Annotated in this window: 102 protein-coding genes and 1 pseudogene (1 of these 103 running past the window's edge); 47 read left to right on the top strand and 56 right to left on the bottom strand. The window is 69.8% G+C overall.

Annotated elements, in window-relative coordinates:
- From E4191_RS00495 to E4191_RS00480, 4 genes are all read right to left on the bottom strand, one after another.
- Positions 1 to 243, bottom strand: partial view of a protein-methionine-sulfoxide reductase heme-binding subunit MsrQ gene (locus E4191_RS00495; protein WP_135311669.1) — the beginning only. 378 nt of this gene lie to the left of the window's left edge; 243 of the gene's 621 nt are visible here — the first part of the coding sequence; it begins with the start codon at positions 241 to 243; the stop codon falls past the left edge of the window.
- The gene (gene msrP, locus E4191_RS00490) at positions 243 to 1,163 is read right to left on the bottom strand and encodes a protein-methionine-sulfoxide reductase catalytic subunit MsrP (RefSeq protein ID WP_407947072.1); all 921 of its coding nucleotides are present in this window, start codon (positions 1,161 to 1,163) and stop codon (positions 243 to 245) included. Before msrP ends, E4191_RS00495 begins: the two co-directional genes overlap by 1 nt.
- 129 nt (positions 1,164 to 1,292) lie before the next feature.
- Complete coding sequence (gene recQ / locus E4191_RS00485) at positions 1,293 to 3,329, bottom strand: DNA helicase RecQ (RefSeq protein ID WP_135311667.1); 2,037 nt, start codon at positions 3,327 to 3,329, stop codon at positions 1,293 to 1,295.
- Positions 3,329 to 3,622: a YggT family protein gene (locus E4191_RS00480; RefSeq protein ID WP_135311666.1), complete on the bottom strand. Its 294-nt coding sequence runs from the start codon at positions 3,620 to 3,622 to the stop codon at positions 3,329 to 3,331. Before E4191_RS00480 ends, recQ begins: the two co-directional genes overlap by 1 nt.
- Positions 3,623 to 3,770: 148 nt before the next feature.
- On the opposite strand from E4191_RS00480, the gene E4191_RS00475 reads away from it, so the two are divergent.
- The 5 genes from E4191_RS00475 (at position 3,771) to E4191_RS00455 (ending at position 8,225) form a co-directional block, all read left to right on the top strand.
- On the top strand, positions 3,771 to 4,331 hold the full coding sequence (locus tag E4191_RS00475; RefSeq protein WP_135311665.1) for an acyl-CoA thioesterase: 561 nt from the start codon (positions 3,771 to 3,773) through the stop codon (positions 4,329 to 4,331).
- A gap of 54 nt (positions 4,332 to 4,385) precedes the next feature.
- Positions 4,386 to 5,783 carry an MFS transporter gene (locus tag E4191_RS00470; RefSeq protein WP_135311664.1) on the top strand — a complete coding sequence of 466 codons (1,398 nt, stop codon included), beginning with the start codon at positions 4,386 to 4,388 and terminating at the stop codon, positions 5,781 to 5,783.
- Entirely contained in the window at positions 5,780 to 6,643 is an 864-nt protein-coding gene (mepA, locus tag E4191_RS00465) for a penicillin-insensitive murein endopeptidase (protein ID WP_135311663.1), read from the top strand. The genes E4191_RS00470 and mepA overlap by 4 nt, the downstream gene beginning before the upstream one ends.
- Positions 6,616 to 7,530 carry an esterase-like activity of phytase family protein gene (locus tag E4191_RS00460; protein WP_135311662.1) on the top strand — a complete coding sequence of 305 codons (915 nt, stop codon included), beginning with the start codon at positions 6,616 to 6,618 and terminating at the stop codon, positions 7,528 to 7,530. The genes mepA and E4191_RS00460 overlap by 28 nt, the downstream gene beginning before the upstream one ends.
- 92 nt (positions 7,531 to 7,622) lie before the next feature.
- Positions 7,623 to 8,225 (top strand): queuosine precursor transporter, encoded by a 603-nt coding sequence (locus E4191_RS00455; protein WP_135311661.1) that lies wholly within the window; start codon positions 7,623 to 7,625, stop codon positions 8,223 to 8,225.
- Between the two features lie 313 nt (positions 8,226 to 8,538).
- On the opposite strand, the gene E4191_RS00450 is transcribed toward E4191_RS00455, so the two are convergent.
- Entirely contained in the window at positions 8,539 to 10,302 is a 1,764-nt protein-coding gene (locus E4191_RS00450) for an L-lactate permease (protein WP_135311660.1), read from the bottom strand.
- 112 nt (positions 10,303 to 10,414) lie between these two features.
- A complete protein-coding gene (locus tag E4191_RS00445) occupies positions 10,415 to 11,608 on the bottom strand; it encodes an acetyl-CoA C-acyltransferase family protein (protein WP_135311659.1) in 1,194 nt (397 codons plus the stop codon).
- Between the two features lie 135 nt (positions 11,609 to 11,743).
- On the opposite strand from E4191_RS00445, the gene E4191_RS00440 reads away from it, so the two are divergent.
- The 3 genes from E4191_RS00440 (at position 11,744) to E4191_RS00430 (ending at position 13,554) form a co-directional block, all read left to right on the top strand.
- Complete coding sequence (locus E4191_RS00440) at positions 11,744 to 12,139, top strand: winged helix-turn-helix domain-containing protein (RefSeq protein WP_135311658.1); 396 nt, start codon at positions 11,744 to 11,746, stop codon at positions 12,137 to 12,139.
- Between the two features lie 184 nt (positions 12,140 to 12,323).
- The gene (locus E4191_RS00435; RefSeq protein ID WP_135311657.1) at positions 12,324 to 12,911 is read left to right on the top strand and encodes a transglycosylase SLT domain-containing protein; all 588 of its coding nucleotides are present in this window, start codon (positions 12,324 to 12,326) and stop codon (positions 12,909 to 12,911) included.
- A 55-nt stretch (positions 12,912 to 12,966) separates the two neighbouring features.
- Positions 12,967 to 13,554, top strand: coding sequence for a glutathione S-transferase family protein (locus E4191_RS00430; protein ID WP_135311656.1), 588 nt, complete (start codon positions 12,967 to 12,969; stop codon positions 13,552 to 13,554).
- On the opposite strand, the gene E4191_RS00425 is transcribed toward E4191_RS00430, so the two are convergent.
- The 5 genes from E4191_RS00425 to E4191_RS00405 form a co-directional block, all read right to left on the bottom strand.
- On the bottom strand, positions 13,530 to 14,708 hold the full coding sequence (locus tag E4191_RS00425; protein WP_135314251.1) for a TIGR03862 family flavoprotein: 1,179 nt from the start codon (positions 14,706 to 14,708) through the stop codon (positions 13,530 to 13,532). The two genes, E4191_RS00430 and E4191_RS00425, sit on opposite strands and share 25 nt — an antisense overlap.
- 53 nt (positions 14,709 to 14,761) lie before the next feature.
- Complete coding sequence (gene holA / locus E4191_RS00420; RefSeq protein ID WP_135311655.1) at positions 14,762 to 15,790, bottom strand: DNA polymerase III subunit delta; 1,029 nt, start codon at positions 15,788 to 15,790, stop codon at positions 14,762 to 14,764.
- Between the two features lie 5 nt (positions 15,791 to 15,795).
- Entirely contained in the window at positions 15,796 to 16,290 is a 495-nt protein-coding gene (lptE, locus tag E4191_RS00415; protein WP_135311654.1) for an LPS assembly lipoprotein LptE, read from the bottom strand.
- On the bottom strand, positions 16,277 to 18,817 hold the full coding sequence (gene leuS, locus E4191_RS00410; RefSeq protein WP_135311653.1) for a leucine--tRNA ligase: 2,541 nt from the start codon (positions 18,815 to 18,817) through the stop codon (positions 16,277 to 16,279). Before leuS ends, lptE begins: the two co-directional genes overlap by 14 nt.
- Before the next feature lie 71 nt (positions 18,818 to 18,888).
- Entirely contained in the window at positions 18,889 to 19,377 is a 489-nt protein-coding gene (locus E4191_RS00405; RefSeq protein WP_135311652.1) for a DUF3576 domain-containing protein, read from the bottom strand.
- A gap of 269 nt (positions 19,378 to 19,646) precedes the next feature.
- Here E4191_RS00405 and E4191_RS00400 point away from each other — a divergent pair, with 269 nt between their 5' ends.
- Complete coding sequence (locus E4191_RS00400; protein ID WP_176562597.1) at positions 19,647 to 20,660, top strand: porin; 1,014 nt, start codon at positions 19,647 to 19,649, stop codon at positions 20,658 to 20,660.
- Between the two features lie 75 nt (positions 20,661 to 20,735).
- Entirely contained in the window at positions 20,736 to 21,389 is a 654-nt protein-coding gene (locus tag E4191_RS00395; RefSeq protein ID WP_135311650.1) for a YggS family pyridoxal phosphate-dependent enzyme, read from the top strand.
- Here E4191_RS00395 and E4191_RS00390 read toward each other — a convergent pair.
- Both E4191_RS00390 and ribA read right to left on the bottom strand, forming a co-directional pair.
- A complete protein-coding gene (locus tag E4191_RS00390; protein ID WP_135311649.1) occupies positions 21,386 to 21,901 on the bottom strand; it encodes a L,D-transpeptidase family protein in 516 nt (171 codons plus the stop codon). The genes E4191_RS00395 and E4191_RS00390 overlap by 4 nt on opposite strands.
- Before the next feature lie 5 nt (positions 21,902 to 21,906).
- Complete coding sequence (gene ribA / locus E4191_RS00385; RefSeq protein ID WP_135311648.1) at positions 21,907 to 22,965, bottom strand: GTP cyclohydrolase II; 1,059 nt, start codon at positions 22,963 to 22,965, stop codon at positions 21,907 to 21,909.
- 135 nt (positions 22,966 to 23,100) lie between these two features.
- Between ribA and E4191_RS00380 the strand changes: the two genes are divergently transcribed.
- Entirely contained in the window at positions 23,101 to 23,787 is a 687-nt protein-coding gene (locus E4191_RS00380; RefSeq protein WP_135311647.1) for a response regulator transcription factor, read from the top strand.
- A 164-nt stretch (positions 23,788 to 23,951) separates the two neighbouring features.
- On the opposite strand, the gene E4191_RS00375 is transcribed toward E4191_RS00380, so the two are convergent.
- Positions 23,952 to 24,926, bottom strand: coding sequence for a glutathione S-transferase family protein (locus tag E4191_RS00375; RefSeq protein ID WP_135311646.1), 975 nt, complete (start codon positions 24,924 to 24,926; stop codon positions 23,952 to 23,954).
- Between the two features lie 86 nt (positions 24,927 to 25,012).
- Positions 25,013 to 26,329, bottom strand: coding sequence for an MFS transporter (locus E4191_RS00370; RefSeq protein WP_135311645.1), 1,317 nt, complete (start codon positions 26,327 to 26,329; stop codon positions 25,013 to 25,015).
- A 213-nt stretch (positions 26,330 to 26,542) separates the two neighbouring features.
- Here E4191_RS00370 and E4191_RS00365 point away from each other — a divergent pair, with 213 nt between their 5' ends.
- Positions 26,543 to 27,328, top strand: coding sequence for an exodeoxyribonuclease III (locus tag E4191_RS00365; protein ID WP_135311644.1), 786 nt, complete (start codon positions 26,543 to 26,545; stop codon positions 27,326 to 27,328).
- Here the strand turns inward: E4191_RS00365 and nhaC are convergent.
- Positions 27,325 to 28,836 (bottom strand): Na+/H+ antiporter NhaC, encoded by a 1,512-nt coding sequence (gene nhaC / locus E4191_RS00360; protein WP_135311643.1) that lies wholly within the window; start codon positions 28,834 to 28,836, stop codon positions 27,325 to 27,327. The genes E4191_RS00365 and nhaC overlap by 4 nt on opposite strands.
- Before the next feature lie 148 nt (positions 28,837 to 28,984).
- Here nhaC and E4191_RS00355 point away from each other — a divergent pair, with 148 nt between their 5' ends.
- From E4191_RS00355 to E4191_RS00340, 4 genes are read left to right on the top strand one after another with little or no spacing between them, the layout of a single operon-like run.
- The gene (locus tag E4191_RS00355) at positions 28,985 to 29,890 is read left to right on the top strand and encodes a tetratricopeptide repeat protein (RefSeq protein WP_407947071.1); all 906 of its coding nucleotides are present in this window, start codon (positions 28,985 to 28,987) and stop codon (positions 29,888 to 29,890) included.
- A 4-nt stretch (positions 29,891 to 29,894) separates the two neighbouring features.
- Complete coding sequence (locus E4191_RS00350) at positions 29,895 to 30,521, top strand: LON peptidase substrate-binding domain-containing protein (protein ID WP_135311641.1); 627 nt, start codon at positions 29,895 to 29,897, stop codon at positions 30,519 to 30,521.
- Entirely contained in the window at positions 30,518 to 30,727 is a 210-nt protein-coding gene (locus E4191_RS00345) for a Trm112 family protein (protein WP_135311640.1), read from the top strand. The genes E4191_RS00350 and E4191_RS00345 overlap by 4 nt, the downstream gene beginning before the upstream one ends.
- A 53-nt stretch (positions 30,728 to 30,780) precedes the next feature.
- Positions 30,781 to 31,515 carry a rhomboid family intramembrane serine protease gene (locus E4191_RS00340; protein WP_135311639.1) on the top strand — a complete coding sequence of 245 codons (735 nt, stop codon included), beginning with the start codon at positions 30,781 to 30,783 and terminating at the stop codon, positions 31,513 to 31,515.
- 67 nt (positions 31,516 to 31,582) lie between these two features.
- On the opposite strand, the gene E4191_RS00335 is transcribed toward E4191_RS00340, so the two are convergent.
- The 5 genes from E4191_RS00335 to E4191_RS00315 all read right to left on the bottom strand — a co-directional run bounded on the left by E4191_RS00335 (position 31,583) and on the right by E4191_RS00315 (position 37,923).
- Complete coding sequence (locus tag E4191_RS00335; RefSeq protein ID WP_135311638.1) at positions 31,583 to 32,467, bottom strand: DUF2268 domain-containing putative Zn-dependent protease; 885 nt, start codon at positions 32,465 to 32,467, stop codon at positions 31,583 to 31,585.
- Positions 32,468 to 32,500: 33 nt separating this feature from the next.
- The gene (locus tag E4191_RS00330; protein ID WP_135311637.1) at positions 32,501 to 35,110 is read right to left on the bottom strand and encodes a DNA translocase FtsK; all 2,610 of its coding nucleotides are present in this window, start codon (positions 35,108 to 35,110) and stop codon (positions 32,501 to 32,503) included.
- Between the two features lie 4 nt (positions 35,111 to 35,114).
- A complete protein-coding gene (locus E4191_RS00325; protein ID WP_135311636.1) occupies positions 35,115 to 36,317 on the bottom strand; it encodes an aminotransferase class I/II-fold pyridoxal phosphate-dependent enzyme in 1,203 nt (400 codons plus the stop codon).
- 85 nt (positions 36,318 to 36,402) lie between these two features.
- Positions 36,403 to 37,743 carry an amidase gene (locus E4191_RS00320; RefSeq protein WP_135314250.1) on the bottom strand — a complete coding sequence of 447 codons (1,341 nt, stop codon included), beginning with the start codon at positions 37,741 to 37,743 and terminating at the stop codon, positions 36,403 to 36,405.
- Between the two features lie 6 nt (positions 37,744 to 37,749).
- Positions 37,750 to 37,923, bottom strand: a complete 174-nt coding sequence (locus E4191_RS00315; protein ID WP_135311635.1) for a DUF1674 domain-containing protein — start codon at positions 37,921 to 37,923, stop codon at positions 37,750 to 37,752.
- A 91-nt stretch (positions 37,924 to 38,014) separates the two neighbouring features.
- Between E4191_RS00315 and E4191_RS00310 the strand changes: the two genes are divergently transcribed.
- From E4191_RS00310 to mutL, 9 genes are all read left to right on the top strand, one after another.
- Positions 38,015 to 39,250, top strand: a complete 1,236-nt coding sequence (locus E4191_RS00310; RefSeq protein ID WP_135314249.1) for an RsmB/NOP family class I SAM-dependent RNA methyltransferase — start codon at positions 38,015 to 38,017, stop codon at positions 39,248 to 39,250.
- 60 nt (positions 39,251 to 39,310) lie between these two features.
- Positions 39,311 to 39,481, top strand: coding sequence for a hypothetical protein (locus E4191_RS23585; RefSeq protein ID WP_168217601.1), 171 nt, complete (start codon positions 39,311 to 39,313; stop codon positions 39,479 to 39,481).
- 76 nt (positions 39,482 to 39,557) lie between these two features.
- A complete protein-coding gene (gene purH, locus E4191_RS00305) occupies positions 39,558 to 41,147 on the top strand; it encodes a bifunctional phosphoribosylaminoimidazolecarboxamide formyltransferase/IMP cyclohydrolase (protein WP_135311634.1) in 1,590 nt (529 codons plus the stop codon).
- Complete coding sequence (gene lspA / locus E4191_RS00300) at positions 41,147 to 41,866, top strand: signal peptidase II (RefSeq protein ID WP_228461416.1); 720 nt, start codon at positions 41,147 to 41,149, stop codon at positions 41,864 to 41,866. Before purH ends, lspA begins: the two co-directional genes overlap by 1 nt.
- A gap of 30 nt (positions 41,867 to 41,896) precedes the next feature.
- On the top strand, positions 41,897 to 42,418 hold the full coding sequence (locus tag E4191_RS00295; protein WP_135311633.1) for a DUF3035 domain-containing protein: 522 nt from the start codon (positions 41,897 to 41,899) through the stop codon (positions 42,416 to 42,418).
- Positions 42,419 to 42,428: 10 nt separating this feature from the next.
- Positions 42,429 to 43,649 (top strand): cytochrome P450, encoded by a 1,221-nt coding sequence (locus E4191_RS00290; protein WP_135311632.1) that lies wholly within the window; start codon positions 42,429 to 42,431, stop codon positions 43,647 to 43,649.
- 299 nt (positions 43,650 to 43,948) lie between these two features.
- Positions 43,949 to 45,349 carry a M16 family metallopeptidase gene (locus tag E4191_RS00285; RefSeq protein WP_407947070.1) on the top strand — a complete coding sequence of 467 codons (1,401 nt, stop codon included), beginning with the start codon at positions 43,949 to 43,951 and terminating at the stop codon, positions 45,347 to 45,349.
- Complete coding sequence (locus E4191_RS00280) at positions 45,346 to 46,662, top strand: M16 family metallopeptidase (protein ID WP_135311630.1); 1,317 nt, start codon at positions 45,346 to 45,348, stop codon at positions 46,660 to 46,662. Before E4191_RS00285 ends, E4191_RS00280 begins: the two co-directional genes overlap by 4 nt.
- 164 nt (positions 46,663 to 46,826) lie before the next feature.
- Positions 46,827 to 48,671 carry a DNA mismatch repair endonuclease MutL gene (gene mutL / locus E4191_RS00275; protein ID WP_135311629.1) on the top strand — a complete coding sequence of 615 codons (1,845 nt, stop codon included), beginning with the start codon at positions 46,827 to 46,829 and terminating at the stop codon, positions 48,669 to 48,671.
- A 64-nt stretch (positions 48,672 to 48,735) separates the two neighbouring features.
- Here mutL and E4191_RS00270 read toward each other — a convergent pair whose 3' ends face one another.
- Both E4191_RS00270 and E4191_RS00265 read right to left on the bottom strand, forming a co-directional pair.
- Positions 48,736 to 49,941, bottom strand: coding sequence for a PQQ-dependent sugar dehydrogenase (locus tag E4191_RS00270; protein ID WP_135311628.1), 1,206 nt, complete (start codon positions 49,939 to 49,941; stop codon positions 48,736 to 48,738).
- Between the two features lie 88 nt (positions 49,942 to 50,029).
- Positions 50,030 to 51,091 carry a saccharopine dehydrogenase gene (locus E4191_RS00265; RefSeq protein ID WP_135311627.1) on the bottom strand — a complete coding sequence of 354 codons (1,062 nt, stop codon included), beginning with the start codon at positions 51,089 to 51,091 and terminating at the stop codon, positions 50,030 to 50,032.
- A 161-nt stretch (positions 51,092 to 51,252) separates the two neighbouring features.
- On the opposite strand from E4191_RS00265, the gene E4191_RS00260 reads away from it, so the two are divergent.
- Positions 51,253 to 52,047: an MBL fold metallo-hydrolase gene (locus tag E4191_RS00260; protein WP_135311626.1), complete on the top strand. Its 795-nt coding sequence runs from the start codon at positions 51,253 to 51,255 to the stop codon at positions 52,045 to 52,047.
- A 6-nt stretch (positions 52,048 to 52,053) separates the two neighbouring features.
- Positions 52,054 to 52,758: a TVP38/TMEM64 family protein gene (locus E4191_RS00255; protein ID WP_135311625.1), complete on the top strand. Its 705-nt coding sequence runs from the start codon at positions 52,054 to 52,056 to the stop codon at positions 52,756 to 52,758.
- 9 nt (positions 52,759 to 52,767) lie between these two features.
- Here the strand turns inward: E4191_RS00255 and E4191_RS00250 are convergent, their stop codons facing one another.
- The 4 genes from E4191_RS00250 to E4191_RS00235 are packed head-to-tail and all read right to left on the bottom strand — an operon-like array spanning position 52,768 to position 54,884.
- Positions 52,768 to 53,418 (bottom strand): pseudouridine synthase, encoded by a 651-nt coding sequence (locus E4191_RS00250; protein WP_135311624.1) that lies wholly within the window; start codon positions 53,416 to 53,418, stop codon positions 52,768 to 52,770.
- Entirely contained in the window at positions 53,415 to 54,041 is a 627-nt protein-coding gene (locus tag E4191_RS00245; protein ID WP_135311623.1) for a LysE family translocator, read from the bottom strand. The genes E4191_RS00250 and E4191_RS00245 overlap by 4 nt, the downstream gene beginning before the upstream one ends.
- The gene (locus E4191_RS00240; protein WP_135311622.1) at positions 54,038 to 54,442 is read right to left on the bottom strand and encodes a GFA family protein; all 405 of its coding nucleotides are present in this window, start codon (positions 54,440 to 54,442) and stop codon (positions 54,038 to 54,040) included. The genes E4191_RS00245 and E4191_RS00240 overlap by 4 nt, the downstream gene beginning before the upstream one ends.
- Positions 54,432 to 54,884, bottom strand: coding sequence for a GAF domain-containing protein (locus E4191_RS00235; protein WP_135311621.1), 453 nt, complete (start codon positions 54,882 to 54,884; stop codon positions 54,432 to 54,434). Before E4191_RS00235 ends, E4191_RS00240 begins: the two co-directional genes overlap by 11 nt.
- A gap of 182 nt (positions 54,885 to 55,066) precedes the next feature.
- Between E4191_RS00235 and E4191_RS00230 the strand changes: the two genes are divergently transcribed.
- The 6 genes and pseudogenes from E4191_RS00230 (at position 55,067) to E4191_RS00205 (ending at position 59,752) form a co-directional block, all read left to right on the top strand.
- The gene (locus tag E4191_RS00230; RefSeq protein ID WP_135311620.1) at positions 55,067 to 56,398 is read left to right on the top strand and encodes a histidine kinase; all 1,332 of its coding nucleotides are present in this window, start codon (positions 55,067 to 55,069) and stop codon (positions 56,396 to 56,398) included.
- Positions 56,395 to 57,021, top strand: a complete 627-nt coding sequence (locus E4191_RS00225; RefSeq protein WP_135311619.1) for a response regulator — start codon at positions 56,395 to 56,397, stop codon at positions 57,019 to 57,021. Before E4191_RS00230 ends, E4191_RS00225 begins: the two co-directional genes overlap by 4 nt.
- A gap of 9 nt (positions 57,022 to 57,030) precedes the next feature.
- Positions 57,031 to 57,543 (top strand): DUF2478 domain-containing protein, encoded by a 513-nt coding sequence (locus tag E4191_RS00220; protein WP_135311618.1) that lies wholly within the window; start codon positions 57,031 to 57,033, stop codon positions 57,541 to 57,543.
- Positions 57,540 to 57,815 (top strand): sulfurtransferase TusA family protein, encoded by a 276-nt coding sequence (locus tag E4191_RS00215; RefSeq protein WP_135311617.1) that lies wholly within the window; start codon positions 57,540 to 57,542, stop codon positions 57,813 to 57,815. The genes E4191_RS00220 and E4191_RS00215 overlap by 4 nt, the downstream gene beginning before the upstream one ends.
- Positions 57,816 to 57,829: 14 nt before the next feature.
- A pseudogene (gene mbfA, locus E4191_RS00210) lies at positions 57,830 to 58,803 on the top strand (iron exporter MbfA).
- A 25-nt stretch (positions 58,804 to 58,828) separates the two neighbouring features.
- Positions 58,829 to 59,752: an AEC family transporter gene (locus E4191_RS00205; protein ID WP_135311616.1), complete on the top strand. Its 924-nt coding sequence runs from the start codon at positions 58,829 to 58,831 to the stop codon at positions 59,750 to 59,752.
- A gap of 6 nt (positions 59,753 to 59,758) precedes the next feature.
- Here the strand turns inward: E4191_RS00205 and E4191_RS00200 are convergent, their stop codons facing one another.
- Genes E4191_RS00200 through dapD form a run of 3 tightly spaced genes read right to left on the bottom strand, consistent with a single transcriptional unit; the run spans position 59,759 to position 61,675 of the window.
- The gene (locus tag E4191_RS00200; protein ID WP_135311615.1) at positions 59,759 to 60,337 is read right to left on the bottom strand and encodes an exopolysaccharide biosynthesis protein; all 579 of its coding nucleotides are present in this window, start codon (positions 60,335 to 60,337) and stop codon (positions 59,759 to 59,761) included.
- Positions 60,338 to 60,362: 25 nt separating this feature from the next.
- On the bottom strand, positions 60,363 to 60,854 hold the full coding sequence (locus E4191_RS00195; protein WP_135311614.1) for a YaiI/YqxD family protein: 492 nt from the start codon (positions 60,852 to 60,854) through the stop codon (positions 60,363 to 60,365).
- A complete protein-coding gene (gene dapD / locus E4191_RS00190; protein WP_135311613.1) occupies positions 60,854 to 61,675 on the bottom strand; it encodes a 2,3,4,5-tetrahydropyridine-2,6-dicarboxylate N-succinyltransferase in 822 nt (273 codons plus the stop codon). Before dapD ends, E4191_RS00195 begins: the two co-directional genes overlap by 1 nt.
- Positions 61,676 to 61,738: 63 nt before the next feature.
- Here dapD and E4191_RS00185 point away from each other — a divergent pair, with 63 nt between their 5' ends.
- On the top strand, positions 61,739 to 62,608 hold the full coding sequence (locus E4191_RS00185; RefSeq protein WP_407947028.1) for an LOG family protein: 870 nt from the start codon (positions 61,739 to 61,741) through the stop codon (positions 62,606 to 62,608).
- A gap of 69 nt (positions 62,609 to 62,677) precedes the next feature.
- The gene (rsgA, locus tag E4191_RS00180; RefSeq protein ID WP_135311612.1) at positions 62,678 to 63,697 is read left to right on the top strand and encodes a ribosome small subunit-dependent GTPase A; all 1,020 of its coding nucleotides are present in this window, start codon (positions 62,678 to 62,680) and stop codon (positions 63,695 to 63,697) included.
- 31 nt (positions 63,698 to 63,728) lie between these two features.
- Here the strand turns inward: rsgA and rlmN are convergent, their stop codons facing one another.
- Both rlmN and E4191_RS00170 read right to left on the bottom strand, forming a co-directional pair.
- Positions 63,729 to 64,928, bottom strand: coding sequence for a 23S rRNA (adenine(2503)-C(2))-methyltransferase RlmN (rlmN, locus tag E4191_RS00175; protein WP_135311611.1), 1,200 nt, complete (start codon positions 64,926 to 64,928; stop codon positions 63,729 to 63,731).
- A 140-nt stretch (positions 64,929 to 65,068) separates the two neighbouring features.
- Positions 65,069 to 65,590, bottom strand: coding sequence for an invasion associated locus B family protein (locus E4191_RS00170; protein ID WP_135311610.1), 522 nt, complete (start codon positions 65,588 to 65,590; stop codon positions 65,069 to 65,071).
- A gap of 152 nt (positions 65,591 to 65,742) precedes the next feature.
- Between E4191_RS00170 and E4191_RS00165 the strand changes: the two genes are divergently transcribed.
- Positions 65,743 to 66,741 carry an asparaginase gene (locus E4191_RS00165; protein ID WP_228461414.1) on the top strand — a complete coding sequence of 333 codons (999 nt, stop codon included), beginning with the start codon at positions 65,743 to 65,745 and terminating at the stop codon, positions 66,739 to 66,741.
- Positions 66,742 to 66,865: 124 nt separating this feature from the next.
- Here E4191_RS00165 and E4191_RS00160 read toward each other — a convergent pair whose 3' ends face one another.
- The 9 genes from E4191_RS00160 to E4191_RS00125 all read right to left on the bottom strand — a co-directional run bounded on the left by E4191_RS00160 (position 66,866) and on the right by E4191_RS00125 (position 73,362).
- Positions 66,866 to 67,624, bottom strand: coding sequence for a TSUP family transporter (locus E4191_RS00160; RefSeq protein ID WP_135311609.1), 759 nt, complete (start codon positions 67,622 to 67,624; stop codon positions 66,866 to 66,868).
- Positions 67,625 to 67,723: 99 nt separating this feature from the next.
- Complete coding sequence (gene serB / locus E4191_RS00155) at positions 67,724 to 68,602, bottom strand: phosphoserine phosphatase SerB (protein WP_135311608.1); 879 nt, start codon at positions 68,600 to 68,602, stop codon at positions 67,724 to 67,726.
- A 123-nt stretch (positions 68,603 to 68,725) separates the two neighbouring features.
- A complete protein-coding gene (locus E4191_RS00150) occupies positions 68,726 to 69,445 on the bottom strand; it encodes a sulfate/molybdate ABC transporter ATP-binding protein (RefSeq protein WP_135311607.1) in 720 nt (239 codons plus the stop codon).
- Positions 69,446 to 69,459: 14 nt separating this feature from the next.
- Positions 69,460 to 70,341, bottom strand: a complete 882-nt coding sequence (gene cysW, locus E4191_RS00145) for a sulfate ABC transporter permease subunit CysW (RefSeq protein ID WP_135311606.1) — start codon at positions 70,339 to 70,341, stop codon at positions 69,460 to 69,462.
- Complete coding sequence (cysT, locus tag E4191_RS00140; RefSeq protein ID WP_135311605.1) at positions 70,334 to 71,170, bottom strand: sulfate ABC transporter permease subunit CysT; 837 nt, start codon at positions 71,168 to 71,170, stop codon at positions 70,334 to 70,336. The genes cysW and cysT overlap by 8 nt, the downstream gene beginning before the upstream one ends.
- A 3-nt stretch (positions 71,171 to 71,173) precedes the next feature.
- Positions 71,174 to 72,157: a sulfate ABC transporter substrate-binding protein gene (locus E4191_RS00135; protein WP_135311604.1), complete on the bottom strand. Its 984-nt coding sequence runs from the start codon at positions 72,155 to 72,157 to the stop codon at positions 71,174 to 71,176.
- Positions 72,158 to 72,255: 98 nt separating this feature from the next.
- Complete coding sequence (locus E4191_RS23580) at positions 72,256 to 72,420, bottom strand: hypothetical protein (protein WP_176562596.1); 165 nt, start codon at positions 72,418 to 72,420, stop codon at positions 72,256 to 72,258.
- Positions 72,421 to 72,492: 72 nt separating this feature from the next.
- On the bottom strand, positions 72,493 to 72,696 hold the full coding sequence (locus E4191_RS00130) for a hypothetical protein (protein WP_135311603.1): 204 nt from the start codon (positions 72,694 to 72,696) through the stop codon (positions 72,493 to 72,495).
- 213 nt (positions 72,697 to 72,909) lie between these two features.
- Complete coding sequence (locus tag E4191_RS00125; RefSeq protein WP_135311602.1) at positions 72,910 to 73,362, bottom strand: RrF2 family transcriptional regulator; 453 nt, start codon at positions 73,360 to 73,362, stop codon at positions 72,910 to 72,912.
- A 193-nt stretch (positions 73,363 to 73,555) separates the two neighbouring features.
- Between E4191_RS00125 and E4191_RS00120 the strand changes: the two genes are divergently transcribed.
- Together E4191_RS00120 and E4191_RS23575 are read left to right on the top strand one after the other, a co-directional pair.
- On the top strand, positions 73,556 to 74,050 hold the full coding sequence (locus E4191_RS00120) for an Lrp/AsnC family transcriptional regulator (protein WP_135311601.1): 495 nt from the start codon (positions 73,556 to 73,558) through the stop codon (positions 74,048 to 74,050).
- Positions 74,051 to 74,194: 144 nt separating this feature from the next.
- Positions 74,195 to 74,332 carry a hypothetical protein gene (locus E4191_RS23575; protein WP_176562595.1) on the top strand — a complete coding sequence of 46 codons (138 nt, stop codon included), beginning with the start codon at positions 74,195 to 74,197 and terminating at the stop codon, positions 74,330 to 74,332.
- 103 nt (positions 74,333 to 74,435) lie between these two features.
- On the opposite strand, the gene E4191_RS00115 is transcribed toward E4191_RS23575, so the two are convergent.
- The 5 genes from E4191_RS00115 to E4191_RS00095 all read right to left on the bottom strand — a co-directional run bounded on the left by E4191_RS00115 (position 74,436) and on the right by E4191_RS00095 (position 79,442).
- Entirely contained in the window at positions 74,436 to 74,960 is a 525-nt protein-coding gene (locus tag E4191_RS00115) for a hypothetical protein (RefSeq protein ID WP_139615460.1), read from the bottom strand.
- On the bottom strand, positions 74,957 to 76,651 hold the full coding sequence (locus tag E4191_RS00110; RefSeq protein ID WP_135311599.1) for a YadA C-terminal domain-containing protein: 1,695 nt from the start codon (positions 76,649 to 76,651) through the stop codon (positions 74,957 to 74,959). The genes E4191_RS00115 and E4191_RS00110 overlap by 4 nt, the downstream gene beginning before the upstream one ends.
- Before the next feature lie 109 nt (positions 76,652 to 76,760).
- Positions 76,761 to 77,435, bottom strand: a complete 675-nt coding sequence (locus E4191_RS00105; RefSeq protein ID WP_135311598.1) for a 5'-nucleotidase, lipoprotein e(P4) family — start codon at positions 77,433 to 77,435, stop codon at positions 76,761 to 76,763.
- A 75-nt stretch (positions 77,436 to 77,510) separates the two neighbouring features.
- The gene (locus tag E4191_RS00100; RefSeq protein WP_135311597.1) at positions 77,511 to 78,755 is read right to left on the bottom strand and encodes an MFS transporter; all 1,245 of its coding nucleotides are present in this window, start codon (positions 78,753 to 78,755) and stop codon (positions 77,511 to 77,513) included.
- Positions 78,756 to 78,851: 96 nt separating this feature from the next.
- A complete protein-coding gene (locus E4191_RS00095; protein ID WP_135311596.1) occupies positions 78,852 to 79,442 on the bottom strand; it encodes a LolA family protein in 591 nt (196 codons plus the stop codon).
- A 151-nt stretch (positions 79,443 to 79,593) separates the two neighbouring features.
- Here E4191_RS00095 and E4191_RS00090 point away from each other — a divergent pair, with 151 nt between their 5' ends.
- Both E4191_RS00090 and E4191_RS00085 read left to right on the top strand, forming a co-directional pair.
- Positions 79,594 to 80,826: a putative DNA modification/repair radical SAM protein gene (locus E4191_RS00090; protein WP_135311595.1), complete on the top strand. Its 1,233-nt coding sequence runs from the start codon at positions 79,594 to 79,596 to the stop codon at positions 80,824 to 80,826.
- A complete protein-coding gene (locus E4191_RS00085; RefSeq protein ID WP_135311594.1) occupies positions 80,826 to 82,247 on the top strand; it encodes a UdgX family uracil-DNA binding protein in 1,422 nt (473 codons plus the stop codon). The genes E4191_RS00090 and E4191_RS00085 overlap by 1 nt, the downstream gene beginning before the upstream one ends.
- A gap of 96 nt (positions 82,248 to 82,343) precedes the next feature.
- On the opposite strand, the gene E4191_RS00080 is transcribed toward E4191_RS00085, so the two are convergent.
- From E4191_RS00080 to E4191_RS00070, 3 genes are read right to left on the bottom strand one after another with little or no spacing between them, the layout of a single operon-like run.
- On the bottom strand, positions 82,344 to 83,270 hold the full coding sequence (locus tag E4191_RS00080; RefSeq protein ID WP_228461412.1) for a glutaminase: 927 nt from the start codon (positions 83,268 to 83,270) through the stop codon (positions 82,344 to 82,346).
- Positions 83,271 to 83,326: 56 nt separating this feature from the next.
- Complete coding sequence (locus E4191_RS00075) at positions 83,327 to 84,550, bottom strand: UbiH/UbiF/VisC/COQ6 family ubiquinone biosynthesis hydroxylase (RefSeq protein ID WP_135311592.1); 1,224 nt, start codon at positions 84,548 to 84,550, stop codon at positions 83,327 to 83,329.
- A 49-nt stretch (positions 84,551 to 84,599) separates the two neighbouring features.
- A complete protein-coding gene (locus E4191_RS00070; protein WP_135311591.1) occupies positions 84,600 to 85,457 on the bottom strand; it encodes an SDR family oxidoreductase in 858 nt (285 codons plus the stop codon).
- A 95-nt stretch (positions 85,458 to 85,552) separates the two neighbouring features.
- Between E4191_RS00070 and E4191_RS00065 the strand changes: the two genes are divergently transcribed.
- The 7 genes from E4191_RS00065 to pdeM all read left to right on the top strand — a co-directional run bounded on the left by E4191_RS00065 (position 85,553) and on the right by pdeM (position 94,228).
- Positions 85,553 to 87,037, top strand: coding sequence for an AMP nucleosidase (locus tag E4191_RS00065; protein ID WP_135311590.1), 1,485 nt, complete (start codon positions 85,553 to 85,555; stop codon positions 87,035 to 87,037).
- A 90-nt stretch (positions 87,038 to 87,127) separates the two neighbouring features.
- Entirely contained in the window at positions 87,128 to 87,484 is a 357-nt protein-coding gene (locus E4191_RS00060; protein WP_168217301.1) for an HU family DNA-binding protein, read from the top strand.
- A gap of 188 nt (positions 87,485 to 87,672) precedes the next feature.
- A complete protein-coding gene (locus tag E4191_RS00055) occupies positions 87,673 to 88,563 on the top strand; it encodes a DMT family transporter (RefSeq protein WP_135311589.1) in 891 nt (296 codons plus the stop codon).
- Between the two features lie 82 nt (positions 88,564 to 88,645).
- Complete coding sequence (locus tag E4191_RS00050) at positions 88,646 to 89,638, top strand: ligase-associated DNA damage response exonuclease (RefSeq protein WP_135311588.1); 993 nt, start codon at positions 88,646 to 88,648, stop codon at positions 89,636 to 89,638.
- Positions 89,635 to 91,185 (top strand): cisplatin damage response ATP-dependent DNA ligase, encoded by a 1,551-nt coding sequence (locus tag E4191_RS00045; RefSeq protein ID WP_135311587.1) that lies wholly within the window; start codon positions 89,635 to 89,637, stop codon positions 91,183 to 91,185. Before E4191_RS00050 ends, E4191_RS00045 begins: the two co-directional genes overlap by 4 nt.
- Entirely contained in the window at positions 91,182 to 93,557 is a 2,376-nt protein-coding gene (locus E4191_RS00040; RefSeq protein ID WP_135311586.1) for a ligase-associated DNA damage response DEXH box helicase, read from the top strand. The genes E4191_RS00045 and E4191_RS00040 overlap by 4 nt, the downstream gene beginning before the upstream one ends.
- Entirely contained in the window at positions 93,554 to 94,228 is a 675-nt protein-coding gene (gene pdeM / locus E4191_RS00035; protein WP_135311585.1) for a ligase-associated DNA damage response endonuclease PdeM, read from the top strand. Before E4191_RS00040 ends, pdeM begins: the two co-directional genes overlap by 4 nt.
- A gap of 53 nt (positions 94,229 to 94,281) precedes the next feature.
- On the opposite strand, the gene E4191_RS00030 is transcribed toward pdeM, so the two are convergent.
- From E4191_RS00030 to dnaA, 7 genes are all read right to left on the bottom strand, one after another.
- The gene (locus E4191_RS00030; protein ID WP_135311584.1) at positions 94,282 to 95,031 is read right to left on the bottom strand and encodes an outer membrane protein; all 750 of its coding nucleotides are present in this window, start codon (positions 95,029 to 95,031) and stop codon (positions 94,282 to 94,284) included.
- A 76-nt stretch (positions 95,032 to 95,107) separates the two neighbouring features.
- Positions 95,108 to 95,665, bottom strand: a complete 558-nt coding sequence (locus tag E4191_RS24060; protein WP_231714326.1) for an IS630 family transposase — start codon at positions 95,663 to 95,665, stop codon at positions 95,108 to 95,110.
- Between the two features lie 34 nt (positions 95,666 to 95,699).
- The gene (locus tag E4191_RS24055; protein WP_228461410.1) at positions 95,700 to 96,026 is read right to left on the bottom strand and encodes a hypothetical protein; all 327 of its coding nucleotides are present in this window, start codon (positions 96,024 to 96,026) and stop codon (positions 95,700 to 95,702) included.
- A gap of 221 nt (positions 96,027 to 96,247) precedes the next feature.
- A complete protein-coding gene (gene gyrB, locus E4191_RS00020; RefSeq protein ID WP_135311583.1) occupies positions 96,248 to 98,686 on the bottom strand; it encodes a DNA topoisomerase (ATP-hydrolyzing) subunit B in 2,439 nt (812 codons plus the stop codon).
- Between the two features lie 118 nt (positions 98,687 to 98,804).
- Positions 98,805 to 99,881: a DNA replication/repair protein RecF gene (gene recF, locus E4191_RS00015; RefSeq protein ID WP_135311582.1), complete on the bottom strand. Its 1,077-nt coding sequence runs from the start codon at positions 99,879 to 99,881 to the stop codon at positions 98,805 to 98,807.
- Positions 99,878 to 100,996, bottom strand: a complete 1,119-nt coding sequence (gene dnaN / locus E4191_RS00010) for a DNA polymerase III subunit beta (RefSeq protein ID WP_135311581.1) — start codon at positions 100,994 to 100,996, stop codon at positions 99,878 to 99,880. Before dnaN ends, recF begins: the two co-directional genes overlap by 4 nt.
- An 88-nt stretch (positions 100,997 to 101,084) precedes the next feature.
- Positions 101,085 to 102,446: a chromosomal replication initiator protein DnaA gene (gene dnaA, locus E4191_RS00005; protein ID WP_176562594.1), complete on the bottom strand. Its 1,362-nt coding sequence runs from the start codon at positions 102,444 to 102,446 to the stop codon at positions 101,085 to 101,087.
- Positions 102,447 to 102,500: the final 54 nt, after the last annotated feature.

The following is a 102,500-nucleotide window of genomic DNA, read 5'->3' as shown; positions in this document are numbered from 1 at the left end:
CAACGCCCGGCGGAACCGCATCAGGGTGATCCCCGTCAGGCGCAGCAGCGGCGTGACCGCCAGCCCCGCCGCCAGGAAGTACAGCGCGGTGCGGCCAAGGCGGTGCTCGATCTCGGCCACCGGGTCGACGCCCAGGCCGCCGGTGAAGATGTCCCAGAGGATCAGGGCGAAGGGCAGCGCCCCACCCAGCCAGACCGCCCAGACCGGCAGCCGTCGCAGCGCATCGTTCAGGCTGCGCCGCATCAGTAATCCACCGAGAGGTCCATTCCGGCATACATCGAGGCCACCTGCTCGCCATAGCCGTTGAACATCTGCGTCTCCTCGCGGCCCCCGAACAGGCCCGCGCCGATCACCCGGTGGGTGGCCTGGCTCCAGCGGGGATGGTCGACCTGGGGATTCACATTGGCATAGAAGCCGTATTCGCTGGCCTGCAGCTGCTTCCAGGTGTTCACCGGCTGGCGTTCGGTCAGGGTGATCCGCACGATCGACTTGATCGACTTGAAGCCGTATTTCCACGGCACGACCAGCCGGATCGGCGCGCCGTTCTGGTTGGGCATGGGCTGGTCGTAGAGGCCCGTGGCCAGGATGGTCAGCGGGTTCATCGCCTCGTCCAGGCGCAGCCCCTCGCGATAGGGCCAGTCCAGGATCGCGCGCTGCTGGCCGACCATCTCCTCGGGGCGCACCAAGGTCTCGAACTCGACATATTGCGCGCCGGGCTGCACGCCGACCTTGGCCAGCACGCCGGCCAGGGGCACGCCGATCCAGGGGATGACCATCGACCATGCCTCGACGCAGCGCAGCCGGTAGATGCGTTCCTCCAGCGCGTTGTCGGGGGCTAGGTCCTCGACGCCGTAGCTGCCGGGGCGTTCGACCATGCCGCCGATCTCGACCGACCAGGGGTCGGTGGTCAGCGTATGGGCATTGCGGGCGGGGTCTTCCTTGCCGGTGCCGAATTCGTAGAAATTGTTGTAGTTGGTGATCTCCTCGAAGGTGTTCGGCGTCTGGTCGGTGGACAAAGGCGAGGGCGCGCCCGTCATCGTGCCCGGGGACTGGGCCCCGGCACGACCCGCCAAGGCCAGACCCGCGACCGAGGTCGCCATGAACTTGCGCCTGTCCAGGAACATCCGGTGCGGTGTGACGTCAGACCAGTTCAGCTTCATGATATCCTCCGATCGGGGCCTAGGCACGCCCGAGGGCGCGCGCGGTCATCATGCCATGATGCACGCGGCCCATAAGCCTTCGGACGCATCACGTTCCGTTGACCCCCCTGCCGCCCCCGATCCGGGGCCGCGTCAGCCGGCCGAGGCGATCTCGTCCAGGAAGGCCTGCGCGAATCGGTCGAGGCGCGGCTCGTCCAGATGGCGGGACAGGGCGTCGCGGCTGGAGGGGCGGCTTTCGGCGATCCGCCGGATCTGGGCGGTCGAACAGGACAGCGGCTTTTCCGTGCCGTCCGCGCCCCGCTGCAACCGGGTCTGGATATCGACCAGTCGGTCGAACAGCGCCCCCTCGGGCTTGCCCGCCAAGGCGCGGCGCGCGGGATGCATCTCGGGCTGGTCGCCCGCGATCACCGACAGGAATGCGCGGCCGAAGCTCTCCAGCTTCTTGGCGCCCACCCCGCTGATCCCGGCCATCTGGTCCAGATCCTGCGGGCGCTTCTCGGCCATCTCGATCAGGGTGCGGTCGGGGAAGATGACATAGGCCGGCACGCGCGCCGCCTCGGCCAGCGCGCGGCGCTTGGCCTTCAGGGCCGAGAGCAGCGGCTCGTCCTCCTCGCTGACCTGCGTGCGCAGGACATTGGCGGGCTTGGCATTCTGCGTGGTGTCCTGGCGCAGGGTGACGCTTTCCTCGCCGCGCAGGATCGGATGGGCGGTCTCGGTCAGGTGCAGTGCGCCGTGGCGTTCGGGATCGGGGCGGCACAGGTCCAGCCCCATCATCTGCCGGAAGATCGCCTGCCATTGCCCCCGCGCGAAATCCTTTCCCACCCCGAAGGTCGGCAGCTGGTCATGGCCGCGTTCGCGCACCTTGTCGGTGGTGGTGCCGGTCAGGATGTCGATCAGATGGCCGCTGCCGAACCATTCGCCGGTCCGCACCATCGCGGACAGGGCCTTCCTGACCGCCAGCGTGCCGTCGAACAGCCTGGGCGGCACCTGGCACAGATCGCAATTGCCGCAATCCTCGGCCATCTCCTCGCCGAAATAGGACAAGAGCTTGCGCCGCCGGCAGCCCGTCGCCTCGGCCAGGCCCAGCAGCGCGTTCAGCCGGGCATGGTCGCCCGACTTTCGGGCGGGATCGGCCAGCCCCTCGTCGATCTGGGTGCGGCGCAGGCGGATGTCGTCGGGACCATAGAGGGTCAGCGTGTCCGCCGGATCGCCGTCGCGGCCCGCGCGGCCGATCTCCTGATAATAGCCCTCGATCGACTTCGGCAGGTCGGCATGCATCACCCAGCGGATGTCGGGCTTGTCGATGCCCATGCCGAAGGCGACGGTGGCGACCACGATCAGCCCGTCCTCGCGCTGGAAGCGCGCTTCCGCCTCGCGCCGCGTCTCGGGGTCCAGGCCCGCGTGATAGGCGATCGCCGGGTGGCCCGCCTCGCGCAGGGCCTGGGCCAGCGTCTCGGTCCGCGCCCGGGCGCCGCAATAGATGATGCCCGACTGGCCGCGCCGGGCGGCGGCATAATTCAGGACCTGCGTGCGGGGGCTGTTCTTGGGCTGGAAGGCCAGCCGGATGTTGGGCCGGTCGAAGCCGCGCAGGAAGGTGACCGGCTCGGCCCCCTCGAAGAGGCGCGTGACGATCTCGGCCCGCGTCTCGACATCGGCCGTCGCGGTGAAGGCGGCCAGGGGAACGTCCAGCGTGCGCTTCAGATCGCCGATGCGCAGATAGTCGGGGCGGAAGTCATGGCCCCACTGGCTGACGCAATGCGCCTCGTCGACCGCGATGGCCGTGACACCCGCGCGTTTCAGCAGGTTAACCGTCCCGCCTTGGGCCAGCCGTTCGGGCGCCATGTACAGCACCTTCATCCGGCCGTCCGCGATGGCGGCGAAGACGGCATCGGTCTCGGCCTCGGTATTGCCGCTGGTCAGGGCACCCGCCTCGACCCCCGCCTCGCGCAGCGCGCGCACCTGGTCCCGCATCAGCGCGATCAGCGGCGAGATGACCACCGTCACCCCGTCCCGCATCAGTGCGGGCAACTGGAAGCACAGCGACTTGCCGCCGCCCGTGGGCATGATCGCCAGCACGTCGCGGCCCGCGGCCACCGCCTCGACGATCTCCTGCTGGCCCGGACGGAACCCGTCAAAGCCCCAGACCTGGCGAAGAAGGTCGGTGGGCATCAGGCGCCGTAGAAGAAGCCCGCGTTGTTGGCCAGGGCCCGCTGAGCGATGATGATGACGATGAAGACGATCAGCGGGGCCAGATCCAGCCCCCCCAGATCGGGCAGCATGCGGCGGATCGGGCGATAGATCGGCTCCAGAAGCCGGTTCAGCCCGTCCCAGATCTGCGCGACCAGCGGCTGGCGCAGGTTCAGGACCTGGAAGTTGATCAGCCAGGACATGATGATGTGCACGATCATGATGAACCACAGGACCTGCAGGATCAGTTGCAGGGCTTCGTACAGCGTTCCCATTCTCGCTCCTTCGTCATGTCGCACGCGATGTGGGCCCGTTATGGCCGCGCACCCTGGGGGACGCAAGCCGATGCGACCCGATGCCGCCGCGTTGGACTTGACGCCCCCGTGATCCGCGGCCAGTCAGGACGAAACGAAAGGCCCGTCCATGTATCCGTTCATCCGCTTCGCCAAGGAGATGCTCAAGTTCCGCCGCGCGCCCCGCCTTGCGCCGACCGGAACGCATGCCTCGACCCATATCTGCTGGCCCTGGGACCTGGACCCGTGGATCGAGCTGAACAACGGCCGCACCCTGACCCTGTTCGACCTGGGCCGCATCCCGCTGGCCAGCCGCACCGGGCTGGTGCCGGTGCTGCGCGCGCGGGGCTGGGGGATCACCGTGGCGGGCAACTCGACCCGCTACCGCCGGCGCATCCGGGCCTTCCAGCGCTTCACGATGATCTCGCGCATGGTGGGGTGGGACCGCCGCTTCGTCTATATGGAACAGTCGATGTGGCGCGGCGGCGAATGCTGCAACCAGGTGCTGATCCGCTCGGCCATCACCTCGTCCGAGGGGATGGTGCCGCCGGGCCAGGTGATGGAGGCGATGGGCCACGCCCCCGAAAGCCCTCCCTTGCCGGACTGGATCGCCGCCTGGATCGCCGCCGACGCCACCCGCCCCTGGCCGCCCCATGTCCCCGAGGATGCGAAACTTCACTTGCCAGCCTGACGCGCCCCGGACCAAATGTCGCCACGGCGCGCGGACGCGCCCAAAGGGGACGCGATGAGGGACAGGATCGACCGCAGGCGCATCTGGGGCTGGTGGTTCTTTGACTGGGCCAGCCAGCCCTTCCACACCCTGCTGCTGACCTTCATCTTCTCGATCTACTTCGCCGAGGTGGCCAAGCGCCATTTCATCGCCATGGGCGACAGCAGCACGCTGGCGGGCGCCCATGCGCAGTCGCTCTGGGGCTATGGCCTGGCGATCAGCGGGGCGATCATCGCGCTGGCGGCCCCGGTGCTGGGCGCGGTCGCGGACAGCTCGGGGCGGCGGATGCCGTGGATCTGGATCTTCTCGGGTGTCTATGTGATCGGCTCGGCGGGCCTGTGGTGGCTGACCCCCGCCTTCGGCCCCGGCGGCGATCCGGCGCTGGTCCAGGCGGTCGTGCTGTTCGGCATCGGCCTGATCGGGGTCGAGTTCGCGACCATCTTCACCAATGCCATGCTGCCGGGCCTGGCGCCCCGGGCCGAGATCGGGCGCATCTCGGGCTCGGGCTATGCCTTCGGCTATCTGGGCGGCGTGGTGGCGCTGGCGCTGATGCTGCTCCTGTTCGCCGAAACCCCCAACGGGCGCACGCTGGCGGGCATCCCGCCGCTGCTCGGGCTGGATCCCGCCGCGCGCGAGGGCACGCGATTCGTCGGCCCCTTCACGGCGATCTGGTACGCGGTCTTCATGATCCCCTTCTTCCTCTGGGTCCGAGAGCCGCGCGAGGGCCACCGCCCCCTTCGCATCCGCGCGGCGCTGTCCGACCTGTGGGCGCTGATCCGCAGCCTGCGGCACCGGCGCAGCCTGGCCGCGTGGCTGGCCTCGTCGATGTTCTCGCGCGACGCGCTGAACGCGCTCTACGGCTTCGGCGGCGTCTATGCGGGCACGGTGCTGGGCTGGCCCGTCTTCCTCGCGGGCATCTTCGGGGTCGTCAGCGCGATCTCGGCCGCGCTCATCAGCTGGCTGGGGGGCCGCGCCGACCGCGCCTTCGGGCCGCGCGCGGTGATCGCGGCCTGCATCCTGGCGCTGTCGGCGGTCTGCCTGCTGCTGGTGGGCATGGACCGGACATCGGTCTTCGGCATCCCCGCCCCCGAGGCGCCGCTGCTGGCCGGGCTGCGCCTGCCCGACCTGATCTTCTTCGCCTGCGGGGCGGTGATCGGGGGCGCGGGCGGGGCGCTGCAATCGGCCAGCCGCACGATGATGGTCCGCCACACCACGCCCGAGCGCGCGACCGAGGGCTTCGGCCTTTACGCGCTGTCGGGCAAGGCCACGGCCTTCCTGGCGCCCTTCCTGATCGCGGTGACCACCGACCTGACCGGCAGCCAGCGGCTTGGCTTCCTTCCGCTGATCGTGATCTTTCTTGTCGCGCTGCTTCTGCTAGGGTGGGTCGACCCGGAAGGAGAAACCGACCCGTGATCCGCAAGACCCTGACCGCCGCCGCCCTTCTGCTGGGGCTGGCTTTGCCCGCCTCGGCGCAACAGCTTGCCAAGGATGTCTTCGGCAGCTTCCGCGGCCCGTCCCAAGGCCCCGCCGTGTCGATCGGCAACTATTCCCAGGGCTGCGGCCAGGGCTTCGTTCAGATGCCCGATTCGGGGGCCAGCTGGCAGTCGATGCGCCTGTCGCGGAACCGCAACTGGGGCCATCCGGTGATGATCGACTTTCTGGTCGGCCTGTCGCGCGCCGCGCAGCAGGCGGGCTGGCGGGGGCTCTACATCGGCGACATCAGCCAGCCGCGCGGCGGGCCGATGACCTCGGGCCATGCCAGCCACCAGCTGGGGCTGGACGCCGACATCTGGATGCTGCCGCCCTCGTCCTTGTCGCTGTCGCCGCAGCAGCGCGAGAACCTGTCCTCGGTCTCGGTCGTGGCGAACGGGGGCACGGCGCTGTCGGGCAACTGGACCGGCGCCCACATGTCGATCATGCGCGCCGCCGCCCGCGATCCGCGGGTGGAACGCATCTTCGTCGATCCCGTGGCCAAGGTCGCGATGTGCCAGATGGAGACGGGCAACCGCGACTGGCTGCGCAAGATCCGCCCCATCAACAACCACGACTATCATTTCCATGTCCGCATGAACTGCCCCCCCGGCTCGATGTGCCAGACCCCGGCGCCGATCCCGGAGGGCGACGGCTGCGCGGATGCGCAGGAATGGGTGAACATCCGCATCGACCCCAGCCGGGCCCAGCCCTCGACCCCGGACCCCAACTATCGCCACCCCCGCACCTACCGGATGGCCGACCTGCCCGCGCAATGCTCGACCGTCGCATCCGCACCCTAGGCCTTGCCCTGGGGGCGACCCTGGCCACCGCGCCCGTTCACGCGGGCGCGGTGCTCGATTACGTGGGCACCCATGTCTGGTCGGAACCCCAGGCCAGCTTCGGCGGCTTCTCCGCGATCCAGATCAGCCCCGACGGCACCGGCTTTCATGCCCTGACCGACCGCGCGCACCTGTACTGGGGCCGGGTGGAACGCGACCCGCAGGGGCTGGTGCGCGGCATGGCCGTCGCGGGCCGCGCGCATCTGAAGGACAGCGAGGGCACTCCCCTGCCGCCGGGCTATATCGGCGACAGCGAGGGGATCGCCCTGGACGCCGAAGGCCGCATCCTCGTCAGCTTCGAGGGGCTGGACCGCGTCGCGCGCTATGACGATCCCGACGCCGCCGCCACCCCCCTGCCCCGCCCTCCCAAGCTGCCCGGCATGGGCATCAATTCCGGGCTGGAGGCGCTGGCCATCGACGCGGACGGGCTGATGGTCGCCGTGCCCGAACGGTCCGGCAACGAGGCCACGCCCTTCACCGTGCTGGCCTTCGACGGCGAATGGACCGAATACGCCACGATCCGCCGCGATCCGCGCTGGCTGGCGGTGGGCGCCGATTTCGGCCCCGACGGCTGGCTCTATCTGCTGGAACGCGACTTTCGCGGCATCCTGGGCTTTTCCTCGCGCATCCGGCGGATGCAGCTGACCCCCGGCGTGCTGCAGGAGGATCAGATCCTGCTGGAGACGCGGTCCCTGCAATACGACAACCTGGAAGGCATTTCGGTCTGGCATGACGGGACCGGCATCCGGATCACGATGATCTCGGACGACAACTTCCTGTTCCTGCAACGGACCGAGATCGTGGAATACCGCCTGCGCGACACCGACCTGCAGGCGCGGCAGAATTGACAAGGCGGCCCGCGCGGGCGTAAGGCCCGCGTTGCCCCGCGGCGCGACCCGGGGCCGAGTTCTCCGCCACCTTGTCAAAACGGATATCACCGATGACCCGCTTCCTGCCCGGCATCCTTGCCATGGCCGCCATCGTGCTGGCCTCGAACATCCTCGTCCAGTTCACCGTGGCCACCTGGCTGACCTGGGGCGCCTTCACCTATCCGCTGGCCTTCCTGGTCACCGACGTGATGAACCGCGTCTATGGCGCCCCTGCCGCGCGGCGCGTGGTGCTGGCGGGATTCGTGACGGGCGTCCTGTGGTCGCTGGTCGCGGCGGGGATGGAGGCCACGACCCTGCGCATCGCCGCGGCCTCGGGGACGGCCTTCCTGGTGGCGCAGATGGCCGATGTGGCGATTTTCGATGCACTTCGCGAAGGCCGCTGGTGGCGGGCGCCGCTGGTCTCGACCCTGGTCGGATCGGTGCTGGACACGGCGCTGTTCTTCGGCATCGCCTTCGCGGCCTTCCTGCCCGCCGACGCCAATACAGGCTGGGCCAACGAGGCCGTGCCGTTGCTGGGCCAAGGGCCCCTGGGCCCGCTCTGGCTGTCGCTGGCGCTGGCCGACTGGATGGTCAAGCTGGCGCTGGCGCTACTGGCCCTTGTGCCCTTCCGGCTGATTGTCCGCAATTTGTTGCGCCGCACTGCGGAAAGCTGATTGACAGTTTCTGGAACTGTGTCAGCCTGCAATTGTACAGCAATCTTTTGAAAGGAGGTGGTCCAGTGTCTAGAGTGATAGTGGAGAGACGTTTCGGAACAGTCGGGGGGACCGTGGCCTGAGGGCAGCCCCAAAGGCTTCTTACCCTGGTTGGGACCGGACCCGGATCCGCCCCTAACCGGACCATCTCCTTGGATCTCGCGGGCCGCCTTTTGCTGGGCGGCCCGTTCCCGTTTCCGCCTTCAGGCGCGGGGGCGGGACATGCAAAAGGGGCGGCCCGAAGGCCGCCCCTTTCGTCGTTCGGGTCGCGATGTCAGGCGCGGACCATCGCCCGGCTGCGGTTGGTGCGCATGGCCAGCACCACCGCCGCGGCCCAGATCACGGCCGCCGCCCACCACATCAGGCCACCGGCGATCAGCGCCATGCCGATCAGGCCCGCCTGCACCACGTAATAGGCCATGGTGATCAGCGTCTTGCGGATGATGTCGCCCTCGCGGTCGGTCAGGCCCACCACGGCCGAGGCCGCCACCACGTTGTGCACGCAGACCATGTTGCCCGCCGCGCCACCGACGGCCTGCAGCACGACGACCATCGTGATGCCCGCCAGATCCAGCCCGATGCTTTCCGCGGTCGAGAACTGGAACAGCGAGAACATCATGTTCGACACCGTGTTCGATCCGGCGATGAAGGCGCCCAGCGCCCCCACGATCGGCGCGAACAGCGGCCAGGAGGCGCCGGTCGCCGCCGCCATCCCCTCGGCCAGGGTGATGGGCATCGAGGCCATCCCGTCGGATCCCGAGTTGATGAAGACCTGCACCATAGGCACCGCCAGCAGCAGCGCCGGGGCGGCGGCGATCATCGTGCGCCCCGAGATCGCCCAGGCCCGGCCATAGGCACTGCCCCGCATGCGGAACAGCGCGACCGAGATCAGCGAGGCGACGATCATCACCGTGCCCGGCGAATAGGCGAACTGCGCCTGCGCGTTGATCCCCGACCCGAACAGGTCGCGCAGGATCAGCGTCGTGTCCGGCCCGGTCAGCCAGGCCTTGAGCGGCGCGATGGTCCGCGTCAGCACCAGCAGGACCGCGACGATCACGTAGGGCATCCACGCGGTCAGCAGCGGGATGTTGCGGTCGCCCGGCCCCAGTTCGGCCTGATCGGGCTCCAGCTTGCCCTGCCAGCCGTCCTCCCACTGCGCGCGGGGCGGAAAGTCGAAGCGGTCGTCGGGCAGGAACCAGCCCGCCCGGGCCGCCGGCACGACGATCATCAGGCCGATCAGGCCGCCCAGCAGGGACGGGAATTCCGGCCCCAGCACATAGGCCACCGCCAGATAGGGCAGCGTGAAGGCCAGACCGGCGAAGATCGCGAACTTCCACGCCCGGAACCCTTCCGCAAAGCTGCGGCTGGACCCGAAGAAGCGCGTCAGCATGCCCACCATCAGCAGCGGCACGAGGACGCCCACCAGCGCATGGACCAGCGCCACCTGCGCGGCCACGACCGGCACGTATTCCGCCACGGTCAGCGGCGAGATGGCGGCCTCGACCTCGGGGCTGTTGGACAGCCCGGTATTGATGCCCACCAGCATCGGCGTGCCCACCGCGCCGAAGGACACCGGCGTGGACTGGATGATCAGCGTGACCATGACCGCGGCCATCGCCGGAAAGCCGATGGCCAGCAGCAAGGGCGCCGCGACCGCGGCCGGCGTGCCGAAGCCCGAGGCCCCCTCGATCATCGACCCGAACATCCACGCGATGATGATCGCCTGGATGCGCCGGTCGGGCGAGATGTCGGTGAAGCCGCGCCGGATGGCGCGGATGGCTCCGGATTCCTGCACCGTGTACAGCAGCAGGATCGCCCCGAAGACGATGTAGAGCAGCGTGATGGCCGTCACCAGACCGTTGACGGTGGCACCCGCGACCCGCGCCAGCGGCGCGCCCCACAGGACCAGCGCCAGCAGCACGGTGACGCCGTAGGCCGCCAGCATGGCCAGCTTGGCCGACCGGCGCATCACCACCAGCAAGATAAACACCACCAGGACCGGCAAGGCCGCGGCAATGAACAGAACTCCCTGTGACACCCCGTTTTCCTCCTCGAATTGTCACGGACACTCGTGACGTGTTCGAGCCGGATTGCAAGAAAAAACCGGTCCGGAAACCGGACCGGTGACGTCAGGTCCGACGAAGGTCGGGTCAGTCGCGCCGGATCGCCAGTGCGATGCCCTGCCCGCCGCCGATGCACATGGTGATCAGCGCGGTCCGTCCGCCCGTCCGTTCCAGCTCGCACAGCGCCTTGATCGTCAGGATCGCGCCGGTCGCGCCGACCGGATGGCCCAAGGCGATGGCCCCGCCATTGGGGTTCACCCGGGCCGGGTCCAGCCCCAGCCCCTTGTTCACCGCCAGCGCCTGCGCGGCGAAGGCCTCGTTCGATTCAATCACGTCGAAATCGGCGATGCGCAGGCCGGTGCGGGCCATCAGCGCCTCGACCGCCGGGACCGGGCCGATGCCCATGACCTCGGGGCGCACGCCCGCGACAGCATAGCCCAGGATGCGGGCGCGCGGGGTCAGGCCGGCCTCGCGGGCGGCGTCGCCCCGCGCCAGCACCAGCGCCGCCGCGCCGTCGTTGATGCCGCTGGCATTGCCCGCCGTCACGCTGCCGCCCTTGAGGAAGACCGCCTTCAGCCCCGCCAGCTTCTCCAGGCTGGTGGCCTTGGGATGCTCGTCGGTGTCGAAGGCCATCATGCCCTGCCGCGTCTTCACCTCGACCGGCACGATCTGGTCGCGGAAATGCCCCGCCGCGATCGCCGCCGCCGCGCGGCTCTGCGACTCCAGGGCGAAGGCGTCCTGCGCCTCGCGCGAGATGTCATGCTCGGCGGCGACGTTCTCCGCCGTGACGCCCATATGGCCGGTGCCCATCGGGCAGGTCAGCGCGCCGGTCATCATGTCCAGCATCGCCACATCGCCCATCTTCGCCCCGAAGCGCGCCTGCGGGACGACATAGGGCGCGCGGCTCATGCTTTCGGCACCGCCCGCGACGGCGAAGCCCGCATCGCCCAGCATCAGCGACTGCATGGCCGAGACGATGGCCTGCGCCCCCGACCCGCACAGCCGGTTGACGTTCATCGCGGGCGTGGTGTGGGGGATGCCCGCCTCCAGCATGGCCACGCGGCTCAGATACATGTCGCGCGGCTCGGTGTTGATGACATGGCCGAAGACGACCTGCCCGATCCGGTCGGGCGCCATGCCCGCGCGGTCCAGCGCGGCGCGGGTGACCGTGGCGGCCAGGCTGATCGGCGGGATCGCCGCAAGGCTGCCCCCGAAGGTGCCGATCGCCGTGCGGGCGCCGGACAGGATGACGATCTGGGTGGCGGGGTCGGTTGCGGACATGGGGCGGGCCTCCTCTTCCCGTGATCCGCAGGATAGGCCGCGACGCGCATCCCGCAAGCCGTGCCGTCGCGGCAAATTGCGGCCCGGGCCGCAAGGCGCTATGCTTGACAGGAATAACGAAGGACCGCATCCCGCATGACCCCTCCCGCGACCAGCCCCCGGCTGCGCATCAAGCTGCGGCTAGAATACGATTCGCCGCTGATCCTGGGTCCGGGCAAGGCCGAGCTGCTGGCCCGGATCGCGCGGCTCGGCTCGATCTCGGCCGCCGCGCGCGAGATGGGGATGAGCTACAAGCGCGCCTGGACCCTGGTCGAGGAGATGAACGTGGCCTTCGCCCATCCGGTGATCGACAGCGCGCGCGGCGGCCCGGGCGGCGGCGGCGCGACGGTGACCGAGACGGGCGGCAAGGTCCTGACCCATTACCGCGCGCTGGAATCGCTGCTGCTGGAGGCGGGCGCGAATGATCTGCAGGCGCTGAACGCGCTTTTGCGGCCCGAGGGCGCGGACCGGACGGGCGGCGCGGGACGGTGAGGGCGGAGGCCTCCGGCGGGGATATTTCCGGACCGAAGGAGGCGCGGTGCCGGTCCCGGCGGGCGAGGTCGGGGCCAGGGTCGGGGCCGAGATCGGGACAGGCCCTTCGGCATTGTGATTTCACCGCTGCGTGATTTTCCCTATGATCGGCGCAAAACCCCAGAACGAGCAGAACGAGGGTAGGATGAACAGGCTTCTGAAACTGGCCATTGTGGGGCTGGTCGCGTCCTGCGGCAGCGGCGGCGGCAATTACAGCGCGCCGCGCCAGCTGGACAATGCATGCGCCATCGCGGCCGAACGGCCCGCCTATCTGCGCGCCATGCGCCAGACCGAACGCAAATGGGGCGTGCCGGTGCATGTGCAGATGGCGACCATGTACCAGGAATCGAAATTCATCGGCGATGCCCGCACGCCGCATCAATATGCCTTGGGCGTCATCCCCATCGGGCGGCAGAGCAGCGCCTTCGGCTATTCGCAGGCGCTGGACGGCACCTGGGAGGAATACCAGCGCAGCTCCGGCAACCGCCGCGCGCAGCGCGACAGCATCCGCGACGCGACCGACTTCATGGGCTGGTACATGCATGGCAGCCAGCAGCAGCTGGGCCTGTCGAAATCCGACGCGGCCTCGCAATACCTGGCCTATCACGAGGGGCGGGGCGGCTTTCGCAGCGGCAGCTATCGCCAGAAGAGCTGGCTGATGCGGGTGGCGGGGCAGGTCAACGCCCGGTCCGAGATGTATCGCCAGCAGCTGGTGGCCTGCCGCCGCGCTTGACGCCGCAGAAAGCATGGGGCCTTCTTGTTCGCATCCCAGGGGCAAGGAGGATCCCATGTACCGCGTCATCGGCACCGCCAAGTCCCGCGCCTTCCGCGTCCTGTGGATGCTGCAGGAGCTGGACGAGCCCTACGACCACATCGCCGCCAACCCGCGCAGCGAGGGCGTCGTGCCCTTCAACCCGGCGGGCAAGGTCCCGGTGCTGATCGACGACGGCACGCCGATCACCGATTCGACCGCGATCCTGACCTATCTGGCCGACCGCCACGGCCAACTGACCCATCCGGCGGGCACGCTGGACCGGGCGCGCCAGGACAGCCTGACCCAGTTCCTGTTGGACGAGTTCGACGCGGCCCTTTGGCTGGCCGCCCGCCACAGCTTCATCCTGCCCGAGGAGATGCGCCTCAGCGCCATCAAGAACACCCTGCGGTGGGAATTCGAGACCAGCCAGAAAACCCTGGTCCACCGCATGTCCGACGGCCCCTTCCTGATGGGCGAGCGGATGACCGTGCCCGACATCATCCTGACCCATTGCCTGGACTGGGCGCTGACCGCGCGCTTCCCGGTGGTCGAGGCGCGCCTGTCGGACTATCTGGACCGGATGCGCCAGCGCCCGGCCTACCGGGCCGTCGCCGCGTCCTGATCCGCCAGGCGCCGCGCCGCAGCCTCGCCCGCGCGGCGCCCGGTGGCCAGGCAGGTGGTCAGCAGATAGCCGCCCGTCGGCGCCTCCCAGTCCAGCATCTCGCCCGCGGCGAAGACGCCCGGCCGGGCGCGCAGTTCCAGATCCGGGGTCAGCGCCGCCGCCGCGATCCCCCCGGCGGACGAGATCGCGCGCGACAGCCCCATCGGCCCCGCATGGCGCAAAGGCAGCGCCTTGGCCCGCGCCGCCCATCCCGCCGGATCCGAAGGCAGCGGCTGGCCCCATTCCAGGGTCAGCGCGACGCGGGCCGGATCGCCCCAGATCCGCCGCAGCCAGTTGCCCAGGCTCAGCCGCCCGCGCGGCTGCGCGAAGCGCGCCGCCAAGGCGTCGTGATCCAGATCGGGGGCCAGATCCACCGCCGCTGAGGCCCCGTCGCGGATCGCCGCGGCGACGGCATAGACGCCGCCCCCCTCGATGCCCTGCTGGGTGATCACCCACTCGCCCCGGCTGACGGCATCGCCCGCCCGGATCGCCGTGCCCTTCACCGCCGCCCCGAAGACCCGCGCCATGGGCGCAGACCAATCGACCCGGAATCCCATGTTCGCGGGCCGGAAGGGCGCCACCGCCACGCCCGCCGCCTCCAGCATCGGCACCCAGGCACCATCCGATCCCAATCGCGGCCAGCTGGCCCCACCCAAGGCCAGCACTGTCACACGCGGCTGCAGGACCCGCGGCCCCTCGGGCGCCGCGAACAGCCAGCCGTCCTGCATCCCGACCCACCGCCAGCGCGACCGCAGATCCACCCCGCCCGCCCGCAGCCGCGCCAGCCAGGCCCGCAGCAGCGGCGAGGCCTTCATGCCGACCGGAAACACCCGCCCCGTCGACCCGGTGAATAGCGCGATCCCCAGGCCCTCGGCCCAGTCCCGGACGGCCTCCGGCCCGAATTCCCCTGCAGCGGTCCACAAATATCCCCGGGGGTCCGGGGGCAGGCAGCCCCCGGTCCCGCCCGCGATCCCGCGCGCGAACGCGGGCAGGGGCTCGGCCTTGGTCAGGTTCAGTCCCGATTTCCCGGCCATCAGGAACTTGCGCGCGGGCGTGGGCATCGCCTCGGCCACCACCACGCGGCGGCCCGGCGCCATCAGCGCCTCGGCCGCCATCAGGCCTGCAGGCCCCGCGCCGATCACCAGCGCGTCGACGACCTCCGGATCGCTCACCGCCGCCCCCGGGGCTTCATCGCCAGCCGAAGCAGCGCGCGCTCGACCAGCGCCATCTGCGGCGCCCGGCTGGCCGAGCGCAGGGTCATGTCGGTGGCCAGCAGGGTCGAGACCGCCTCCTCCAGCGGCCCCATCCCCCAGGCCTGCGCCTGCCGCGCCATCCGGTCGCGGCGCGGCCCGAAGACCGGCGGCCGCGCCCGGGCCAGCGCCACGCCCGGCCCCGCCGGGTCGGCGGCGGCCAGATGCAGGGCGCGGAAATGGCGCAGGGCGGCGATGCACAGGGTGACCGGGGCGATGCCCTGCTGGTCGACGCGCCGCATCAGCGGGCCGAACTCGGCCTCGCGGCGGTCGGCGACGGCATGGATCAGCTCGTCCAGATCGGCCTCGATGGTGGCGGGGGCCAGCAGCGCGATCTCCTCGACCGTCAGCGGCGTCGGATCGCCATGCTTGTACAGCCCGATCTTCTCGACCGTCTGGCGCAGATCGCCCGGGTCCAGGGCGCGCGACAGCAGCATCACCTCGCGCATGGCCTCGCGCGGGACCTCGCGCAGCCCGGCATCCGCCAGCCAGCGCGCGACCTCGTCCTCGCCGGGCGGATCGTCATAGATGGGCGCGGTCACCGCCTGGCCATGCGTCTCGAACAGCTTGCGCAGCGCCGAGCCCTTGGACAGCGCCCCCGCCGTCACCACGACCACCGCATCGCCCTGCCGCCAGCCCTCGAGTGCGGCGCGGATCGCGTCGGTCGCCAGATCGGGCGTGTCCTCGACCACCACCACGCGGGGGCCGGGAAAGAACCCCACCTCGCGCACCGCATCGACCAGCTGCGCGGGATCGCGCTTCAGCCCGCCGCCGGGCATGCGGGTCAGGCGCATCTCCTCGTCGGCGCTCTCGCCCACCAGCGCGCGCACCGCCTCGGCGCGCTTCAGGGCCACCCGCATCGCATCCTGCCCATAGATCAGCAGCCCCGGCCGCGAGGGGTCGGGGCGGGCCAGATAGCGCGCGATCTCGGCCCCCTTCAGCAGCATCCGCGTCAGTCCGGCAGGCCGGAGGCGGCGGCCAGCAGCCGCGTCACCACCTGATCGGCCAGCATCAGGGCCAGCCGCTCGCGGGCATCCCCCTCGGCGGCGAGGGTCGAGATCGTCGTCCCTGTCGTGGAATAGGAGGTGAAGCTGCTGACCCGCCCCTGCACGACCACCGCCCCGTCCGGCCCGGTCAGCGCGAAATCGGCGGTGCCGTTCAGCGAATAGCGCGTCGTCACCTCGTCGGGCGTGATCGCCTGCGCGACCACCCCGGCCGAGATCCGATAGTCCAGGTCATAGACCGCCGCATCCTCGGGGCCCAGCCGCTCGGCCAGGCGGCGGTTGAAGGCAAAGTCGATGGGCGTGTCCGGGTCGCGCGGGCGCACCCGTCCGAACAGGCGGCTGCCGCCCCCGCCCGGCCCATAGACCGGGCTCAGCCCGCAGCCAGCCAGCAGGACCAGCGCCAGCCCGCCCAGCAGGACCCTGCGGCGGCTATGCGACGACATTGACGATCCGCCCCGGCACCACGATCAGCTTCTTGGGCGCCGCACCCTCCAGGAAGCGCTGAACCGTCTCGTCGGCCAGCACCAGAGCCTCGATCTGCGCCTTGTCCATGTCCTTGGGCACGGTGATCTCGGCCCGGCGCTTGCCGTTGATCTGGATGGGCAGGGTCACGCTGTCCTCCTCCAGCAGGGCGGGATCGGCCACGGGCCAGCGCGCATCGACGACCATGCCCTGCCCGCCCGATGCCGCCCAGACCTCCTCGGCCAGATGCGGCACCATCGGCGCCATAAGCTGCGCCAAGATCCGCAGCGCGGCGCGGCGCGTCTCGCCGCCCGCCTGCGATTTGCCGACCGCATTGGCCAACTCGTAAAGCTTCGCCACCGCCTTGTTGAAGGCAAAGCCCTCGATCGCGCGGGTTACGTCCGCGATCGCGCGATGCGCCGCCCGCGTCAGGTCGGGATCGTCTGTGCCGTGCTCGGGCGCCTCTTCGGCCAGCCGGAAGACCCGCGACAGAAACTTCGACGCGGCCTCGGCGCCCGCGGCGGTCCATTCCACGTCCCGCTCGGGCGGGCTGTCCGACAGCATGAACCAGCGCGCGGTGTCCGCGCCGAAGCTGTCCACGATGTTCACCGGGTCGACGACGTTCTTCTTGGACTTCGACATCTTGGCCGAGGGGATGACCGTCACCGCCCGCCCGTCGGCCAGCCGCCCGTCGCTCACGTCCTCGGGCAGGTGATAGACCGGGCGATCCCGCGCGTCGCGGGTCATGTAGATCTCGTGCGTCACCATGCCTTGCGTGAAGAGCGCATCGAAGGGCTCCTTCGCGGCATCAGACAGATGCCCGGTCTTGACCATCGCCCGGGCGAAGAAGCGGGAATAGAGCAGGTGCAGGATCGCATGCTCGATGCCGCCGATATACTGGTCGACATTCATCCAGTAATCCGCATCCGCCCGGGTCGTCGGCGTCGAGGCCCCCGGCGAGGTGAAGCGGGCGTAATACCACGACGAATCGACGAAGGTGTCCATCGTGTCCGTCTCGCGCCGCGCCGCGCCGCCGCAGGTCGGGCAGACGGCCTGCCGCCAGGTCGGATGGCGGTCCAGCGGATTGCCCGGCACGTCGAAGGTCACGTCCTGCGGCAGCAGCACCGGCAGGTTCGCCTTGGCCTCGGGCACGGTCCCGCAGGCGTCGCAATGGACGACCGGGATCGGGCAGCCCCAATAGCGCTGGCGCGAGATGCCCCAGTCGCGCAGGCGGAACTTGGTCACGCCCTCCCCGTATCCGGCGGCCTCGGCATGGGCGATGGCGGCATCGACCGCCGCCTCGCCGGTCTGCTCGGCCGCGCCCGAGAAGCCGCGCACATAGCTGACGCGCTCGGATTTCGCGGGCACATAGGGCGCCGTCGCCACCAGCGCATCGGCAGCCTCCAGGTCCATGCCCGGCTCTCCGAAGGTCGCGCGGATCGGCAGGCCGTATTTCAGCGCGAACTCGTGGTCGCGCTCGTCATGGGCGGGGCTGCCGAAGATGGCGCCGGTGCCATAGTCCATCAGCACGAAGTTCGCGATCCAGATCGGCAGCTGCCAGTCGGGGTCCAGCGGATGGCGCACCGACAGACCGGTGTCGAAGCCCAGCTTGGGCGCGGTCTCGATGGCCTCCTCGGTGGTGCCGATGCGGCGGCACTCCTCGCGAAAGGCCTCGATCTCGGGGCGGTCGGCGGCCAGGTCCTTGACCAGCGGGTGGTCGGGCGACAGGGCCACGAAGCTGGCGCCGCGCAGGGTGTCGGGGCGGGTCGTGTAGACCTCGATCCGGTCATGCCCCTCGGGCGCATCCACGGTGGCGAAGCCGAACTGCAGCCCGCGCGACCGGCCGATCCAGTTGGCCTGCATCAGCCGCACCTTCTCGGGCCAGCCCTTCAGCCCGTCCAGCGCGTCCAGCAGCTCGTCGCTGTAATCGCTGATCTTGAAGAACCACTGCGTCAGCTCGCGCCGCTCCACCGGGGCGTTCGACCGCCAGCCCTTGCCGTCGATCACCTGCTCGTTGGCCAGGACGGTCATGTCGACCGGGTCCCAGTTCACCTGCGCCGACTTGCGGGTGATGAGGCCCGCCTCCAGCATGTCCAGGAACAGCGCCTGCTGCTGGGCCACATAGGCGTCGTCGCAGGTGGCGAACTCGCGGGACCAGTCGATCGACAGGCCCAGGGGCTTCAGCTGGTCGCGCATCGTGGCGATGTTGGCATAGGTCCAGTCGCGGGGATGGCCGCCCTGCTCCATCGCGGCGTTCTCGGCGGGCATCCCGAAGGCGTCCCAACCCATCGGATGCAGCACGCTGAACCCCTGCGCCCGCTTGAACCGCGCCACCACGTCGCCCATCGCATAGTTGCGCACATGGCCCATGTGGATGCGCCCCGAGGGATAGGGGAACATCTCCAGCACGTAATACTTGGGGCGCTCGTCGCGGATCGCGGTGAAGCTGCCGGCCTCGGCCCAGGCTGCCTGCCAGCGGGCTTCGCTCGTCGCGGGATCATAGGGCATGGGAAACCTCGGGCCTGATGCGTTGCCCGCAGGGTCTATACGCCCCGCCCGCGCGGGTCCAGAGCCGCCCCCTACAGGCGGCCGTCGCGGATCCGCAGCTGGCGGGCACGGGTCAGGATCGCATCCTCGACCGCGCGCGCGGTGCCCGGTTCGACCGCCGCCCCGCCGGGGCCCTGCAGCGACAGGCGCAGGCTGCGCGCGTCCAGCGCCGGGTCGCTGACCTGGATGGTGGCGCGATAGGACCGACCGCCGCCCGGAGGCGTGCCGTAGCCCGTCTGGATCACCCCGGTGAAGGGATCGATCGTCTGCACCGGCAGAAAGTCCAGCACCTCGAGGCTGGCATTCCACAGATACTTGTTCACGCCCACGGCGCGGTTGGGATTCTCGGCGCGGCCGAACAGGTCCTGGATGCGGGTGCCGCGATTGGCGGGGGCCATGTCGGGACCGTCGAACATCGTCCCGCCCGCCGGCTGCGAGTTGCCCGAGCCGCCGCCGCAGGCCGCAAGCCCCGCGCACAGCGTCGTGGCGATCATCAGGCGCGCGGCGCGTGCATAGGTCATCCCATCCCCCGGGTCTTTTCGGTGTCCGGGCCAGCATTAGCCCGGATCGGGGCCCCGAAACAAGCGCTTTGGACCACCCCGGCCGCCCGTCCGGCCGGGGTTCGCGCAGGCCCCCGGGGCAGGTGTGGCGCAAGTGCATCATGGAAATGGGCAAAGAAAACAGGCGGCACCTGATTTTGTTGCATCACAATCGCGGAAAGGTGAAACAAATCCCATACCCAGTGCGGGACAGCCGACCTGGGCATCAGAGAGACAAGAGGGAACACACCATGAAAAAGGCACTTATCGCCTCCACCGCGCTGGTCCTGTCCGCAGGCGTGGCCGCCGCCGACGTGACCATCTCGGGCTATGGCCGGACCGCCGTCGACTATCAGGAAAGCCGCGACACCGAAGCCCAGATGTCGGCTCGCGTCCGCATGAACGTGCACGCCACGACCTCGACCGACCAGGGCGTCGACTTCGGCGCCCGTCTGCGTCTGCAGTGGGACCAGGGCGATGCGGGCATCACCGCCATCTCGCCGGGCCAGATCTATGTCACCGCCAGCGGCTTCACCGTCGCCGTCGGCAACGTCGGCACCGCCTATGACAACGCCGGCCTGATCTACGCGTCGGAAGTCGGCCTGATCAGCCGTTCGTTCGGCAACTCCTCGGGCGAATTCTACGCCTATTCGTCGAAAGCCTATGGTTCGGACAGCTTCCTGACCTCGTGCGACGAAACCGAAGCCGATTGCGAAACCATCGTCGAGAACCAGACCCGCAACCGTCTGGGCGTCTCGGTGGAATACGCCGTCGACGCGCTGACCGCGCGCTTCTCGTATGTCGATCCCGACCAGACCTCGGGCGAGGGCGACGAAGAGCTGAGCATCTCGGTCGACTACGACTGGAACCAGTTCGCCCTGTCGGCAGCCGCCGTCAAGGACGGCGCCAGCATCGGTGGCAACGACCAGTTCTTCCTGGGCGCGTACTACACCCTGGCCGGCACCGACAACGGCATCGGCGTGAGCTACCTGGACAACGGTTCCTACACCCTCGACGGTGGCACGGTTGACGCAGAATTCGTCGACAACGGCGACACCATCGTGCTGTACGGCGACTATGTCGTCGCGCCGCTGACCACGCTGTCGGCCTACATCGCCAACAACGACGCAGCCGGCAACGAGACCGACAACGCGTTCGGCATCGGCGCCCGCTACGACCTGGGCGGCGCCTACCTGGCCGGCTCGCTGGAGCGTGGCTACGACGAGAACGTCCGCGGCGACTTCGGCGTCCGCTTCGACTTCTGATCCTTCGATCAATCGTCACCACCTTTGGAAAGAGCGGGCCTTGCGCCCGCTCTTTTCTTTTTGTCAGGTAGGACCATGGGACTGGATGACATCACCCGCCGCGTGAGCGCGGCCGAAATCGCCGCCGGGCGCGCCCCAGGCAGCGTGACCCTGATCGCGGTCAGCAAGCTGCAGCCGCCCGAGCGTGTCGAGGCCGTGCTGGCCGCGGGCCATGCCGTCTATGGCGAGAACTACGTGCAGGAGGCGCAGGCCAAATGGCCCGCCTGGAGTGCCGCCCATCCCGGTGTCTCGGTCCACATGATCGGGCCTCTGCAATCGAACAAGGCCCGCGCCGCCGTCGCGCTGTTCGACGCGATCCACACGCTGGACCGCGTGACGCTGGCCCGCAAGCTGGCGGCGCAGATGGCCGAGCAGGGCCGCCGCCCGCAGGTCTTCGTGCAGGTCAATACCGGCGACGAGCCACAGAAGGCCGGGATCCTGGCCGACGAGCTGCCGGGCTTCCTGGCGCTCTGCGCCGAACTGGAGCTGGCACCGTCCGGGCTGATGTGCATCCCGCCCGAGGGCCGCGATCCGGTGCCGCATTTCCGCCTGCTGCGCAAGCTGGCCGAAACCCATGGGCTGTCGGGCCTGTCGATGGGCATGAGCGCCGATTTCGAGGCGGCGATCGCCGAAGGGGCCACGCATGTGCGGGTCGGTTCCGCGATCTTCGGCGCACGGGCTGTCGGCTAGGCCGGAGTCTTTGGATATTTGAGTGAAGAAGAATTGGGGACGCGGATCGTCGTGCCCGGCCTTGCATGGCGGGCCAGCCAGATCAGGTGGGGGCGCGCGACGGCGATGCAGCCCTCGGTCCCATAGCCGGGGCGGCGCCATTGGTGCAGGAAGATGGCCGAGCCTTGGCCGGGCCGGACCTCGGGCCAGTTCCAGTCGGTCGTCAGGACCAGGTCATAGAGCGGATCGGCGCGGCGCAGGCGCTCGTGGCTGGCGGCCAAGGGCGCGCGGGCGTGGTGGTTATAGAGCGGATGAGCCGGATCGTCGCACCACAGGTCGCCCGGCCCGATGGCGCGCGCCCAAGGGGCGGGGCGGGCCAGCCGGTCGGGGCGATACCACAGCCCGGTGATGCGGTGCGTGCCCGCGGGCGTGGCATGGTCGCCCTCGCGCTTGGCCACCGTGATGCCCGCCTTGCCGATGCTGCAGGGCAGGATCCGGCCGCCCACGCGCAGGCCCTGCGGGGTGAGGTGCATCCCCCTCACAGCAGGTGCCCCGATTTTTCGGCCTTGGTGTCCAGATAGCCCGCGTTGTGGCGGTTGCGCGGCACGATCAGCGGCACGCGGTCGGGCACCGCGATGCCATTGGCCTGCATCATCGCCACCTTGCGGGGGTTGTTCGTCATCAGCCGCACCGCCCCGAAGCCCAAGCGCCTGAGCAGCGCCGCGCCGATGCGGAAGTCGCGCTCGTCATCCTCGAAGCCCAGGCGGTGGTTCGCCTCGACCGTGTCGAAGCCCTGATTCTGCAGGTCATAGGCGCGCATCTTGTTGGCCAGCCCGATCCCCCGCCCCTCCTGGTTGAGGTAAAGCAGCACCCCCGACCCCGCCTGCCCCATCGCGGCCAGCGCCGCCTGCAGCTGCGGGCCGCAATCGCATTTCAGGCTGCCCAGCACGTCGCCGGTGAAACAGGCCGAATGCAGCCGTGCCAGCACCGGGGCGTCGCGCGGCGGGTCGCCGATCTCGATGGCGTAATGCTCCTCGCCGCCGTCATCGGGGCGGAAGACGTGCAGGCGGGACCGTTCGGCGGACAGCAGCGGCAGGCGGGCGGCGGCCACGGGGATCATCGCGGCCTCGGCGGCCAGCTGCGCCAGCGCCGGCCCGGGGGGCAGCCGCGTCAGGCCCTCCGGCGCAGGCGCGGCGACGACCAGCATCGCGGGCAGCAGCTGCGCCGACTTGGCCAGCGCCAGCGCAGCGCGATGCGCGTCGACCGCCCCGCCCCGCGCGCTGGTCAACGGGCCCTTCAGCGGCGTCATCAGATCGCCCGCCGGATCGGCCAGCGCCCGCAGCCACCCCAGATCGGCGCCCGGCGGCAGGATCACCCGCGCCAGATCGCCGTCATAGGCGCGCGCCTTCAGCGTCCCCGCCCGCCGATCCGTCAGCGCCAGAACCGCCGGCCCCAGCGCGCGCAGATCGGCGAGCCGGGCGGGCGACAGGGTCTCGACCGCCGCCGCCAGATGGTCGCCCAGGGCCACCGGCAGGCCCATGCGCAGGTCGGCGCGGGCGCGGGCGATCGTCTCGGACAGGGTGGGGATCAGGCTCATGAACGCCTTCCGGGTTGTAACAGTCTGAAACATAACGCCGCGATCCGACAACTCCATGTGAGAAATCGCACATGGCGCTGGACGGGCGGGGCCGCGGCCCTCACCTCATTGCGCAACCACGCAAAGGAGGCAAGCATGGCCGGACTGAAGAAGATCCTGCTGGTCGATGACGAGGAAGACCTGCGCGAGGCGCTGGCCGAGCAGTTGACCGCGACCGACGATTTCGACGTGACCGAGGCCGGCAGCGGCGCCGAGGCCGTCGAGGCCACCAAGAACGCCCTGTTCGACCTGGTCGTGCTGGATGTCGGCCTGCCCGACACCGACGGGCGCGAGCTGTGCAAGAAGCTGCGCAAGCTGAACGTCAAGTGCCCCATCGTGATGCTGACCGGGCATGACACCGATGCCGACACGATCCTGGGACTGGATGCGGGCGCGAACGACTACGTGACCAAGCCGTTCAAGTTCCCGGTCCTGCTGGCCCGCCTGCGCGCGCAGCTGCGCACGCACGAGCAGTCCGAGGACGCCATCTTCCAGCTGGGGCCGTACACGTTCAAGCCCTCGATGAAGATGCTGATCGACACCAAGGACCGCAAGATCCGCCTGACGGAGAAGGAAACCAACATCCTCAAGTTCCTGTACCGCGCGCAGGACGGGGTGGTGGCCCGCGACGTGCTGCTGCACGAGGTTTGGGGATATAATGCCGGCGTCACGACCCACACGCTGGAAACCCACATCTACCGCCTGCGCCAGAAGATCGAGCCCGACCCCTCGAACGCGCGGCTTCTGGTGACGGAATCGGGCGGCTATCGCCTGGTCGCCTGAGGCCCCCTTTGGCAAATTCCTGCGCATCGATTTTGCGCGGGAACCGGGGCGGGGATGCGGCGTTTTATCCCCGAAGCCCAGTGGTCGGAGGATGCGGCCACACTCTTCTCCCTCCTCTCTGATGCCCCCGGCGCGCCCCCCTCCGCGCCGGGGGTTTTTTCATGTCAGCCCCGGTTGTGCGGCTCGGTCCAATCGATCCGGGGGCCGATGGGGATGATCCGGTTCGGGTTGATCATGTCGTGGCTGAAGTAATAGTGCCGCGTGAAATGGTCGGCATGCACGGTGCCCGCCACGCCCGGCCATTGATACAGCTCGCGCGCCCAAGCCCATAGGTTCGGATAGTCGATCACCCGCTGCAGGTTGCACTTGAAATGCGTGTGATAAACGGCATCGAAGCGCAGGATGGTGGTGAACAGCCGCCAGTCGGCCTCGGTGATCCGGTCGCCGGTCAGGTAGCGATGATCGGCCAGCAGCCCTTCGATCCAGTCCAAGCTGTCGAACAGCGGGTGGACAGCCTTGTCATAGGCCTCCTGGCTGGTGGCGAAGCCCGCCTTGTAGACGCCGTTGTTGACCGTGTCATAGACCCGGTCGTTGACCTCGGCGATGCGGTCGCGCAGGGCCTCGGGCCAGTAGTCGTCGCGGTTGCCGGTGACCTCGTCGAAGGCGCTGTTGAACATGCGGATGATGTCGGCGCTTTCGTTGGACACGATCCGGCCCGTCTCGCGGTCCCACAGGATCGGCACCGTGACCCGGCCCGACATCTTTGGGTCGGTCTTCAGATAGACCTGCCGCAGATAGTCCAGCCCGAACTGCCGGTCGCCGGTCACGCCGTCGAAATCGGTGCGGAACTCCCAGCCCTCCTTCAGCATCTCGGGATGCACGACCGAGACCTCGACATGCTCCTCCAGCCCCTTCAGGGCGCGGAAGATCATCGTACGATGCGCCCAGGGGCAGGCATGGCTGACATACAGATGATAGCGCCCGCTGGCCGCCGCAAAGCCGCCCTCGCCCGTGGGACCGGCGCGGCCATCGGCGGTCACCCAGTTGCGGAACTTCGAGGTGTCGCGCTTGAACTCACCGCCGGTGCTGTCGGTGTCGTACCATTCGTCCTTCCAGACGCCTTCGACCAGTTGACCCATGGGGGCTCCTTTCCGTGATATGTCGGGGCAACGGACAGCCGCCGCCCGTTGTTCCTTGGTGCCGACCGTCGGTCCCGTGCCGGACCTCAGCCGATGGCACGGTCGCGCGTCTCGACCCGGACCAGCATCAGCGCCACGGCGGCCAGCAGCAGCAGGACGGCGAAGCTGCCGATCGCCAGGCCGAAGCCGCGCGCAAAGACCACCGCCAGCAGGCTGGGCGCCAGGATGCCGCCCAGCCGCGCCATCGCGCCCGCCGTGCCCATGCCGGTGCCGCGCAGATGCGTGGGATACAGTTCCGGCGTCAGCGCATAGAGCGCGCCCCAGGTGCCCAGCAGCGCAAAGCTCATGACGATCAGGGCGGTTGCGACCAGCACCGGGCCGGTGGCCACGGCGAACAGCCCGCAGCCCGCCGCGCTGAGGATCAGGAACCCGGTCAGCGTGGGCTTGCGCCCCAAGGCCTCGACCCCCCAGGCGGCCAGCGCATAGCCGGGGATCTGCGCCAAGGCCAGGATCACCAGGAACCCATAGCCGCGCACGAAGCCGAAGCCCTCGGTCGCCAGCTGCCCCGGCACCCAGACGAAGACGCCGTAATAGGACAGCGACACCAGGAACCACACCGCCAGCACGCCGATTGTGGTGCGGCGCAGGGGCGCGTCCAGGATCGACCGCGCCGCGCCCGCGGGCACGGGGGTCGAGATCAGATGCGCGTCCGCCGGCAGGGGCGGGGCGCCATTGACGCGCAACACCCGGTCGATGACCGACCGCGCCTCGATCTGGCGGCCCTTGCGGACCAGGTACATGGGCGATTCCGGGATCCAGAACCGCAGGCCGAAGCCGATCAGCGCCGGCAGGGCGGCCACCAGGAAGATCCAGCGCCACGGTGCCGCGGCCCCGAAGCTGGCGGCGGCCCAGGCCGTCAGCGCCACGACGATGGTGCCCACCGCCCAGAACCCCTCCAGCCAGACCAGCCAGCGGCCCCGGTTCTTGGGCGGCAGGAACTCGGCCATCATCGCATAGTCGACGGGCAGCGTGCCGCCGACCGCGACCCCGGTCAGGAAGCGCAGGATCAACAGCCAGGTGAAATCCCCCGCCATGACCGAGGCCAGGCCGAAGATCGCGTCCATGGCCACCGTGCCCACCAGCACCCATTTGCGCCCGATCCGGTCGGCCACCCGGCCGAAGACGAAGGCGCCCAGGAACATGCCCAGGAAGAACACCGTGCCGATCTGCAGCGCGGTCACGCGTTCCACCCCGAAGCTGACGGCGACCGAGGGCGCGGCGAAGCCCACCGCGATCACCTGCATCGCATCCGCCGCCCACACGAGGCCGAAGATGCCCAGAAGCCGCCATTGGAAGGTGCCCGTGCCGCCGCGAGTCAGCGCCTCGTCGATGGTCAGTTTCATGCGTCTTCCCTCCTGCAGGATCGATCTTGCGCAAAGCAATAACGCGATCGTGACGCAAAACAACCCTGCAGCGCCCCCCGCCCCGGCGCGGCCCCGCCGGTGCACGCCCTGTGTCCGACCTGTGCACATCCGGTGCACGCCCTGTGCGCCCACCCCGATGCTCGACAGCCCCCGGGCGCGCCGCTAGGGTCCGCGCCGAAAAGGAGCCCGCCCATGTTCACCATCGCCACCTGGAACATCAACTCGGTCCGCCTGCGCGAGGGTCTGGTCGCGCGGTTCCTGCAGGACGAGGCCCCCGACATCCTGTGCCTGCAGGAATGCAAGGCGCCGGTCGACAAGATCCCGCTGACCCGCTTCGCCGAGCTGGGCTATACCCATGTCGTCGCGCGCGGGCAGAAGGGCTACAACGGCGTCGCGATCCTGTCCCGCCTGCCGCTGGAGGATGCCGGGGACCGCGACTATGCGCGCCTGGGCCATGCCCGCCACGTCTCGGCCCGGCTGGAGAACGGCGTGGTCATCCACAACATGTATGTGCCCGCAGGCGGCGACATTCCCGACCGGACCGTCAACGAGAAGTTCGGGCAGAAGCTGGATTTCGTCTCCGAGATGCGCGACGTCTTCCATGCCGACCGCCCGCAAAGGTCGATCCTGGTGGGCGACCTGAACATCGCCCCGCGCGAGGATGACGTCTGGTCGCACAAGCAATTGCTGAAGATCGTCAGCCATTCCCCCATTGAGGTCGAGCATCTGCTGGCCGCACAGGAGGCCGGGAACTGGGTCGACGTGACGCGCCAGGACATCCCCTCGGGGCTGCTCTACAGCTGGTGGAGCTATCGCGCCAAGGACTGGGACGCCGCCGACAAGGGCCGCCGGCTGGACCATATCTGGGCCAGCGCCGACATTGCCGCCGCCGCCCATTCCAGCCGCATCCTGCGCCCGGTGCGGGGCTGGGACCAGCCCAGCGACCACGTGCCGGTGCTGGCCAGCTTCGACCTCTAGCCGGGGGTGTCGCCGCCCAAGGCATGATCGCCCAGGTCCAGCACGTCCTCGTCCTGGCGATCCCACTCGCCGCGCTCGGTGTCGGTCGCGCGGGGCGAGAACCAGCCGGTGACCGCATAGAGGATGCCGATCAGCGGCGCCGTCCAGCAGGCGAAGGCCAGCGGGATATAGAGAAGGTTCGTCAGGTTGCCGTCCATCACCCCCAGCGACAGCGCGGTGATGACGAAGGCGCCGCCCGCGTTCCACGGGATCAGCGGCGACATCAGCGTGCCCCCCTCCTCGACCGCGCGCGACAGGTTCAGCGTCGAATAGCCCATCCCGCGATACAGGGGCGCATACATCCGCCCCGGCAGCGCGATCGAGATATAGGGGTCGCCCGCCACCACATTCGTGGCGAAGGCCGTGGCGATGGCGCTGCTCTGCACGGCGGCAAAGCTTTTGACGCGGCCGATGATGGCGTTGATGATCGCCTCCAGGCAGCCGGTGCGCTCCAGCGCGCCGCCGAAACCCAAGGCGATCAGCATCAGCGAGATGGTCCACATCATCGACTGAATGCCGCCCGCGTTCAGCAGGCTGTCGATGTCCTCGACGCCGGTCTCGATCGCATAGCCGGACTGGGCATAGGTGAAGACGTCGTGCAGCCCCTCGCCCTGCCAGAAGATCGCGACCAGCCCGCCCAGAAGCACGCCCGAGAAGAGCGAGGGCAGCGGCGGGCGCCGCGTCACTGCCAGCACCACGACGACCAGCGCCGGAATCAGCGGCACCAGCCCCAGGCTGAACTGCGCGGACAGTGTGTCGGTGATCGCCTCGATGCGCCCGAAGCTGGTCTCGGCCGGGGTGATCAGCCCGTATCCGGCCACCGCATAGATCGTCAGCGCGATCAGCATGGCGGGCACGGTCGTGGGCAGCATGTTCTTGATGTGATCGAAGACGTTCACCCCGGTCACGGCCGGCGCCAGGTTCGTCGTGTCCGACAGGGGCGACACCTTGTCGCCGAAGAACGCCCCCGACACGACCGCGCCGGCGGTCCAGTAGGTCGGGATGCCGAAGCCCGCGCCGATGCCCATCAGCGCGACGCCCACCGTGCCCACCGTGCCCCAGCTGGTCCCCAGGGACAGCGACACGACCGCGCAGAGGATCATCGCCGCCACCAGGAAGATCTGCGGATTGAGGATCGTCAGCCCGTAATAGATCAGCGTCGGCACGGTCCCGGACGAGATCCAGACGCCGATGATCATTCCCACCACGATCAGCACCGACAGCGACGGCATCGACACGTGGATGACGTGAAAGACCCCCTCGCGGATGTCCATCCACTTCTGCCCGCGCAGCACGCCCAGCAGGCTGGTGATCGCCAGCCCCAGGACCAGCGGGATATGCGGCGTGAAGTCGCCGTACCAGAACAGCTGGATCGCCAGCAGTCCCAGCGTCAGCACGATCGGAAGCAGGGCCAGCGGCAGGGGCGGCAGCGCCCGTTTCTCTTCGGTGATCCCGGTCGTCTGCGTCATGGCGTGCCCCCTCGTGACGGTCCCCTCGCCTCACGCCCGCGTGAGGTCAGTGGCGGCGCAACGCACATTCCGCCCTTTTGTTCACCGGCCCGACGCCCCATATTGTGCCGAACCGTTTTCAACCCAATCACCCGGGGCAAAGATGACCATGCTTTTCGACGGGGCCCAGGCGCCCAAGACCGAAGACTTCATCAAGGACGTGACCGAGGCGACCTTCATGGCCGAGGTCGTGGAAGCCTCGATGGAGGTGCCCGTCATCGTCGACTTCTGGGCGCCCTGGTGCGGGCCCTGCAAGACGCTCGGCCCCGCGCTGGAGGCCGAGGTGGCCCGCCACAAGGGCCGCGTCCGCATGGCCAAGGTTGATGTGGACCAGAACCAGATGATCGCCGGGCAGCTGCGCGTGCAGTCGGTCCCCACGGTCTTCGCCTTTTTCAAGGGCCAGCCGGTCGACGCCTTCCAGGGCGCGCTGCCCGCCAGCCAGATCAAGCAGTTCGTCGACAAGCTTGCCGCCATGTCCGGTGATGACGGGGGCCTGGGCGACGCGCTGGCCGCTGCCGATCAGATGATCGAGGACGGCGAGGCCGCCGACGCGATCGAGACCTTCACCGCCATCATCGGCGAGATGCCCGAAAGCCCCGAGGCCTGGGGCGGCCTGATCCGCGCCCATCTGGCGGCGGGCGACACCGCCGCCGCCGCCTCGACCCTGCAGCAGGTGCCGGCGCCGGTCGCGCAGGCGGGCCCCGTCGAGGCCGCCCGCGCCCAGCTGCAGCTGGCCCAGCAGGCCGCCACCGCGGGCCCGCTGGACGACCTGCAGGCCCGGGTCGAGGCCGACCCCGCCGACCAGCAGGCGCGGCTGGAATACGCGCAGGCCCTGCATGCCGCGGGCCGCCTGGAAGAGGCCATCGACATCCTTCTGGACAGCTTCCGCCGCGACCGCGACTGGAACGAGGGCGCCGCGAAGGCCCAGCTGATCACGATCTTCGACAGCCTCAAGCCCAACGATCCGATCGGCCAGAAGGGGCGCCGCCGGTTGTCCTCGCTGATCTTCGCATGACGCCATGACGCGCCGCTTCGACCTGCCCGACCGCATCCCCCTGTTCCCCCTGCCGGGCGCGGTGCTGATGCCGCGCGCCCGCATCCCGCTGCACATCTTCGAGCCGCGCTACCTGCAGATGCTGGAGGACGCGCTGAAGACCGAGCATCGCCTGATCGGCATGATCCAGCCCGAGGGCGACGGTCTGTCGGCCATCGGCTGCGCGGGGCGGGTGGTGGCGTTCTCCGAGACCGATGACGGGCGGATGATGATCTCGCTCGGCGCCGTCTCGCGCTTTCGCCTGCTCGAGGTCGAGGAGGGATTCGCTCCCTATCTGCGGGCGCAGATCGACTGGACGTCGTTCGTGCGGGATCTGGGCGGGGCGGAACAGGATCCGGGGCTGGACCGCAAGGCGCTGTTCGCGCTGCTGGGCCGCTACATGGAGACGCAGGACCTGTCCACCGATTGGGACGCCGCCGCCGGGGCCGAGGACGAGCTGCTCATCAACTCGCTGTCGATGATGCTGCCCTTCTCGACCGGCGACAAGCAGGCCCTGCTGGAATCCCCCACCCTGTCGGACCGGCGCGAGCTGCTGGTCGGGCTGGTCGAGTTCGCCCTGCATGGCGGCGAGAACGAGGAACGACTGCAATGACCGACTCCACCCTGCCCGTCTCCGCCCCCACCTTTGATCGCCACATGATCGAGGCGCTGGTCTGCCCGGTGACCCACGGCCCGCTTCATTACGACGCCGCCGCGCAGGAGCTGGTCTCGCGCGCCGCGGGGCTGGCCTTCCCGATCCGCTCGGGCATCCCGATCATGCTGATCGACGAGGCCCGCCAGATCCGCGCCGATGACTGACCCCCGCGCCGGGCGCCTCGGGCCCCGCTCCGCCGCCCCCGGCCGACCCGCGCATGGCTGACCCCGACCGCCCGGTCGCGATCCCGCCCATCCCGCGCGCGCAGACCCGTTTCGTCCCGCCCACCGGCCCAGAGCGCACCGGCCCGGACACCGCCCCTCACCGCCTTGGCCAAGGCCCCCTGCGCCTGCCTCTCTGGCTGCGCGCCGTCATCCTTGCCTGCTGCCTGGTCGAGGCTGCCTTGCTGGCCGCTCCGCTTCTGGGCCTGGGCAGCGCCCGCGCGGCCAGCTTCATGCTGGGCGGCTTCTGGTCGCCGCTCCTCTGGGGCGCCTCCGGCCTCTATCCCTGGCAGGGGGCGGTGATGTTTCTCACCTATGGCCTGCTGCATGCGGGCCTGCTGCATCTGGCGATGAACATGATCTCGCTGGCCGCCGTGGGGCGCGAGCTGACGCGCATGATGGGAACGGGCCGGATGGCCTTGACCTATCTGGCCAGCCAGATCGGCGCCGGGGCGGTCTTTGCGCTGATGCAGCCGCAGGCCGGGCCGATGGTCGGCGCCTCGGGCGCGGTCTTCGGCCTGGCTGCGGCGCTGGTGGGCCATGCCGCGATCACCCTGCGCCGCCGCCGCCGCTCGATGGCGCCGCTGGTGCGGGCGGTGGCGATGATCCTTGGCCTGAACGTCGCCCTGACGCTGCTGATGCCCTCCATCGCGTGGGAGGCGCATCTGGGAGGCGCCGTGACCGGCCTGGCCCTCGGGCTGATCTTCGCCGTCCTGCCCCGCCGGACCTGACACCCAAGGTCGACAGCCCAAGGACCCCACATCCGGCCTGACAGACCGGCTTGTCCTCCTTCGGTCGTCAAATATCCCGGGGGTCGCCGGCTGGTCCGCCACTGGTCCGAGGATCGGCCGGCGACGGGGCTGGCCCCCCGGCCTCGCCGGACGCAACCGGCCTGTCCTCCCCGACACCGTCCCTGACGGAAGGCTCCTCCCCGGTCCTGCCCTGGGGCAGGGTGTCCTCCCCGCTGACCTCCGCGCCCGGAACCGTATCGGCAGGTTCGTCACCTGCCGCGCTCTCGTCAGCCCCGTCCTCCTCCGGCGCCTCGATCCCCTCGGTCGCCAGCAACCGGCGCAGGGCGGGGCGGAAGCTGTCGGCGGTGGCCAGCAGCAGGGTCAGGACATCCTCGCCGGGCGCATGGGCCAGATGCTCGGCGATCAGGCGGTGGCCGATGCCCTGCCCTGTTCCCCTCCGCCTCCGGCCGCGCCCGGAAAACCATTCGTCATGATCGTAATCCCGCCGCGCCCACAGGTTCGCCGCCTGCCGCAGCGAGCCTTGGGCGGGGCGCATCGCGTCGCGCGGATCGGCCTCGCCGCCCAGCACCACTTGGGCGAACTGCGCGGCCAGGCCCTCGCTGACCACGGCCTCTCCCAAGGACGGGATCCCCCCGGGCCGGTCGCCGCGCAGCAGATGGACCATCTCGCGCAGCAGCAGGCGCCGCAGGGCGTCGGGCTGGAACCGTCCGGGCGTCAGGGTGACCTCGATCACCCCCGGCCCGGTCACCCGCCCGACCATGCCGCTGTCGGGCAGAGGCTGCTCCGCCGCCCGGACGATCAGATCGAAGCGCGGCAGATCGACATGCCCCGCCGCCAGGGCCACGGCCGCGCGGGCGGTGGCGCGGATCTGGGGCATCACCCCGGTCAGGGCGTTGCGCGCGTTCAGCAGATGCAGGTGCCAGATCGTCATCGTCGGAAAGATCCCCCGCCGCGTGCCAGAGGATCAGACCTCGGGCACCAGCACCTCGCGCTTGCCCACATGGTTGGCGCCTGACACGACGCCCTGCTCCTCCATCTGCTCGACCAGCCGCGCGGCCTTGTTGTAGCCGATGGCCAGCTTGCGCTGGATGTAGCTGGTGGAACACTTGCGGTCCTTGGCCACGATCATCACCGCCTGATCGTACAGCGCATCGTCGCCGCCCTCACCGCCCAGGCCCAGCACCGCGTCGATGTCGTCGGCCTTGTCATCCTCGACTCCCTCGACGACGCCCGACTTGTAGCTGGGCGGTCCGAAGGACTTGAGGTGGGTCACGATCTCCTCGACCTCCTCGTCGCTGACGAAGGGGCCGTGGATGCGGGTGATGCGCGCGCCGTTGCCCATGTACAGCATGTCGCCCTGGCCCAGCAGCTGCTCAGCCCCCTGCTCGCCCAGGATGGTGCGGCTGTCGATCTTCGAGGTGACCTGAAAGCTGACCCGGGTCGGGAAGTTCGCCTTGATCGTGCCGGTGATGACATCGACCGAGGGGCGCTGCGTCGCCATGATCAGGTGGATGCCCGAGGCGCGCGCCATCTGCGCCAGACGCTGGATGCAGGCCTCGATCTCTTTCCCCGCGACCATCATCAGGTCGGCCATCTCGTCCACGACCACGACGATATAGGGGAAGGTCTCGGGCTGGAATTCCTCGGTCTCCCAGATCGCGTCGCCGGTGTCCTCGTCGAAGCCGGTCTGCACGGTGCGCTTGAACATCTCGCCCTTGCGCAGGGCCTCGGTGACGCGGCCGTTGTAGCCCTCGATGTTGCGGACACCCATCTTGGACATCTTGCGATAGCGGTCCTCCATCTCTCCGACGACCCATTTCAGCGCCACGACGGCCTTCTTGGGATCGGTGACGACCGGGGACAGCAGATGCGGGATGCCGTCATAGACGGACAGCTCCAGCATCTTGGGGTCGATCATGATCAGCCGGCATTCGTCCGGCGTCAGCTTGTAGAGCAGGCTCAGGATCATCGTGTTGATCGCCACCGACTTGCCCGACCCGGTGGTGCCCGCGATCAGCAGGTGGGGCATCTTGGCCAGGTTCGCCACGACCGGATCGCCGCCAATATCCTTGCCAAGCGCCAAGGGCAGCGGCTGCGTGCCGTTGCCGAAGGCACGGCTGGCGAAGATCTCGCGCAGCAGGACCTTCTCGCGCCGCGCATTGGGCAGCTCGATCCCGATCACGGTGCGGCCCGGCACCGTGCTGACGCGCGCCGACAGGGCCGACATCGACCGGGCGATGTCGTCGGCCAGACCGATCACCCGGCTGGCCTTGAGGCCCGGTGCGGGTTCCAGCTCGTACAGCGTCACGACCGGACCGGGGCGGACCTCGGTGATCTGGCCCTTGACGCCGTAATCGTCCAGCACCGCCTCCAGCATGCGGGCGTTCTCCATCAGCGCCTCGTGGGACACCGGCACCACGTCGGTCTCGGAGGGTGCCGACAGCAGCGAGAGCGGCGGGCGTTCATAGCCCGAGCCGCCCTCCTCGAAGCGCAGCGTGGGCTCGGCCTCGGCCCGGGCCATCCGCGAGGGCTCGGGCTTGCGGGCCGGCGCGATGATCTGGCGTGGCGTCTCGGCGCCGAAGGGGCGCGGATCGACGGGCGCCTCCTCGGGCTCGGGCATCAGTTCGGGCGAGGTCGGGGCCGTGCCGCCGCCCTGCACCAGCCGCGAGGCCACCGCCTTCAGCACCGAGGATTTCGCCGTGCTGGAGCGGATCGCGTCGCTGATGCGACCCCGCACCTCGGCCTCGGAGGGGGCGTCGCCGTCGTAATCGGCGTCGCGCTCGATCAGCTCGGGCTCGGGCATCTCCTCCTCCAGCTGGAAGTCGGGGGCGGGCGCCGCGCGGCGGCGGGCGGGCGAGATGACGGTGGTCTCCTTGGCGCGGGCGGGGCGGTCCTCGCGCGGCTGGCGCAGCCGGCGAACGGCACCCGCAGCCTGCGATCCGGCCAGCGCGGTCCCCTGCGCGGCCAGGGTCAGGCCGCTGCGGAAGCGCGTCCACAGTCCGGTCAGTTCGGCCCGATCGAAGCCCAGCACGAAGGCCCCGGCGGCGATCACGGCGATGGCGGCCAGCAGCGCGGCGATGCGGATGCCCAGCTGCACCTTCATCGGCAGCAGGTTCAGCATCGCGCCCATCACCATGTCGCCGAAATGGCCGCCCAGGCCATAGTTCTGCTGCCAGCCCGGCCCCGGCACCAAGGTGCTGGCATAGACCGACACCAGCACCACCGCGACGGGGGTGAAGATGCCGCGCATCAGGCGGTCCTCGCCCTTGTGCAGCATCAGGCGCAGGCCCCAGACCCAGGCCGCGACGACCAGCACCCAGGCCCCATAGCCCGCGATCATGATCAGCGCCGAGGCGACGATGGCCCCGAACCCGCCCAGCATGTTCTGCGCGGGCGCATCCGTGGCCGAGCCGAAGCTGGGATCGTCGGGCGTCCAGCTGCCCAGCATCAGGGCGATGACGATGCCCAGCACGATCAGCGCCGCGCCGAGGGCCTCTTTCCCGCGCCGTTCCAGCGCGGCCTGGGTCGATTGGTCGAACAGCGGATCGCGATGTTTCGCCTGCCAGCTTGCCATGGTCTCAGCCCTCCGCCGTGTCGTCGTAAAGAACCGCGCGCAGGCGCGTCAGGGCGTCGCGGGTCTGCGCCGCATCCGCGACCAGCGCCACGCGCACGAAGCCCGCCCCCGGATTGATCCCGTCCACCTCGCGCGACAGGTAGGCGCCGGGCAGCACCTGGATGCCCGCCTGCGCCCACAGCCGCCGCGCGGCGGCCTCGCCATCCGCGACCGGCAGCCACAGGAAGAACCCGCCCTGGGGGGACCGGTAGCCGGGGATGTCGCCCAGCACCTCGTCCGCGATGCGGTATTTCTGCTGGTACAGCGCCAGGCTGGCCGCGACGTGATCCTCGTCGGCCCAGGCCGCCTCGCTGACGCGCTGCACGGGCAGCGGCAGGGGCGCGCCCGCATAGTTGCGCAGCTGGCGCATCCGGGCGATCTGGGCCGCACCGCCCGCCGCAAAGCCCGACCGCAGTCCGGGCAGGTTCGACCGCTTGGACAGCGAGTTGAACATGACCACCCGGTCGGGCAGGCCCATCGCGGTCGCCACCTGCAGGGCGCCGGGCGGCGGGGCGTCGCGCCAGATCTCGGAATAGCATTCGTCGGCCAGGATCAGGAAATCATGCCGCTCGGCCAGCGCGACCAGCGCCTCCAGATAGGCCACGTCCGCCACCGCGCCCTGCGGATTGGCGGGCGAGCACAGATAGGCCAGCCCCACCCGGTCCAGCAGCGCCGGGTCCAGCGCGCCGTAATCGGGCAGGTTGCCGGTGTCGGGCGTGGCCGCGACAAAGACCGGGTCGGCGCCCACGGCGGCGGCGGCCACCGCATAGACCTGGTAGAAGGGATTGGGGATCAGGATGGCGGGGCGCTGGCCGTCCTTCCGTTCGGGGCACAGCGCAAGTGCCGCGTTGAACAGCCCCTCGCGCGTGCCGTTCAGCACCATCAGCCGCCCCGGCGCCACGTCCAGACCATAGCGGCGGTCCAGCCAGCCGCCGATCGCGGCCAGCAGCTCGGGGGTGCCCTCGTTCGGGGGATACTTGGACAGCTGGCCGATGCTGGCGGCCATGACATCGGCCACGAAGCCGGGCATCGGGTGGCGCGGCTCTCCGATCGTCAGAATCATCGGGGCCTCGCCGGGGGCCAGCCCGGGGGTGATCTCCGCCAGCAGCGCCCGCAGGCGCGGGAACGCGTAGTCCGGCAGGTTCGTGAACCGCTCGGGGAATGCCATCTCTGCCTCGCTTTCCGGGGTCTGCGCCCCGTTCCTTGGCGGAAACTTTAGCGTGATCGCGACCTTGCGTCCAGCAAAGACCCCGTCACGCCGTCCCGACATCCAACGCGGCCTCGGCCCCTGCCGCCACGCGCAGCAGATGGCGGTCCTGGCCCGCATGGCCCATCAGCGAGATCCCGCAGGCCGGGTGCCCGGTCGGCAGCGTGACCGCGGGCAGGCCCAGCAGGTTGGCGATGCGGGTGTTCCTGAGCGTCAGCAGGTTGGCGCGGACGAATTCGGCCTCGTCCTCCATCAGGCGCTGCGCGTTGGGGGGCATGATCGGCACGGTGGGGACCAGCACGGCGTCATAGCCGCCCACGACCTCCTTGATCCACTTGCGGCGCACCCGCATCAGGCTTTCCCACGCGGCGACGTAATCCGGCCCGCTGACCTCGGCCCCGCCCCGGAACCGGTCCAGGATCGGCTTCCACATCAGTTCGGGCGCATCCTCGATCTGCGCGCGCCAGATGCCATAGGCCTCGGGCGCGAACAGCTGCGGCGACAGGGCCAGGGCGCGGTCCAGCCAGTCGGTCGTGACATGGGTGATGGTGGCGCCGGCCTTGGCCAGCCGGTCCACCGCATCCTGGAAGGCCGCGACGGGACCGGGCTCGGCGCCGTCATAGGGCAGCCCGTCCAGCACCATCAGCCGCTTGCCCGAGATCTCGGCCCCCTCGAGGTCCGGGGCGCGCTGGTCGGCCATGATGGCGAACAGCTGCGCGCAATCCTCGACGCTGCGGGCCAGGGGGCCGGCGATGTCGAACTTGCGCGCCAAGGGCACCACGCCCTTTTCGGGCAGCGCGCCGTGGCTGGGCTTGAAGCCCACCAACCCGTTCCAAGCGGCCGGCACCCGTACCGATCCGCCGGTGTCCGACCCGATCGCCGCCGCCGCCAGCCCCAAGGCCACCGAGACCGCCGCCCCCGAGGACGAGCCCCCCGGCGCCAGGTCCGGGTCCAGCGCATTCGGCGGCGTGGCCGTCACCGGGTTCAGCCCCAGCCCCGAAAAGGCCAGTTCCGTCAGATGCGTCTTGCCCAGGCAGACCATGCCGCGCCGGGCCGCGCGGGCCAGGATGTTGGCGTCCTTGCGGGGCACCCGCCCCTCCAGCAGCTTGGAACCCGCCTCGGTCACCGTGCCGCCGCTGTCGATATTGTCCTTCCAGCTGATCGCGACGCCGTCCAGCAGGCTGTGGCGGCGCTCCTGCTTGGCGCGGTCATGGGCGGCGACGGCCTCGGACCGCGCGCGCTCGGGCGTCAGGCGGGCGAAGATGCGGGCGCTGTCGGGATGGGCCTTAGCGGCGGCCAGATAGGCCTCGGTCTGGTCGATCGGGTCCAGCACGCCCGCCAGGATCGCGCGGCCCTGCTGGGTGGCCGAGGCCTTCAGCCAGTCCATGGCCATTCAGAAATCCACCGCGATGCCGTTCTTTTCCCAATCGCCATAGCGCACGGCCTCGGGGCCATCGCGCCCGCCGTATTCGACGGGCAGGATCTGCCCCGCACGGGTCTTGCGGCGTTCCTCGGCCTCGGCCAGGGCGCGCTGCGCGGCGGGGGGAAGCGTGGTGTCATCACTCATGGAAACATCTCCCGAATGGGGGTATGGGTCGCGGCCAGTCTTGAACAACATGTAGGCAAAGGAAAGCGTTTTGGCAAAGCCGGGCGGCGATATGGCGCGAAAGGGCGCATTGCGATTGATCCAGGGCGTGCGCGAGGGGCGGTCGCTTGGCGACCAGACCGGAGCGCTGCGCAGCCTGCCCGTGGCCGATCAGGCCCGCGCGGCCCGGCTGGCGGCCGAGACGCTGCGCCATCAGGGGCGCGCCGACCGGGTGATCGAGGGGCTGGTCAACCGCAAGCCCGCCCCCCAGATCGCCGACGTGCTGCGCCTGGCCGTGGTCGAGATGCTGGAGCTGGGCGCCCCCGGCCATGGCGTCGTCGGCGCCGCCGTCGACCTGACCCGCACGCTCGGCGCGCGGGGTCAGGCGGCGGCGGGCATGGTGAATGCCGTGCTGCGCAAGGCCGCTGCGTTTGAGGGCTGGGCCGACCTGCCGCCGCAACCCCTGCCCGACTGGCTGCGCGGCCCGCTGGTCGATGCCTATGGCGATGCGGTGATGCAGGCGATCGAGGCCGCCCATCAGCAGGGCGCGCCCCTGGACCTGACCTTGAAGCCCGGCGCCACGCCGGTGCCGGGGGCCGAGGCGCTGCCGACCGGATCCTGGCGGATGACCGGACCGGCGCAGGTCTCGACCCTGCCGGGCTTCGAGGCGGGCGACTGGTGGGTGCAGGATGCCGCCGCCGCCCTGCCCGTGCGCCTGCTGGACCCGCAGCCGACCGAGCGGATCGCGGATCTCTGTGCCGCGCCGGGCGGCAAGACGCTGCAGCTGGCAGCCGCCGGGGCCCGGGTCACCGCCGTCGACATCAGCGAGGGGCGCCTGCGCCGGGTGACCGAGAACCTGACCCGCTGCGGCCTGACCGCCGACCTGGTCGCCGCCGATGTGCTGGACTGGCGCCCCGAGGCGCCCTTCGACGCGATCCTGCTGGATGCGCCCTGCTCGGCCACCGGCACCATCCGCCGCCACCCCGACCTACCCTTCATCCGCGACGGCCACGGCATCGCGGAGCTGATCGAGCTGCAGGCGGCGCTTCTGGACCATGCCCTGACCCTGCTGCGCCCCGGCGGGCGGCTGGTCTTCGCCACCTGCTCGCTGATCCCCGACGAGGGCGAGGTGCAGGTGGCCGAGGCGCTGGAGCGTCATCCCGGCGTGACCGTGGACAGCCCCGACCTGCCCGGCATCGACCCGGCCTGGATCACCGAAGAGGGCGGGCTGCGCCTGCGCCCGGATTACTGGTCCGATCGGGGCGGCATGGACGGGTTCTACATGGCCCGGCTGCGAACGCCTTCGTGAGGGAACCCGCCCCGCCCGTCGCGGCTTTCGCCAGCAGCCGTGACACGAAAGGATGACAGCATGAAACTGAGCTATATCGCCTTGGGACTGAAGATCGCGCAGGCCGTCATGCGGACCCGCAGCGCCACCACCGTGTCGCGCGGGGCCGGCGGGCTGGCCTCGGGGATCGGGACGGCGGTGATGATCGTCGCCGCAGCCGGTCTGGCCCGCAAGCTGTTCGGCGGCCGCTGAGGCCCTTCGGGGGCATCCGTGCTGGACCTTCGGCCCGGGCTTCGGTAACCGGGGGCAAACCAGACACGAGGCCCCCATGACCGCTTCCGTTGCCCTCCGGCGTGCGCTGATCTCCGTTTCCGACAAGACCGGCCTGACCGAATTCGCGACCGCCCTGGCGGCGCGCGGGGTGCAGATCCTGTCGACCGGCGGCAGCGCCAAGGCGCTGCGCGAAGCGGGGCTGCAGGTCACCGACGTGGCCGAGATCACCGGCTTCCCCGAGATGATGGACGGCCGCGTCAAGACCCTGCACCCGGCGGTGCACGGCGGGCTGCTGGCCCTGCGCGACAACCCCGACCACGTCGCGGCGATGGAGCAGCACGGCATCGGCGGCATCGACCTGCTGGTGGTGAACCTCTATCCATTCGAAGAGACCGTCGCCAAGGGCGCCGATTACGACACCTGCATCGAGAACATCGATATCGGCGGCCCGGCGATGATCCGGGCGGCGGCCAAGAACCACGGCTTCGTCACCGTGGTGGTGGACGTCCAGGATTACGACGCCGTGCTGGCCGAACTGGACGCGCATGACGGCGCCACCACCCTGCCCTTCCGCCAGCGTCAGGCGCAGATCGCCTATGCCCGCACCGCCGCCTATGACGCCGCCGTCAGCACCTGGATGGCCGGGGCGATCGGCGAGGCGACGCCCCGGCGCCGGGCCTTCGCCGGAACGCTGGCGCAGGGGCTGCGCTATGGCGAGAACCCGCACCAGCAGGCGGCCTTCTATGTCGCCGGCGAGACCCGGCCCGGCGTGGCCTCGGCCCGCCAGTGGCAAGGGAAGGAGCTGTCCTACAACAACATCAACGACACCGACGCCGCCTTCGAACTGGTCGCCGAGTTCGACGCGGCCCACGGCCCAGCCTGCGCGATCATCAAGCACGCCAACCCCTGCGGCGTGGCGCAGGGCGCGTCCGCACTGGAGGCCTACAAGCGGGCCTTCGACTGCGACCGCACCTCGGCGTTCGGCGGGATCATCGCGTTGAACCGGCCGCTAGACGGTGCCACGGCGGAGGAGATCGTGAAGATCTTCACCGAGGTCGTGATCGCGCCCGATGCCGACGAGGATGCCAAGCGCATCTTCGCCGCCAAGAAGAACCTGCGCCTGCTGACCACGGGCGGCCTGCCCGATCCCCGCGCGGAGGGCCTGACCTTCCGCCAGGTTGCGGGCGGCTTTCTGGCGCAGGGCCGCGACAACGGCCATGTCGCGCGCGCCGACCTGCGCATCGTGACCGAGCGGCAGCCGTCCGAGGACGAGCTGGCCGATCTGATGTTCGCCTGGACCGTCGCCAAGCACGTGAAATCGAACGCCATCGTCTATGCCAAGGACCTGGCGACCGTCGGCATCGGCGCGGGCCAGATGAGCCGCGTGGACAGCACCCGCATCGGCCGCCGCAAGTCCGAGGACATGGCCCAGGCCATGGGTCTGGACCAGCCGCTGACGGTGGGGTCCGCTGTGGCCTCGGATGCGTTCTTCCCCTTCGCCGACGGCATCGAGGCCTTGGCCGAGGCGGGCGCCCGCGCGGTGATCCAGCCCGGCGGATCGATGCGCGACGACGAGGTGATCGCGGCGGCGAACCGGCTTGGGCTGGCGATGGTCCTGACGGGCCAGCGCCATTTCCGCCACTGATGGCCGCGCCGGTCACCCCGGGGGCGGCAAAGCCCCCCCGCCCGCGCAAGCCGCGCCCGGCGGCCCCCCAGACCCCCGCAGGGCCGCCGCGCAGCGACATGCGGCTGGTCGCGTGGGTCGCGGCGGCGATCTTCGTGGTGGATCAGGCGCTGAAATACCTGGTCGTGCATGTCCTGAACCTGGACGTCGTGCGCAACATCGACGTGCTGCCGCCCTGGCTGAACCTGCGGATGGCGTGGAACCAGGGGGTGAACTTCGGGCTGATGTCCTCGGGGCAGGACTTCATGCGGTGGGTGCTGATCGCCATCGCGCTGGCGATCTGTGCGTGGGTCTGGATCTGGATCTGGCGTGCCGCCCTGGGGCGCTTTGCCCGCGTCTCGGCGGGGCTGCTGATCGGCGGCGCGCTCGGCAATGTGGTGGACCGGTTCCTCTATGGCGCGGTGGCCGATTTCCTGAACATGTCGCTGCCGAACTGGCAGAACCCCTACAGCTTCAACGTGGCCGACATCTCGATCTTCGCGGGCGCGATCGGACTGGTGCTGATGCCGCAGGCCAAGGCCGAGGCCCCCGCCGCCCTTGCGCGCACGCCCCCCAAGCCCAAGCGCCCGCCTGTCACCGCCCCCGAGCCGCCGAAGGCCCCGCGCCCGGCGCCGCATCAGCCCGACCTCTTTGCGCCGACCGACCGAGAGGGTCGTGACGGCGACGGAAAATCCGGCTAGACCGGGGCCAGAGCACAAGGGGACCAAGACATGCGGACGAGCGCGCTGGTGATCGGATTTGCGGCAGCACTGGGCCTTGCAGGCTGTTCGGGCGGCGCGACCCTGAACAACTTCAAGTCCGGCCAGAGCAGTCCGGACGAATTCGCCATCCTGCCGACCCGGTCCCTGGCGATGCCGCCCGATCTGGCCGTGCTGCCCGCGCCCACGCCGGGCGGCGCCAACATCACCGACCCCAACCCCCTGGGGGATGCGGTCGCCGCCCTGGGCGGCAGCCCCGAGCGGCTGGCCAACCGTGGCGTCGGCGCCCCGGACCAGGCGCTGGTGGCCCATGCCGGGCGCGGCGGCAGCGATCCGCAGATCCGCGCGCGACTGGCCGAGGCCGATGCCGACTGGCGCGCCCGCAACGGCCGCCGCCCGCTGGAGCGGATCGCCGGCACCCCCGTCTATCAGCGCGCCTATGCCCCGATGGCGCTGGACGCCGCGACCGAGCAGCTGCGCTGGCAGCGCGCCGGGGCCATCACCTCGACCGCGCCCGCGCCTGCCGCCGAGTAACGCGCGCCAGATGACGGTTGCCGTATTCGACCCTCTGGCCCCGGATTTCGGGGCCGATCCCTGGCCTGCCTATGACGCCTTGCGGGCGCAGCCGGGCCTGCCCTTCTGGCCGGGCTTCGACGGGCATCTGGCCGTGCGGATGGCGGATGTCCGCGCCCTCGCGCTGGACCGCCGCATGGTGCGCGACCCTGCCGCCTTCGCCCCGCCCGCCGAGGTGCGGCGCCTGAAGGTCGCGGGCAACTTCCACGACATGCCGTTCCACGAACGCTTCGTGCAGACCTCGATGCTGGACACGGACGGCCCCGATCACGACCGGCTGCGCCGCGCGGTATTCCCGTTCTTCACCAAGACCCGGCTGGAGGCCTTGCGCGGCTTCGTCACCGCGTGGGTGGGCGGCGCGCTGGACCGGCTGATCCCGCGCGGGCGGATCGACTTCGTGGCCGATCTGGCGGCGCTGCTGCCGGGGCAGGTGATCGGCCATCTGATCGGCACCGACCCGGCGCTGGCCCCGCGGATGACCGAATGGTCCGACCAGGTGGTCAGCTATTTCGACATCGACCGCACCGCCGCGAAGAAGGCCCGCGCCGAGGAGGCGACGCGCCTCTTTGCCGTCCTGCTGGAGGATCTGCACGCCGAGCGCTCCGCCCGGCCCCGCGACGACCTGATGTCGGCGATGATCGGGGCGGAACGCGCGGGCCTTCTGACCCATGACGAGCTGATCGCCACGATCATGCAGATCCTGCATGCCGGGCATGGCTCGACCATCGACGTGATGGGGTCGGGGCTGCATGCGCTGCTGACCCATCCCGACCAGCTGGCCCTGCTGCGCGCGGATCCCGGCCTGATGCCCCGCGCCGTGCAGGAGATGTTCCGCTTTGCCGCGCCCTTGCCCTTCTTTCACCGCTATGCCGCGCAGGACCTGGCGATCTGCGGGCAGGACTGGGCGCGGGGGACGAAATTCGGGCTGCTCTATGCCGGGGCCAACCGCGATCCGGCCGCCTTCGCGCGCGCCGATGCCTTCGACATCACCCGCCATCCGAACCTGCACTTGGCCTTCGGCGCGGGCCCCCATGTCTGCCTGGGCAACAACCTGGCGCGGCTGAACATGGAGGTGCTGTTCACCGCCCTGCTGGCCCGCGCCCCGGATCTGGCGCCGGCGGGCGCGCCGGACTGGAAGGCGGGGCTGCAGGCCCACGGCCCGCGTCGCCTGCCGCTGCGGCTGGCGGCCTGACCGGGCGCGGCGATGGCCCCACCGGCAGCCGCGACGGATGGCTCCGGGCGCCGCACAATCCCGCGAGGGCGCTTGCGCCGCCCCGGCCCGGGGTCCAAGTTTCGGCGCAGCAAGAGGAGGTTGCCCCACCCATGCGTCGCCCCGCATTCCGTTCCGCCCTGATCACGGCCCTAGCCCTGAGCACGTCCCTGCCCGCGCTGGCCCAGCCCGCCGAGGCTCCCGACACCCCGTCCCCCGAGGTCCAGCCCGCGGCGGCCCAACCCACCGGGGCCGCCGAGGCTGCCCCCGCCTCCGACGCGATGCCCGGGGACATCACCCATTTCACCCTGCCCAACGGGCTGGAGGCCGTGGTCATCCAGGATGACCGCGCCCCGGTCGTGGTGCAGATGGTCTGGTACCGCATCGGCGCCGCCGACGAGGTGCCGGGCAAGTCCGGCATCGCCCACTATCTGGAACACCTGATGTTCAAGGGCACCGACACGCTGGAACCCGGAGAGTTCTCGCAGACCGTCACCGCCAATGGCGGCAGCGACAACGCCTTCACCTCGTGGGATTTCACCGCCTATTTCCAGCGCATCGCCAGCGACCGCCTGCCCCTTATCATGGAGATGGAAGCCGACCGGATGGCCAACCTGCAGATCTCGGACGACGACTGGCAGGCCGAACGGCAGGTCGTGCTGGAGGAGCGCGCGCAGCGGGTGGACAGCAGCCCCCAGGCCCTGTTCGCCGAGGAAATGAACGCGATCCTCTATGACAACCACCCTTACGGCCGCCCGATCATCGGCTGGCGCGACGAGATCGCGGCGCTGACCCGCGCCGATGCGATCGACTGGTACGACACGCATTACTCCCCGCACGAGGCGATCTTGGTCATCGCGGGCGACGTGACCCCCGATGAGGCCCGCGCCTTGGCCGAGGAGCATTACGGTCCCATCCCCGCCAAGGGCGAGGCCGAGCCCCGCCTGCGCCCGCAGGAACCCCCCAAGCGGACCGAGCGGCGGATCGAGATGTCGGACCCCCGCGTGGCCCAGCCCACGATGATCCGCGCCGTGCTGGCGCCCGAGCGCAACGCGGGCGATCAGGACGAGGCGGCGGCGCTGACCGTGCTGGCCGATCTTCTGGGCGGCTCGGCGCAGACCTCGGTTCTGGCGCAGCGGCTGATGCTGCCGGGCAAGGCGCTGTGGGTGGGGGCCAGCTATGACGGCCTGTCGCTGGACCCGACCGAGTTCCGCCTGTCGCTGATCCCCGCGCAGGACATGGACCCCGCCGAGGCCGAGGCCGCGCTGGACGACGCCTTGGCGCAGTTTCTGACGGACGGGGTCGACGAGGCGGATCTGGACCGGGTGCGCACGCGCCTGCGCGCCGCCCAGATCTATGCCCGCGATTCGGCGCATGGCCGGGCCTATGACTATGGCCAGGGCCTGTCGACCAGCCTGACCGTCGAGGACGTGACCGACTGGCCCGACATCCTGGGCGCCGTCACCGCCGATGAGGTCATGGCCGCCGCGCGCGAGGTCCTGTCGGATCGCGGCACCGTCACCGGCTGGCTGTTGCCCGCCGAGGCCGTTGCCGCCGCCGACCCGGGCCCCGAGGCGCCCGCCACCCCGATGCCCGCCGAGATGCCGGCCGACGCGCCTGCGCCGATGCCCGGCGACGCACCCCTGCCCGAAACCCAGACCAGCCCCGAGGTGCAAGGATGATCCGTGCCGCCATCGCCACCGTCCTTGCCCTGCTGGCCCTTCCGGCGCAGGCGATCGAGATCCAGGACGTCACCTCTCCGGGCGGCATCCGCGCCTGGCTGGTCGAGGACGACAGCATCCCCTTCGTCGCGCTGGACATCCAGTTCCGCGGCGGCGCCAGCATGGACGCCCCCGACAAGCGCGGCGCGGTCAACCTGATGACCTCGCTGCTGGAAGAGGGGGCGGGCCGCCGCGACACCACGCAATTCGCCCAGGCCGTCGAGGATCTGGGCGCGCAGCTGTCCTTCCGTGCCGGCGACGACACCGTCTCGGTGGGCTTCCGCGCGCTGACCGAGACCCGCGACGAGGCCGGCGACCTTCTGGCGCAGGCCTTGGCGCAGCCCCGCTTCGACGAGGATGCGCTGAACCGCGTCCGCGCCCAGGTCCAGGCGGTGATCCGGTCCGAGGCCACCGACCCCGGCAGCATCGCCGCCAAGGAGATGGCCCGCCAGGCCTGGAGCGACCACCCCTATGCCACCTCGATCAACGGCACCGCCGACAGCGTGGCCGGGCTGAACCGCCAGGATCTGGTCGCGGCCAAGAACCGCGTGCTGGCCCGCGACCGGGTGGTCGTGGGGGCGGCGGGCGACATCTCGGCCGAGGATCTGGGCCTGCTTCTGGACCGCATCCTGGGCGGTCTGCCCCAGGACGCCACCGCGCCCCTGCCCGACCAGGCCGAGCTGCAGCTGACCGGCGGGACGACCGTCATCGATTGGGACAGCCCGCAGACCGTGGTGTCCTTCGCCGGGCCGGGCATCGCCATCGACGATCCCGATTACTTCGCGGCCTATGTCGCCGACCACATCCTGGGCGGCGGCGGCTTCAGCTCGCGCCTGATGGCCGAGATCCGCGAAAAGCGCGGCCTGACCTATGGGGTGGGCACCGCCCTGGCCACCGGGCTCTACGGCCAGACCTGGCAGGGCGGCATGTCGGGCTCGAACGCCACCACCGCCGAGGCCGTCGACCTGATCCGTGCCGAATGGGCCCGCATGTCCGAGGGCGTGACCGAGCGCGAGCTGACCGACGCCAAGACCTACCTGACCGGCGAATACCCGCTGCGCTTCGACGGCAACGGGCGCATCGCCTCCATCCTGGCGGGGATGCAGCTGATCGGCTTTCCGATCGACTACATCGACACCCGCAACGACAGGGTCGAGGCGGTGACGGCCGAGGACGTGGCCCGCGTCGCCGGGCGCCTCCTGGACCCCGAGGCCCTGCGCTTCGTGCTGGTGGGCCGCCCCGAGGGGATCGCGGACGACGCCGCCACGAACTGAGCCACGGCCCCGCGCCCCTTCATCTTGGCCGCAAATATCCCGGGGGGAGTCCGCAGGACGGGGGGCAGCGCCCCCCGACCACCCCTCCGCCGGACCCCGCGACCGGACGGCATCCCGCCCCGAATCTCTGGTCGCCGGCGGGATCTGCTGCTAGATCTGGGGGCATGACCCACCCCCTCCCCCAGATGCGCGCAGGCCGTCCCGTGATCCGCCAGCTGGATCAGACCACCGCCAACCGCATCGCGGCGGGCGAGGTGGTCGAACGTCCGGCCTCGGCAGTCAAGGAGCTGGTGGAAAACGCGCTCGATGCCGGCGCCACCCGCATCCAGATCGCCATCGAAGAGGGCGGCAAGCGGCTGATCCGGGTCACTGACGACGGCTGCGGCATGGTGCCCGAGGATCTGCCCCTCGCCCTGTCGCGCCATGCGACCAGCAAGATCGACGGCTCGGACCTTCTGGCCATTACCAGCTTCGGGTTTAGGGGCGAGGCGCTGCCCTCGCTCGGCGCGGTGGGGCGGCTGACCATCACCTCGCGCGCGGCCGGGGCGGAGGGCGCGGTCATCGCCGTCACGGGGGGCCGCCTGACGCCGCCCCGCCCGGCGGCGGCCAATCCCGGCACCGTGGTCGAGCTGCGCGACCTGTTCTTCGCCACCCCCGCCCGGCTCAAGTTCCTGCGCACCGAACGGGCCGAGACGCAGGCCGTGGCCGAGGTCGTCCGCCGCCTGGCGATGGTCGAGCCCTATGTCGGCTTCTCGCTGAGTGCCGACGGGCGCGAGATCTTCCGCGCCGATGCCGAGCAGGGAGAGCTGTTCGGCGCCCTGACCACCCGCGTGACCCGGCTGATGGGCGTGGACTTCATCGACAACGCCCTGCCGATGGATGCCGAACGCGACGGGATCGCGCTGACCGGCTTTGCAGCGCTGCCCACATATTCGCGCGGCGCGGCGGTGGCGCAGCACCTCTATGTCAACGGCCGCCCGGTCCGCGACAAGATGCTGACCGGGGCGCTGCGGGCGGGCTACATGGACGTGCTGGCGCCGGGACGGCATCCGGCGGCGGTCCTCTATCTGGATTGCGACCCGCAGCTGGTCGACGTCAACGTCCACCCCGCCAAGGCCGAGGTGCGGTTCCGCGACCCGCAGGTGGCGCGCGGGCTGCTGGTCGGCGCGCTGCGCCATGCGATGGCCGGGGCGGGGCACCGCGCCGCGTCCACCGGCGGCACCGCGACGCTGGCTGCGCTGCAGCCCGAGCCTCTCGGCGCTCGAACGGGGGCACCCCAAACGCACAGGCCGGTCCCCGCCTGGCACAGCGAACGCCCCTCGGGGGCGGCGATCCGGGCCGCGCTGGACCTGCAGATGCCCGCGCCGGGCTTTGCCGAGACACCCTCGGCCCGGTTCGAGCCGGTCCTCGACGACACGCCCCCCAGCCCGGACGTGCCCCTGGGCGCCGCCCGCGCGCAGATCCACGAGAACTACATCATCGCCCAGACCGCCGACGGCATGGTGATCGTGGACCAGCATGCCGCGCATGAGCGTCTGGTCTATGAACGCCTGAAGGCACAGGCCCAGGACAGCGGCATTCCCGCCCAAGCCCTGCTGATCCCCGAGATCGTGGAGCTGTCCCCGACCGAGGCCGACCGGCTGCTGGCCATCGCCGCCGATCTGGCTGCCCTAGGGCTGGTGATCGAGCCCTTCGGCCCCGGCGCCGTCGCGCTGCGCGAGGTGCCCGCGATGCTGGCGCGGCTGGACGGCCGGGCGCTGATCCGCGACATCCTGGACGATCTGGCCGATCAGGGCACCTCCGACCGGCTGCAGGCGCGCATCGATGCGGTGCTGTCGTCGATGGCCTGCCACGGTTCGGTCCGCTCGGGCCGCCGGATGACCGCGGATGAAATGAATGCCCTGCTGCGCGAGATGGAACGCACCCCGCGCTCGGGCCAGTGCAACCATGGCCGCCCGACCTGGGTCAAGCTGCCCCTCTCGGACATCGAGCGGCTGTTCGGGCGTTGAGGTCTCGGCAACGGAAAAGGGCGACCCAAGCGGGCCGCCCTCGTCCGTGCCGGTGATGATGCGATCAGCCCTCGGGGGTGATGCGGATCAACTGGCCGCTCTCCTCGTCGGTGATGACCATCAGCGCGCCGTCGCTGGCCACCTCGACCTCGCGGACGCGGCCGATGCCGGTCGCGTGGCGGGCCTCGCCGGTGACCATGCCATCCTCGATGTTCAGGCGGATGATGTCACCCGAGCGCAGCCCGCCGATTAGGGCGTCGCCCTGCCAGTCGGCGAACATGTCGCCCTCGTAGAAGGCCATGCCGCTGATCGCGGGCGAGGGATCCCAGTAATAGACCGGCTGCTCGGTCCCCTCCATCTCGGTCACGCCCATCTCGGCGCCGCTGTAGTCGACGCCATAGGTCACTTCGGGCCAGCCGTAGTTCAGGCCCGCCTCGATGGCGTTCAGCTCGTCACCGCCCTGCGGACCGTGCTCGTTCATCCACAGCTGCCCGTCGGGACCCATGGCCGCGCCCTGGATGTTGCGGTGGCCCATCGACCAGATCTCGGGCAGGGCGCCCTCGATGCCGGCGCCGGCGGGGCTGCCATCCTCGGCGTCGATGCGGACGATCTTGCCCAAGGTCGATTGCGGATCCTGCGCATAGACGCGCGGCTCGGGGTCGGACCGCTCGCCCAGGCCGACGAAAATGTTCCCCTCGCCGTCATGCACAATGCGGGCGCCGAAATGCTTGGTCGAGGCCCATGCCGGCTGCTGCTGCCAGATGCGCCGCACATCCTCCAGCGCGCTGCCGTCCTCGGACAGGATGCCGGTCGCGACGGCGGTCGCGTTCTCGCCATCGCCGCGCGGCTCGGCATAGGTCCACCAGACGCGGCGGGTGTCGGCGAAGTCCTCGGCGACGGACACGTCATGCAGACCGCCCTGGTCACGGGCGTCGACCTCGGGCAGGCCCGAGATCGGCTCGGACAGGGTGCCGTCGGGCGCGACCATGCGCATGCGGCCCGGACGCTCGGTCACCAGCCAGTTGCCGTCGGGCAGTTCGGTCAGACCCCAAGGATGCTCCAGCCCCTCGGCCAGCACGGTCTGCTGCAGGGCCACGTCGCCCTCCAGCGCCGGGGCGCGGGTCTGGCCCTCGAAGGCCGGGGTCTGGTCATAGGCGGCCCCGTTCGGTTCGGTGGTGTTGATGTCCTGAGCACAGGCGGCGCCGGCCAGAAATCCGGTGGCGGCAAGGGCAGTCAGGCTTGTCGTCGTGCGGCGGGTGCGGCGCATCATGTGGTATCCTCCGAAAGATCGTTTGAACCGACCAAATGCCCCGCCTTTCGGCATGTTCCGGGCCGGGGGGTCACGATCCTGTCAGGGTTCAGACCGCCGCGCGCCCGGCATGATCGCGATAAAGCGCCGCCGCGCGACCCCAGGGCCCGGCCTGCGGATCGGCCAGCGCACGCAGCACAGGCAGCAATTGCCCGGCATAATCCACCGAGCTTTCGCGCGGCAGCAGCGAGGGCAGGTTGTCGATCGCCATCACGTCCAGCGGCGGCGCCTCGGCCACGCGCAGCACCGGGGCGTGCCAACTGGTCGCACGGTCATAGACCTTGATGGGAGAGAAATCGCTGTCCGGATCGCAGGCCACGTCGCCGATCACCGTCAACGCGCGGCCCGGCGCCACCGCGCTGGCGGGGACGAAGACCGGCGCGCCGGGCCGGGCCAGGATTGCGTTGACGAAGATCTCGTGCATCAGCACCTCGGGGAAGGGGCCGCCATGCGCCGTCTCGGCCATGTCCCAGGCCGTCACCGGCACGCCGGTCGCGGCCATCAGGTCGGCGGCCCCCCGGCCCACGCGGCCCTTGGCGCCGATCACGATGGCCCGCGGGCGCGGGCGGCCGGTGGCGTCCATGCGCGCGCGCAGGTCGGCCAGCAGGGCGTCCTGGTCGGGCCAGGCCGCGACCGGCCCGCAGATGCCACAGCCCTGCTGCGCGGTCCAAGCCAGCAGCGAGACCGCCGCCCCCGCATAGCCCGCCCAATAGCCGAAGGCCGCCAGCCGCCGCCCGTCCTCGTCGGTCAGGTATTCCAGATCCCACAGCATCCCGCCCCCAGCCCGGAACCGGTCCAGCAGGACACGGCCCGCCGGCTGGTCCTTGTAGGAATGGCCGAACATGATGTGGCGGTGGCGCAGCGGCGTGCCGTCCTCGGGCAGTTCCTTCAGGCCGAAGACGATGGCACCGGCGGGCGCTTCGGGCCAGCTGCCCTCGGGCGCGATTGCGGCGCCTGCCCGGGCATAGGCGTCGGTCGGGATGATGCGGTGGGGGCTGTCCTCGACCGTGACCGTCATGCCGTCCGCGATCAGCCGCGCCACGCCGTCCGGGGTGATGCCGGTACGATCCTCGTTCGGGCGGCTTTCCGCCCTGACCCACAGATGCGTCATCTCGCGCCCCTTTGTCTGCTGCCGGACCCTGCCGCCCGGTCCCGCCTGCCCTGTCTCGCCGGAATGTGTAGGTCAGGCGACAGCGCCTCGCAAGCCGGGAACCCGGGGGCGGCAGCCGGTGTTCGGCCCCTGACCCCAGCCCTGCCACAGGATGAGACATCATGCGCCTGACCCGCCGTTCCGGACTGCAACTGGCCGCCGCCCTGATGGGCAGTGCCGTCATCCCGATGATCGCCGCAGGCCCCGCCCGCGCGCAGGACGCCAGCCCGCAGCCCGGGCCCTTCCGCCATCCCGTGGACGGCGGCGAGATCGTGATCCATCCGGTCGACCACGCCTCGATGGTCCTGGAGACGCCCGCCGGGGTCGTCTATGTCGATCCGGTCGGCGGGGCCGAGGCCTATGCCGACCTGCCCGCGCCCGACCTGATCCTGATCACCCACGAGCATGGCGACCATTACGACCAGCCCACGCTGGACGCCCTGCCCGAGGTGCCGATCATCGCCAACGGTGCCGTCGCCGACATGCTGCCCGAGGCGATGGCCGCCCGCGTCACCGCCATGGCCAATGGCGACACCGGCGAGGCGCTCGGCCTGACCATCGAGGCGATCCCCGCCTACAACATCACCCCCGAACGGGCGCAGTACCACCCGCAGGGCCGCGACAACGGCTATGTCCTGACCATCGGCGGCCAGCGCGTCCTGATCGCGGGCGATACCGAGGACACGCCCGAACTGCGCGCCCTGACCGACATCCATGTGGCCTTCCTGCCCATGAACCTGCCCTATACGATGACGGTCGAGCAGGCGGCCGAGGCCGTGACCGCCTTCGCGCCCGAGGTGGTCTATCCCTACCATTTCCGCGACAGCGACATGGCCGCCTTCGCCCGGCTGGTGGAGGAGGGCGGATCGGGCGCGCAGGTGGTCGTGGCCGACTGGTATCCCGACGGCGCGGCCTGATCCGGCATGACGCCGCTGCGGATCGCCCTGGGGGCCGCAGCAGGGGTGGCGGCCTTGGCCGCCGCCCTGTGGCTGTGGCCATCTCTGCCCGCCCTGCAATCCGACCTGACACGGCTGCACCGGATGCTGGAACACGGTCAGGGCTGGCGCGACCGCAATCACGAGCTGGCGGTGCTGGCCTATCTGGGCGGCTTTGCCGTGCTGGGGGCGCTGCCCTTCCCGGTCGTGGTGCTGATGACCCTGGCGGGCGGTGCCTTCTTCGGCTTCTGGCTGGGGCTGGTCCTGTCGATGCTGGGCACGATGATGGCGGCGATGCTGACCTTCCTCGCGGCGCGGCACCTGCTGACCGGTCAGGTGCGCCGCCTGCTGGGCGCGCGCCTGGACCAGCTGGACCGCCGGGTCGAGGCGGATGGCGCGCTGGCGCTGCTCAGCCTGCGGCTGACGCCCGCGATCCCCTTCTTCGTGCTGAACCTGGCGGCCGGGGTCAGCGCGCTGGCCGCCCGGGTCTTCATTCCGGTCACGGCGGCGGGCGTCCTGCCCAACAAGGCGATCCTCAGCGCCGCGGGCACCCAGCTGGCCGAGCTGGATCAGGTCTCGGACATCGTGGGGCCGCGCATCATCGCGGTGATCGTGGCGCTGACGCTGTTTCCCTGGATCGCCCGCTGGCTGTCGCGCCGCCTGCGCCGCAGGCCGGCCGAGCCGACCGCCTAAGTTGCTGTCCTAGAACGGCACCGGCGCCGAGAACCCGATCTGCACCTCGCTGTCGGGATGCCGGAACCGCAGGCTCTCGGCATGCAGCATCAGGCGCGGATGATCCGCCGCCGCCCCCGTCGCATAAAGCGGATCGCCCAGGATCGGATGGCCCGTCTCGGCCATGTGGACCCGCAGCTGATGGCTGCGCCCGGTGACCGGCATCAGCCGCACCCGCGTCTCGTCCTCCGAGGCGCGAACCACCCGCCAGTCCGTCTGCGCCGCCCGGCCCTCGACATGGTCGACCTTTTGGCGCGGGCGGTTGGGCCAGTCGACGATCAGCGGCAGATCGACCCGCCCCGTGTCGGGCTGCAGCCGCCCCGCCAGCCGCGCGACATAGACCTTCCTGGTGCGCCGCTCCTCGAACTGCTTGGACAGATGCCGCTGCGCATGGGGGGTCAGCGCGAAGACCATCACGCCCGAGGTGTCCAGATCCAGCCGATGCACCAGCAGCACGGTCGGAAATCCGACGCGCAGCCGCGCGATCAGGCAGTCGGCCCGGTCCTCGCCCCGTCCCGGCACGGACAACAGCCCCGCCTGCTTGTCGACGATCAGCACCTGATCGTCGGCATGGATCACCACCGGCGCATCGGCGGGCGGCGCGTAGACGAAGCCCGTCATCTCCAGACGAGGCGCAGCGCCAGCCCCGCGAACATCACGGCGGCGATCTTGTTGACCAGCCCCAGACGCTTGCCGATCACCTGACCCGCGACGCCGCCCACGACCCCGTAGCCGATCGTCACCAGCGTGCCGGTGAAGGCGAAGATCAGCCCCAGCCCCAGAATCTGCTGCCAGATCGGCCCCCAGGCCGGGTTGGTGAACTGCGGCAGGAAGGCCAGCATGAACAGCACCGGCTTGGGGTTCAGCGCATTGGACAGGAACCCGCGCCGGATGATGTTCCAGACGCGCACGCTGCCCCGGGCCGCCGGATCCACATCCCCCGCCCGCCAGCTTTTCCATGCCAGCCACAGCAGATAGGCCGCGCCCGCATACTTGATCGCCCGCAGCGCCTCGGGATGGGCGGCGACCAGCGCGCCCAGACCCACCGTGGCCAGCGTCACGTGCATCAGCACGCCCAGGCCCACGCCCAGACCCGCCCAGGCCCCGGCGCGCGGCCCGCCCTGGATGCCGCAGGCGCTGGCGAAGAACACGTCCTGCCCCGGCGCGAAGTTCAGCACCAGCCCGCCCGCGATGAAGGCCGTCATCTGCCCGGCGGGCACGTTGGCCAGAGTGTCCCAGATCATTCCGGCGCCTCCTGCGGCCAGGTCGGCAGATCGTCCGCGATCCGGTAGTAATCGCCCTTGTCGGCGGCGAAGATATGCCCCGCCAGTTCCAGCCCGGTGGGCGCGTCCAGGGCGCCCGCCGCCACGTCGGTCTCGGTCCCGCCCCGGGCCTTCCAGAACAGCGCGCTGCCGCACTGGCTGCAGAACCCCCGCTCGGCGCGGTCGGACGAGGCGTGCCAGCGCACCGGCCCCGCGATCCGCAGGTCGGTCAGCCCGATGGCGGCCCAGACATGGCCCGACCAGCGGCGGCACTGGCCGCAATGGCAGGCGCGCAGGGCATCGCCGCCCCGCTGCCCGCGAAAGGTGACCGCGCCGCACAGGCAGCGGCCCTTCAGGTCGGATCCCGTCAGGTCAGATCCCATGGAACACCTCCTCCAGAATGGCCGCCAGGGCCTGCGCATCCGCCTGATCGAAGGCATCGGGCCTGTCGCTGTCGATGTCCAGCACCCCGATCAGCCGATCCCCCGCGCCGATGACGGGCAGCACGATCTCGGACCGGGTGCTGCTGGAACAGGCGATATGGCCGGGAAACGCCTCGACATCGGCCACGATCTGCACCGCGCGCGTCCGCGCCGCCGCCCCGCAGACGCCGCGCGCGAAGGGGATCACCAGGCAGCCATGCCCGCCCTGATAGGGCCCGATCTTCAACAGCTCGGGCGCCACGACCCGGTAGAAGCCGGTCCAGTCGAACCGCTCGTCGGAATGATGCAATTCGCAGGCCACGGTGGCCATCAGCGCGACCTCGTCGGTCTCGCCCGCACAGAGGGCCCGGATGCGGGCCGCAAGGGTGTCATATTCGCTCATCCCTCCTTCCTACGCAGCCATCGCGGGACAGGAAAGCCCGCCCTTTCGCCTTGGCGAAAATATCCCGGGGGGAGTCCGCAGGACGGGGGGCAGCGCCCCCCTGCCACCCCCGCCACGGGCACCCCCACCGCCCCCGGCGCCCCCCATTGCCTTGCGCCCGGCTTGCCGCCACTCTGCCGCCCATGACGCTGCGCGCCCGGATCCTTCTCGTCATCGTCGCGATGCAGCTGCTGCTGGTCGGGGTGCTGGCCTTGGGCAGCCTAGACCGGCTGCGCCGCGACATCGCGACCGAGACGCGCATGGGCGCCCAGACCGCGCGCAACCTGGTGCTGGCCACGATCGGCACGATGCAGGGCGCGGTGCCCGCCGACCGGATCATGGCCCGCCTGCCCGAACGCCTGGCCGAGCCGCGCCATGCCCGCATTGGGGTCGTCGACGCGCTGGACGGCACCCTGCGCCAGCCCCCGGGCCCGGCCGATCCCGCCGACCGCAGCCCCGGCTGGTTCGCGGCGCTGGTCGCCCCCGACCCGCAGGAAACCCGCCTGCCCGTGGTGATCGAGGGGCGCCCGCGCGGCTATGTGCTGATCACCGGCGACCCGGCCGAGGAGATCGCCCGCGCCTGGCGCGACATGCGCGACCTGATGGCGCTGGCGCTTGGCACGGCGGCGCTGCAGGCCGGGCTGATCGCATGGGCGGTGGGCCAGGGCCTGCGCCCCGTGGCCACCATCGCCGCCCGCCTGTCGGACCTGACCCGCGGAGAGCTGGAGGCCCGCATCGGCCCCCTGCCCCAGCCCGACCTGGCGCCGCTGGCGCGTCATGCCGATGCGCTGGCGCAGGCGCTGGAACGGGCCCGGACCGACCGCATCCGCCTGCAGCACCAGATCGTCGCGCGGGGCGATGCCGAGCGCAAGGCCATCGCCCGCGACCTGCATGACGAGATGGGCCCCTGCCTCTTCGGTCTTCGGGTCGAGGCCGACGCCCTGCGCGCGGCCGCCCCCGACGACGCCACCGCCCAGTCCGCCGAGCAGATCGCCGCGATCGCCGAACAGATCTCGCGTGTGAACCGGGCGCTGCTGAACGACCTGCGCCCGATGGCGGTGGGCCAGCTGCCCCTGGCCGTGGTGCTGGGCGATTACGTCGACGACCTGACGCGCCGCTTTCCCGACATGGACGTCCGCCTCGACGTCGCCGCAGCCCTGCCCGAGCCCGACGAGGCCAGCGCCCTGACCCTGTTCCGCATCCTGCAGGAGGGCACGACCAACGCGCTGCGCCATGCCCAGGCCGGGCGGATCGACATCCGGCTCTGGACCGATCCGGCGCATTGGCGCATGATCCTGGCCGATGACGGCACGGGCATCGCCGAGGGTCGGCGCGAAGGCGCGGGGCTGACCGGCATGCGCGAACGCATCACGCTTCTGGGCGGCGACCTGCAGATCCGGACGGATGCCTCGGGCACCGTGCTGGAGGCCCGGCTGCCCCGCGCGCCCGCAACCAGGAACAGGACGACGACGTGACGAAACGCGCCTTGGTCATCGACGACCACCCGATCACCCATCTGGGCGCCAGCCGCCTGCTGCGCGACCTGGGCTATGACCCGGTGGGCCAGGCCATGTCCGGCGAGGAGGCGCTGGACCAGTTGGCCACCGGCCCCGCGCCCGACCTGATCGTGCTGGACATCAGCCTGCCCGGCGCGGGGGGCCTCGATCTGGTGGGCCCGCTGCGGGCGCTGGCGCCGCAGGGGCGGATCCTGGTCTTTTCCATGAACGATCAGACCGGGTTCGCGGCCCGCGCCCTGCAGGCCGGCGCGCAGGGCTTCCTGTCCAAGAACGCGCCGCCCTCGGATTTCCGCGATGCGGTGCGCCAGCTCGAGGCCGGAGAGTTCTATCTGGCGCCCAAGCAGGCCATGGCGCTGGCCACGCTGCGCGCGGGTGCCGCGGACGATCCGCTTGGCGCGCTGTCGGACCGCGAACGGCAGGTGCTGACGCTGATTGGGCAGGGCCACGGGCTGCAGGCCATCGCCGACCGGCTGAATGTCAGCTACAAGACCGCCGCCAACACCTCGTCGGCGCTCAAGCGGAAGCTGGGCGTGGACGGGATCAACGGCTTGATGAAATTCGCGCTGGACAGCGGCGTGTGAGGGGGCGGCATGCTGGCATGGTTTTCCACGGATGAGGGGGCCGCCCCCGGGGCGGCGGACCGGCTGATCGAGGATCTGGCGACGGATCTGCGCGCCCGCGGCCTGGCCGTGGCGGGGGCGGTGCAGCGTAACCTGGACCTGGGCCCCGACTGCGCCTGCGACATGGAGATCGTGGTGCTGGGCGATCCGGGCGCGCCGCTGCGCATCTCGCAATCCCTGGGGCCGGGCGCGCAGGGCTGCCGGCTGGACACCGGCGCGCTGGAGGAGGCGGTGGCGCGGACCGCGCCGCATCTGGACGGCGCCGGGCTGGTGGTCATCCCCAAGTTCGGCCGCCAGGAGGCCATGGGCCGCGGCTTTCGCGACCTGATCGGTCGGGCCGCGGCCGAGGGCCAGCCGGTGCTGCTGTACGTGCCGCGCCAGCAGCAGGCGGCCTTCCTGGACTTCGCGGGCGATCTGGCCGTCAGGCTGGACCCGCAGGCGCTGCGGGGCTGGTGCCTGGACCGATTCGCGGTTCCGTCTTGACCCCCGTCCCCGAGGTGGATGCCCGCGGGCTTTTGTGCCCCTTGCCCGTCCTGCGCCTGCGCAAGGCGCTGATGGCGCTGCCCCAAGGCGGAATGTTGCGCCTGATTGCCACGGATTCCATGGCCTTGGTCGATGTGCCGCATTACTGCGAGGTGGCGGGGCATGCCATGGTCGCCCTGCGCGATCTGGGTGACGGCGCGCATGAGTTCACGGTCGCACGGGGGCCTTCCGCCCCCTCGGCCGCAGGCGGCCTCACCCCCGAGGATATTTGAGACCGAAGATGACCATGCCCTTCCTCTCTGCCCGCAAGCGGCTGTCGGAACTGTCCGAGCGCGAGATCGTGGCCCTGGCCATCGCCTCGGAGGAGGACGACGCCCGCATCTATCGCAACTGGGCCGCGCATCTGCGCCAGGACTATCCCGCGACCGCCGCCGTCTTCGACGCCATGAGCGCCGAGGAGGACGGCCACCGCCGGATGCTGCTGGAGATCCACAGGGTCCGGTGGGGCGACGCGATCGCGGTCATCCGGCGCGAGCATGTGGCGGGCTACGTGACCCGCCGCCCGGCCTGGATGATCGAGAACCTGTCGCTGGACACGATCCGCGCCGAGGCCGCGGGGATGGAACGGGACGCCGCCGATTTTTATGCCCGCGCCGCCCAGCAGAGCCTGCATGCCCCCACCCGCACGCTGCTGGGCGATCTGGCCGCCGCCGAGCGCGGCCACGAGAACCGCGCGCGCGAGCTGACCGAGCAGCTGGTCGATGCCGACAGCCGCGCCGAGGAGGACGCCGTCGCCCATCGCGACTTCGTGCTTACCTGGGTGCAGCCCGGGCTGGCGGGGCTGATGGATGGCAGCGTCTCGACCCTGGCGCCGATCTTCGCGGTGGCCTTTGCCACGCAGGATCCCTGGACGACCTTCCAGGTCGGGCTGGCCGCCAGCGTCGGCGCGGGCATCAGCATGGGCTTCACCGAGGCCGCGTCGGATGACGGCGTCGTCTCGGGGCGCGGATCGCCGATCAAGCGGGGCCTGTCGTCGGGGGTGATGACCACGGTGGGGGGCTTGGCCATGCGCTGCCCTATCTGATCGCGGATTTCTGGACCGCCACGACCATCGCCATCATCGTCGTCTTCGTCGAGCTGTGGGCCATCGCCTGGATCCAGAACCGCTGGATGCAGACGCCCTTCTGGCGGGCCACCTTGCAAGTCGTCGTGGGCGGTGGTCTGGTGCTGGCCGTAGGGGTGCTGATCGGATCGGGCTGACATTCCCCCGAAAGGGGGCTGTCGCGTGCTTGAGATCCTGCTGAAGACCCTGCCCTTCTTCGGCCTGATCGGCCTGGGCTGGGCCGCCGCCGCGATGCGCTTCTTCCCGCCCGAGGGCGCGGCATGGCTGACACGCTTCGTCTTCTATTTCGCGCTGTCGGCCATGCTGTTCCGCTTTGCCGCCGGGATCGACCTGGGCGCGCTGTTCGACCTGCGATTCGCGCTGGCCTATCTGGGCGGCTCGGCGGTGGTCTGGGCCGCAGGCATCGCGGTCGCCCGCGCGCGCGGCCTGGGCCTGGCCGAGGCCGCGATGGAGGCGCAGTGCTGCATGATCGGCAATACCGGCTTTCTGGGCGTGCCCATGCTGGTCGTCCTCTTGGGCGAGCGCGCCGTCGGGCCGGTGCTGATGGTGCTGACCATCGACATGCTGGTGTTCTCGACCCTGATCACGCTGATCGTGCATGCCTCGCGCCATGGCGGCCTGCGGGTCGCTGCGGTGCTGCCGGTGCTGCGCGGGATCGCGGCCAATCCGATGATCCTGGCGATGGTGGCGGGGCTGGCCTGGGGCGGGCTGGCGCTGCCCATGCCCGCGCCCCTGGACGAGTTCCTGGCCTTGCTGGGCGCTGCCGCCACGCCGGGCGCGCTGTTCGCCATCGGCGCCAGCCTGGCGGGGCGCAGCCTGGCGCGGCTGGCGCCCGCGGGCTGGCTGAGCTTTGCCAAGCTGGGCCTGCATCCGCTGGCCGTGGGGCTGGCGGCTTGGGCCCTGCGGGTCGATCCCTTCGCGGCGGGGGTGATGGTGGTGGCCGCCGGGCTGCCGGTGGCGGGGAACGTCTATATCCTGGCGCAGCATTTCGGGATCGCGCAGCAGCGGGTCTCGACCGCGATCCTGATCTCGACGGCGGCCAGCATCGTGACGCTGCCGCTGCTGATGGTGCTGATCGGGGTCTGACCGCCCTCAGGGCAGAAGATACAGGACCAGCCCCGCCAGCCCGCCGATCGCCAGCAGCCCAAGCGCGGTGAACAGCCCGTCGCGGGCCAGCATCCCGAAGGCCAGCAGGCTGACCACCACCCCCATCATCGACGAGGTGAAGGGGATCAGCTCCAGGAACGGCATCAACAGACCGCAGCACAGGCACAGGGCCTGGGTGATCCAGCGCATCGGCCGGCGAACCAGCACGGTCAGGCGCTCGGCGGTGATGCGGTCCAGAAACCCCGCCGGGCGGCGCATCCAGTCCAACGCGCCGCGCACCCGCGCCGCGCCCAGCTTGCGCCGCATCAGGAAGCCCGGCAGCCAGACATGGTCGCGCCCCAGCAGCATCTGCGCCGAGATCAGCGCGATCAGCAGCCCGCAGACCGACGAGAACAGCGGCACCCCCGACAGGGGCGACACGACCGCCAGCGCCGGGATCATCAGGTTGGGCGGCAGCGAATCGCGACCCAGGGCGGCGGTGATCTGCGCGACGCTGATCGTCTCGTCCGAGGCGGCCTCTCGGACGCGGTCGGTCATGGCGGTGATGGTCTGGTCGTCGTGCATCGGTCTCTCCTGCCGGGCAAGCCGCCTAACGCGGACCCTGCGCGCCGGGTTCGCCAAGGGCGCGCGGAACGCGGCGGGCGGCGGTCAGCGCCCGGTCCAGCGATTGCAGAAAGCGCGCGCGGTCGGCCTTGCCGAACCCCGCGCCGCCGCCCTGATGGAAGGGATTGGCCTCGCGGATGTCGGCCATCAGGTCGCGGGTGGCCAAGCGCGGGCCGATATTGGCCGGGTTCAGCACCTCGCCCGCATGGGTCAGCACGGCGGCCCCCGCCTTGATGCAGCGGTCGGCCAGCGGCAGGTCGCCCGTGACCACGACGTCACCGGGGCCGCAGTTGTCCGCGATCCACTTGTCGGCCTCGTCGGGGCCCGCGGCCACGATCTGCAGCCGGACCAGCGGATGGGTGGGCAGGCGCAGCCCGCCGTTGCAGACCAGCACCATCGGCACGCCCATCCGCACCGCGACCCGTTCCGCCTCGGCCTTGACCGGGCAGGCATCCGCGTCGATGTAGAGCGTCGTCATCAGTCGCGCAGCAGCTCGTTGACCGAGGTCTTGGAGCGCGTCTGCGCATCCACCCGCTTGACGATCACCGCGCAATAGAGATTCACCCCGTTCTTGGACGGCAGCGATCCCGACACGACGACCGATCCCGCGGGCACCTCGCCATAGCTGACGCTGCCGGTCTCGCGGTCGACGATCTTGGTCGACTGGCCGATATAGACGCCCATCCCCAGGACCGAGCCCTCGCGGATGATGCAGCCCTCGACGACCTCGGACCGGGCACCGATGAAGCAGTCATCCTCGATGATCGTGGGTCCGGCCTGCAGGGGCTCCAGCACGCCGCCGATGCCGACGCCGCCCGACAGGTGGACGTTCTTCCCGATCTGCGCGCAGGACCCCACCGTGGCCCAGGTATCGACCATCGTGCCCTCGCCCACATGGGCGCCAAGGTTGACAAAGGACGGCATCAGCACCGCGCCCTTGCCGATGAAGGCCGACCGCCGCACGATGGCGCCCGGGACGGCGCGAAAGCCTGCGTCGCGCCATTGATTGTCGCCCCATCCGTGGAACTTGGAGGGCACCTTGTCCCACCAGTTCGACCCCTGCGGGCCGCCGGACATCCCTTCCATGTCGTTCAGGCGGAACGACAGCAGCACCGCCTTCTTCGCCCATTGGTTCACGTGCCAGTCGGCACCGCGCTTCTCGGCGACGCGCAGGGTGCCCGCGTCCAGCTGGCGCAGGGTCTCGTCCACGGCATCGCGGGTCTCGCCGGTGGTGGCGGGAGTGATCTCGGCGCGGGCCTCCCACGCGGTCTCAATGGCTTGTTCCAGGGCTTGGGTCATCGGGGCCTCTTGCTGTTTCGTCGCGTCCGGGTGGAAACTGGTCCCCCAGGGCTATAAGCACCGATGAAAGCCCGCGCAATCCGCGCCAAGCCGCCCGAGGATGTGATGAGCCAGACGGACGACCGATCCCACCCCCTGCCCGACAGCGCCCAGGATGCCGCCCGTGCCGCGCGTGCGCCCCACACGCCCCAGACCGAGGCGCCTTCCTATCGGCTGGCCTTCACCGACACGGATTTCCTGCTGCGCGAGGAATTGCGCCCCGTCCGCCTGCAGCTGGAGCTGCTGAAGCCGCAGATGCTGATGGACGAACACGGGATCACGTCGACCGTGGTGATCTTCGGCGGCGCCCGCATCCCCTCGCCCGAGCGGGCGGGCCAGGCGCGCACTCCGGAACTGGGCGCGCTGTCGCATTTCTACACCGAGGCGCGGGAATTCGGCCGCCTGATGACCGAGCGCAGCCTGGCGGGGGGCGGGCATGATCTGGTCATCTGCACCGGCGGCGGCCCCGGCGTGATGGAGGCGGGCAATCTGGGCGCGCAGGACGCGGGCGGCCGGTCCATCGGCCTGTCCATCGTGCTGCCGCACGAGCAAAGCCCCAATGCCTATGTCACCCCGGACCTGTGCTTCAACTTCCATTACTTCGCGATCCGCAAGATGCATTTCCTGATGCGCGCCCGCGCGATCACGGTCTTTCCCGGCGGCTTCGGAACGCTGGACGAGCTGTTCGAGGCCCTGACCCTGATCCAGACCCGCCGCATGGCGCGGGTGCCCCTGATCCTGTTCGGCGGCGAATTCTGGCGCGAGATCGTGAACTGGCAGGCCCTGGCCCGCGCGGGCACGATCAGCGAGACCGATCTGGACCTGCTGCACTTCGTCGAAACCGCCGCCGAGGCCGCCGCCATCATCGACGACTGGCCCCATGACGACGGCTAGGCGCGCCACGATCCCCTTGCATCGCCGCGGGCGCAGGGCCATTCAGGCAGGGTCACACAGGCAGATCAGATGACCGCATCCGCATTGGCCGACCTCGGCTGGCAGCCCTTCTTCGCCGAACAGATCACCCCGGATGATGCGGGGCTGGTGCCGATGCGCGTGGCCTCGGTCCATCGCTCGCGCCTGTCGGCGGAAACCGGGGCGGGGCAGGTCCGGCTGGAGCTGCCGCTGCACGCGACGACCGCCGATTACGCGGTGGGCGATTGGGTCCTGGCCCATGCCGACACCCGCGTGCTGGCCCGCCGTCTGGACCGCCGCGCCCTGCTGCGCCGCCGGACCGAGGGCGCCGACACCCGCCAGCTGATCGCCGCCAACATCGACACGCTGTTCATCGTGACCTCGTGCAACGACGATTTCAACGCCGCCCGGCTGGAACGCTATCTGGCGCTGGCCAACGAGGCCGGGACCCAGCCCGTCATCGTGCTGACCAAGATCGACAAGGTGGACGACCCCGCCCCCTGGCGCGATCAGGCGCTGGCCCTGCAGCGCGGGCTGGAGGTCGTGCTGCTGAACGCCAAGGATCCCGATGCCGCCGCCGTGCTGGCGCCCTGGTGCGGGACGGGCCGCACCGTCGCGCTGGTCGGATCCTCGGGCGTGGGCAAATCGACGCTGCTGAACACGCTGGCCGACAAGGCCGAGGGTCAGGCGCAGCTGACAGGCGCCATCCGCGAGGGCGACGCCAAGGGCCGCCACACCACCACCGCGCGGTCCTTGCACCCCATCTCGGGCGGAGGCTGGGTGATCGACACGCCCGGCATGCGCACCCTGCATGTGGCGGACGTGGCGGCGGGTCTGGAGATGCTGTTCGCCGAGATCACCGAACTGGCACCGCTCTGCCGGTTCCGCGACTGCACCCATGCGCACGAGCCCGGCTGCGCCGTTCAGGCCGCCATCGCGGCGGGCACCCTCTCTGCCGACCGGCTGGAGCGCTGGCGCAAGCTGTCGGAGGAGAACACCGCGAACACCCCGGTCCAGACCGGCCCGCGCGGCAACCGCACGACCCTGCCCCGCGGCGGCAAGCGTCGCTGAACGCGGCGCGGCGCCCGATGCCCGGGTGGCCTTACTCGGCAGCCTCGGCGGCGATCTGGGCGCGGGACTTGCGGCCCCGCTCGGTCGCGGATTTCAGCTGACCGCAGGCGGCCATGATATCCTCGCCGCGCGGGGTGCGGATGGGGCTGGCGTAACCGGCATTGTGGATGATGTCGGCAAAGGCATGGATGCGGTTGTTGCTGGACCGCTTGTAGGGCGCGCCCGGCCATTCGTTGAAGGGGATCAGGTTGATCTTGGCTGGAATGCCGCGGATCAGCTCGACCAGGCGATGCGCGTCGGCATCGCTGTCGTTGACCCCCGCCAGCATCACGTATTCGAAGGTGATCCGCTCGCTGTTGGTCAGGCGCGGATAGTCGCGCAGCGCAGCCAGCAGCGTCTCGATGTTCCAGCGCTTGTTGATGGGCACCAGCCGGTCGCGCACCTCGTCGGTGGTGGCGTGGAAGCTGACGGCCAGCAGGCAGCCGATCTCCTGCGCGGTGCGGGCGATCTCGGGGACCACGCCGCTGGTCGACAGGGTGATGCGACGGCGCGACAGGGTCAGGCCCTCGTTGTCCATCACGATCTTCATCGCGTCGCGGACGTTCTCGAAATTGTACAGGGGCTCGCCCATGCCCATCAGGACCATGTTGCTGACCAGCCGCGTCTCGTCCTTGGGGGCGCCTTGGACGGGCCATTCGCCCAGATCGTCGCGCGCCAGCATCAGCTGGCCCACGATCTCGCCCGCCGTCAGGTTGCGCACCAGCTTCTGCGTGCCGGTATGGCAGAAGGAACAGGTCAGCGTGCAGCCCACCTGCGAACTGACGCAGAGCGTGCCGCGCCCCTCCTCGGGAATATAGACCGTCTCGACCTCGTGCCCGCCCGCGATCCGGACCAGGTACTTGCGCGTGCCATCGGTGCTGACCTGCCGGGTCACCACCTCGGGCAGCGCGATCTCGAAATGCTCGGCCAGCAGGGCCCGGTAATCCTTGGCCAGATTGCTCATCTGCGCGAAATCGCGCACGCCCCAGTGATAGACCCACTGCCAGACCTGCCCGACCCGCATCTTGGCCTGCTTCTCGGGCGTGCCGGCCGCGATCAGCGCCTCGCGCAGCTGGTCCCGCGTCAGGCCCACGATATTGACCAGCCCCCCCGCCGGCAGCTTGCGCGGAATGGTCAGTACGTCTTGCGTGATCGGGGCCGCGCCTGCGGCCTGCGGGAATACGACGGTCATGAACCTACCAGAGATCTGCGTGAAAGACCTGCAAATAGACCAGACGGCGCCGGAAATCAACCGCCGCCGCCTCTTTCATCTTGGCCGGAAATATCCCGGGGGGAGTCCGCAGGACGGGGGGCAGCGCCCCCCATGCCGCCTTACTGGCAGCGCTCGCGGGCGCTGTTGGTCGCGGCGGTGATGCCCGACAGGCTGAATGTGTCCTTGGTCGTCGTGCCGCGCGACGAACGGCCCGTCACCACGGCGCTGGACCCGGCGCGCAGGGCCGTGATCATCGCCTCGTCATCCGACGGGCTGCCGGTCCAGGCGCTCTCGCCCTCGGTGAACAGGTTGAAGGTGCGACCGCCGACATCGACCTCGACCGTCGAATCCGGTGCGAAGGGATAGCCGCCGCTGAACGACACTTCGCCGTTCTGGCCGGGGCGGTAGGCGACATAGAGGCGGATGTCGCCGCGGGCGACTTCGACCGTCTGGCCGTCGCGGGTGTTCAGCGTCGAGCGGGGGGGCGAGACGGCCCAGCATTCGCGCGGATTGTCGGCCGCGAAGACGGTCCAGTCCCCCTCGGTCGCCACGACATTGCTGGATTCTTGCGCAACCGCCGTGCCCAGAGAAGCGATCAGGACAAGGCTGGCGCCCAGTCCGCGCAGGGTGGTGGTCATCATGCTGTGGTCTCCTGCCATTCATTTCGCCACGTCCAGCGGCGTTCTTCCTGATTGCTGTGGTCTTTTCAACCATCTGTCGTCAGGATATCGAAAATCGCCGCCCGTGGAAGGCTGCGCAAGCACAATCGCGCAATTGTCAGGGAGAAATCACGATGCGGCCCCCCGGGATGCCTGCCGAGATGATCGAGTTGTGGCGCGGCGAGCTGTGCGAGAGCCGGCATGCCGGCCATGCGGTGATCTGCGATGCCCATGGCGTCGTCGAGGCCTGGGGCCGCCCGGCCGAGGTGATCTATCCCCGCTCGTCCTGCAAGATGATCCAGGCGCTGCCGCTGGTCGAAAGCGGCGCCGCCGACGCGGCCGGGCTGACCGACCGGCAGCTGGCCCTGACCTGCGCCAGCCATTCGGGGGCGGCGATGCATGTGGAGGCCGTGGACGCCTGGCTGGCGGGGCTGGGCCTGTCGGAACCAGACCTGCGCTGCGGCACCCACATGCCCCGCGACGCGGCTGAGAACCGGCGCCTGACCTGTTCGGACAGCGCCCCCTGCCAGCTGCACAACAACTGCTCGGGCAAGCATGCGGGCTTCCTGACCCTGAACCGCCACCTGAAGGGCGGCCCCGACTATGTCGAGCCCGACCACCCCGTCCAGCAGGCCGCCAAGGCCGCCTTCGAGGAGGTCACGGGCGAGGTCAGTCCCGGCTTCGGCATCGACGGCTGCTCGGCCCCGAACTGGGCCTGCACGGTGGAAGGGCTGGCGCGTGCCATGGCCCGCTTCGCCAATCCCGGTGCAGATCGGCGCGGCCAGGCCATGCGGCGGCTGGTCGACGCCATGCGCGCCCATCCCGAGATGGTCGCCGGCGAGGGGCGGTCCTGCACCGAACTGATGCGCGCCATGGGCGGGGCGGTGGCCGTCAAGACCGGCGCCGAGGCGGTCTTCGTGACGATCCTGCCCGACCAGGGCCTGGGCATCGCGCTGAAGATCACCGATGGCGCCACCCGCGCCAGCGAGGCCGCGATCGCCGCCCTGCTGATCCATCTGGGCGTGCTGGAGGCGGGCGATCCGGCGGCCCGGCAGCTGCTGGACGGGCCGATGACGAACTGCCGGGGCCGCGTCACCGGCGCGCTGCGCCGGGCCGAGGGCTTTCCGATCTGAGCCGTCCGGTCCGATTCGTCATGAAACTGCCGTACAGCTCTGGTCTAATGGGTGTGGGACACGTCCCCCGTCCCCCTGCATCCGATCCGGCGCCCCTTGGCAGAGGTGGCGCCGGCACCGGGCGTCAGATCATCTGCCAGATCAGCCGAAAGGCCAGCACGGTCGAGGTCACGACCAGCAGGGGCTTGATCAGCCGCGCCCCGATGCGCGAGGCCAGCCGCGCCCCCAGCATCGCCCCCGCGATCTGCGCCGCCCCCATCGCGATGCCTAAAATCCACAGGGGCTGGCCCACCAGCGCGAAGGCCCCCAGCCCGCCCAGGTTCGAGGCGAAGTTCAGAAGCTTGGTATGCGCGGTGGCCTTCAGCACGCCATAGCCCGCCAGGGTGACGAAGCCGATCATGTAGAAGGCCCCCGCCCCCGGCCCGATCAGCCCGTCATAGAAGGCCACGAAGGGCACTGCCGTCAGCGCGAAGACCGCCGGGGTCAGCCGCCGGGTGCGGTCCAGATCGTCCAGCCCCGGCTTGAAGGCGAAGAACAGTGCGATGCCGATCAGGATCACCGGCAGGATCAGGCGCAGCCCCTCCGTCGGGATGGCGCTGACCAGCACCGCCCCCCCGGCGCCCGCCGCCGCGGCGATCAGCGCGGACCTCCACTGGCTGCGCAGGTCCACCAGCCCCCGCGCGGCATAGCTGAGCGCCGCGGTGCCGGCGCCGAAGACGCCCTGCACCTTGTTCGTGGCCAGCGCCTGCGCGGGCGACAGGCCCGCCAGCATCAGGACCGGCAGCGTGATCAGCCCCCCGCCCCCCGCGATGGCATCCACGAAGCCCGCGGCAAAGGCCGCCGCGATCAGCAGGAGGAACAGGTCCAGTGTCAGGTCGATCATGGCGGGGCGGGGTCCTGGTGGCAGGGGCAAAGGCGGGGGTTTCACACCCCCGCACCCCCGTGGGATATTTGCGCCAAGGCGAAAGGGTCGAGGTCAAAGTCAGGGGGTGACGAAATCCTCGGCCGCGTAGCCCTGCAGGTAGAGAAGCGCGGTCAGATCGCCGTGGTTGATGCGGACATGGGCCTGGGCCGCCACGGCGGGCTTGGCATGCATCGCGACGCCGGTGCCCGCCAGCTGGATCATGCCCAGATCGTTGGCCCCGTCGCCCACCGCGATGGCGTTCTGGGGCGTGGTGCCGAGCCGGGCGGCGATCTGGGTCAGGGCGTCGATCTTGGCCTCGCGCCCCAGAATCGGCAGGGCGACCTGTCCAGTCAGCGTGCCGTCCCGGGCAAGCAGCGTGTTGGCGCGTTCCTCGTCGAAGCCCAGCTGCAGGGCGACGGCCCGGGTGAAGGCCGTGAAGCCGCCCGAGACCAGCGCGGTATAGGCCCCGAAGGCGCGCATGGTGGCGACCAGCTGCGCGCCGCCCGGCGCCAGGGTGATGCGCTGTTCGAGGACCTGGGTGATGGTGTCTTCGGGTAGGCCCGCCAGCAGGCCCACGCGTTCGGTCAGGGCCTGGTCGAAATCCAGCTCTCCGTTCATGGCGCGGGCGGTGATGTCGGCCACGCGGGGGCCGACGCCGGCGAAATCGGCCAGCTCGTCGATGCATTCCTGCCCGATCATGGTCGAATCCATGTCTGCGATCAGGATGCGCTTGCGCCGCCCCCCGGCGGGCTGGATCGCCAGGTCGATGCCGATGGTCTGCAGGTCGGCCCAGACCGCGTCGGCACCCTCGGGGGCGAGGGCGATGTCGAATTCGGCCGCGATCCCGGGCGCCAGCCAGCGCGGGACGTCGCCGCCCCACCGGTCGGACAGGCCGCCGGGCAGATCGGCATCCAGATTGGCGGCCTCCGGATGGGCGATCAGCGAGACGGTGAACATGGCGGGGGCGTCCTTCTTGCGGCTGCCCCCGGGTGTAGGCCAAAGTTTTTGCCGGCACCAGAGAGGGCGGTGCCGGGAGCCGTCTGGGGGACGCGCTGCCCGGAAGGGGCCCGGGATCCCCCGTCAGGCCCCGATGAACTCGCGCACGAACGGGGTGGCGGGCCTGGCGCGGATGTCGGCGGGTTTGCCGATCTGTTCGATGCGGCCCATGGACATGACGACGACCAGATCGGCCAGCTCCATGGCCTCGTCCTGGTCGTGGGTGACGAAGACCGAGGTGAGGCCGGTCTCGTCATGGATGTCGCGCAGGCCCTGGCGCAGCTCCTTGCGGACCTTGGCGTCCAGTGCGCCGAAGGGCTCGTCGAGGAGCAGCATGCGCGGCTCGATGGCCAGGGCGCGGGCCAAGGCCACGCGCTGGCGCTGGCCGCCGGACAGCTGTGTCGGATAGCGGGTGGCGATCTGGGGCAGCTGGATCAGGTCCAGGAGCTTCAGCACGCGGCGGTCGATCTCGGCCTTGGGGGGGCGCGTCGCGCGGGGGCGGGCGTTAAGGCCATAGGCGATATTGTCGAAGACTGTCATGTGGCGGAAGAGGGCATAGGACTGGAACACGAAGCCCGCGCGGCGGTCCTGCACCGACAGGCCGGTGGCGTCCTGGTTGTTGAAAAGGACGCGCCCCGAGGTCGGGAACTCCAGCCCGCCGAGGATGCGCAGCAGCGTGGTCTTGCCCGAGCCCGAGGGGCCCAAGAGCGCCACCAGCGCGCCCGAGGGGATGGACAGCGACACCGGATGCAGCGCCGTGGTGGTGCCGAATTCCTTGGCGATCTCGTCGATCTGGATATGCATGGGGGTCCCTTTCCTCAGTGGCGGCGGGTGGCCGAGAGGGCGTCGGCGTGACGCAGCTCCAGCGCGGTTTTCAGCAGAAGCGTCAGCAGGGCGAAGCCGGTCAGCAGGGCGGCCATCGAGAAGGCGGCGACCGAAAGATATTCGTTGTAGAACATCTCGATGGTGATCGGCATGGTCGCGGTCTGGCCGCGGATCTTGCCCGAGACGACCGCGACGGCGCCGAACTCGCCCATGGCGCGGGCGGTGCAGAGCAGCGTGCCATACAAGAGCGCCCACCGGATGTTGGGCAGGGTCACGGTGCGGAACACCCGCCAGCCGCTGGCGCCAAGCGTCAGGGCGGCCTCCTCCTCGGCGCGGCCCTGCTCGATCATCACCGGGATCAGCTCGCGCGCCACGAAGGGGAAGGTCACGAAGACGGTGGCCAGCACGATGCCGGGCACGGCGAAGACGATCGGGTAGCCGCTGGCCACCAGCCAGCCGCCGAGGGCCGAGTTCGCGCCGAAGAGCAGCACGATGCACAGGCCCGCCACGACCGGGCTGACGCTGAAGGGCAGGTCGATCAGGGTGATCAGGAAGGCCTTGGCCTTGAAGTCGAACTTGGTGATGAACCATGCCGCCGCAATGCCGAAGACCGCGTTCAGCGGCACGGCGATGGCGGTGATCAGCAGGGTCAGGCGGATGGCCGATTGCGCATCCCGGCTGGACAGGCTGGCCACCGCGGCGCCCCAGCCCCGGGCCAGCGCCTCGACGAAGACCGCCGCCAGGGGCGCGCCGACCAGCAGGGCCAGCCCGCCGACCGCGACGCAGATCAGCGCCCATCGGGCGGCGGGGGATTCCTCGGTCGCGGATCGGAAGCGGGCGGGCGGGGCCGCCTTGTGAAGCGTGGCGTCAGACATGACCGATCCTTCTGCGTGACCAGATCTGGATGAGATTGATGAAGAGAAGCATCGTGAAGCTGATCGCCAGCATCGCCAGACCGATGGCGCCTGCGGCACCGTAATTGTATTCCTCCAGCTGGATGACGATCAGCAGAGGCGCGATCTCGGTCCGCAGCGGGATGTTGCCGGCGATGAAGATCACCGATCCGTATTCGCCCACCGCGCGGGCCAGCGACAGCGCGAAGCCGGTCAGGGCGGCGGGCATCAGCATCGGCGCGATGACATGGCGCAACGTGTGCCAGCGGCTGGCGCCGAGGGTGGCGGAGGCCTCCTCGACCTCGGTCTCGATCTCCTCGATGACCGGCTGGACGGTGCGGGTGACGAAGGGCAGGCCCACGAAGACCAAGGCCAGGAAGATGCCCCATTGGGTATAGGCGATCTGCCAACCGATCTGGTTGGTGAGCCCCCCCAGCACGCCGTTCGGGGCATAGAGCGCGGTCAGCGCGATGCCCGCCACCGCCGTGGGCAGGGCAAAGGGCAAGTCGACGGCCGCGTCGATGATGCGACGGCCCGGAAAGCGGTAGCGGACCAGCACCCAAGCCAGGATCACCCCGAAGACCAGATTGAAGCAGGCGGCCAGGAAGGACAGTCGGAAGGACAGCCAGAGCGCCGCCCAGACCCGATCGCGGTTGATGGTGGCCCAGATGTTGGACAGGCCGAAATTGGCGCCCTGCCACAGCAGCGCACCGATGGGCAGGGCCACCACCAGCGTCAGCATGAAGAAGGTGATCCCGGCCGAAAGGCCGAGACCGGGCATCGCCGTGCGTTGAACCAGGGGCGCGCGCATGGATCAGGGCGCCACGTAGATCTGGTCGAAGATGCCGCCATCGCCGAAATGCTCGGGCTGCAGCTTGGCCCATCCGCCCAGATCGTCGATGCTGACCAGATCCAGCTCCGGAAAGCGGGCCACATCCTCGGGGTCGGCGGCGCTGGCATCCCAGGCCCGGTAGTAATGCTTGAAGGCCAGCGCCTGCCCCTCGGGGGTGTAGAGGAAATCCAGATAGGCGGTGGCCAGTTCGCGCTGCGCGTCATCCGCGATATTGCCCTCGACCAGCGCCACGGGCGGTTCGGCCAGGATCGAGAGGCTGGGCACGACGATGTCGAACTGATCCTCGCCCAGTTCGGCCAGTGCCAGATAGGCCTCGTTCTCCCAGGCCAGCAGGACGTCGCCGATGCCGCGCTGCGCGAAGGTCGTGGTCGAGCCGCGCGCGCCGGTGTCGAGGACGGGCACGTTGGCGAAGAGCTGGCCCACGAACTCGGCCGGGTCGCGGTCATTGGCCTCGGCCCAGGCCCAGGCCGCGAGATAGTTCCAGCGCGCGCCGCCGCTGGTCTTGGGGTTCGGCGTGATCACCTCGACCCCCTCGGCGGTCAGATCGCCCCAGTCCTGGATGCCCTTCGGGTTGCCGTCGCGCACGAGGAACACGATGGTCGAGGTGTAGGGGCTGGAATTGTGCGGCAGCTTCGACTGCCAGTCCGTGGGCAGCTTGCCGGTGGTGGCGATCTGGTCGATGTCGCTGGCCAGCGCCAGCGTCACCACCTGGGCGGCCAGCCCGTCGATGACCGAGCGGGCCTGCGCGCCCGAGCCGCCATGGCTGGTCTCGATCACGGGGGCCTCAAGGCCCTGTTCGACCCGGTGGGCGGCGAAGGCCTCGTTGAATTCGCGATAGAGCTCGCGCGTGGGGTCGTAGCTGACGTTCAGCAGGCTCTGGGCCTGGGCGGCGGGGGCCAGCACCAGCAGCGCCAGCGAGAGGGGAATGAAACGGAAGGCCGTCATGGCAGCTCCTTGCAGGATGGTCCGGAGGGGGCGCTGCCCCCGCCGCGCGAGGCCCGCGCGGCCCCCCGGGATATTTGGGCCAAGATGAAACGGGCGGGTCAGAGGCCCATCGGAGTCAGACGGGACGGTATCAGACGGGCGATGGGCCAGCCGGTCAGCGTGCCGCGACCGGTGGAGATGGTGATGCGCCCGTCCGGATGCTGGGCGAGGCGAGGGCCCTGCGCGCTGGAGCGGGTGCCGGTCTGGATGGTGGCGATGGTCATGGCGATGTCTCCTGCGGGGGATCGGAATTGAGCGGGCGGAACTGAGGGGTCGGTACCGAGGCGGCGGGAGGCCTAGTGGCCGGTCAGGGGCAGGATGCGCGTGTGCCACTGGTTGGGATCGCGTCCGGCCAGAAGGTCGCGGGCCGCCTGTGCGGGGTCGCGGCTGAAGGCGGTCAGTGCCGCGCCGTTGACGCGGTGCGGATAGCCCGTGCGGCGGTCGATCAGCGTGACCGCGTAGAGCGGCGGACGGGTCGGGATCGTCTGGTGCAGGTTCATCTGTCGTCCTTTCCTGGGTCGCGGCTCGGCGTATCTGCCGATGCCTTAATAACGACAGGGAAAGTCGTGTTTAGCAAGAGAATAAAAACGGCTGATTTTGTCGTGATTAGAGAAGGATCTTCTCCGGGACCCGCAAGCCGATGCGAGAGATGTCAGGTTTTCCTGGTGTTTTTGCCGATTCGCACGCGCAAGTTGGCAGGTGCGGCGAAGGGATCAGGCGCCGGTGACCTGCGCCGCGACCTGCTCCGAGCCCAGCATGTCGGCCAGGCTGAGCGATTCGATGAGGATCAGGTAGGACCAGAACACCTCGGAAAAGACCCGGCGCAGCCGGCAGCTGGCCTCGTCGGTGCAATCCTCGCAGCGCTGATAGGCGCGGCGCGAGAGGCAGGGCAGCGGCGCGATGGGCCCGTCGATCAGCCGCAGCAGCTCCGAGATCGAGATGTCCTCGGGCCGCTTGATCAGGCTGTAGCCGCCCGAGCGCCCCCGGATCGAGGCAACGATGCCAGCATTGCGGATCTCGAGCAGGATCTGTTCCAGGAACCGCTTGGGCGTGCCCGAGCGCTTGGCGATGGCCTCGATGGTCAGCGCCTCGGGGTGGTCGCGGCGCGCCTCGTCGCCCAGGATCAGCAGGGCCTTGAGCGCGTATTTCATCTTCTGCGTGATCATGGCGCGGCCCCCGGATGCGTTGGTGTCGGACGGATATAAGTCAGAACCGCCGGGGACGGAAGAAAAGACGACAAGGCGGCGGGGTTTTTACGGGCAGCCGTGGCAGAGGGGACGCGACCGAAGTATTAATAACGATAATAGCGCTAGACTTTATATTCTATTCAGGCATGCTGCAGGGGAAAGGAATCGCCCGATGACCCAGACTTCGACGCAGATCGCCCCTCTTGACCTCATCGACCGCAAGATCGTCGCGGCCCTGATGGAGGATGCGACCACCCCCATCGCGCAGATCGCCGACAAGGTCGGGCTGTCGCAGACCCCCTGCTGGAAGCGCATCCAGAAGCTGGAGGCCTCGGGCGTGCTGACCCGCCGCGTGGCCCTGGCCGATCCGGCGCGTCTGGGCTTTGGCCTGACCGTCTTCGTGGGGATCGAGGCGCCGGACCACGGCACCGAATGGCGCGCGGGCTTCGCGGCGGCGCTGGCCGCCCTGCCCGAGGTGATGGAGGCCTGGCGCATGGCCGGCGACATCGACTATCTGCTGCGCGTCGCGGTGCCCGACATGCCCGCCTATGACCGCTTCTACACGGCTCTGACCGATGCGGTGGCGATCAAGAACGTCACCTCGCAATTCGCGATGGAGAGCCTGCGCCACACCACCGCCTATCCCGTCAACACCCACGACCGGTAGAATTGCGTTCTGTTTCGGCGTTCGAATTTAGACTCGCAATACACGATAAACATAGTAGATTTATAAACGAGACGCAGGACGATCCATCCATCCCGCCCGAACGGCACGGATCGCCCCGCACAGCAGCACATGACGGAGGATACCATGTTCGACATTCAGACCGAGGCTTTCCTGCGCCGCAGCCAGTCCCGCGACGAGACCGCCGGAACCGGCGCGCTTGTCCCCGCCGCCATCGGCGCCAGCCTGATCCTGTGGGTGACGGTGCTGCTGCTGGCCTTCTGAGGCCGCCCGAAAGCGTCTGGCCGGGCGCGACGGTTGGCGGGGGATCAGGGTCCGGCGCGCAGGTCGCCGATGCGGCGAACCGTAGGCCCAAACCGCCAAGGCTTCAGTTCGCGGGCGGCGGGTCGATCGGGTCGAAGGCGCCGACCGAGATGCCCAGAAGCAGCCAGCGTCGCCCCTCGCGCCCGAAGATCAGATCGAAGCTGACATGGCGCGGCTGAAGCGGCACATAGCCGGTCAGGCGCAGCTCCTGCCCGCTTTCGCTCAGGTCGCTTCGCAGGATCACCGGATCGACGACCATCGCCTGCAGCAGATCCAGCCGTTCCGTCCGCAGTGTCATGAACAGCCCGGCCAGCCGCGTGGGATCGTTGGCCAGCGCGAATTCGGGCGCCGCATGGTCGCGCAGCACGGTGTAATTGCCGGTCCAGTTGCCGTGATTGACCGCCGCCAGGGTGTCGCGAATCAGGGCGGTGGCGTAGCTGGGCTCGACCAGCGGGGCGGCATCAGCGGGGGGCGCCGTGTCGGGCGCCTCCTGCGCCTGTGCGCCGGCCCCGATCAGGGCCAGCGACAGGACAAAAGCCCGGGACAGGGCGCGCGGCCCCGTCCCGGACAAGGGTCTGGCGCAGATCACCACGCGTAGGTCACGCCGATGCGGCCGCCGACCTGGTCGCGGTCGAAGCCGTAGGTGACGCCCGCGTCGAACTGGGTGTTGGCATTGAAGCGATAGCCCATCGAGGCCGCCAGCGCGGTCGCCCCGTCAAAGCTGCCCAAGCTGGTCGAGACCGCATAGGTCTTGTCCTCGGGGACGTAGGGGGTGTTCAGCGCCATGGCCATGGCGATGCCCTCCTTGTTGTCCTCGACCTGGGACCCAAGCGACCGGACCCGTCCGTCCAGCGACGACATGGTCGCGCCGATGGAGCGGTCGACGGCCAGATTGCCCGCCGCGTCCGAGGTCACCACGCCGACCGGCACGCCCTGCGCGGCCCGGCTGGCATCCGAGGCGATGCCCGCGGCGCGATAGGTGTTCGCGCCGTTGCCCAGCACGAACTCGTTCGTGCGCGTGGCCGTGGCCCCGTCCCCGATGGCGACCGAGTTGTCGGCGCTGGCCACGGCCTCGTTGCCGATGGCAATGGCACCCGAGCCCATGGCCATCGCGGCCTCGCCCAGGGCGGTCGAACGCACGCCGGTCGCCGCGGCCAGATGGCCGAAGGCCTGCGCGCGTTCCGCCGTGGCGCGCGACTGCCAGCCGATGGCCGTCGCGCCCGCACCCTGCGCGATGCTGTCGCCGCCGAGCGCGGTGGTCGAAGTGCCGTCCGCGATCGCGGTGTCGCCCAGGGCCAGCGCGTCGATGCCGTCCGCGATGCTCTCGTTGCCGATGGCGGTCGAGAAGTCGCTGACCGCATCGGCGTTCTCGCCGACCGCCAGCGAGCGGATGCCCTGGGCGGTGGCCAGATGGCCGATGGCCTGCGCGCGTTCGGCGGTGGCCATGGACTGCCAGCCGATCGCGCTGGCGCCCGCGCCCATCGCGACCGATTCGCCGCCAAGCGCGGTGGTCGAGGTGCCGTCCGCGATCGCGGTATCGCCCAGGGCCAGCGCGTCGATGCCGTCGGCAATCGATTCATTGCCGATGGCGGTCGAGAGGTCGCTGACCGCATCGGCATTCTCGCCGATGGCCATGGACCGGATGCCCTGCGCGGTGGCCAGATGGCCGAAGGCCTGCGCGCGTTCGGCGGTGGCCTGCGCCTGCCAGCCGATGGCGCTGGCGCCCGGACCGGTGGCCACGGATTCGCCGCCGACCGCGGTGGTCGAGGGGCCGGTGGCCGCAGCGGTGTCGCCGATCGCCAGCGCGTCGATGCCGTCGGCGATGGATTCATTGCCGATGGCGGTCGAGAAGTCGCTGACCGCGTCCGCATTCTCGCCCACGGCCAGCGAGCGTTCGCCCTGCGCGGTGGCCAGATGGCCGATGGCCTGCGCGCGCTCGGCGGTGGCCTCGGCCTGCCAGCCGATGGCGCTGGCGCCCGGGCCGGTGGCGACCGTCTCGCCGCCGATGGCGGTGGTCGAGGGGCCGGTCACGACAGCCTCGGAGCCGATGGCCACGCCGTCGATGGCACTCGCGTCGGTGGTGGCGCCGTCGCCCACGGCCACCGAGAAGTCGCCGTCGGCGGTGGTGTTCACGCCGCATTCGGTCGAGTTGAGACCCGCGCCGACGTTGCAGGGGGCGGTCTCGTCGGCGCGTACCAGCGCGGTCGTCGACAGAAGGGCGGCGAAGGCGGCGCCGGAAACCAGGGCGGCGCGGGACAGCGGGCGTGTGCTGCGGGTCATGTCGTTCTCCTCATCCGTTGGACAGGGGCCTTTTGCAGGCCTCCTGACCGGGGGACTCGCGTCCCGGGGGAACGGATGCAGGATCGCGCGATTTTTTTTCGCAGGCGCGTCAGGCCGGCTGCCAGGGGCGCAGTTCGGCCTGCATCCAGGTGCCGTGGGCGGCATTGGGAAAGACGATCCAGTCCTGGCCGAAGCGGTCGGCATGGTCGATGGCCAGGCGGTGCTGGTCCTCCAGCGCGGCGCCCGCATAGGCGCCGTGAAAATCGTGCAGCGTGTCGCCCAGCTGCAGGATCACCCGGTGGTCGCGTTCCACCTGCGCGCGGCGTTCGGCCTTGGGCGGGCCGAACAGCAGCACCTGCGCGGCATGGACCTGCGGCAGGTCCAGGCGCGCCAGGGTGGCGATGGTGGCCAGCTTGTTCTCCTCGAACCGGTCCGAGACGTAGAAGATCGTGACGCCCAGGCTGTCGGCCAGGTGGAAGAAGTCGGCCGCGCCGGGGATCAGGTGCGGGGTGCCCTCGCGTTCCCACAGCTTCCAGGTGTCGTGGTTCTGGAACATCCCCTCGTGGCCCATGGCCATGGCCATGACGGCGCTGTTGTCCAGGATCGTCTCGTCGATGTCGCTGAGGACGGCCAGACCGGCGCCGCCGCCTGCCTGATCCACCGCCGCGCGCAGCCGCAGCGTCGCCAGCATGTAGCATTGCCGCTGCAGCGCGCGTACCTCGGCCGAGGCCTGCTGATAGCGCACGGCGATGGCGTGGTCATGGGGGATGCGGGGGGCGGTCATGGATCGGTCCTTGTCGTCGCGCGCGGCCCTTGGCTTAGGCCACGCGCGGGCCGGGGTCAAACCACCGGCCCCGCGTCAGGCCGCCGCAGGAGCGGCGATCCGCACGGGCGCCTCGCGCACCGGCAGGTGGATCAGCGCGCTGAACGCGCCCACCCCCACGCCGATCCACCAGACCAGCAGGTAGTCGCCCGAGGCGTCGTACAGCCAGCCGCCCAGCCAGACTCCCATGAAGGACCCGATCTGGTGCGACAGGAAGACGAACCCGTAGAGCGTCCCCATGTAGCGCAGCCCGTAGATATAGGCGACCAGCCCCGAGGTCAGCGGCACCGTGGCCAGCCACAGCGCGCCCATGACCAGCGAGAAGACGATGACCGTGCCGGGGGTGATCGGCGTCAGGATGAAGGCGGCGGCGGCGATGGTGCGCAGGGTGTAGATGCCCGCCAGTAGGTATTTTTTGGTATAGCGCTTGCCGAGATATCCCGCCAGGATCGCGCCGCCGATATTGGCCAGACCGATCAGCGAGATGGCGACCGCGCCAAGCGCCGAGGTCGTGGTGATCCCCAGCCCGGCCAGCATGCCTGCCGGATCGATGGGTCCGCACATCTCGGTGATCATCGCCGGGAAATGCGCGGTGATGAAGCCCAGTTGGTAGCCGCAGGAAAAGAAGCCCGCAAAGATCATCATGAAGGTCGGATCGCGGAAGGCGCGGTTCAGCACTGTGCCCAGGCTTTCCTCCAGCTCGCTGCGCGTGGCGGGCTTGCCGTCGCCCAGAAGCGGCAGGAACAGCATGGTTGCCAGCACGATGACGCCGAAGATGATGAAGACCGACTGCCAGGCATAGAAGGCCAGCAGGATCTCGGCCAGGGGCGCGCCGAAGACCTGCCCCGCCGATCCGGCGGCGGTGGCGATGCCAAGCGCCAGGCTGCGATTCTCGTCGCTGGCGGCGCGACCCACCACGGCCAGGATCACCCCGAAGCCGGTGCCCGCGATGCCGAAGCCCACCACGACCTCCAAGAGCTGCACCCCGGCGGGGGTGGTGGCGAAGGCCGTCAGGATCAGTCCCGCGCTGTAGAGGATCGCGCCCAGGATGATCGCCCACCGATCGCCCCACCGTTCGGCCAGCGCGCCGAAGATCGGCTGACCCACGCCCCAGGCCAGGTTCTGGATGGCGATGGCCAGGCTGAATTCGGCGCGCGGCCAGCCGAAATCCTCGGCGATGGGGATCTGGAAGACGCCGAAGCTGGCGCGCAGCGCGAAGTTGATCAGCAGGATCAGCGAGCCGCCGATCAGGACCGGCGTGAAGATGCGGGCGTTGGACATGGGCGAAACCTTGTGACGGTTCCGCAGCGTTGCCCCCGGCCGGGGACAACGTCAATCACGCAATTGTGGGGATGCAATTCGTCGGGCAGGCACGCCTCAGCGGCGCCCCATCTCGGTCTGGATCGAGAATTGCGACGAGGGGATCGACCCGCCCTTGGCCATCTCGCCCAGGATCACCGTGGTCTTCTGCCCGCTGTCGTCGGTAACGACCCATTGGCGCAGCTCGGTGGGCGCGGTGAAGACCATCTGGATATTGCCGTTCTGCGGGCGCTGCGGATCCTGCGCGGTCACGACGGTGGCGTTGTTCTGCTCGCTGTGGCCGGTGACCATACCCTGGCGGCCCAGGTTCACGTTGGCGTCCAGGATGATCGACAGCGGCGTCTGCGACAGCGGATATTGCTGCGGCCCGCTGTTCGACTTGCCATCGAAGATGGCGACGTTGCCGCCCGAGGCCAGCACCAGCGTGGGATCGTTGTTGTATTCGAACCGGACCCGGCCGGGGCGCTGGATATAGACCGTCCCGGTGGACACCGTGCCGTCGGGATTGATCTGCGTGAACTCGGACGTGACCGTGGTGAGGCTGTTGAGATAGCGCGAGATCTCGTTCAGCGAGATGCGTTCTGCCAAAGCCGGAAAGGCCATGGCGACAAGAAGGGCGGGCGCGAGGGCGAGGGTGCGTATGTTCATGGGGGATATCTTATCCTTTCACCGGGGCGATGCACATCACGTCTGCCGGATGGCGAGGCCCGCAAACCCTCGCGGCCCCGTGACGGTTCCGCATCATTTGTTTCAGCGCGGGCGCCTTGTCGGGAACACATACAGAACATATCTTGACCCCATGGCACAGCGCACCCTCGACCAGAAACTGGCGATCCTGTCGGACGCGGCGAAATACGACGCCTCCTGCGCGTCCAGCGGCACGACGCGGCGCGATTCGCGATCGGGCGGGATCGGCTCGGCCGGTGGGTCGGGGATCTGCCACGCTTATACGCCGGACGGGCGCTGCATCAGCCTCTTGAAGATCCTGATGACGAACTTCTGCATCTACGACTGCGCCTATTGCATCAACCGCGTCAGCAGCAACGTGGAACGCGCCCGGTTTTCCCCGGAAGAGGTCGTCAAGCTGACGCTGGAGTTCTATCGCCGCAACATGATCGAGGGGCTGTTCCTGTCCTCGGGCATCATTCGCAGCCCCGACCAGACCATGGGCGACATGGTCCGTATCGCGCGGATGCTGCGGATCGAGCATGGCTTCAAGGGCTACATCCATCTCAAGACCATCCCCGACGCCTCGCCCGATCTGGTGGCGCAGGCGGGGCTGTTCGCGGACCGCCTGTCGGTGAATGTCGAGCTGCCCCAGGATGCCAGCCTGCGCCAGCTGGCTCCCGAAAAGCGCCCCGAGACGATCCGCGCCGCCATGGCCGATGTCCGCTTGGGCCGCGAGGCCGCCAAGGACCGCAGCCATAGCGGCAAGCGCCCGCCGCGTTTCGCCCCCGCAGGCCAGTCCACGCAGATGATCATCGGCGCAGATGCGGCGACCGACCGCGACATCCTGACGACCTCGGCCAATCTCTATTCCGGTTATCTGCTGAAGCGGGTCTATTATTCGGCCTTCTCGCCCATTCCCGATGCCTCCGCTGCCCTGCCCCTGATCAAGCCGCCCTTGATGCGCGAACATCGCCTGTATCAGGCCGACTGGCTGATGCGCTTTTATGGCTTCGACGCGGACGAGATCGGCGCCGCCCACCCCTCGGGCAACTTGGATCTGGCCATCGACCCCAAGCTGGCCTGGGCGCTGGCCAACCGGGCGCAGTTCCCCGTCGATGTGGCCCGCGCCCCGCGCGAGATGTTGCTGCGCGTGCCGGGCTTTGGCACCAAGACGGTCACCCGCCTGCTGGCGGCGCGCCGCAACGGGTCGGTGCGCTACGCCGACCTGCTGCGCATGGGCGCGATCATGTCCAAGGCCCAGCCCTTCGTGACGCTGCCCGACTGGACCCCCGGCGCCCTGACCGACAGCGCGGGCCTGCGCGCCCGCTATGCGCCGCCGCCCGAACAGCTGTCCCTGTTCTGATGATCCGCGTCCCACTGCCGCGCTTTGCGCGCTTCGACGCCTGGCGCGCGGCGGCCCGCGACCTGGCCTCTGCCCGCATCCCGCCCGAGGAGGTGACCTGGGCCGACCTGGACACGCCCCCCGATCTCTTCGGCGCCGACCCCCTTCCCGCGCCGGGCGACCACTCCGTCACCGCCACGCAGGACTTCCTGCAACTGGCCCGCCAGGTCGCCAGCCATTCCGACCCCGAACGCTGGTCGCTGCTCTACACCGCGCTGATCCGCGCGCAGTCCGACCGTCGCTACCTGACCAACCCCGCCGACCCGATGCTGGACCGCCTGACGCGGCTGGCCAAGTCGGTGCGCCGCGACATCCACAAGATGCACGCCTTCGTCCGCTTCCACGAACTGCCCTCGGACGGCCCCCGCCGCAGCTTCGGCGCCTGGTTCGAACCCGAACACCCGATCCTCGAGGCCGGAACCCCCTTCTTTGCCAAACGCTTCGCCGACATGGACTGGCTGATCGCCACGCCCGAGGGCACGGCCCGCTTCACCGGCGCGGGCATCGCCTATGACGACCCGGCCCCGCGCCCCGACCTGCCCGACGACGCGAACCACATCCTGTGGCAGACCTATTTCGCCAACATCTTCAACCCGGCCCGCATCAAGACCAATGCCATGCGGTCCGAGATGCCGAAGAAATACTGGAAGAACCTGCCCGAGACGCGGCTGATCCCCGACATGCTGGCCGATGCCCCGCGCCGCGTGCAGGCCATGCGCGACGCGGGCGCCACCGACGCCCCGGCCTTCGCCCCCAGGATCACCGCCCGCCTGCGCCAGCAGCCCGACGACAGCCTGCCCGAAACGCTGGACCAGGCCGCCACCCAGGCCGCCCGCTGCACGCGCTGCGATCTCTGCCATGCCGCCACCCAGACCGTCTGGGGCACCGGTGCCCCCACCGCGCCCCTGATGATCGTGGGCGAGGCCCCGGGCGATCACGAGGACCTGCAGGGCAAGCCCTTCGTCGGCCCCGCAGGCCAGCTTCTGCGCCGCACCATGGCCGAGGCCCATCTGCCCGCCGACCGCGCCTGGCTCACCAATGCCGTCAAGCATTTCCGCTTCACCCCGCGCGGCAAGCGGCGGATGCACCAGACCCCCGACCGCCCCCATGTCGAGCACTGCCGCTGGTGGCTGGACCTCGAACGCCGCTTCACCGCCCCGCGCCTGACCGTGGCGCTCGGCGCCACCGCGGCCTTCGCCCTGACCGGCAACCGCAAGCCGCTGACCCCCCGTCGCGGCACCATCGAGCCCGCCTTCGACGGCGGCCCGGTCCTCATCACCTGGCATCCCAGCCTGATCCTGCGCCTGCCCCCCGACCGCGCCCCCGCGGCGCTGGCGGAACTGCGCGCCGACCTGACCCGCGCCGCCGAACTCACCGCCTGATTTCATCTTGGCGGAAATATCCCCGGGGGGTGAATTGGCCGCAGGCCAAGAGGGGGGCCGGCAGCCCCCCTCTCTCCCTTCACCGCCGCGCGGCGTTCAGCCGAAGACCGACCAGCCCGTGAACTCGGCCAGCCGCTCGGCGGCCAGCGTGCCCATGCGCGAATTGCCCCAGCCATCCAGCCCCGGCGACCAGATCGCGATCGAGGCCTTGCCCGGCGCGATCACCAGAAGCCCCCCGCCCACGCCGGATTTCGCGGGCATGCCCACGCGAAAGGCGAAGTTGCCCGACCCGTCATACTGCCCGCAGGTCATCATCATGGCGTTGATCCGCCGCTGCTTGACCGGCGACAGCAGCGCGGGCGCGCAGTCCAGCCCCGCGATCACCCGTCCGGCGCGGGCCAGCTGTACGCAGCTCATCTCGATGGCGCATTGATGGATATAGGTGCCCAGCACGTGATCGGGCGGCGCCTTCAGGTTGCCAAAGCTGCGCAGGTAATGGACCAGCGCAGTGTTCCTGTGCCCGGTGCGGGCCTCGGACCGGGCCACCGCCTTGTCGATATGGATGTCGTCGTCCTCGGCGGCGGCGCGCACGAAGGCCAGGATCTCGGCCAGCGCCTGCCGGGGGCTGCGCCCGGTCAGCAGCTCGTCGGTGACGACCAGCGCGCCCGCGTTGATGAAGGGATTGCGGGGGCGGCCCTTCTCCTGCTCCAGCAGCAGGATTGAATCGAAGCGGTCGCCCGAGGGCTCGCGCCCGACCCGCCGCCACAGCTGCTCGCCGATCCGGCCCAGCACGCAGGCCAAGGCAAAAACCTTGCTGACCGACTGGATCGAGAATCGATGGCCCGCCTGCCCCGCGGTCAGCACCTGACCGTCGGCCAGGGCGATGGCCATGCCGAACTGCGCCGGGTCGATCCGCCCCAGTTCGGGAATGTAGTCGGCGACCTCGCCCCAATCGCCTGCGGCGCGGATGTCGCGGTCCAGATCCTGCAGAATCTGATCAAGCGTCATGTGATCACGCGTCATGGGGCCCCCCGGAATGCACGCCCCCTATGGCGCGAAACCGCGATCACCGCCACCCGCTAGAGCGCGCGTCCCGCCAGAAGGCGCGGCATCGGATCGACCGACAGGCCCGCCGCCTGCCGCATGAAGCTCCGCCGCAGCCCCGGAAGCGCGGTGACGATCCCCATCCCCGCGCCCCGCAGGGCCGAGACCAGCGCGTTGTCGGTGCCAAACAGCCGGTTCACCCCGTCCATGCCCAAGGCCAGCGCAGTGCCATCGAAGCGGCGCCAGCCCTGATACCGTTCCAGCACCAGCTCGCTGCCGATCTCCTCGCCGCGCCGGGCGGCCTCGACCAGCACTTCGGCCAGGGCGGCGACGTCGCGCAGGCCCAGGTTCAGCCCCTGCCCCGCGACGGGATGGACCCCATGCGCCGCATCGCCCACCAGCGCCACGCGCGGCGCGGCATAGCGTTCGGCCAGCGACAGGCTGAGCGGATAGGTGAAGCGCGGCCCGGCCAGCCTCAGGCCGCCCAGGAAATCGCCGAAGCGCGGGCGCAGCACCGCCAGGAAGTCGTCATCCGACAGGGACGCGATGGCGCCGGCATTGGCCCGCGTCTCGGACCAGACCACGCTGGAGCGGTTGCCGGGCAGCGGCAGGATCGCCAGCGGCCCGGTCGCCATGAAGTACTGATGCGCGATGCCCTCGTGCGGTCTGTCATGGTCGATGGCCGCGACCAGCGCGGTCTGGCCGTAATCCCAGCCCTGCCGCCGGATGCCCGCGCGGGAGGCCACGCCCGATCCGCGCCCGTCCGCGCCGACCAGCAGCCGCGCCTGCATCCGCCGCCCGTCCGACAGCGTGACGGTGACGCCCGCCGGGCCGGGCTCCTGACCGGTGACCGAGATCCCGGGCAGATGCGTGACCCGGTCCGCCATCGCGGCCATCAGCGCGCGGTGCAGGAAGCGGTCCTCCAGCATGTGGCCCACGGGGCCGTCCTCGGTCTCGGCGCTGTCGAAATGCAGAAAGAACGGGGCCGCGCCGTCGCCGGGGCGGCCTTGGGACGCCTTGACCTGGCGGATGGGCTGGCTGTCGCCCGAAAGCCCTTCCCACAGGTCCAGCGCCGTCAGCAGCCGGACCGAGGCCAGCGCCAGCGCATAGGCGCGCCCGTCGAACCCCTCGCCGGAGCGCGCGGTCGCGGGGCGCGGATCGACCACCGCCACCGACAGGCCCGCACCGGCCAGCGCCAGCGCCAGGGTCGGGCCGTTCAGCCCGCCCCCGGCAATCAGAACGTCAACGTCATGTGTCATCTGGCGATCAATGCATGGGGACAGGGTGAAGGCAATGCGGCGCGCGGCCTCAGCCGGGATCCTCGGCCGCCAGCAGCGCCGCCAGCCCGCTGCGATAGTCGGGATAGCGCAGCCGCACCCCCAGGTCGCAGATGATCCGGTCGTTCCGGACCCGCTTGCTGTCGGCATAGAAGGACCGCGCCATGGGCGACATCTGCGCCCGGTCGAAGGGCACCTCGGGCGGGATGGGCAGGCCCAGAAGCTGGGCCGCATGGGCGATCACGTCCTGCGGCGGCGCCGGGTCGTCGTCGCAGACATTGTAGATCCCGATCGGTGCGGGCGCGTCGATCGAGGCCAGCAGCACCTGCGCGATATCCTCGACATGGATGCGCGAGAAGACCTGCCCGGGCTTGATGATCCGCCGCGCGGTGCCGTCGCGGACCTTCTGGAACGGCCCGCGCCCGGGACCGTAGATTCCCGCCAGCCGGAAGATGTGCAGCGGCAGGCGATGCGCGGTGGCCAGCGCGCGCCAGTCGGCCTCGGCCCGGATCCGGGCCTGGCCGCGGGCGCCCGATCCGTCCAGCTCGCTGTCCTCGTCGACCCAGCCCCCCTGCCGGTCGCCATAGACGCCGGTGGTGGACAGATAGCCCAGCCAGCGCGGCCGGGCGCGGGTCAGGTCGTTGCGGAACGCCCGCAGGACCGGATCGCCCTCGTCCCCGGGCGCGGCCGAGACCAGGATCGCGTCGGCATCGGGAATGGCGGCGCGGACCGCCTCCTCCTGTCCGGGCCAGATCAGGGGGGTGGCCCCGCAGGCCGCCACGCGGTCCGCGTCGCTGCGGGTGGTGCCGGTGACCTCCCAGCCCCGCGCGGTCAGCAGGGGGGTCAGATAACCGGCGGAATAGCCATGGCCGAATACGAGCATCTTCATGACCGCACCGTAACGGCGCACGCCGGGCTGCGCCAGATGCTTGCCTGCCGTGCGCCCTGCTGGCAGGGTCGCAGGCAACCGGAAGGACCAGACAGATGACCCCAGATTCCCGCTTTCTGCCCGTCAGCACCCCCGCCCCTCAGGCCCGCCGCGACTTCACCGACGCGGCGCAGGCCGTGGCCCATCTGCAGGCGCTGTACGCAGAGGCGACGGGGTTCCTGCTGGACCATTTCACCGCCATCCTGAACGGCGCGGCCCCGCAGGCGCGCTATCGCGCCTTCTACCCCGAGGTGCGGCTGGTCGTGCCCACGCATGGCAAGATCGACAGCCGCCTGTCCTTCGGCCATGTCGTGGCGCCGGGCACCTATGCCGCGACGATCACGCGCCCCGACCTCTTCGGCGGCTACCTGACCGAGCAGCTGGGCCTGCTGGTCAAGAATCACGGCGTCCCGGTCAGCATCGGCCCGTCCGAGACGCCGATGCCCGTCCATTTCGCCGTCGCCGCGCAAAGCGACCTGGCCGTGCCGCAGGAGGGCGTGCTGGATTTCAGCCTGCGCGACGTCTTCGACGTGCCCGACCTGAACACCATGAACGACGACATCGTCAACGGCGTGGCGGGCCCCATGCCCGACGGCAGCCAGCATCTGGCGGCCTTCACCGCGCAGCGCGTCGACTATTCGCTGGCGCGGCTGGCCCATTACACCGCCACCGCGCCCGAGCATTTCCAGAACTTCGTGCTGTTCACCAACTACCAGTTCTATGTCGACGAGTTCGAGGCCTTCGCACGCCGCGCCCTGTCGGACCCCTCCCTGGGCTATACCGGCTTCGTGGCGCCCGGAAACCAGCAGATCACCGACCCGCAGGGCCAGATCGCGGTGCTGTCCAAGATGCCGCAGATGCCCACCTATCACCTGACGCGCGCCGACGGGCAGGGCATCACGCTGGTCAATATCGGCGTGGGACCGTCGAACGCCAAGACCGCCACCGACCACATCGCCGTGCTGCGCCCGCATGTCTGGCTGATGGTCGGCCATTGCGCGGGCCTCAGGAACAGCCAGTCGCTTGGCGATTTCGTGCTGGCCCATGCCTATCTGCGCGAGGATCACGTGCTGGACGACGACCTGCCCGTGTGGGTGCCCATCCCCGCTTTGGCCGAGGTGCAGGTCGCCCTGCAGCAGGCCGTGGCCGAGGTCACGCAGCTGGACGGCTACGAGCTGAAGCGCATCATGCGCACCGGCACCGTCGCCACCATCGACAACCGCAACTGGGAATTGCGCGACCAGTCCGGCCCGGTCCACCGCCTGTCGCTGTCGCGGGCCGTGGCGCTGGACATGGAAAGCGCCACCATCGCCGCCAACGGCTTCCGGTTCCGGGTGCCCTACGGCACGCTTCTGTGCGTCAGCGACAAGCCCCTGCACGGAGAGCTGAAGCTGCCCGGCATGGCCACCGATTTCTACCGCACCCAGGTCGCCAACCACCTGCTGATCGGCATCCGGGCGATGGAGAAGCTGCGCGAGATGCCGCTGGAGCGGATTCATTCCCGCAAGCTGCGATCCTTCACCGAGACGGCATTTCTCTGACGTGGCGACAAAACGCCAGCAAATGCAGGTTTTCGCGCGACAGGCGAAAAAGGCTTGATCTGCCGGTGAAAACCGTGTGTAGCAGGCGTTATGCCGCAAAAGGCGCAATTTGTGGGCCCGTCGGAACAGGGCAAGAGGAGACAGACCATGGCTACGGCTGCTGCAAAACCGATGACCAAAACCCAGCTGGTGGCGACCATCGCCGAAGAAATGGGTTCGGACAAGAAATCGGCCACGGCCGCGCTGGACGCGATCGTGGCGGTCGTGACCCGCGAAGTCGCCGGTGGCGGCGCGGTCACCCTGCCCGGCCTGGGCAAGATCGCCTGCCGCGCACGCCCCGAGCGTCAGGTCCGCAATCCGCAGACCCAGGAAATGATGACCAAGCCCGCCGACAAGCAGGTCAAGTTCACCATCGCGAAGGCCCTCAAGGACAGCGTCAACAGCTGATCCCCGCCTGAGCCGATGACATCAAGGGGTCGCGCCTTCGGGCGCGGCCCCTTTTTCCATGCGCCGGCCCTGCTGTGCCCACCCTGCCGCCGGTTTCGGCAATCCGTGGGGGCGGTCACGTTTGCGCCTTTCCGCCGCGCGGAGGCTCTGCTAGCCGTTTTGCATCACCTGCAAGAAAGGCCCCCGCCATGGATGTTCGTGCGCTGCTGATGGGCCTGGGGTTTGCGGTGATGTGGGCCTCGGCCTTCACCTCGACCCGGATGATCGTGACCGAGGCGCCGCCGCTGTTGTCGCTGGCGCTGCGGTTTGCGCTGTCGGGGGTCATCGGCGTGCTGATCGCGCTGGCGATGGGGCAGAGCTGGCGCGGGCTGACGCGCGTGCAATGGCGTGCGGTGGTGGTGCTGGGCCTGTGCCAGAACGCGCTCTATCTGGGGCTGAACTGGACGGCCATGCAGTGGATCGAGGCCGGGCTGGCCTCGATCATCGCGGCGACCATGCCGCTGCTGGTGGCCTTCTTGGGCTGGACGCTGATGGGCGAACGCCTGCGCCCGATGGGCACCGGCGGGCTGCTGCTGGGGGTCTTGGGCGTGGCGATCATCATGGGCGCGCGGCTGCAGGGCGGCAGCGATCCGACCGGCATCGTCATGTGCTTTGTCGCGGCGCTGGCGCTGGCCGTGGCCACGCTGACCGTGCGCGGCGCCAGTTCGGGCGGCAATGTGATGATGATCGTGGGCCTGCAGATGCTGGTGGGCGCCGTGACCCTTGGCCTGATCGCCCCGTGGTTCGAGGACTGGACGGTGACCTATACCCCGCGCCTGGTCATCGCTTTCCTCTATACCGTGATCGTGCCGGGACTGCTGGCGACCTGGGTCTGGTTCCTGCTGGTGGGCCGGATCGGCGCCGTGCGGGCGGCGACCTTCCATTTCCTGACGCCCTTCTTCGGCGTCGCCACCGCCGCCCTGCTCTTGGGCGAGGATCTGGGTGCGGGCGACGTGATCGGCGTGGCGATCATCATGGCGGGCATCCTGGCGGTGCAGCTCTCCAAGGCGCCTCCGGTGCGCCGCCCCCCGCCCAGCTGACGGGCCCCAGAGCGAGGGACCCGCAGGCGGGCCTGGGGCGTTGGGCGGTTGATTTTCACGAAACGTTCGCCAGTCTGGATTCATGCGCGCCGATCAGATCCTGCACCCGACCGAGGCCGGGCTTTACTGCCCGCCCGGCGATTTCTACATCGATCCCGTCCGCCCGGTTCCCCGCGCGCTGATCACGCACGGCCATGGCGATCATGCCCGCGCGGGCCATGGCGCGGTCATGGCGACCCGGCAGACGCTGGAGATCATGGCGATCCGCTATGGCGAGGAGTTCACCGCGCACCGGCAGGCGGACGAGGGCGTGGCGCGGATCGGCGGCGTGCAGGTCAGCTTTCATCCGGCGGGCCATATCCTGGGCTCAGCCCAGATCGCGGTGATGCCGGACAAGGGGCCCAAGATCGTCGTCTCGGGCGATTACTGCCGGGCGCCGAACCCGGTCTGCGCGTCCTACGAACCCGTGCCCTGCGACATCTTCGTCACCGAGGCGACCTTCGGCCTGCCGGTCTTTCGCCACCCCGATCCCTTGCTGGAAATGACGCGCCTGATCGCCAGCATGGCCGAATTTCCGGAACGCCCGCATCTGATCGGCGCCTATGCGCTTGGCAAGGCGCAACGGGTGATCGCGCTGGCGCGTCAGGCGGGCATCGACGGCCCCATCGCCATCCACGGCGCGCTGCAGCGCCTGTCGGATTACCATGTGGAACAGGGCATCGACCTCGGCCCACTGGTGCCCGCCACCGCGAAGGAGGTGCAGGCCCAGCTGGTCATCGCGCCACCCTCGGCCTTCGCCAGCGCATGGGTGCAGCGGTTCAGCGATCCGGTGATCGGCTTCGCCTCGGGCTGGATGGCGGTGCGGGCGCGGGCGCGACAGCGCGGGGTGGAACTGCCCCTGGTCATCAGCGACCATGTGGACTGGCCGCAGGTCACGCAGACGATCACGGAACTGGCCCCCGAAGAGGTCTGGATCACCCACGGCACCGAGGAAGGCCTGATGCGCTGGTGCGAATTGCAGGGCATCGCCTCGCGGCCCCTGCGGCTGGTGGGCTACGAGGACGAGCCCGAATGAGGGGCTTCGCGCATCTGCTGGAACGGCTGGCCTTCACGGCTGCGCGCAACGCGAAGCTGCGGCTGCTGCGGCATTATCTGGAACAGACCCCCGACCCCGACCGCGGCTATGCGCTGGCCGCGCTGACCGGCGACCTGAAGCTGCGCGCAGTCACCCCGGGCCTGTTGCGCGGGCTGATGGCCGAGCGGATCGACGGGCAGCTGTTCGCCATGTCCTATGATTTCGTGGGCGATCTGGCCGAAACCATCGCGCTGCTGTGGGACACGGACCGCGACGAGGATGTGCCGCTGCATCAGGCCGTGGCCCTGCTGTCGGACACCGGCCGTGCGGGTCTGCCTGCCGCGATCACCGCGATGCTGGACCGGCTTGGCCCCTCGCAGCGGCTGGCCTTCCTGAAGCTGGCCACCGGCAACATGCGCGTGGGCCTGTCGGCGCGCATGGCCCGCATCGCGCTGGCCGAGATGGGCGCGCCGCAGGTCAAGGATATCGAGGAGATCTGGCACGGCCTAGCGCCGCCCTATCAGCCTTTGTTCGACTGGATCGCGGGCGGCATCCGGCCCGAACATGCCGCGCTGGCGCCGTTCCGGCCCGTCATGCTGTCCACCCCGGTCGATCTGGACCAGCTGCGCGCCTTCGATCCGGCGCTGTACACCGCCGAATGGAAATGGGACGGCATCCGCGTGCAGGCGATCAACGACGGCGGCACGCGCAGGCTCTATTCCCGTACCGGAGAGGATGTGGGCGCGGCCTTCCCCGACCTGCTGGAGGCGCTGAATTTCGACGGCGCGGTGGATGGGGAACTGCTGGTCCGCCGGGGCCTCGACGTGGCGCCCTTCGGCGATCTGCAGAAGCGGCTTGGCCGCAAGGTCGTGGGCCGGGCCATGCTGGACAGCCATCCCGCCAGCCTGCGGGTCTATGACGCGATGATCTGGCAGGGCCGCGACCTGCGCGACCTGCCGCACGAGGCGCGCCGCGCGATCCTGGAGACGGCGGATTTCGGCAGCGACCGGATCGACCTGTCGCCCCTGCTGCCCTTCTCGACCTGGGACGATCTGGCCGCCCTGCGCGCCGACCCGCCCAGCATCGTCATCGAGGGCGTGATGATCAAGCGCCGCGACAGCGCATACGTCGGCGGGCGCCCGCGCGGGCCGTGGTTCAAGTGGAAGCGCGATCCGATGGTCGTGGATGCGGTGATGCTCTATGCGCAGCGCGGGCATGGCAAGCGGTCGGGCTTCTACAGCGATTTCACCTTCGGGCTGTGGGACGGCGACACGCTGGTCCCGGTCGGCAAGGCCTATTTCGGCTTCACCGACGAGGAGCTGCGCGAACTGGACCGATTCGTTCGCAACAACACCACCGAACGCTTCGGCCCCGTCCGATCCGTCGCGCCCAAGCTGGTGCTGGAGGTCGCGTTCGAGGGGCTGAACGCCTCGCCCCGCCACAAGTCCGGCGTGGCCATGCGCTTTCCCCGCATCAGCCGCATCCGGTGGGACAAGCCGGCGACCGAGGCCGACCGGCTGGAAACGCTGAAGGACATGATCCCGTGACCCTGCCCCCGGCCTTTCAGGACTGGTTCGCGCGGCAGGGCTGGGAGCCCCATCCCCACCAGATCGACCTGCTGAACGCCAAGGGCGACAGCCTGCTGATCGCCCCCACCGGCGGCGGCAAGACGCTGGCCGGGTTCCTGCCCAGCCTTGTGGAGCTGACGCAGCCGCACAAGGGGATGCACACGCTGTACGTCTCGCCCCTGAAGGCGCTGACGGCGGATATCGCGCGCAACCTGGCCCGGCCCGTGGCCGATCTGGGGCTGGAGATCCGCATCGAGGACCGCACCGGCGACACCCGCGCCAGCCAGAAGGCGCGCCAGAAGGTCGATCCGCCCGACATCCTGCTGACCACGCCCGAATCATTGTCGCTGATGCTGTCCTATGAACAGGCGCCTGCGATCTTCGGGGGCCTGCGCCGGGTGGTGCTGGACGAGCTGCACGCCCTGGCCGAGAACAAGCGCGGCGACCAGCTGATGCTGGGGCTGGCGCGGCTGCGGACACTGGCGCCCGACCTGATCGTCACCGGGCTGTCGGCCACCGTCGAGGATCCGGACCGGCTGGCGAGTTTCATGGGCGGGGCGCGGGTCATCAATGCCGATCCCGGCCCCGATCCCGACATCGCCATGCTGCGCACCGCCCGGTCCGCCCCCTGGTCGGGCGGCGGCGGGCATTATGCCGTGCCCGACGTGCTGGCCGAGATCGCGCGCGCCACCACGACCATCATCTTCATGAACACCCGCGCCCAGGCCGAGCTGTTCTTCCAGGCGATCTGGGCGCAGAACGACGACAACCTGCCCATCGGCCTGCATCACGGCAGCCTGGCCCGCGACGCCCGCCAGCGGGTCGAGGCGGCGATGGCGGCGGGCGAGTTGCGCGCCGTGGTGGCGACCGGCAGCCTGGATCTGGGCATCGACTGGGGCGCGGTCGATCTGGTCATCCAGGTCGGCGCGCCCAAGAACGTCAAGCGGCTGGTGCAGCGGATCGGGCGCGCCAACCACCGCTACAACGCGCCCTCGCGCGCCCGCATCGTGCCCGCCAACCGCTTCGAGGTGATCGAATGCGTCGCGGCCCTCGCCGCCGTGCGCGAGCGCGATCTGGACGGCGACCCGCGCGGGCCGGGGCCGCTGGACGTGCTCTGCCAGCATATCCTGCTGACCGCCTGCGCGGGTCCCTTCGAGGCCGACGCGCTTTATGCCGAGGTGCGGACCGCCGGCCCCTATGCGGCGCTGGCGCGCGCCGACTTCGACGCCTGCCTGGATTTCGCGGCGACCGGGGGCTATGCGCTGCGGGCCTATGACCGCTGGCAGCGGCTGATGGCCCGCGACGGGCTGTGGGGGCTGCGCGATCCCCGCGCGGCCCGCGACCTGCGCATGAACATCGGCACCATCGTCGAGCCCGAATCGCTGAAGGTCCGCTATCGCGGCCGGGGCGGCGCGATGCTGGGCGAGGTCGAGGAGGGATTCGCGGCCACGCTGGAACCGGGCGACACCTTCCTGATCGGCGGGCAGACCGTCCGCTATGACGCCCTGCGCGAGATGGTGGTCGAGGTCACCCGCCAGCCCGCCAAGGAGCCCAAGATCGCGCTCTATTCCGGGCTGAAGCTGGCGACCTCGACCCAGCTGTCGCATCGGGTGCTGGCGATGATCGGAGATCCCACCCGCCACGCCGCCCTGCCCGAGGATACGCGCGACTGGCTGGCCCTGCAGGCCCGGGTCAGCGCCCTGCCCCGCCCCGGCACGCTGGTCTGCGAGACCTTCCCGCGCAACGGGCGCTGGCATTTCTCGCTGTTCGGCTTTGCCGGGCGCAACGCGATGCAGACGCTTGGCCTGCTGATGACCCGCACGATGGAGGTGGCGGGCCTGGGTCCCTTGGGCTTCATCGCCACCGATTACGCGCTGCTGATCTGGTCGCTGGACGCGGTCACCGACCCCGCCCCCCTGCTGGACCGCGACGCCCTGCGCGAGGGCCTGGGCGACTGGCTGGGCAGCAATGCGGTGATGAAGCGCAGCTTTCGCAACGTGGCCACGATCGGCGGGCTGATCCAGCGCAACCTGCCCGGCCTGCGCAAGTCCGGTCGGCAGGCGACCTTTTCCAGCGACATCCTGTACGACACGCTGCGCCGCTACGATCCCGACCACCTGATGCTGCGGATCACGGCGGAGGAGGCGCGGCGGGGGCTTGTGGATTTCGGCCGGATCGAGGAGATGCTGGACCGCTCGGACCGTCTGGATCACCGGATGCTGGACCGCGTCTCGCCTCTGGCCGCCCCCCTGCTGCTGGAATACGGGCGCGTCCCCATCGCGGGCCACGGGGTCGAGCGGCTGGCCGAGGCGGAGGCCGCGGCCCTGATGGCAGAGGCAGGATTGACGTGACCGCCCATTCCTTCGATTTCGACGGCCAGCGGCTGGAGGCCCGGGCCTCGGGCGCGCTCTACTGGCCCGCCCGGCGCTGGCTGGTCGTGGCCGACATGCATCTGGGCAAGTCAGAACGCATGGCCCGGCGCGGCGGCATGCTGCTGCCCCCCTACGAGACGCAGGCCACGCTGGACCGGCTGCAGGCCGAGATCGCCGCGACCGACCCGCTGACGGTCGTCAGCCTGGGCGACGCCTTCGACGACGACGCGGCGGGGCGGGGCCTGCCCGACGACATCTGCACGCGGCTGCGCGACATGGCGCAGGGGCGGTCCTGGATCTGGGTCAGCGGCAACCACGATCCCGGCGCCATCTGCCCGCGCATGCCCGGCACGGCGGTGGACGAACTTCACGACGGGCTGATCCTGCGCCACGAGGCGGGCACGGGCCCCGATGTCTCGGGCCATTACCATCCCTGCGTCCGTCTGGCCGGGCAGCGGCGGCGCTGCTTCCTGGTCGGGCGCGACCATCTGATCCTGCCGGCCTTCGGCGCCTATACCGGCGGCCTGCCGGTGGACGACCGCGTGCTGTCGGCGCTGGTCCCGCAGGGGCTGGCCATCGCCTGCGGCAGCCGGGCGCTGCCCGTGCCGGTGGGCGAGGGGCTGGCGCGACGATCCGCCCGGCGTGCATGACGAAGGGGCCGGCGCTTGCGCGACCGGCCCCTCCGACTGCTGTCCCGACAGGATCAGAACTTGAAGTTCGCGCCCAGCTTGATGCTGCTATGCGCGGTGCTGGTCGCGCTTTCCAGCGTCTCGGCGCCATCCTCGTAGCTGATCTGCTCGTTGCCCAGATCGCGGTACTGGTATTCGGCAAAGACCGACACGCGATCGTTCATCGCGCGCTCGACGCCCAATCCGGCGGCCACGCCCGTGGCGGTGATGCTGTCGGACTGCGAATCGGTCAGCGTGGTGGCGGTGTAGTCGAAATTGCCGCGCGCCACGCCGAACGTTCCATAGACCAGCGTCTGCGGATCGACCGAATAGCCGGTCTTCATGACCAGCGTGACGATGTTCTGCATCTCGGCTTCCAGTTCGAAGTCGCCCCCTTCGAAGGTGCTGGCCAGATCGGCGTCGACCGATCCGACCTCGACACCCAGCTCGGGGCCGAACACCCACCGATCGCGCTGCCAGCGATAGCCGACATGCACGGCAGCGGTGGCACCGGACACGTCCAGATCGCCCAGGTTCAAGGCGCGACGGCCTTCGATCGGCACGCCATCGAGCGTCGGCACAATGCCGACGACGTCATCGGCGCCGAAGATGTAGCCGAGCGATCCGCCCGCATAGGCACCCTGCCAGGCGCCGGCGACCGAAACCGGGGCGACCTCGATGGGCGCGACCTCGACCACGGGGGCGATGACGCCGCCGGCCAAAGCAGAGCCTGCACCAAGCGCCAGCGCGGCGGTGCAGACGGACAAAGTGGTTCTGATGGACATGGGGATACTCCTGACACAGGGGCCGCGCAGGCCCGGTACTCGCAAGCGATTGCAGATCCCCTAGAGCCGGTTGCACTCAATCGACCTCATATCCTGCGGCTTTGAAGTAGTTGTAGCATTCCTCGTCGGAGAACAGGTTGCAGACTTGGCCGACCGCGGCCCATAGCTGGTCGTAGGTCCGTGCGGCAGCTTTTCTGACAAGAGCCTTGAGCTTGGCAAATGCCATTTCAATCGGATTGAGGTCGGGGCTGTATGGCGGCAGGAACAAGAACCACGCGCCGATATTGTGCAGTGCAGCCGCTGCGGCAGGGCTCTTGTGGCTGGAGAGGTTGTCCAGAATGACGACGTCGCCGGCCCGGAGCGTCGGGACCAGTTGGGTTTTGATATAGAATTCGAACATCTCAGCGTTCATCGCCCCGTCGATCACCCAAGGCGCGTCCAGCCGGTCATGGCGCAGCGCTGCAATGAAGGTCTGGCTCCGCCAATGTCCAAACGGCGCATGATCCACGAAACGTTGTCCGCAAGGCGACCAGCCGGTGGTCTTGGTCATGTTGGTCTTGAGCCCGGTCTCATCAAGAAAAACGAGCCGCTCCAGATGGTTGGCCATGAAGGGTTGGCGCCTCGCGACCCAGATATGACGCAGGCCGGCAACATCCTGGCGCTTCTGTTCAAGCGCCTGCAGGGCTTTTTTTGTGTGTCAATCCGAGCCCGCGCAACATCCGCCAGACAGTGGCACGGTGGACGGCGATGCTGTGGATTTGGGCCAGTTCAGCCACCAGTTCATTGAGCGTGATCTCGCCTTTGGCCGTGACACGCGCCTTGAGCCAACCGGCCACGCCCACCAGCTTCCCGTGTCCGCCGCCATTGCCTTGCTGTCTCGGCGTCAACAACCCGGTCTCGTGTCGCAGCTTCACCAGATCGTTGACAAATTTTGGCGAAACACGAAAGTGCCGCGCAGCCTCGCGATGCCCATGCCCCTCGTCCACATAGGTCACGACCCGCGTCCGAAGCTCTATTGGATGTGGCTTGCCCATCAGATCCCCCATGTCTGTCTCAGCAGAAGGGAATCACATCCCATACTGGTGGGGAAGCCTGAATCTTGATGCCTGAGACATGCTCTAGCCCAAGCGCAGACTATTCGTACATATAAAACGGATCAGTTCATCACATTGCCGCGGCCGCGTGGATTTTATGCCACAAGCCGCGCGGCCTGACGTCAGGTGTCCAGGTTCTCCACGTTCAGCGCATTCTGCTGGATGAATTCGCGGCGCGGCTCGACCACGTCGCCCATCAGCTTGGTGAACAGATCCTCGGCCTCGGCCACGTCCTCGATGCGGACCTGCAGCATGGTGCGGGCGACCGGGTCCAGCGTGGTTTCCCACAGCTGTTCGGGGTTCATCTCGCCCAGACCCTTGTAACGCTGCAGCGACAGGCCCTTCTCGCCCTCCAGGAACACGGCCTGCAGCAGCCCCAGGGGGCCGTGGATCGGCTGGTCCCGGTCCTTGCGGATCAGGCGGGCGGGCTTGGCATAGATGTCCTGCAGGCTGTCGGTCATCTCGCCCAAGCGGCGGCTTTCGCCGCTGCGCAGCATCTGCCCGTCCAGGGTCCGGGTCTCCTCGACGCCGCGCAGGGTGCGCGACAGGCGGATGCCGGCGTCCTGCGTCGGGCGTCCCTGCCAGCCGCGTTCGTATTCCTCGGCGATCTGGTCCAGACGGTCGGCGATGGCGCTGGCCACGCCCTGTGCGTCCTGATCCAGCCGTCCCGGCACCAGCGCGCCCGCGATGGCGGCCTGTTCGGTGATATGGGGCGGGTAATGGGTCGGATAGGCCCGCAGGATGCGCCTGGCCACACGGGCCTCCTCGACCACGCGGGCCAGATCGAGCCCCCGGATCTCTTCGCCCGAGGCCAAGCGCAGGCCCGCCCCCTCGACGCCCTGCTGGATCAGGTACTCCTCCAGCGCGGCCTCGTTCTTCAGATAGACCTCGGAGCGGCCGCGGCCCACCTTGTAGAGCGGCGGCTGCGCGATATAGAGATGCCCGCCCTCGATCAGCTCGGGCATCTGGCGGAAGAAGAAGGTCAGCAGCAGCGTGCGGATATGCGCGCCGTCGACATCGGCATCGGTCATGATGACGATCTTGTGGTAGCGCAGCTTCTTCAGGCTGAACTCGTCGCGCCCGATGCCGGTGCCAAGCGCGGTGATCAGCGTGCCGATCTGGTCGCTGCCCAGCATCCGGTCGAAGCGCGCGCGTTCCACGTTCAGGATCTTGCCGCGCAGCGGCAGCACGGCCTGGTTCTGCCGCGACCGGCCCTGTTTGGCCGACCCGCCCGCCGAATCGCCCTCGACGATGAACAGCTCGGACAGCGCCGGGTCCTTTTCCTGGCAATCGGCCAGCTTGCCGGGCAGCGAGGCCACGTCCATCGCGGTCTTACGCCGCGTCAGCTCGCGCGCCTTGCGGGCGGCCTCGCGGGCCAGCGCCGCCTCGATGATCTTGCCGACGATCTGGCGGGCCTCGGCGGGGTTCTCCTCGAACCATTCGGCCAGCTTCTCGCCCACCAGCTGCTCGACCGCCGGGCGGACCTCGGAGGAGACCAGCTTGTCCTTGGTCTGGCTGGAGAATTTCGGGTCGGGGACCTTGACGGAAAGCACGCAGGTCAGGCCCTCACGCGCGTCATCGCCGGTGAAATCGACCTTTTCCTTCTTCGCGATGCCGCTGTCCTGCGCGTATTTCCCGATCACCCGGGTCAGCGCGCCGCGGAAACCGGCCATGTGGGTGCCGCCATCGCGCTGCGGGATGTTGTTGGTGAAGGGCAGCACGGTCTCGTGGTAGCTGTCGTTCCACCACATCGCGACCTCGACGCCGATGCCGTTCTTCTCGCCGGTCATGAAGATCGGCTGCGGCATCACCGGGGTCTTGGACCGGTCCAGATACTTGACGAATTCCCGCACCCCGCCCTCGTAGAACAGCTCCGAGGTCTGGACCTCGGCATGGCGGCGGTCCTCCAGCAGGATCCGCACGCCGCTGTTCAGGAAGGCCAGCTCGCGCAGCCGGTTCTCCAGCGTCTTGAAGCTGTAGTCGAGATTGCTGAACGTCCCCTCGGGGTCGGTGACCTTGGAGGAGGCCATGAAGCGCACCTCGGTCCCTTTCTCGCCCGCAGGCGCGTCGCCCACGACGATCAGCGGCTTGACCGTGTCGCCGCGCTCGAAGCGGACGTAATGTTCCTTGCCGTTGCGCCAGATGCGCAGCTCCAGCCAGTCGGACAGGGCGTTCACGACCGAGACGCCGACCCCGTGCAGACCGCCCGAGACCTTGTAGCTGTTCTGGTCGAACTTGCCGCCCGAATGCAGCTGGGTCATGATGACCTCGGCCGCGCTGATGCCCTCGCCGGTGTGGATGTCGGTGGGGATGCCCCGGCCGTTGTCGCGCACGCTGACGCTGCTGTCGTTGTGGATGATGACCGTCACGTAGTCGGCATAGCCGCCCAAGGCCTCGTCGATGCCGTTGTCCACGACCTCGTAGACCATGTGGTGCAGCCCCGACCCGTCGTCGGTATCCCCGATATACATGCCGGGGCGCTTGCGAACGGCGTCCAGCCCCTTGAGAACCTTGATGGAATCTGCGCCGTATTCGGCAGGCTGGGCGGCGGTGTCGGTCATGCGTCGGGCTTTCTGTACATCATGCCCTGATATAGGCCCTGAGCCCGGCAAAGTCACGGCTTTGACTGGATTTTTCGGACCTGTCGGCGGGTTTCTCGCATCCGGGGACCGGGCGGGCTCAGGCCGCCTCGTCGGCGCGCGACCGGCCGGCGGATTTCGTGACCGACAGGTGCCGGGCGGCGGGGCCCAGGGCCGCGAACAGCTCGGGGCCGGTGCCGGTCAGCAGGCTCTGCGCCGGCAGCACGGCGATGCGATCGTAGAGCGCCGCGCGCCGGTCGGCATCCAGATGCGCCGCGACCTCGTCCAGCAGCAGCAGCACAGGCTGGTCGGACAGCGCGCGCGCATTGGCCAGGATCAGCGACAGCAGCAGCGCCTTCTGCTCGCCGGTCGAGGACAGCGCGGCGGGCATGTCCTGCGGCCCCCAGATCGCGCCCAGATCGGCGCGATGCGGGCCGCTGAGCGTGCGCCCTGCGGCCAGATCGCGGGGACGCATCGCGGCCAGGCGGGCGGCGATGCTGGCGGGGTCGGGATCGTCGGCCGCCCCCTCGCCCGGCAGCAGGGTCAGGCGGGCGGCGGGGAAATCGGTGCCGCCATCCTGCGCGGCCATGATCGCCGACAGGGCGGCGGCGCGGTTGCGGGTCAGGGCGGCGCCCGCCTCGGCCATCTGCGCCTCCAGCGCGCGGAACCAGCCGGGATCGCGGATCTGGTCGCGCAGCAGGCGGTTCCGTTCGCGCATGGCCTTCTCGTAGGCCAGCGCATGGTCGGCATGGTCGGGCTGCAGCGACAGGGTCACGCGGTCCAGGAACCGCCGCCGCCCCTCGGGCGCGTCCGACCACAGCCGGTCCATCGCGGGCACCAGCCAGATGACCCGCACCAGCCGCGCCAGCGCCGTCTGCGTCACCGGCTTGTCGTCGACACTCACGCTGCGGGTCTGGCCGGGCGGGGCCAGCGTCTCGACCGCCTGGTCGCCCAGGGTGGCGCGCAGCCGCCAGCCCGCCTCGACCCCCTGCCGGGCCTGATCGGGCGCGGCCACGCTGCGCAGGCCCCGACCGGGCGCCAGCATCGAGACCGCCTCGAGGATGTTCGTCTTGCCCGAACCGTTCGGGCCCCAGATCGCCAGCGGGCGCGCATCCAGATCCAGATCCAGCCGGGGCCAGGACCGGAACTGCGACAGGCGCAGCGCCGTCAGTGTCACACGCGCATCGGCATGACGACATAGACCGCGCTCAGATCGCTGCCCTCGCGGATCAGCGCCGCATCGCCCGAGCCGTTGAACAGGAAGACCGCATTGTCGCGATCCACCTGGCTGGCGATCTCCTGCAGGTACTTGGCGTTGAAGCCGATCTCCAGCGGCTCGTCGGCATAGGCCACGATCAGCTCCTCCTCGGCCGCGCCCGCATCGGGGGCGTTCACCGACAGGACCAGCCGGTCGCCGTCCAGCGACAGCTTGACCGCGCGCGAGCGTTCGCTGCTGACGGTGGCCACGCGGTCGACGGCGCGGGCGAAATCGGCGGCGTCCACCTCCAGCTTGCGGGTGTTCCCTTGCGGGATGACGCGGCTGTAATCGGGGAAGGTGCCGTCGATGACCTTCGAGGTCAGCGTCAGCGTGGGCGTGGCGAAGCGGATCTTGGTCTCGCTGACGCTGACCGCGATCTCGGCCTCGTCATCGTCCAGCAGCTTGCGCAGCTCGCCCACGGTCTTGCGGGGCACGATCACGCCGGGCATGTCCTCGGCGCCCACCGGCAGCGGCGCGTCGATGCGGGCCAGACGGTGGCCGTCGGTCGCCACGCAGCGCAGCACCGGGCCGTCCTCGGACTTGGAGACATGCATGTAGACGCCGTTCAGATAGTACCGCGTCTCTTCGGTCGAGATGGCGAATTTCGACTTGTCGAACAGCCGCCGCAGCACCGTCGCGGGCGCCTTGAAGTTGGCGCTGTATTGCGACGAGGCCATGGCCGGGAAATCGTCGCGCGGCATGGTCGCCAGGCTGAAGGAGGACCGCCCCGCCTGCACCGACAGCCGCCCCGTGGCGGCGTCCAGCGCCAACTGCACCAGCGCCCCGTCGGGCAGCTTGCGCGCGATCTCGTTCAGCATCACGGCGCTGACGGTGGTGGCGCCGGGGCGTTCCACCTGCGCCATGGCCATGTCCACCACCTCGGTGTCCAGGTCGGTGGCGCGGAAGCTGACGCCCTCGGGCGTGGCCTCGATCAGCACGTTAGCCAGGATCGGGATGGTGTTGCGGCGCTCCACGACCGATTGGGCCTGCGACACGGCCTTGACCAGAACGGCCCGCTCGATCGAGAATTTCATCTGTGTCCCCTGTCCACATAGGCGCTTCGGCCCGTTCGTCGGACCTGATGTGTAACCGCCCGCGCGGGCGCTCACAAGATTTTCGTGATCAGGCTTCCAGCATCCGCTTCAGCACGGCGATATCCTCGACCATGGCGCTGTCCTCGACCAGCAGCTCCTCGATCTTGCGCACGCCGTGCATGATCGTGGTGTGGTCGCGCCCGCCGAAGCGGCGGCCGATTTCCGGCAAGCTGCGGCTGGTCAGCTGCTTGGACAGGTACATGGCGATCTGGCGGGGCCGGGCGACGTTGCGGGCGCGCTTGGGGCCCATCATGTCGGCCAAGCGGATGTTGAAATGCTCGGCCACCTTGCGCTGGATGTCGTCGATGTTGATCTTGCGGTCGTTGGTGCGCAGGATGTCGGCCAGGCATTCCTGCGCGACCTCCAGCGTGATCTCGCGGCGCAAGAGGCTGGCATGCGCGAACAGGCGCTGCAGCGCGCCTTCCAGCACGCGCACGTTGGTGGTGATGCGATGGGCCAGGAATTCCAGCACGCCCGCGCCGATCTCCAGGTCGGGCTGCTGGGCGCAGAAGACCTCGGTCTTGGACTGCAGGATGCCCAAGCGCAGCTCGTAGGTGGTGGGGTGCAGATCCACGATCAGCCCGCAGGACAGGCGCGACTTGATCCGTTCCTCCAGGCCCTTGATCTCGGCCGGGGCGCGGTCGGCCGAGATGACGATCTGCTTGCCCTGATCGACCAGCGCGTTGAAGGTGTGGAAGAACTCCTCCTGCGTGCTGTCCTTGCCGGCGATGAACTGCACGTCATCGACCATCAGCATGTTCACGTTGCGGAACATGCCCTTGAAATCCATGATCGTGCTTTCGCGCAGGGCCTGCACGAAGCGGTACATGAACTGCTCGGCCGACAGGTACAGCACCTGGGCCGCCGGGTGGCGGGCCTGATAGTCATGCGCGATGGCATGCATCAGGTGCGTCTTGCCCAAGCCCACGCCGCCATAGAGGAACAGCGGGTTGAAGCCGATCGGCCCGCCCTCGGCCACGCGGCGCGCGGCGGCATGGGCCAGCTCGTTGGGCTTGCCCACGACGAAATTGGTGAAGGTGTAGCGCGGGTCCAGCGGCGCGCCCAGATCGGCGCGCGGGGCGCGGGTGGTGGGCACCTCGGCGGGCTGGCCGGCAGGGGCCGCGGCCTGGGCCGAGGCGCGCGGCGCGGGGCTGCCCACGTCGAAGCGCAGGCGTTCGACGACCGCGCCGTTGCGGGTCAGCACGGCCATGATGTCCTTGGCGAAATGCCGGTTCACCCAGTCCGAGATGAACCGCGTCGGGCTGACGAACCGTGCCGCGCCCTCATCGATGGCGGTCAGGCGAAGCGGCTTGATCCAGTGGTTGTAGTTGTTCGGCCCCACGCTCTGTTCCAGCTCGGCGCATGCCTGACCCCAGATCCTGTCCATCATCGTCCCGTTTCCCGTGCCTGTCCCCGATCCCCGCCGGATGATCCGGCGGGACAG

It is taken from the genome of Paracoccus liaowanqingii (assembly GCF_004683865.2).
In the GTDB taxonomy this organism is placed as follows: Bacteria; Pseudomonadota; Alphaproteobacteria; order Rhodobacterales; family Rhodobacteraceae; genus Paracoccus; species Paracoccus liaowanqingii.
Note: the sequence above shows the minus strand (reverse complement) of the source record. Positions and strands in the feature narration are given on the sequence as shown.

Bases quoted from the DNA above. Each gene is read 5' to 3' on its own strand.
- E4191_RS00195 (WP_135311614.1), bottom strand. From the start codon at position 60,854: ATGACGACGCTCTACATCGACGCGGATGCCTGCCCGGTCAAGGCCGAG.
- rsgA (WP_135311612.1), top strand. From the start codon at position 62,678: ATGACCGCATCCGCATTGGCCGACCTCGGCTGGCAGCCCTTCTTCGCC.
- E4191_RS00260 (WP_135311626.1), top strand. From the start codon at position 51,253: ATGCGCCTGACCCGCCGTTCCGGACTGCAACTGGCCGCCGCCCTGATG.
- E4191_RS00070 (WP_135311591.1), bottom strand. From the start codon at position 85,457: ATGAAGATGCTCGTATTCGGCCATGGCTATTCCGCCGGTTATCTGACC.
- E4191_RS00480 (WP_135311666.1), bottom strand. From the start codon at position 3,622: ATGGGAACGCTGTACGAAGCCCTGCAACTGATCCTGCAGGTCCTGTGG.
- dnaA (WP_176562594.1), bottom strand. From the start codon at position 102,446: ATGATGGACAGGATCTGGGGTCAGGCATGCGCCGAGCTGGAACAGAGC.
- E4191_RS00330 (WP_135311637.1), bottom strand. From the start codon at position 35,110: ATGGCAAGCTGGCAGGCGAAACATCGCGATCCGCTGTTCGACCAATCG.
- E4191_RS23580 (WP_176562596.1), bottom strand. From the start codon at position 72,420: ATGACCATCGCCACCATCCAGACCGGCACCCGCTCCAGCGCGCAGGGC.
- E4191_RS00405 (WP_135311652.1), bottom strand. From the start codon at position 19,377: ATGACCTATGCACGCGCCGCGCGCCTGATGATCGCCACGACGCTGTGC.
- E4191_RS00105 (WP_135311598.1), bottom strand. From the start codon at position 77,435: ATGACCGCCCCCCGCATCCCCCATGACCACGCCATCGCCGTGCGCTAT.
- E4191_RS00425 (WP_135314251.1), bottom strand. From the start codon at position 14,708: ATGGCGGCCGAGGCGCTGATGGCGCCGGGCCGCCGCGTGGTGGTGGCC.
- E4191_RS00350 (WP_135311641.1), top strand. From the start codon at position 29,895: ATGACGCGCCGCTTCGACCTGCCCGACCGCATCCCCCTGTTCCCCCTG.
- E4191_RS00365 (WP_135311644.1), top strand. From the start codon at position 26,543: ATGTTCACCATCGCCACCTGGAACATCAACTCGGTCCGCCTGCGCGAG.
- E4191_RS00430 (WP_135311656.1), top strand. From the start codon at position 12,967: ATGTACCGCGTCATCGGCACCGCCAAGTCCCGCGCCTTCCGCGTCCTG.
- E4191_RS00295 (WP_135311633.1), top strand. From the start codon at position 41,897: ATGCGGACGAGCGCGCTGGTGATCGGATTTGCGGCAGCACTGGGCCTT.
- E4191_RS00440 (WP_135311658.1), top strand. From the start codon at position 11,744: ATGACCCCTCCCGCGACCAGCCCCCGGCTGCGCATCAAGCTGCGGCTA.
- E4191_RS00310 (WP_135314249.1), top strand. From the start codon at position 38,015: ATGGCGCGAAAGGGCGCATTGCGATTGATCCAGGGCGTGCGCGAGGGG.
- E4191_RS00470 (WP_135311664.1), top strand. From the start codon at position 4,386: ATGAGGGACAGGATCGACCGCAGGCGCATCTGGGGCTGGTGGTTCTTT.
- E4191_RS00030 (WP_135311584.1), bottom strand. From the start codon at position 95,031: ATGTCCATCAGAACCACTTTGTCCGTCTGCACCGCCGCGCTGGCGCTT.
- leuS (WP_135311653.1), bottom strand. From the start codon at position 18,817: ATGCCCTATGATCCCGCGACGAGCGAAGCCCGCTGGCAGGCAGCCTGG.
- gyrB (WP_135311583.1), bottom strand. From the start codon at position 98,686: ATGACCGACACCGCCGCCCAGCCTGCCGAATACGGCGCAGATTCCATC.
- E4191_RS23585 (WP_168217601.1), top strand. From the start codon at position 39,311: ATGAAACTGAGCTATATCGCCTTGGGACTGAAGATCGCGCAGGCCGTC.
- cysT (WP_135311605.1), bottom strand. From the start codon at position 71,170: ATGCGCGCGCCCCTGGTTCAACGCACGGCGATGCCCGGTCTCGGCCTT.
- E4191_RS00265 (WP_135311627.1), bottom strand. From the start codon at position 51,091: ATGACGCATCTGTGGGTCAGGGCGGAAAGCCGCCCGAACGAGGATCGT.
- E4191_RS00285 (WP_407947070.1), top strand. From the start codon at position 43,949: ATGCCCGGGGACATCACCCATTTCACCCTGCCCAACGGGCTGGAGGCC.
- E4191_RS00170 (WP_135311610.1), bottom strand. From the start codon at position 65,590: ATGATGACCACCACCCTGCGCGGACTGGGCGCCAGCCTTGTCCTGATC.
- E4191_RS00280 (WP_135311630.1), top strand. From the start codon at position 45,346: ATGATCCGTGCCGCCATCGCCACCGTCCTTGCCCTGCTGGCCCTTCCG.
- E4191_RS00135 (WP_135311604.1), bottom strand. From the start codon at position 72,157: ATGACGGCCTTCCGTTTCATTCCCCTCTCGCTGGCGCTGCTGGTGCTG.
- E4191_RS00075 (WP_135311592.1), bottom strand. From the start codon at position 84,550: ATGACACATGACGTTGACGTTCTGATTGCCGGGGGCGGGCTGAACGGC.
- E4191_RS00395 (WP_135311650.1), top strand. From the start codon at position 20,736: ATGGGACTGGATGACATCACCCGCCGCGTGAGCGCGGCCGAAATCGCC.
- lptE (WP_135311654.1), bottom strand. From the start codon at position 16,290: ATGTCGTCGCATAGCCGCCGCAGGGTCCTGCTGGGCGGGCTGGCGCTG.
- dnaN (WP_135311581.1), bottom strand. From the start codon at position 100,996: ATGAAATTCTCGATCGAGCGGGCCGTTCTGGTCAAGGCCGTGTCGCAG.
- E4191_RS00050 (WP_135311588.1), top strand. From the start codon at position 88,646: ATGCGCGCCGATCAGATCCTGCACCCGACCGAGGCCGGGCTTTACTGC.
- E4191_RS00055 (WP_135311589.1), top strand. From the start codon at position 87,673: ATGGATGTTCGTGCGCTGCTGATGGGCCTGGGGTTTGCGGTGATGTGG.
- E4191_RS00080 (WP_228461412.1), bottom strand. From the start codon at position 83,270: ATGACGCGTGATCACATGACGCTTGATCAGATTCTGCAGGATCTGGAC.
- E4191_RS00220 (WP_135311618.1), top strand. From the start codon at position 57,031: ATGCTGGCATGGTTTTCCACGGATGAGGGGGCCGCCCCCGGGGCGGCG.
- cysW (WP_135311606.1), bottom strand. From the start codon at position 70,341: ATGTCTGACGCCACGCTTCACAAGGCGGCCCCGCCCGCCCGCTTCCGA.
- nhaC (WP_135311643.1), bottom strand. From the start codon at position 28,836: ATGACGCAGACGACCGGGATCACCGAAGAGAAACGGGCGCTGCCGCCC.
- E4191_RS00185 (WP_407947028.1), top strand. From the start codon at position 61,739: ATGAAAGCCCGCGCAATCCGCGCCAAGCCGCCCGAGGATGTGATGAGC.
- E4191_RS00250 (WP_135311624.1), bottom strand. From the start codon at position 53,418: ATGACGGGCTTCGTCTACGCGCCGCCCGCCGATGCGCCGGTGGTGATC.
- E4191_RS00110 (WP_135311599.1), bottom strand. From the start codon at position 76,651: ATGACCCGCAGCACACGCCCGCTGTCCCGCGCCGCCCTGGTTTCCGGC.
- E4191_RS00200 (WP_135311615.1), bottom strand. From the start codon at position 60,337: ATGCACGACGACCAGACCATCACCGCCATGACCGACCGCGTCCGAGAG.
- E4191_RS00340 (WP_135311639.1), top strand. From the start codon at position 30,781: ATGGCTGACCCCGACCGCCCGGTCGCGATCCCGCCCATCCCGCGCGCG.
- lspA (WP_228461416.1), top strand. From the start codon at position 41,147: ATGGCCGCGCCGGTCACCCCGGGGGCGGCAAAGCCCCCCCGCCCGCGC.
- purH (WP_135311634.1), top strand. From the start codon at position 39,558: ATGACCGCTTCCGTTGCCCTCCGGCGTGCGCTGATCTCCGTTTCCGAC.
- E4191_RS23575 (WP_176562595.1), top strand. From the start codon at position 74,195: ATGTTCGACATTCAGACCGAGGCTTTCCTGCGCCGCAGCCAGTCCCGC.
- E4191_RS00065 (WP_135311590.1), top strand. From the start codon at position 85,553: ATGACCCCAGATTCCCGCTTTCTGCCCGTCAGCACCCCCGCCCCTCAG.
- E4191_RS00320 (WP_135314250.1), bottom strand. From the start codon at position 37,743: ATGGACTGGCTGAAGGCCTCGGCCACCCAGCAGGGCCGCGCGATCCTG.
- E4191_RS00390 (WP_135311649.1), bottom strand. From the start codon at position 21,901: ATGCACCTCACCCCGCAGGGCCTGCGCGTGGGCGGCCGGATCCTGCCC.
- E4191_RS00445 (WP_135311659.1), bottom strand. From the start codon at position 11,608: ATGTCCGCAACCGACCCCGCCACCCAGATCGTCATCCTGTCCGGCGCC.
- E4191_RS00045 (WP_135311587.1), top strand. From the start codon at position 89,635: ATGAGGGGCTTCGCGCATCTGCTGGAACGGCTGGCCTTCACGGCTGCG.
- E4191_RS00370 (WP_135311645.1), bottom strand. From the start codon at position 26,329: ATGAAACTGACCATCGACGAGGCGCTGACTCGCGGCGGCACGGGCACC.
- E4191_RS00375 (WP_135311646.1), bottom strand. From the start codon at position 24,926: ATGGGTCAACTGGTCGAAGGCGTCTGGAAGGACGAATGGTACGACACC.
- E4191_RS00245 (WP_135311623.1), bottom strand. From the start codon at position 54,041: ATGATCTGGGACACTCTGGCCAACGTGCCCGCCGGGCAGATGACGGCC.
- E4191_RS00475 (WP_135311665.1), top strand. From the start codon at position 3,771: ATGTATCCGTTCATCCGCTTCGCCAAGGAGATGCTCAAGTTCCGCCGC.
- E4191_RS00270 (WP_135311628.1), bottom strand. From the start codon at position 49,941: ATGATGCGCCGCACCCGCCGCACGACGACAAGCCTGACTGCCCTTGCC.
- E4191_RS00400 (WP_176562597.1), top strand. From the start codon at position 19,647: ATGAAAAAGGCACTTATCGCCTCCACCGCGCTGGTCCTGTCCGCAGGC.
- serB (WP_135311608.1), bottom strand. From the start codon at position 68,602: ATGTTCACCGTCTCGCTGATCGCCCATCCGGAGGCCGCCAATCTGGAT.
- E4191_RS00095 (WP_135311596.1), bottom strand. From the start codon at position 79,442: ATGAACATACGCACCCTCGCCCTCGCGCCCGCCCTTCTTGTCGCCATG.
- ribA (WP_135311648.1), bottom strand. From the start codon at position 22,965: ATGAGCCTGATCCCCACCCTGTCCGAGACGATCGCCCGCGCCCGCGCC.
- E4191_RS00355 (WP_407947071.1), top strand. From the start codon at position 28,985: ATGCTTTTCGACGGGGCCCAGGCGCCCAAGACCGAAGACTTCATCAAG.
- E4191_RS00060 (WP_168217301.1), top strand. From the start codon at position 87,128: ATGCCGCAAAAGGCGCAATTTGTGGGCCCGTCGGAACAGGGCAAGAGG.
- E4191_RS00240 (WP_135311622.1), bottom strand. From the start codon at position 54,442: ATGGGATCTGACCTGACGGGATCCGACCTGAAGGGCCGCTGCCTGTGC.
- E4191_RS00235 (WP_135311621.1), bottom strand. From the start codon at position 54,884: ATGAGCGAATATGACACCCTTGCGGCCCGCATCCGGGCCCTCTGTGCG.
- E4191_RS00345 (WP_135311640.1), top strand. From the start codon at position 30,518: ATGACCGACTCCACCCTGCCCGTCTCCGCCCCCACCTTTGATCGCCAC.
- E4191_RS00130 (WP_135311603.1), bottom strand. From the start codon at position 72,696: ATGAACCTGCACCAGACGATCCCGACCCGTCCGCCGCTCTACGCGGTC.
- E4191_RS00325 (WP_135311636.1), bottom strand. From the start codon at position 36,317: ATGGCATTCCCCGAGCGGTTCACGAACCTGCCGGACTACGCGTTCCCG.
- E4191_RS00125 (WP_135311602.1), bottom strand. From the start codon at position 73,362: ATGATCACGCAGAAGATGAAATACGCGCTCAAGGCCCTGCTGATCCTG.
- recQ (WP_135311667.1), bottom strand. From the start codon at position 3,329: ATGCCCACCGACCTTCTTCGCCAGGTCTGGGGCTTTGACGGGTTCCGT.
- E4191_RS00460 (WP_135311662.1), top strand. From the start codon at position 6,616: ATGCTCGACCGTCGCATCCGCACCCTAGGCCTTGCCCTGGGGGCGACC.
- E4191_RS00090 (WP_135311595.1), top strand. From the start codon at position 79,594: ATGGCACAGCGCACCCTCGACCAGAAACTGGCGATCCTGTCGGACGCG.
- E4191_RS00255 (WP_135311625.1), top strand. From the start codon at position 52,054: ATGACGCCGCTGCGGATCGCCCTGGGGGCCGCAGCAGGGGTGGCGGCC.
- rlmN (WP_135311611.1), bottom strand. From the start codon at position 64,928: ATGACCGTCGTATTCCCGCAGGCCGCAGGCGCGGCCCCGATCACGCAA.
- holA (WP_135311655.1), bottom strand. From the start codon at position 15,790: ATGCTGCTGAAGGGGGCCGAGATCGCGCGCTATCTGGCCCGCCCCGAC.
- E4191_RS00100 (WP_135311597.1), bottom strand. From the start codon at position 78,755: ATGTCCAACGCCCGCATCTTCACGCCGGTCCTGATCGGCGGCTCGCTG.
- E4191_RS00315 (WP_135311635.1), bottom strand. From the start codon at position 37,923: ATGAGTGATGACACCACGCTTCCCCCCGCCGCGCAGCGCGCCCTGGCC.
- E4191_RS00230 (WP_135311620.1), top strand. From the start codon at position 55,067: ATGACGCTGCGCGCCCGGATCCTTCTCGTCATCGTCGCGATGCAGCTG.
- E4191_RS00335 (WP_135311638.1), bottom strand. From the start codon at position 32,467: ATGACGATCTGGCACCTGCATCTGCTGAACGCGCGCAACGCCCTGACC.
- E4191_RS00435 (WP_135311657.1), top strand. From the start codon at position 12,324: ATGAACAGGCTTCTGAAACTGGCCATTGTGGGGCTGGTCGCGTCCTGC.
- mutL (WP_135311629.1), top strand. From the start codon at position 46,827: ATGACCCACCCCCTCCCCCAGATGCGCGCAGGCCGTCCCGTGATCCGC.
- E4191_RS00290 (WP_135311632.1), top strand. From the start codon at position 42,429: ATGACGGTTGCCGTATTCGACCCTCTGGCCCCGGATTTCGGGGCCGAT.
- E4191_RS00455 (WP_135311661.1), top strand. From the start codon at position 7,623: ATGACCCGCTTCCTGCCCGGCATCCTTGCCATGGCCGCCATCGTGCTG.
- E4191_RS00150 (WP_135311607.1), bottom strand. From the start codon at position 69,445: ATGCATATCCAGATCGACGAGATCGCCAAGGAATTCGGCACCACCACG.
- E4191_RS00120 (WP_135311601.1), top strand. From the start codon at position 73,556: ATGACCCAGACTTCGACGCAGATCGCCCCTCTTGACCTCATCGACCGC.
- dapD (WP_135311613.1), bottom strand. From the start codon at position 61,675: ATGACCCAAGCCCTGGAACAAGCCATTGAGACCGCGTGGGAGGCCCGC.
- E4191_RS00160 (WP_135311609.1), bottom strand. From the start codon at position 67,624: ATGATCGACCTGACACTGGACCTGTTCCTCCTGCTGATCGCGGCGGCC.
- E4191_RS00380 (WP_135311647.1), top strand. From the start codon at position 23,101: ATGGCCGGACTGAAGAAGATCCTGCTGGTCGATGACGAGGAAGACCTG.
- E4191_RS00085 (WP_135311594.1), top strand. From the start codon at position 80,826: ATGATCCGCGTCCCACTGCCGCGCTTTGCGCGCTTCGACGCCTGGCGC.
- E4191_RS00165 (WP_228461414.1), top strand. From the start codon at position 65,743: ATGCGGCCCCCCGGGATGCCTGCCGAGATGATCGAGTTGTGGCGCGGC.